The organism is Stenotrophomonas sp. BIGb0135, assembly GCF_024810105.1.
Lineage (GTDB): Bacteria > Pseudomonadota > Gammaproteobacteria > Xanthomonadales > Xanthomonadaceae > Stenotrophomonas > Stenotrophomonas maltophilia_AB.
This window is the reverse complement of sequence record NZ_JANUDX010000004.1, coordinates 167,241-278,231: the sequence shown is the minus strand read 5'-3', so window position 1 is coordinate 278,231 and position 110,991 is coordinate 167,241. Positions and strand designations below refer to the sequence as shown.

111 protein-coding genes, 1 tRNA gene and 1 riboswitch (2 of these 113 running past the window's edge) are annotated in these 110,991 nt (G+C 68.3%); of the genes, 74 read left to right on the top strand and 38 right to left on the bottom strand.

Annotated elements, in window-relative coordinates:
• Positions 1-1,147, top strand: the 3' portion of a protein-coding gene (locus M2421_RS11800; RefSeq protein ID WP_259206838.1) for an acyl-CoA dehydrogenase family protein. Its footprint begins 17 nt before the window's first position; 1,147 of the gene's 1,164 nt are visible here — the last part of the coding sequence; the start codon falls outside the window, past its left edge; the stop codon is at positions 1,145-1,147.
• Between the two features lie 68 nt (positions 1,148-1,215).
• Here M2421_RS11800 and trmL read toward each other — a convergent pair whose 3' ends face one another.
• Both trmL and M2421_RS11790 read right to left on the bottom strand, forming a co-directional pair.
• Complete coding sequence (gene trmL / locus M2421_RS11795) at positions 1,216-1,692, bottom strand: tRNA (uridine(34)/cytosine(34)/5-carboxymethylaminomethyluridine(34)-2'-O)-methyltransferase TrmL (protein WP_259206837.1); 477 nt, start codon at positions 1,690-1,692, stop codon at positions 1,216-1,218.
• Between the two features lie 43 nt (positions 1,693-1,735).
• Positions 1,736-2,203: a hypothetical protein gene (locus M2421_RS11790; RefSeq protein WP_259206835.1), complete on the bottom strand. Its 468-nt coding sequence runs from the start codon at positions 2,201-2,203 to the stop codon at positions 1,736-1,738.
• Between the two features lie 404 nt (positions 2,204-2,607).
• Between M2421_RS11790 and M2421_RS11785 the strand changes: the two genes are divergently transcribed.
• The 5 genes from M2421_RS11785 to M2421_RS11765 all read left to right on the top strand — a co-directional run bounded on the left by M2421_RS11785 (position 2,608) and on the right by M2421_RS11765 (position 9,244).
• Positions 2,608-5,469, top strand: a complete 2,862-nt coding sequence (locus M2421_RS11785) for a pitrilysin family protein (RefSeq protein ID WP_259206834.1) — start codon at positions 2,608-2,610, stop codon at positions 5,467-5,469.
• A gap of 169 nt (positions 5,470-5,638) precedes the next feature.
• Complete coding sequence (locus M2421_RS11780) at positions 5,639-5,956, top strand: DUF4156 domain-containing protein (RefSeq protein WP_259206831.1); 318 nt, start codon at positions 5,639-5,641, stop codon at positions 5,954-5,956.
• A gap of 113 nt (positions 5,957-6,069) precedes the next feature.
• Complete coding sequence (locus M2421_RS11775) at positions 6,070-7,086, top strand: 3-oxoacyl-ACP synthase III (protein ID WP_259206829.1); 1,017 nt, start codon at positions 6,070-6,072, stop codon at positions 7,084-7,086.
• A 223-nt stretch (positions 7,087-7,309) separates the two neighbouring features.
• The gene (locus tag M2421_RS11770; RefSeq protein ID WP_259206942.1) at positions 7,310-8,353 is read left to right on the top strand and encodes a Fic family protein; all 1,044 of its coding nucleotides are present in this window, start codon (positions 7,310-7,312) and stop codon (positions 8,351-8,353) included.
• A gap of 3 nt (positions 8,354-8,356) precedes the next feature.
• A complete protein-coding gene (locus M2421_RS11765) occupies positions 8,357-9,244 on the top strand; it encodes an alpha/beta fold hydrolase (protein ID WP_259206826.1) in 888 nt (295 codons plus the stop codon).
• Between the two features lie 175 nt (positions 9,245-9,419).
• Here M2421_RS11765 and M2421_RS11760 read toward each other — a convergent pair whose 3' ends face one another.
• Complete coding sequence (locus M2421_RS11760) at positions 9,420-9,845, bottom strand: YkgJ family cysteine cluster protein (RefSeq protein WP_259206824.1); 426 nt, start codon at positions 9,843-9,845, stop codon at positions 9,420-9,422.
• Between the two features lie 117 nt (positions 9,846-9,962).
• Between M2421_RS11760 and oleC the strand changes: the two genes are divergently transcribed.
• From oleC to M2421_RS11745, 3 genes are all read left to right on the top strand, one after another.
• Positions 9,963-11,618: an olefin beta-lactone synthetase gene (oleC, locus tag M2421_RS11755; RefSeq protein WP_259206823.1), complete on the top strand. Its 1,656-nt coding sequence runs from the start codon at positions 9,963-9,965 to the stop codon at positions 11,616-11,618.
• The gene (oleD, locus tag M2421_RS11750; RefSeq protein ID WP_259206821.1) at positions 11,615-12,625 is read left to right on the top strand and encodes a 2-alkyl-3-oxoalkanoate reductase; all 1,011 of its coding nucleotides are present in this window, start codon (positions 11,615-11,617) and stop codon (positions 12,623-12,625) included. Before oleC ends, oleD begins: the two co-directional genes overlap by 4 nt.
• A 61-nt stretch (positions 12,626-12,686) precedes the next feature.
• Entirely contained in the window at positions 12,687-12,842 is a 156-nt protein-coding gene (locus M2421_RS11745) for a DUF1328 domain-containing protein (protein WP_038691201.1), read from the top strand.
• Between the two features lie 98 nt (positions 12,843-12,940).
• On the opposite strand, the gene ddlA is transcribed toward M2421_RS11745, so the two are convergent.
• A complete protein-coding gene (ddlA, locus tag M2421_RS11740; protein WP_259206819.1) occupies positions 12,941-14,041 on the bottom strand; it encodes a D-alanine--D-alanine ligase in 1,101 nt (366 codons plus the stop codon).
• Between the two features lie 141 nt (positions 14,042-14,182).
• On the opposite strand from ddlA, the gene M2421_RS11735 reads away from it, so the two are divergent.
• Genes M2421_RS11735 through M2421_RS11720 form a run of 4 tightly spaced genes read left to right on the top strand, consistent with a single transcriptional unit; the run spans position 14,183 to position 17,852 of the window.
• Complete coding sequence (locus M2421_RS11735; RefSeq protein ID WP_259206818.1) at positions 14,183-14,824, top strand: SCP2 sterol-binding domain-containing protein; 642 nt, start codon at positions 14,183-14,185, stop codon at positions 14,822-14,824.
• The gene (gene ubiB, locus M2421_RS11730; protein ID WP_259206817.1) at positions 14,821-16,479 is read left to right on the top strand and encodes a ubiquinone biosynthesis regulatory protein kinase UbiB; all 1,659 of its coding nucleotides are present in this window, start codon (positions 14,821-14,823) and stop codon (positions 16,477-16,479) included. Before M2421_RS11735 ends, ubiB begins: the two co-directional genes overlap by 4 nt.
• A 1-nt stretch (position 16,480) precedes the next feature.
• Entirely contained in the window at positions 16,481-17,065 is a 585-nt protein-coding gene (locus M2421_RS11725; protein WP_259206816.1) for a class I SAM-dependent methyltransferase, read from the top strand.
• Positions 17,066-17,081: 16 nt separating this feature from the next.
• Complete coding sequence (locus tag M2421_RS11720; RefSeq protein ID WP_259206937.1) at positions 17,082-17,852, top strand: pseudouridine synthase; 771 nt, start codon at positions 17,082-17,084, stop codon at positions 17,850-17,852.
• A 66-nt stretch (positions 17,853-17,918) separates the two neighbouring features.
• Here the strand turns inward: M2421_RS11720 and M2421_RS11715 are convergent, their stop codons facing one another.
• Positions 17,919-18,482: a DUF2059 domain-containing protein gene (locus M2421_RS11715; RefSeq protein ID WP_310439809.1), complete on the bottom strand. Its 564-nt coding sequence runs from the start codon at positions 18,480-18,482 to the stop codon at positions 17,919-17,921.
• A 139-nt stretch (positions 18,483-18,621) separates the two neighbouring features.
• Between M2421_RS11715 and arfB the strand changes: the two genes are divergently transcribed.
• The 3 genes from arfB to dcp all read left to right on the top strand — a co-directional run bounded on the left by arfB (position 18,622) and on the right by dcp (position 21,959).
• Entirely contained in the window at positions 18,622-19,053 is a 432-nt protein-coding gene (gene arfB, locus M2421_RS11710; RefSeq protein WP_259206814.1) for an alternative ribosome rescue aminoacyl-tRNA hydrolase ArfB, read from the top strand.
• Positions 19,054-19,057: 4 nt separating this feature from the next.
• Entirely contained in the window at positions 19,058-19,660 is a 603-nt protein-coding gene (locus M2421_RS11705) for a lysophospholipid acyltransferase family protein (RefSeq protein WP_310439806.1), read from the top strand.
• A 142-nt stretch (positions 19,661-19,802) separates the two neighbouring features.
• Positions 19,803-21,959: a peptidyl-dipeptidase Dcp gene (gene dcp, locus M2421_RS11700; protein ID WP_259206813.1), complete on the top strand. Its 2,157-nt coding sequence runs from the start codon at positions 19,803-19,805 to the stop codon at positions 21,957-21,959.
• Between the two features lie 1,086 nt (positions 21,960-23,045).
• Here the strand turns inward: dcp and M2421_RS11695 are convergent.
• A complete protein-coding gene (locus M2421_RS11695; protein ID WP_259206811.1) occupies positions 23,046-23,495 on the bottom strand; it encodes a 3-dehydroquinate dehydratase in 450 nt (149 codons plus the stop codon).
• A 3-nt stretch (positions 23,496-23,498) separates the two neighbouring features.
• Entirely contained in the window at positions 23,499-23,915 is a 417-nt protein-coding gene (locus M2421_RS11690; RefSeq protein WP_259206810.1) for a hypothetical protein, read from the bottom strand.
• A gap of 177 nt (positions 23,916-24,092) precedes the next feature.
• On the opposite strand from M2421_RS11690, the gene lepB reads away from it, so the two are divergent.
• Positions 24,093-24,719 (top strand): signal peptidase I, encoded by a 627-nt coding sequence (lepB, locus tag M2421_RS11685; RefSeq protein ID WP_259206807.1) that lies wholly within the window; start codon positions 24,093-24,095, stop codon positions 24,717-24,719.
• 132 nt (positions 24,720-24,851) lie between these two features.
• Positions 24,852-26,129 (top strand): MFS transporter, encoded by a 1,278-nt coding sequence (locus tag M2421_RS11680; protein WP_259206805.1) that lies wholly within the window; start codon positions 24,852-24,854, stop codon positions 26,127-26,129.
• On the opposite strand, the gene M2421_RS11675 is transcribed toward M2421_RS11680, so the two are convergent.
• Together M2421_RS11675 and M2421_RS11670 are read right to left on the bottom strand one after the other, a co-directional pair.
• On the bottom strand, positions 26,119-27,021 hold the full coding sequence (locus M2421_RS11675) for a LysR substrate-binding domain-containing protein (RefSeq protein ID WP_259206804.1): 903 nt from the start codon (positions 27,019-27,021) through the stop codon (positions 26,119-26,121). The genes M2421_RS11680 and M2421_RS11675 overlap by 11 nt on opposite strands.
• 14 nt (positions 27,022-27,035) lie before the next feature.
• On the bottom strand, positions 27,036-28,001 hold the full coding sequence (locus M2421_RS11670; RefSeq protein WP_259206803.1) for a LysR family transcriptional regulator: 966 nt from the start codon (positions 27,999-28,001) through the stop codon (positions 27,036-27,038).
• Positions 28,002-28,108: 107 nt separating this feature from the next.
• On the opposite strand from M2421_RS11670, the gene aceB reads away from it, so the two are divergent.
• The 4 genes from aceB (at position 28,109) to M2421_RS11650 (ending at position 34,946) form a co-directional block, all read left to right on the top strand.
• Positions 28,109-29,758: a malate synthase A gene (aceB, locus tag M2421_RS11665; RefSeq protein ID WP_259206802.1), complete on the top strand. Its 1,650-nt coding sequence runs from the start codon at positions 28,109-28,111 to the stop codon at positions 29,756-29,758.
• Positions 29,759-29,821: 63 nt separating this feature from the next.
• Positions 29,822-31,114, top strand: coding sequence for an isocitrate lyase (gene aceA / locus M2421_RS11660; RefSeq protein ID WP_259206801.1), 1,293 nt, complete (start codon positions 29,822-29,824; stop codon positions 31,112-31,114).
• 261 nt (positions 31,115-31,375) lie between these two features.
• Complete coding sequence (locus tag M2421_RS11655) at positions 31,376-32,419, top strand: GGDEF domain-containing protein (RefSeq protein ID WP_259206800.1); 1,044 nt, start codon at positions 31,376-31,378, stop codon at positions 32,417-32,419.
• A 16-nt stretch (positions 32,420-32,435) separates the two neighbouring features.
• Positions 32,436-34,946 (top strand): putative peptide modification system cyclase, encoded by a 2,511-nt coding sequence (locus M2421_RS11650; RefSeq protein ID WP_259206799.1) that lies wholly within the window; start codon positions 32,436-32,438, stop codon positions 34,944-34,946.
• A 9-nt stretch (positions 34,947-34,955) separates the two neighbouring features.
• On the opposite strand, the gene M2421_RS11645 is transcribed toward M2421_RS11650, so the two are convergent.
• A complete protein-coding gene (locus M2421_RS11645) occupies positions 34,956-35,261 on the bottom strand; it encodes an NHLP-related RiPP peptide (protein WP_259206798.1) in 306 nt (101 codons plus the stop codon).
• A gap of 142 nt (positions 35,262-35,403) precedes the next feature.
• On the opposite strand from M2421_RS11645, the gene M2421_RS11640 reads away from it, so the two are divergent.
• Positions 35,404-36,573 carry a putative peptide maturation dehydrogenase gene (locus tag M2421_RS11640; protein ID WP_259206797.1) on the top strand — a complete coding sequence of 390 codons (1,170 nt, stop codon included), beginning with the start codon at positions 35,404-35,406 and terminating at the stop codon, positions 36,571-36,573.
• A 24-nt stretch (positions 36,574-36,597) separates the two neighbouring features.
• Here M2421_RS11640 and M2421_RS11635 read toward each other — a convergent pair whose 3' ends face one another.
• The 3 genes from M2421_RS11635 to M2421_RS11625 form a co-directional block, all read right to left on the bottom strand.
• Positions 36,598-38,586, bottom strand: coding sequence for an acetyl/propionyl/methylcrotonyl-CoA carboxylase subunit alpha (locus M2421_RS11635; RefSeq protein ID WP_259206796.1), 1,989 nt, complete (start codon positions 38,584-38,586; stop codon positions 36,598-36,600).
• A 64-nt stretch (positions 38,587-38,650) separates the two neighbouring features.
• Positions 38,651-40,261: a carboxyl transferase domain-containing protein gene (locus M2421_RS11630; RefSeq protein WP_259206794.1), complete on the bottom strand. Its 1,611-nt coding sequence runs from the start codon at positions 40,259-40,261 to the stop codon at positions 38,651-38,653.
• A 9-nt stretch (positions 40,262-40,270) separates the two neighbouring features.
• Complete coding sequence (locus M2421_RS11625) at positions 40,271-41,434, bottom strand: isovaleryl-CoA dehydrogenase (RefSeq protein WP_259206792.1); 1,164 nt, start codon at positions 41,432-41,434, stop codon at positions 40,271-40,273.
• Positions 41,435-41,574: 140 nt separating this feature from the next.
• Between M2421_RS11625 and M2421_RS11620 the strand changes: the two genes are divergently transcribed.
• The 3 genes from M2421_RS11620 to M2421_RS11610 all read left to right on the top strand — a co-directional run bounded on the left by M2421_RS11620 (position 41,575) and on the right by M2421_RS11610 (position 45,271).
• Positions 41,575-42,180, top strand: a complete 606-nt coding sequence (locus M2421_RS11620; protein WP_259206790.1) for a TetR/AcrR family transcriptional regulator — start codon at positions 41,575-41,577, stop codon at positions 42,178-42,180.
• Positions 42,181-42,294: 114 nt separating this feature from the next.
• Complete coding sequence (locus tag M2421_RS11615) at positions 42,295-42,813, top strand: c-type cytochrome (RefSeq protein WP_259206787.1); 519 nt, start codon at positions 42,295-42,297, stop codon at positions 42,811-42,813.
• A 985-nt stretch (positions 42,814-43,798) separates the two neighbouring features.
• Entirely contained in the window at positions 43,799-45,271 is a 1,473-nt protein-coding gene (locus tag M2421_RS11610; RefSeq protein WP_259206785.1) for an ExeM/NucH family extracellular endonuclease, read from the top strand.
• 199 nt (positions 45,272-45,470) lie between these two features.
• Here the strand turns inward: M2421_RS11610 and M2421_RS11605 are convergent, their stop codons facing one another.
• Positions 45,471-46,343: an EamA family transporter gene (locus M2421_RS11605; protein ID WP_259206784.1), complete on the bottom strand. Its 873-nt coding sequence runs from the start codon at positions 46,341-46,343 to the stop codon at positions 45,471-45,473.
• Between the two features lie 54 nt (positions 46,344-46,397).
• Between M2421_RS11605 and M2421_RS11600 the strand changes: the two genes are divergently transcribed.
• Together M2421_RS11600 and zapE are read left to right on the top strand one after the other, a co-directional pair.
• Positions 46,398-47,072, top strand: coding sequence for a CocE/NonD family hydrolase (locus tag M2421_RS11600; protein ID WP_259206782.1), 675 nt, complete (start codon positions 46,398-46,400; stop codon positions 47,070-47,072).
• Entirely contained in the window at positions 47,069-48,169 is a 1,101-nt protein-coding gene (zapE, locus tag M2421_RS11595; RefSeq protein WP_259206781.1) for a cell division protein ZapE, read from the top strand. The genes M2421_RS11600 and zapE overlap by 4 nt, the downstream gene beginning before the upstream one ends.
• A 46-nt stretch (positions 48,170-48,215) precedes the next feature.
• On the opposite strand, the gene M2421_RS11590 is transcribed toward zapE, so the two are convergent.
• Positions 48,216-49,037 (bottom strand): YggN family protein, encoded by an 822-nt coding sequence (locus tag M2421_RS11590; RefSeq protein WP_259206780.1) that lies wholly within the window; start codon positions 49,035-49,037, stop codon positions 48,216-48,218.
• A 565-nt stretch (positions 49,038-49,602) separates the two neighbouring features.
• Between M2421_RS11590 and M2421_RS11585 the strand changes: the two genes are divergently transcribed.
• From M2421_RS11585 to M2421_RS11565, 5 genes are all read left to right on the top strand, one after another.
• Positions 49,603-51,987, top strand: a complete 2,385-nt coding sequence (locus M2421_RS11585) for a ribonucleoside-diphosphate reductase subunit alpha (RefSeq protein ID WP_259206779.1) — start codon at positions 49,603-49,605, stop codon at positions 51,985-51,987.
• A 226-nt stretch (positions 51,988-52,213) separates the two neighbouring features.
• Positions 52,214-53,233 (top strand): ribonucleotide-diphosphate reductase subunit beta, encoded by a 1,020-nt coding sequence (locus tag M2421_RS11580; RefSeq protein ID WP_088434780.1) that lies wholly within the window; start codon positions 52,214-52,216, stop codon positions 53,231-53,233.
• A gap of 370 nt (positions 53,234-53,603) precedes the next feature.
• The gene (locus M2421_RS11575; RefSeq protein WP_259206778.1) at positions 53,604-54,017 is read left to right on the top strand and encodes an acyl-CoA thioesterase; all 414 of its coding nucleotides are present in this window, start codon (positions 53,604-53,606) and stop codon (positions 54,015-54,017) included.
• A 40-nt stretch (positions 54,018-54,057) separates the two neighbouring features.
• Positions 54,058-54,879, top strand: a complete 822-nt coding sequence (locus tag M2421_RS11570) for an NAD-dependent protein deacetylase (RefSeq protein WP_259206777.1) — start codon at positions 54,058-54,060, stop codon at positions 54,877-54,879.
• Positions 54,880-55,001: 122 nt separating this feature from the next.
• Complete coding sequence (locus M2421_RS11565) at positions 55,002-56,111, top strand: NADH:flavin oxidoreductase/NADH oxidase (RefSeq protein WP_259206772.1); 1,110 nt, start codon at positions 55,002-55,004, stop codon at positions 56,109-56,111.
• Between the two features lie 48 nt (positions 56,112-56,159).
• Here M2421_RS11565 and M2421_RS11560 read toward each other — a convergent pair whose 3' ends face one another.
• Positions 56,160-57,092 carry a LysR family transcriptional regulator gene (locus M2421_RS11560; protein WP_259206770.1) on the bottom strand — a complete coding sequence of 311 codons (933 nt, stop codon included), beginning with the start codon at positions 57,090-57,092 and terminating at the stop codon, positions 56,160-56,162.
• A gap of 182 nt (positions 57,093-57,274) precedes the next feature.
• Here M2421_RS11560 and aceE point away from each other — a divergent pair, with 182 nt between their 5' ends.
• The 3 genes from aceE (at position 57,275) to purU (ending at position 61,887) form a co-directional block, all read left to right on the top strand.
• On the top strand, positions 57,275-59,947 hold the full coding sequence (gene aceE, locus M2421_RS11555; protein ID WP_259206769.1) for a pyruvate dehydrogenase (acetyl-transferring), homodimeric type: 2,673 nt from the start codon (positions 57,275-57,277) through the stop codon (positions 59,945-59,947).
• A gap of 107 nt (positions 59,948-60,054) precedes the next feature.
• Complete coding sequence (locus M2421_RS11550) at positions 60,055-60,966, top strand: hypothetical protein (RefSeq protein ID WP_259206768.1); 912 nt, start codon at positions 60,055-60,057, stop codon at positions 60,964-60,966.
• Positions 60,967-61,035: 69 nt separating this feature from the next.
• Positions 61,036-61,887, top strand: coding sequence for a formyltetrahydrofolate deformylase (gene purU, locus M2421_RS11545; RefSeq protein WP_259206766.1), 852 nt, complete (start codon positions 61,036-61,038; stop codon positions 61,885-61,887).
• A 198-nt stretch (positions 61,888-62,085) separates the two neighbouring features.
• On the opposite strand, the gene pncA is transcribed toward purU, so the two are convergent.
• From pncA to pnuC, 7 genes are all read right to left on the bottom strand, one after another.
• Positions 62,086-62,715, bottom strand: coding sequence for a bifunctional nicotinamidase/pyrazinamidase (gene pncA / locus M2421_RS11540; RefSeq protein ID WP_259206765.1), 630 nt, complete (start codon positions 62,713-62,715; stop codon positions 62,086-62,088).
• 57 nt (positions 62,716-62,772) lie between these two features.
• The gene (locus M2421_RS11535; protein ID WP_259206764.1) at positions 62,773-63,459 is read right to left on the bottom strand and encodes an epoxyqueuosine reductase QueH; all 687 of its coding nucleotides are present in this window, start codon (positions 63,457-63,459) and stop codon (positions 62,773-62,775) included.
• Positions 63,460-63,529: 70 nt separating this feature from the next.
• Positions 63,530-65,824: a 5-methyltetrahydropteroyltriglutamate--homocysteine S-methyltransferase gene (gene metE, locus M2421_RS11530; RefSeq protein WP_259206763.1), complete on the bottom strand. Its 2,295-nt coding sequence runs from the start codon at positions 65,822-65,824 to the stop codon at positions 63,530-63,532.
• 213 nt (positions 65,825-66,037) lie between these two features.
• A riboswitch (cobalamin riboswitch) is annotated at positions 66,038-66,271 on the bottom strand.
• A 52-nt stretch (positions 66,272-66,323) separates the two neighbouring features.
• The gene (locus M2421_RS11525; protein WP_259206762.1) at positions 66,324-67,748 is read right to left on the bottom strand and encodes a nicotinate phosphoribosyltransferase; all 1,425 of its coding nucleotides are present in this window, start codon (positions 67,746-67,748) and stop codon (positions 66,324-66,326) included.
• A gap of 63 nt (positions 67,749-67,811) precedes the next feature.
• Positions 67,812-68,867, bottom strand: coding sequence for a bifunctional nicotinamide-nucleotide adenylyltransferase/Nudix hydroxylase (locus M2421_RS11520; RefSeq protein WP_259206933.1), 1,056 nt, complete (start codon positions 68,865-68,867; stop codon positions 67,812-67,814).
• A gap of 104 nt (positions 68,868-68,971) precedes the next feature.
• Positions 68,972-70,018: an AAA family ATPase gene (locus M2421_RS11515; protein WP_259206761.1), complete on the bottom strand. Its 1,047-nt coding sequence runs from the start codon at positions 70,016-70,018 to the stop codon at positions 68,972-68,974.
• On the bottom strand, positions 70,011-70,607 hold the full coding sequence (gene pnuC, locus M2421_RS11510) for a nicotinamide riboside transporter PnuC (RefSeq protein WP_259206760.1): 597 nt from the start codon (positions 70,605-70,607) through the stop codon (positions 70,011-70,013). The genes M2421_RS11515 and pnuC overlap by 8 nt, the downstream gene beginning before the upstream one ends.
• 150 nt (positions 70,608-70,757) lie before the next feature.
• Between pnuC and M2421_RS11505 the strand changes: the two genes are divergently transcribed.
• The 13 genes from M2421_RS11505 (at position 70,758) to M2421_RS11445 (ending at position 83,189) form a co-directional block, all read left to right on the top strand.
• Positions 70,758-71,543, top strand: coding sequence for a hypothetical protein (locus M2421_RS11505; protein WP_259206759.1), 786 nt, complete (start codon positions 70,758-70,760; stop codon positions 71,541-71,543).
• Positions 71,544-71,613: 70 nt separating this feature from the next.
• Positions 71,614-72,183, top strand: coding sequence for a sigma-70 family RNA polymerase sigma factor (locus M2421_RS11500; RefSeq protein ID WP_259206758.1), 570 nt, complete (start codon positions 71,614-71,616; stop codon positions 72,181-72,183).
• Entirely contained in the window at positions 72,180-72,965 is a 786-nt protein-coding gene (locus M2421_RS11495) for an anti-sigma factor (protein WP_259206757.1), read from the top strand. The genes M2421_RS11500 and M2421_RS11495 overlap by 4 nt, the downstream gene beginning before the upstream one ends.
• Before the next feature lie 142 nt (positions 72,966-73,107).
• Entirely contained in the window at positions 73,108-74,007 is a 900-nt protein-coding gene (locus M2421_RS11490; RefSeq protein ID WP_259206932.1) for an acyl-CoA desaturase, read from the top strand.
• 1 nt (position 74,008) lies between these two features.
• Positions 74,009-75,289, top strand: a complete 1,281-nt coding sequence (locus tag M2421_RS11485; protein ID WP_259206756.1) for an FAD-dependent oxidoreductase — start codon at positions 74,009-74,011, stop codon at positions 75,287-75,289.
• Positions 75,286-76,053 carry a DUF1365 domain-containing protein gene (locus tag M2421_RS11480; protein WP_259206755.1) on the top strand — a complete coding sequence of 256 codons (768 nt, stop codon included), beginning with the start codon at positions 75,286-75,288 and terminating at the stop codon, positions 76,051-76,053. The genes M2421_RS11485 and M2421_RS11480 overlap by 4 nt, the downstream gene beginning before the upstream one ends.
• Entirely contained in the window at positions 76,050-77,306 is a 1,257-nt protein-coding gene (locus M2421_RS11475; RefSeq protein WP_259206754.1) for a cyclopropane-fatty-acyl-phospholipid synthase family protein, read from the top strand. Before M2421_RS11480 ends, M2421_RS11475 begins: the two co-directional genes overlap by 4 nt.
• Before the next feature lies 1 nt (position 77,307).
• On the top strand, positions 77,308-77,865 hold the full coding sequence (locus tag M2421_RS11470) for a DUF2878 domain-containing protein (RefSeq protein ID WP_259206753.1): 558 nt from the start codon (positions 77,308-77,310) through the stop codon (positions 77,863-77,865).
• On the top strand, positions 77,862-78,659 hold the full coding sequence (locus M2421_RS11465; RefSeq protein ID WP_259206752.1) for a DUF1295 domain-containing protein: 798 nt from the start codon (positions 77,862-77,864) through the stop codon (positions 78,657-78,659). Before M2421_RS11470 ends, M2421_RS11465 begins: the two co-directional genes overlap by 4 nt.
• Complete coding sequence (locus M2421_RS11460; protein WP_259206749.1) at positions 78,656-79,729, top strand: class I SAM-dependent methyltransferase; 1,074 nt, start codon at positions 78,656-78,658, stop codon at positions 79,727-79,729. Before M2421_RS11465 ends, M2421_RS11460 begins: the two co-directional genes overlap by 4 nt.
• 28 nt (positions 79,730-79,757) lie before the next feature.
• A complete protein-coding gene (locus M2421_RS11455; protein WP_259206747.1) occupies positions 79,758-80,297 on the top strand; it encodes a lipocalin family protein in 540 nt (179 codons plus the stop codon).
• Between the two features lie 142 nt (positions 80,298-80,439).
• Positions 80,440-82,377: a patatin-like phospholipase family protein gene (locus tag M2421_RS11450; RefSeq protein ID WP_259206744.1), complete on the top strand. Its 1,938-nt coding sequence runs from the start codon at positions 80,440-80,442 to the stop codon at positions 82,375-82,377.
• Positions 82,378-82,763: 386 nt separating this feature from the next.
• Positions 82,764-83,189, top strand: coding sequence for a hypothetical protein (locus M2421_RS11445; RefSeq protein ID WP_259206742.1), 426 nt, complete (start codon positions 82,764-82,766; stop codon positions 83,187-83,189).
• Positions 83,190-83,415: 226 nt separating this feature from the next.
• Here M2421_RS11445 and M2421_RS11440 read toward each other — a convergent pair whose 3' ends face one another.
• Positions 83,416-84,786, bottom strand: a complete 1,371-nt coding sequence (locus M2421_RS11440; RefSeq protein WP_259206930.1) for a short-chain fatty acyl-CoA regulator family protein — start codon at positions 84,784-84,786, stop codon at positions 83,416-83,418.
• A gap of 111 nt (positions 84,787-84,897) precedes the next feature.
• Here M2421_RS11440 and M2421_RS11435 point away from each other — a divergent pair, with 111 nt between their 5' ends.
• From M2421_RS11435 to mmsB, 5 genes are read left to right on the top strand one after another with little or no spacing between them, the layout of a single operon-like run.
• Positions 84,898-86,403 (top strand): CoA-acylating methylmalonate-semialdehyde dehydrogenase, encoded by a 1,506-nt coding sequence (locus M2421_RS11435; RefSeq protein ID WP_259206740.1) that lies wholly within the window; start codon positions 84,898-84,900, stop codon positions 86,401-86,403.
• 19 nt (positions 86,404-86,422) lie between these two features.
• Complete coding sequence (locus M2421_RS11430) at positions 86,423-87,589, top strand: acyl-CoA dehydrogenase family protein (RefSeq protein ID WP_259206738.1); 1,167 nt, start codon at positions 86,423-86,425, stop codon at positions 87,587-87,589.
• Positions 87,586-88,383, top strand: coding sequence for an enoyl-CoA hydratase (locus M2421_RS11425; RefSeq protein ID WP_259206737.1), 798 nt, complete (start codon positions 87,586-87,588; stop codon positions 88,381-88,383). Before M2421_RS11430 ends, M2421_RS11425 begins: the two co-directional genes overlap by 4 nt.
• Positions 88,380-89,555, top strand: a complete 1,176-nt coding sequence (locus tag M2421_RS11420) for an enoyl-CoA hydratase/isomerase family protein (RefSeq protein WP_259206735.1) — start codon at positions 88,380-88,382, stop codon at positions 89,553-89,555. Before M2421_RS11425 ends, M2421_RS11420 begins: the two co-directional genes overlap by 4 nt.
• On the top strand, positions 89,552-90,442 hold the full coding sequence (gene mmsB, locus M2421_RS11415; RefSeq protein ID WP_259206733.1) for a 3-hydroxyisobutyrate dehydrogenase: 891 nt from the start codon (positions 89,552-89,554) through the stop codon (positions 90,440-90,442). The genes M2421_RS11420 and mmsB overlap by 4 nt, the downstream gene beginning before the upstream one ends.
• A 226-nt stretch (positions 90,443-90,668) precedes the next feature.
• Here the strand turns inward: mmsB and M2421_RS11410 are convergent, their stop codons facing one another.
• The gene (locus tag M2421_RS11410; protein ID WP_128096132.1) at positions 90,669-91,094 is read right to left on the bottom strand and encodes an organic hydroperoxide resistance protein; all 426 of its coding nucleotides are present in this window, start codon (positions 91,092-91,094) and stop codon (positions 90,669-90,671) included.
• 110 nt (positions 91,095-91,204) lie between these two features.
• Here M2421_RS11410 and M2421_RS11405 point away from each other — a divergent pair, with 110 nt between their 5' ends.
• Together M2421_RS11405 and M2421_RS11400 are read left to right on the top strand one after the other, a co-directional pair.
• Positions 91,205-92,053, top strand: a complete 849-nt coding sequence (locus M2421_RS11405) for an AraC family transcriptional regulator (protein WP_259206731.1) — start codon at positions 91,205-91,207, stop codon at positions 92,051-92,053.
• Between the two features lie 41 nt (positions 92,054-92,094).
• Positions 92,095-92,394 carry a hypothetical protein gene (locus tag M2421_RS11400; RefSeq protein ID WP_259206730.1) on the top strand — a complete coding sequence of 100 codons (300 nt, stop codon included), beginning with the start codon at positions 92,095-92,097 and terminating at the stop codon, positions 92,392-92,394.
• Positions 92,395-92,410: 16 nt separating this feature from the next.
• On the opposite strand, the gene M2421_RS11395 is transcribed toward M2421_RS11400, so the two are convergent.
• Positions 92,411-93,367: a cation transporter gene (locus M2421_RS11395; RefSeq protein ID WP_259206729.1), complete on the bottom strand. Its 957-nt coding sequence runs from the start codon at positions 93,365-93,367 to the stop codon at positions 92,411-92,413.
• Positions 93,368-93,541: 174 nt separating this feature from the next.
• On the opposite strand from M2421_RS11395, the gene dusA reads away from it, so the two are divergent.
• From dusA to M2421_RS11375, 4 genes are all read left to right on the top strand, one after another.
• Positions 93,542-94,558, top strand: coding sequence for a tRNA dihydrouridine(20/20a) synthase DusA (gene dusA / locus M2421_RS11390; RefSeq protein ID WP_259206728.1), 1,017 nt, complete (start codon positions 93,542-93,544; stop codon positions 94,556-94,558).
• 212 nt (positions 94,559-94,770) lie between these two features.
• Entirely contained in the window at positions 94,771-95,139 is a 369-nt protein-coding gene (locus M2421_RS11385; protein ID WP_259206727.1) for a hypothetical protein, read from the top strand.
• Between the two features lie 72 nt (positions 95,140-95,211).
• A complete protein-coding gene (locus M2421_RS11380; RefSeq protein WP_038691087.1) occupies positions 95,212-95,895 on the top strand; it encodes a response regulator transcription factor in 684 nt (227 codons plus the stop codon).
• Between the two features lie 23 nt (positions 95,896-95,918).
• On the top strand, positions 95,919-97,343 hold the full coding sequence (locus tag M2421_RS11375; RefSeq protein ID WP_259206726.1) for an ATP-binding protein: 1,425 nt from the start codon (positions 95,919-95,921) through the stop codon (positions 97,341-97,343).
• Between the two features lie 42 nt (positions 97,344-97,385).
• On the opposite strand, the gene M2421_RS11370 is transcribed toward M2421_RS11375, so the two are convergent.
• Positions 97,386-98,177 carry a M90 family metallopeptidase gene (locus M2421_RS11370; protein WP_259206725.1) on the bottom strand — a complete coding sequence of 264 codons (792 nt, stop codon included), beginning with the start codon at positions 98,175-98,177 and terminating at the stop codon, positions 97,386-97,388.
• 8 nt (positions 98,178-98,185) lie between these two features.
• Positions 98,186-98,458 (bottom strand): hypothetical protein, encoded by a 273-nt coding sequence (locus M2421_RS11365; RefSeq protein ID WP_259206723.1) that lies wholly within the window; start codon positions 98,456-98,458, stop codon positions 98,186-98,188.
• 117 nt (positions 98,459-98,575) lie between these two features.
• Here M2421_RS11365 and birA point away from each other — a divergent pair, with 117 nt between their 5' ends.
• From birA to M2421_RS11340, 5 genes are all read left to right on the top strand, one after another.
• A complete protein-coding gene (gene birA, locus M2421_RS11360) occupies positions 98,576-99,553 on the top strand; it encodes a bifunctional biotin--[acetyl-CoA-carboxylase] ligase/biotin operon repressor BirA (RefSeq protein ID WP_259206721.1) in 978 nt (325 codons plus the stop codon).
• On the top strand, positions 99,550-100,287 hold the full coding sequence (locus tag M2421_RS11355; RefSeq protein ID WP_259206719.1) for a type III pantothenate kinase: 738 nt from the start codon (positions 99,550-99,552) through the stop codon (positions 100,285-100,287). Before birA ends, M2421_RS11355 begins: the two co-directional genes overlap by 4 nt.
• A 9-nt stretch (positions 100,288-100,296) precedes the next feature.
• Positions 100,297-101,127 (top strand): SPOR domain-containing protein, encoded by an 831-nt coding sequence (locus tag M2421_RS11350; RefSeq protein WP_259206717.1) that lies wholly within the window; start codon positions 100,297-100,299, stop codon positions 101,125-101,127.
• Positions 101,128-101,300: 173 nt separating this feature from the next.
• Positions 101,301-101,376 (top strand) — tRNA-Thr (locus M2421_RS11345).
• A gap of 151 nt (positions 101,377-101,527) precedes the next feature.
• Entirely contained in the window at positions 101,528-102,505 is a 978-nt protein-coding gene (locus tag M2421_RS11340; RefSeq protein ID WP_259206707.1) for a site-specific integrase, read from the top strand.
• On the opposite strand, the gene M2421_RS11335 is transcribed toward M2421_RS11340, so the two are convergent.
• The 9 genes from M2421_RS11335 to M2421_RS11295 form a co-directional block, all read right to left on the bottom strand.
• Positions 102,489-102,743 (bottom strand): hypothetical protein, encoded by a 255-nt coding sequence (locus M2421_RS11335; RefSeq protein ID WP_259206706.1) that lies wholly within the window; start codon positions 102,741-102,743, stop codon positions 102,489-102,491. The genes M2421_RS11340 and M2421_RS11335 overlap by 17 nt on opposite strands.
• Positions 102,736-102,966, bottom strand: a complete 231-nt coding sequence (locus M2421_RS11330; RefSeq protein ID WP_259206705.1) for a hypothetical protein — start codon at positions 102,964-102,966, stop codon at positions 102,736-102,738. The genes M2421_RS11335 and M2421_RS11330 overlap by 8 nt, the downstream gene beginning before the upstream one ends.
• Positions 102,963-103,394: a hypothetical protein gene (locus M2421_RS11325; RefSeq protein ID WP_259206703.1), complete on the bottom strand. Its 432-nt coding sequence runs from the start codon at positions 103,392-103,394 to the stop codon at positions 102,963-102,965. The genes M2421_RS11330 and M2421_RS11325 overlap by 4 nt, the downstream gene beginning before the upstream one ends.
• A complete protein-coding gene (locus M2421_RS11320; RefSeq protein ID WP_259206702.1) occupies positions 103,381-103,683 on the bottom strand; it encodes a hypothetical protein in 303 nt (100 codons plus the stop codon). The genes M2421_RS11325 and M2421_RS11320 overlap by 14 nt, the downstream gene beginning before the upstream one ends.
• Positions 103,683-104,108 carry a hypothetical protein gene (locus M2421_RS11315; protein ID WP_259206701.1) on the bottom strand — a complete coding sequence of 142 codons (426 nt, stop codon included), beginning with the start codon at positions 104,106-104,108 and terminating at the stop codon, positions 103,683-103,685. Before M2421_RS11315 ends, M2421_RS11320 begins: the two co-directional genes overlap by 1 nt.
• Before the next feature lie 73 nt (positions 104,109-104,181).
• Positions 104,182-104,373 (bottom strand): carbon storage regulator, encoded by a 192-nt coding sequence (locus tag M2421_RS11310; protein WP_259206700.1) that lies wholly within the window; start codon positions 104,371-104,373, stop codon positions 104,182-104,184.
• A gap of 3 nt (positions 104,374-104,376) precedes the next feature.
• On the bottom strand, positions 104,377-104,577 hold the full coding sequence (locus tag M2421_RS11305) for a hypothetical protein (protein WP_259206699.1): 201 nt from the start codon (positions 104,575-104,577) through the stop codon (positions 104,377-104,379).
• 158 nt (positions 104,578-104,735) lie between these two features.
• A complete protein-coding gene (locus tag M2421_RS11300) occupies positions 104,736-104,954 on the bottom strand; it encodes a hypothetical protein (RefSeq protein ID WP_259206698.1) in 219 nt (72 codons plus the stop codon).
• Between the two features lie 127 nt (positions 104,955-105,081).
• Positions 105,082-105,756, bottom strand: coding sequence for a helix-turn-helix transcriptional regulator (locus M2421_RS11295; protein WP_259206697.1), 675 nt, complete (start codon positions 105,754-105,756; stop codon positions 105,082-105,084).
• Positions 105,757-105,866: 110 nt separating this feature from the next.
• On the opposite strand from M2421_RS11295, the gene M2421_RS11290 reads away from it, so the two are divergent.
• The 9 genes from M2421_RS11290 (at position 105,867) to M2421_RS11250 (ending at position 110,824) form a co-directional block, all read left to right on the top strand.
• Positions 105,867-106,088, top strand: a complete 222-nt coding sequence (locus M2421_RS11290) for a hypothetical protein (RefSeq protein ID WP_259206695.1) — start codon at positions 105,867-105,869, stop codon at positions 106,086-106,088.
• Between the two features lie 229 nt (positions 106,089-106,317).
• On the top strand, positions 106,318-106,596 hold the full coding sequence (locus M2421_RS11285; RefSeq protein ID WP_259206694.1) for a hypothetical protein: 279 nt from the start codon (positions 106,318-106,320) through the stop codon (positions 106,594-106,596).
• Positions 106,589-107,596: a hypothetical protein gene (locus M2421_RS11280; RefSeq protein ID WP_259206693.1), complete on the top strand. Its 1,008-nt coding sequence runs from the start codon at positions 106,589-106,591 to the stop codon at positions 107,594-107,596. Before M2421_RS11285 ends, M2421_RS11280 begins: the two co-directional genes overlap by 8 nt.
• Entirely contained in the window at positions 107,593-109,023 is a 1,431-nt protein-coding gene (locus tag M2421_RS11275) for a replicative DNA helicase (RefSeq protein ID WP_259206692.1), read from the top strand. The genes M2421_RS11280 and M2421_RS11275 overlap by 4 nt, the downstream gene beginning before the upstream one ends.
• Complete coding sequence (locus M2421_RS11270) at positions 109,016-109,234, top strand: hypothetical protein (protein WP_259206691.1); 219 nt, start codon at positions 109,016-109,018, stop codon at positions 109,232-109,234. Before M2421_RS11275 ends, M2421_RS11270 begins: the two co-directional genes overlap by 8 nt.
• The gene (locus M2421_RS11265) at positions 109,224-109,937 is read left to right on the top strand and encodes a hypothetical protein (RefSeq protein ID WP_259206690.1); all 714 of its coding nucleotides are present in this window, start codon (positions 109,224-109,226) and stop codon (positions 109,935-109,937) included. Before M2421_RS11270 ends, M2421_RS11265 begins: the two co-directional genes overlap by 11 nt.
• A 17-nt stretch (positions 109,938-109,954) precedes the next feature.
• Entirely contained in the window at positions 109,955-110,185 is a 231-nt protein-coding gene (locus M2421_RS11260) for a hypothetical protein (protein WP_259206689.1), read from the top strand.
• Between the two features lie 43 nt (positions 110,186-110,228).
• Positions 110,229-110,471 carry a hypothetical protein gene (locus M2421_RS11255; protein ID WP_259206688.1) on the top strand — a complete coding sequence of 81 codons (243 nt, stop codon included), beginning with the start codon at positions 110,229-110,231 and terminating at the stop codon, positions 110,469-110,471.
• Positions 110,472-110,533: 62 nt separating this feature from the next.
• The gene (locus M2421_RS11250; protein WP_259206687.1) at positions 110,534-110,824 is read left to right on the top strand and encodes a hypothetical protein; all 291 of its coding nucleotides are present in this window, start codon (positions 110,534-110,536) and stop codon (positions 110,822-110,824) included.
• 23 nt (positions 110,825-110,847) lie between these two features.
• Here the strand turns inward: M2421_RS11250 and M2421_RS11245 are convergent, their stop codons facing one another.
• Positions 110,848-110,991: the 3' portion of a hypothetical protein gene (locus tag M2421_RS11245; RefSeq protein WP_259206685.1), read on the bottom strand. The gene runs 339 nt beyond the window's last position; only the last 144 of its 483 coding nucleotides appear in the window; its start codon lies off the right edge, out of view; its stop codon occupies positions 110,848-110,850.

The following is a 110,991-nucleotide window of genomic DNA, read 5'->3' as shown; positions in this document are numbered from 1 at the left end:
CGACCTGTTTGATGTCCGCTCCCTGCTCACCGATGAGGAGCGTGCCGTGCAGGACACGGTGGCGCGCTTCACCGACGCACGCGTGCTGCCGATCATCGGCGATGCGTTCGACCAGGGCCGCTTCCCGGACGAGTTGATCCCGGAAATCGCCGCCCTCGGTCTGCTCGGCTCCAGCCTGCCCGAGCAGTACGGCGGTGGCGGGCTCAACGCGGTCAGCTACGGCCTGATCTGCCAGGAGCTGGAACGCGGCGATTCGGGCCTGCGCAGTTTCGTGTCGGTGCAGAGCTCGCTGTGCATGTACCCCATCTTCGCCTACGGCAGCGAGGAGCAGCGCACGCGCTGGCTGCCGGACATGGCCGCCGGCAAGGTGATCGGCTGCTTCGGCCTGACCGAAGCGCATGGTGGCTCGGACCCCGCGGCGATGAAGACCCGCGCGGTGCGCGACGGCGGCGACTGGGTGGTCAACGGCAGCAAGATGTGGATCACCAGCGGCCCGGTGGCCGACATCGCCATCGTCTGGGCGCACACCGAGGACGGCATCCAGGGGTTCGTGCTGGAAAAAGGCATGCCCGGCTTCACCACCCAGGAAATCAAGCACAAGATGAGCCTGCGCGCGTCGCTGACCGGCGCGCTGTTCTTCGACAACGTGCGCGTGCCCGAGCGCAACCGCCTGCCCAACGTGCAGGGCCTGAAGGGGCCGCTGGGCTGCTTGAACCAGGCCCGCTATGGCATCAGCTGGGGCCCGATCGGTGCGGCGGTGGCCTGCCTGGACGAAGCGTTGAACTACACCAAGGAACGGGTGCTGTTCGGGCGCCCGGTGGCGGCCACGCAGAGCGCGCAGATCAAGCTGGCCGACATGGCGCGGCGGATCACCACCGCGCAGTTGCTGGCGCTGCAACTGGGCCGGTTGAAGGACGCCGGGCAGTTGCAGCCGCAGCAGGTCAGCCTGGCCAAGTGGAACAACTGCCGCATGGCCATCGACATCGCGCGCGAATGCCGCGACCTGCTCGGTGGCGCCGGCATCACCACCGAGCACATGGCGATCCGGCACGCCTTGAACCTGGAATCGGTGATCACCTATGAAGGCACCGAGACCGTGCACCAGCTGGTGATCGGGCGCGAGCTGACCGGGATCAACGCGTTTTGAAGGCCACCTGAGCAACGGCCAGGGGCTACGCACTCCGGCAGCTACCGACTACGGGTCGGTACGCGTGCTCAGGCCCCGCCGGCGAAACCGTTCTGGCGCCATGCCTCGTACATCACCACGGCCACCGTGTTGGACAGGTTGAGGCTGCGGTTGTCCGGCTGCATCGGCAGGCGCAGGCGTCGGCCGTCGGGCAAGGCGTCGAGCAGGTCCTGGGGCAGGCCGCGGGTTTCCGGGCCGAACAGGAAGGCATCGCCGTCGTCGAACTGCTGGGTGTCGTAACGCACGCTACCGCGGGTACTGAGGGCGAACAGACGCTTGGGTGCGATGGCCTGCAGGGCGGTATCCAGGTCGGGATGCACCTGCAGTCGAGCGTATTCGTGATAGTCCAGGCCGGCGCGCTTGAGCTGCTTGTCGCTCAGGTCGAAACCGAGCGGCTCGATCAAATGCAGCCGCGCGCCGGTGTTGGCGCAGAGGCGGATCACATTGCCGGTGTTCGGCGGGATTTCGGGTTGGAACAGGATGACGTGGAACGTGGGCGCGGTCATCGCCGCAGTTTACGCGGCTGCTGCGCGTTACCGCAGCAACCGGTTACGGGCGGACCAGCACCTGGGCAGCGGTGTCGAGCGCCAGGGCCTGCAGGTCGGCAGCCGACGGACGCACCTGCAGGGCCGGCAGGTTGACGATCACGTCGCGGGCGACGGCGGTGGCGGCGGCGGTCAGGGTGGCCACGTAATCGCGGTGGGTCACCTGCTCGGCGGCCAGGGCCTGGTACTGCTCGGCGGTCGGGCGCACTTCGACGGCGGCCAGCGTGGTGACGCGGCGGCTGCCGGCCAGTTCGGCGCGGTAGTCGGCGATCAGGCCGGCAGTCGGCCGGACTTCGACCAGGGCCAGGGTCGGGATGGCGCTGCTGCGCTCGACCTCGGCCTGGGCGATCTGGTCGGCCGAGGGGCGAACCTGCACGGTGTCCAGGGTGACGATGGAGGCGGCCTGCACGTTCGAAGCAAACGCGGTGCCGGCGGCGAGGGCAATGGCAATGGCGAGGGTCTTGGTGTTCATGGCGGGGCCTGTTTAGTGTTGGTGGGCAGTGGTGTGGTAGTAAGGTAGTACACCGATTCGGGGCTTGCAAGAACAATTTGCCTTTTCTTGCTTTTGTTCAGCGTCCAGTCAGTTTCATTCTGTTCGCGAACGTGCCCCGGCCAGTACCAAGCAGGTGCCGTGCCAACTTCAATGCGTTGATTTGAAAGGATTTTCCATGGATAGGGCGGTGTCCGCTGTCCGGACACGTGTCCGCGCAGACCGTCAGGGTGTCCGGGTGCTGGTCTTCTGGCGGGCCTGGGGCGGCCCATCACAAAGGGCCGGACGCTGGAAGTTCCCCCATCCAGGCAGTGACTGTTGGCGGATGCCGCAGGCCCTCGCCACGCGATAGCATCGGCCTTCACTTTCATGACCAAGGAACCGGAATGACCGTTCATCTTCGACCGCGTGCCGCGCTGCTGGCTGTAGCGCTTTCCGCCGCCCTGGGCAGCGTGGTGCCGTCCCCGGTGCTGGCCAAGCCCGCCACGCCGGCCAAGGTCGACATTCCGTTCGAGCAGTTCACCCTTCCCAACGGGCTGCGCGTGGTCGTGCATACCGATCGCAAGGCGCCGATCGTGGCGGTCAACGTCTGGTACCACGTCGGCAGCAAGGACGAGCCCGCTGGCCGCACCGGGTTCGCGCACCTGTTCGAACACTTGATGTTCCAGGGCAGCGAAAACCACAACGGCGAGTATTTCGAGCCCTTCAAGCAGGTCGGCGTGACCGGCCAGAACGGCACCACCAATACCGACCGCACCAACTACTTCGAGAACGTGCCCACCACCGCGCTGGACATGGCGCTGTGGATGGAGTCCGACCGCATGGGCCACCTGGTCGGCGCGATCGACCAGGCCGCACTCGACGAGCAGCGCGGCGTGGTCCAGAACGAAAAGCGCCAGGGCGAAAACCAGCCCTATGGCCAGGTGTGGGACAAGCTGACCCGCGCGATGTACCCGGAAGGCCACCCGTACCACCACGGCGTGATCGGCTCGATGAACGATCTCAACGCCGCCTCGCTGGAGGACGTCAAGACCTGGTTCCGCACCTGGTATGGCCCCAACAACGCGGTGCTGGTGCTGGCCGGCGACATCGACGTGGCCACCGCCAAGGAGAAGGTCGCCCGCTACTTCGGCGACATCCCGGCCGGCCCGAGCATGGCCCAGCCCAAGGTGGACGTGGCCAAGCGCGAGAAGAGCACGCGTGAAGTGATGACCGACAAGGTGCCGCAGGCGCGCATCTACCGCGCCTGGAACGTGGCCGAGGTCGGCACCACCGACATCGACCAGCTGCAGCTGTTCGCCCAGGTCCTCGGCGGCGCCAAGTCCTCGCGCCTGGACCAGCGCCTCCTGCACCAGGACAAGCTGGTGGACAACATCAGCGCCGGCGCCTACAGCTCGCAGCTGGGCTCCAACTTCGTGGTGATGGCCACGGTGAAGCAGGGCGTGGACCCGGCCAAGGTCGAGGCGATCATCGATGAAGAGATCAAGCGCCTGGCCAAGGACGGCCCGACCGCCGACGAACTGAGCCGTGGCAAGACCGCCTTCCGCGCCGGCTTCATCCGCGGCATCGAGCGCATCGGCGGTTTCGGCGGCAAGGCCGACGCGCTGGCCGAGTGCACCGTGTTCGAAGGCGACCCGGGCTGCTTCCGCAAATCGCTGGCCACCATCGATGCGGCCAGCGCCGCCGACGTGCGTGCGGTGGGGGCCAAGTGGCTGGGCGCGGGCGACCACACCATCGTGGTCGAGCCGGGCGCCCGCGTGGCGCTGCCCGAGCTGCCGTCGGCCTCGCCCAAGCCGTTCACCGTGCCGGCCGTGGACGCCAGGTACACCACCCTGCCCAGCCAGGTGGATCGCAGCACCGGGGTGCCGCAGACCAAGAGCTTCCCCGAACTGAAGTTCCCGCAGCTGCACCGCGCGACGCTGAAGAACGGCACCAAGGTGATCCTGGCCGAGCGCCACGACATCCCGGTGGTGCAGTTCAGCTATGAGTTCCCGGGCGGCTTCACCGCCGACCAGGGCCGCAAGCAGGGCACCGCCAACTTCACCATGGACCTGATGGGCGAGGGCGCCGGCAAGCTCGGCGCGCTGCCGTTCGCCAATGCCGCCGACGCGCTCGGCGCCACCCTGGGCGCCTCGGCCTCGCTGGACAGTGCCAGCGTCTACCTGTCCGCCCTGAAGGAAAACCTGGCGCCGTCGCTGGCCCTGTATGCCGACATGCTGCGCCAGCCGCGCTTCGACCAGGCCGAGATCGACCGGGTCAAGGCGACCTGGATCGCCGGCATCCAGCAGGAAAAGGTCAACCCCAGCGCCGCGGCGATGCGGGTCATGCCGACCCTGCTGTACGGCGCCGGCCATCCGTATGCCATTCCGTTCACCGGCAGCGGCAACGAAGCGGATATCCAGTCGCTCACCCGCGAGGACCTGGTGGCCTTCCACCGCGATGCGCTGCGCCCCGAACAGGGCACCCTGATCGTGGTCGGCGACACCACCCTGAAGGACATCGTGCCGCTGCTGGAGCGCCAGTTCGGTGACTGGAAGGGCCAGGGCACCGCACCGCAGGTCAAGGCCCCGGTCGACGTGGCCCGCCCGACCCACACCCGCGTGTACCTGATCGACCAGCCGGGTGCGGTGCAGGCCAACCTGTTCGCCAGCCAGGTGGTGCCCTCGGCGATGGACCCGGGCAGCACCCGCTTCGATATCGCCAACGGCGTGCTCGGTGGCGACTTCACCTCGCGCCTGAACATGAACCTGCGTGAGCAGAAGCACTGGTCCTACGGTGCCGGCAGCAGTGCCAGCAACACCCTGGGCCAGCGCCCGTGGGGCGCCCGCGCGCCGGTCCAGATCGACAAGACCGCCGAGTCGATGCAGGAAATGCAGAAGGAGATCAGCGAGTTCGCCAGCGGGGCCAAGCCGGCGACCGCGGCCGAAGTGGCGCGCATCCGCAACATCCAGACGCTGAGCCTGCCCGGCGCCTATGAAACCGCCAGCGCCGTGCTGGGCACCATCAGCGGCATCGTGCGTTACCAGCGCCCGGACGACTACGTGTTCAAGCGCAAGGCCGAGATCGAGGCGATGACCCCGGAGCAGGTGCAGCAGGCCGCGGCCACGCTGGACCCGAAGACCCTTACCTGGGTGGTGGTGGGTGACCTGAAGCAGACCGAGAAGGAAGTCCGCGCGCTGAACCTGGGCGAGGTCCACGTGATCGATGCCGATGGCAAGCCGGTGGCGCCGTCCCCCGCCGCCCGGTAAGGCCCGCTGCTGGCCGGCGCCACCCGATCCCGGGAGGGTGCCGGCCGCAGCCCCGCATCGGCGCCGAGCCGTCGATGGAACGGTGCCGGGCACACTGCCCGGCACCCATCACCCGCGATTCAGCTGTTGTCCGCACACTCCCCCTCTGTTACCCAGCCAGGTCCAACGCATGCGCCTTCTCCTGCTTTCCCTGCTTACCCTCAGCGCCACTGCCTGCACCTGGGTGCCGATCGAACCGACCGGCAAGACCGTACGCGTGTTGCCCGCCGGCCAGGTGCCGAGCGGCTGCCAGACCAAGGGCGAGGTGGTGGTGACGGTCAAGAGCAAGGTCGCCTTCTACAACCGCAACCCCCTGCGCGTGCAGGAAGAGCTGGAAACCCTTGCGCGCAATGAAGCGCCCAGCGCCGGGGCCAATGCCGTCCAGGCCGCAGGCCAGCCGGCCGACGGCAGCCAGCGTTTCCTGGCCTTCCAGTGCCCGCCGCGCTGAACCCTTCAGGCGCCCGGACCGACCATACGCCCGGGCGTGAATTCGTAAAGGTGCGGTGAAGGCAGCGCCGGCTTACAATAGCGCCCCCTTTGCCTGAGCCTTGGCGCTAACTGATGCTCTTCAAGAATGTCTCTATCGCCGGCCTGGCGCACATCGACGCGCCGCACACGCTGACGTCCAAGGAAATCAACGAACGTCTGCAGCCGACGCTGGATCGTCTGGGCATCCGTACCGACGTGCTCGGCGATATCGCCGGCATCCATGCCCGCCGCCTGTGGGATGCGGACATGCTCGCCTCCGACGCCGCCACCCTGGCCGGGCGCAAGGCACTGGAAGACGCCGGCATCGGCGCCGACAAGATCGGCCTGCTGGTCAATACCTCGGTCAGCCGCGACTACCTGGAACCGTCCACCGCCAGCATCGTCTCGGGCAACCTGGGCGTGGGCGATGAGTGCATGACCTTCGACGTCGCCAATGCCTGCCTGGCCTTCATCAACGGCATGGACATCGCCGCGCGCATGCTCGAGCGCGGTGAGATCGACTACGCGCTGATCGTCGATGGCGAAACCGCCAACCTGGTCTACGAGAAGACCCTCGAGCGCATGGCCCTGCCGGGCGTGACCGCCGATGACTTCCGCAACGAGATGGCCGCGCTGACCCTGGGCTGCGGTGCCGCCGCCATGGTCATGGCGCGGACCGAACTGGTGCCCGACGCGCCGCGTTACCGCGGTGGCGTGACCCGTTCGGCCACCGAGTGGAACCAGCTGTGCCGGGGCAACCTGGACCGCATGGTCACCGATACCCGCATGCTGCTGATCGAAGGCATCAAGCTGGCCCAGAAGACCTTCGTCGCCGCGCGCGAAGCGCTGGGCTGGGCGGTGGACGAGCTGGACCAGTTCGTCATCCACCAGGTCAGCCAGCCGCACACCGCCGCGTTCATCAAGAACTTCGGCATCGACCCGAAGAAGGTCATGACCATCTTCGGCGAGCACGGCAACATCGGCCCGGCCTCGGTGCCGATCGTGCTGAGCAAGCTCAAGGAGCTGGGCCGCCTGAAGAAGGGCGATCGCATCGCGCTGCTCGGCATCGGCTCGGGCCTGAACTGCTCGATGGCTGAAGTGGTCTGGTAACGGCGTCGGGGTCGACCTCACTCGCTGGGGTTTGGCCCGGTTTGCCAGCGGGACGGTGCGGCACCTCGCACCTTTCCGCATTCATGTACGAATTTTGTATATTTTTCGACATGTAGTCGGCATCATGTCGATTCCATCGACATGAGGCGTCCCCGTGGATCTTCAGCGTCCCTACAACGACCTGCCGTTGCTGCCGCCGGCGGCCGAGCTTGAAACCCGGGACATGCTCAAGGCCTGCATCGAGGCGCACAAGGCGTTGGCTTCATTGCGCCGCGCTACGGAACATCTGCCCAATCCGGCGGTGTTGATCAACACCATTCCGCTGCTGGAAGCGCAGGCAAGTTCGGAAATCGAGAACATCGTCACCACGGCTGACGAGCTGTTCCGCTTTGCCGATCACCAGGACGCCGCGACCCCGGCCACGCGTGAAGCGTTGCGTTATCGCAGCGCGCTGCAGGAAGGGTTTCAGTCGCTGGCCGATCGCCCGCTGTCGACGCGGACCGCCGAGGTGGTCTGCAGCCGCATCAAGAACATGGAAATGCAGGTGCGACGCGTGCCGGGCACTGCGTTGGCCAACCAGCACACCGGCGCGGTGATCTATACCCCGCCTGCGGGTGAGCCCCTGCTGCGCGAAAAGCTGGCGAACTGGGAGCGTTTCATCCACGACCACGGCGACATCGATCCGTTGATCCGCATGGCAGTGGCGCACTATCAGTTCGAAGCCATCCATCCGTTCACCGACGGCAATGGCCGTACCGGGCGCGTGCTCAACCTGTTGATGCTGGTAGAGCAGGACCTGCTGGATCGCCCGGTGCTGTATCTGTCGCGCTACATCATCGAGCGCAAGGCCGAATACTATCGGCTGCTGCTTGCGGTCACCTGCGAGGGGGCCTGGGCACCGTGGGTGGCGTACATGCTCAATGCCGTTGCCGATACCGCGCGCTGGACCAGTGCCAAGATCGATGCGATCCGCGACCTGCACGAACAGGCCTGCGAATGGGTCCGCCAGCATCGGCCAAAGACCTACAGCCGTGAACTGATCGATGTCCTTTTCAGCCAGCCGTACTGCCGCATCCAGAACATTGTCGACGCGGGGATCGCCAAGCGCGAAACCGCCGCGCGGTACCTGCGCGAACTGGTCGATATCGGCGTGCTCGACGAGCAGCGCATGGGCAAGGAAAAGCTGTTCCTGCACCCGGCGTACCTGCGGCTTCTGTCCGACAACCATCATGCGCCTGAGCGCTATGTACTGCCGCAGGAGCGGTGAAAAATGAATCTTCCCGGTTATCCCGCTCGTTCAACCCGATTCGACGTTCGCCCCGGCCTGTCGATGAACTATCTCGACGAAGGCCCGCGCGATGGCGAGGTGGTGGTGATGGTCCACGGCAATCCGTCGTGGAGCTATTACTGGCGCACGCTGGTGGCCGGGCTGTCGGACAAATACCGCTGCATCGTGCCCGACCACATCGGCATGGGCCTGTCAGACAAGCCCGATGACGCGCACTACGACTACACGCTGCAGTCCCGCGTGGACGACCTGGACGCGCTGCTCGCGCACCTGGGCATCACCGGCCCGGTGACCCTGGCCGTGCACGACTGGGGCGGCATGATCGGCTTTGGCTGGGCGCTGTCGCACCACGCGCAGGTCAAGCGCCTGGTGGTGCTCAATACGGCGGCGTTCCCGATGCCGGCCGCGAAGAAAATGCCGTGGCAGATCGCGCTGGGCCGTCACTGGAAGATCGGCGAGTGGATCATCCGCACCTTCAACGCCTTCTCCGCCGGTGCCTCGTGGCTGGGCGTGGAACGGAAGATGCCGGCCGACGTGCGCCGCGCCTACGTGTCGCCGTACAACAGCTACACCAACCGCATCAGCACCATCCGCTTCATGCAGGACATCCCGCTGTCGCCGGCCGACAAGGCGTGGTCGCTGCTGGAGCGTTCGGGCCAGACGCTGCCCACCTACGCCGACCGCCCGGCCTTCATTGGCTGGGGCCTGCGCGACTTCGTGTTCGACCATCACTTCCTGGCCGGCTTCCAGGCCGCGCTGCCGCAGGCCGAGGTGCATGCCTTCGAGGATGCCGGGCACTACGTGCTGGAAGACAAGCACGAGGTGCTGGTGCCGAAGATCCGCGCGTTTTTGGACGCAAACCCGATTTGACCGGTGTGCCGACCAACGGTCGTCACCTACCCGGCAACCGGTGGGTAGGGCGTTGGGTCGGATCGAAACCGGTCACAGGGCACGGACATTTGATCGGGTCGGGACCCCCACCCGTAGAGCCGACCGTTGGTCGGCTGCCCTTCGCGCCGGGCCATCAACCCCCGGACGCGCACTTTCACGCCGCGATCGGTGCCTGCGGGGCCGGCGAATTGCCGTTGTCATCGGGATGGTCGTCGTCATTGCCCGCCTCGTCCCGCCAGCCCCAATCGGCCAGGGTCAGCGCCGGCATGCCGTGCGCCACGCGCGCCTTGTCGCACTGCGGGCTGGCCTTGCCGTATTCCCACGAGGCATCGACCTCGCGGCACACGCTGGGCCGGTTGGGGTGGATGCTGCAGCGCGAATAGACCCCGATCTCGGCATCCAGCGCCACGCAGTAGACCGGCTTGGACAGGGTGCCGCGCATGCACAGCCGGTGCGGGTCCAGCACCTGGGTCAGTTCGTGCGGCACGCCGCCGGGGGTGACCTCGTCCGATTCCATCCAGTGGAACGCCACACGGTACTGGGTGCAGCAGGCGCCGCAGGTGAGGCAGGGATGGGACATGGGGCACCGGCTGGAGACAGGTAGATCCACGCCATGCGCGGATGGGTGGGAAGGCCGCGAATTTTCCATGCCGTGGCCGCCCGCGCAAGATTTTTCTGCAGCGGCGACAATGAACGGATGAACGCCGCCACCAACATTGCCGCGCGCCTGCCCGAGCTGGCCCGTGAACGCCCCGACCAGATCGCCATCCGCTGCCCCGGAAAGCCCGGTGCGGGCGGCATGGCCGCCTATGACGTCACCCTGGACTACCGCACCCTCAACGCGCGCAGCGACGCCATGGCCGCCGGCCTGGCCGCCCACGGCATCGGCCGCGGCGTGCGCGCGGTGGTGATGGTGCGGCCCTCGCCGGAGTTCTTCCTGCTGATGTTCGCGCTGTTCAAGAACGGCGCGGTGCCGGTGCTGGTCGACCCCGGCATCGACAAGCGCGCACTCAAGCAGTGCCTGGACGAGGCGCAGCCGCAGGCCTTCATCGGCATTGGCCTGGCCCACGTGGCGCGGCTGGTGCTGCGCTGGTGCCCGGGGGTGAAGACCCTGGTCACGGTGGGCCGGCGCTGGGGCTGGGGCGGCACCACGCTGGCCCGGGTCGAGGCCGAGGGCGCGCGCGCGCCGCAGCCGATGGCCGCCACCGATGGCGAGGACGTCGCCGCGATCCTGTTCACCAGCGGCTCCACCGGCGTGCCCAAGGGCGTGGTCTACCGCCACCGCCACTTCGTGGGCCAGGTCGAGCTGCTGCGTGCGGCCTTCGGCATGGAACCCGGTGGCGTGGACCTGCCCACCTTCCCGCCGTTCGCGCTGTTCGACCCGGCGCTGGGGCTGACCTCGGTGATCCCGGACATGGACCCCACGCGCCCGGCCAAGGCCGATCCGCGCAAGCTGCACGATGCGATCGCCCGCTTCGGCATCACCCAGCTGTTCGGCTCGCCGGCGCTGATGCGGGTGCTGGCCGACCACGGCCAGCCGCTGGCCGGCGTGCGCCGGGTGACCTCGGCCGGTGCGCCGGTGCCGCCGGACGTGGTCGCCCGGATCCGCCGCCTGTTGCCGGCCGATGCCGAGTTCTGGACGCCCTACGGGGCCACCGAGTGCCTGCCGGTGGCGGTGATCGAGGGCCGCGAGCTGGAGAGCACCCGCCAGGCCACCGAGGCCGGCGCCGGGACCTGCGTGGGCCGCGTGGTGGCGCCCAACCAAGTGCGCATCATCGCCATCGATGACGCGCCGCTGGCCGACTGGTCGCAGGTGCGCGAACTGGCCACCGGCGAGGTCGGGGAAATCACCGTGGCCGGCCCGACCGCCACCGACAGCTACTTCAACCGCCCACAGGCCACCGCCGCGGCCAAGGTCCGCGAGGTGCTCGCCGACGGCAGCACGCGCGTGGTGCACCGCATGGGCGATGTGGGCTACTTCGACGCGCAGGGCCGGTTGTGGTTCTGCGGGCGCAAGACCCAGCGCCTGCAAACGGCGCATGGGCCGATGTACACCGAGCAGGTGGAGCCCGTGTTCAATGCGCTCGAGGGCATCGCCCGCACCGCGCTGGTGGGCGTCGGCGCGGCCGGCCAGCAGCGACCGGTGCTGTGCGTGGAGCTGCAGCCCGGCTGCAGCGATACCCCGGCACTGCGCGAACGCCTGCGCCGCGAAGCCGACACCCACCCGCACACCTCCCGCATCACGCAGTTCCTGATGCATCCCTCCTTCCCGGTGGATATCCGCCACAACGCCAAGATCGGCCGCGAAAAGCTGGCCGTCTGGGCCGCAACCCAAGTGGACACGCGCGCATGAAGATCCTGGTGACTGGCGGTGGTGGCTTCCTCGGGCAGGCGCTGTGCCGTGGGCTGGTGCAGCGTGGCCACCAGGTGCTCAGCTTCAACCGCGGCGACTACCCGCCGCTGGCCGCGCTCGGCGTGGGCCAGATCCGTGGCGACCTGGCCGACGCCGATGCCGTGCGCCACGCGGTGGCCGGCGTCGATGCGGTGTTCCACAACGGGGCCAAGGCCGGTGCGTGGGGCAGCTACGAGAGCTATCACCAGGCCAACGTGGTCGGCACCGACAACGTCATCGCCGCCTGCCGCGCGCATGGCGTAGGCAGGCTGGTCTACACCTCCACGCCCAGCGTGACCCATCGCGCCACCCATCCGGTGGAAGGCCTCGGCGCGGACGAGGTGCCGTATGGCGAAAACTTCCAGGCCCCGTATGCGGCCACCAAGACCATCGCCGAGCAGCGCGTGCTGGCCGCCAATGACGCCCGCCTCGCCACCGTGGCGCTGCGCCCGCGGTTGATCTGGGGGCCGGGCGACCAGCAACTGGTCCCGCGCCTGGCCGAGCGCGCGCGTGCCGGCCGGCTGCGCTTCGTCGGCGACGGCAGCAACCTGGTCGACACCACCTACATCGACAACGCCGCGCTGGCGCATTTCCTGGCCTTCGAGCACCTCGCCCCGGGCGCGGCATGCGCGGGCAAGGCGTACTTCATCTCCAACGGCGAACCGCTGCCGATGCGCGAGCTGCTCAACAAGCTGCTGGCCGCGGTGGGCGCACCGGCGGTGCACCGGTCGATCAGCTTCAAGACCGCCTACCGCATCGGTGCGGTGGCCGAGCGCCTCTGGCCGCTGCTGCGCCTGCGTGGCGAGCCGCCGATGACCCGCTTCCTCGCCGAACAGCTGTGCACCCCGCATTGGTACAGCATGGAGCCGGCGCGTCGGGACTTCGGCTACGTGCCGCAGGTCAGCATTGACGAAGGCCTCACGAGGCTGAAGTCTTCATCGCATGCACAAGATGCCGTCACTTCCTGAACACCGGCTTCTGGCCACCATGGCAGCACGCCAATCCGGCACGCATTACGCGAGGATCGACATGCTGCATTACGCCGTTATCTTTTTCGTCATCGCCATCATCGCGGCGGTGCTTGGTTTCTCCGGCATCGCCGGTGCCGCCAGCAACATCGCCTGGATCCTGTTCGTGGTGTTCCTGATCCTGGCGGTGGTGTCGATGTTCCGCAAGCGAGGTTAGTCTGCCGGGCAACCCGCGCTACCTCTCTCCAGCGCGGGTTGCCCAGGCAGTGCCTTGCGACGGCCTGGCGTGCGAAAGCGCGTCGGGCCGTCGTCGTATCAGGCCATGATCGAGCTGCGCAATGCGCGTTCGCGCGCATGCCGCTGCAGGGCCAGTTCCAGCAGCCGGGTGATCAGCGCGGTGTAGCCCAGGCCGCTGGCGGCCCACAACTTGGGGTACATGCTGATCCGGGTGAAGCCGGGCAGGGTGTTGATCTCGTTGATCACCACCTCACCGTCGCGGCCGAGGAACACATCCACCCGCGCCAGCCCGGCGCAGTCCAGCGCCTGGTAGGCCCGCACGGCGATGTCGCGGATGCGCTGCTGGTCGGCGTCGCTGATGTCCGCCGGCACCACCACGTCGGCGCCGGTCTCGCTGATGTACTTGGTGGCGTAGGAATAGAACGCGTCGTGCACCACCACCTCGCCGCACACGCTGGCTTCGGGGTGCTCGTTGCCAAGGACGGCGCATTCGATCTCGCGTCCCTCGATCGCCGTTTCCACCAGCGCCTTGTGGTCGTAGGACAGTGCCAGCGCGAGGGCCTCGTGGAATTCCCGCGCGTCGTGCACCTTGCTCACGCCCACCGACGAGCCCTGGTTGGCCGGTTTGACGAACAGCGGCGAGCCCAGTTGCGCCACCAGCGCGGCGTAGTCGGCGTCGGCCGCGCTGGCCCGGTTGAAGCAGGCGAACGGCGCCACGGCCAGGCCGGCGTCGCGCAGCAGGCGCTTGGCCACGTCCTTGTCCATCGCCACCGCCGAGCCGAGCACGCCGGAGCCGACGAAGGGCAGGTTGGCCATGCGCAGCAGGCCCTGCAGGGAACCGTCCTCGCCCAGCGTGCCGTGCACGATCGGGAACACCACGTCGATCTGTTCCAGTGCCGTGGCCGGGTCGGTGGGCACCAGTTGCTGGTGCTCCAGCCCGGGGCGCACGGCCAAGGCGTTGCCCGAGGGGTTCAGCGCGATCCGGGCCGGATCCTCGGCGTGCAGCAGGAACGCCTGCGGGTCGCTGACATGCCATTGGCCCTGCTTGTCGATGCCGATCAGGGTCACGTCGAAGCGTGTCGTGTCCAAGGCGTCCACGATGTTCTTCGCCGACTGCAGCGAAACCTCATGCTCGGCCGAACGGCCACCGAAGATGATGCCTACCCGGGTCTTGCCCATGCTGTTGCCGCTCCTGCGCCTGATGTGGGCCGCATAGCATGAACCGGTCAGCGGCCGGCGGCGCAACCGGCCTTCATGATCGCGTCAGCCTCGACGCGCGCGCGGGGTCCGCCGCTGCCATGGGCCGAGTAGAATGCAGCGATGGCCCGTTCCCTCCTCAGTTCCCTCAAGCCGCTGGCCGGCAATGCGCTGCAACTGGCGCTCAACCGCGCGCTGGCACTGGACCCGGACACCCGCGCCGCGTTGGGCGCGCTGGATGGCCGCCACATCGCCCTGACCCTGGAGTCGCCCGCGCTGGCGATGCGGATCGGGGTGGACGGCGAGCGGCTGACCGTGGGCCCGGTCGACCCGCAGCAGGAGCCGGACCTGGCCGTACGCAGCACGCTGGGCGGGGTACTGGCGCAGTTGCCGTTCCTGGCCAACGCCCGCCGCGGCGGCGATGCGCCGGCCGGGCGGGTCAAGGTCTCCGGCGATGCCGAGCTGGCCCGGCGCCTGCAGCAGTTGGCCACCCGTTTCGATCCGGACTGGCAGCAGCCGTTCGTGCGCGTGTTCGGCGAGGTGCTGGGGGTGCAGGTCGCCAACAGCCTGCGCTCGGCCCTGCAGCATGCGCGCCGCGGCGCGTCCGACCTGGCGCACAGCGCCGCCGAATATGTCACCGAGGAGTCGCGCGACGTGGTACCGCGAGCAGAACTGGAAGCCTTCCACGACGACGTGGACGTGATGCGCGACGATGTGGAACGCATCGCCGTGCGCGTGCAGCGCCTGCGCCAGGTGCGCGCATGAAGGCGATGTTCCGCGCCACCCGCATCGGCCGCGTGATCCTGCGCTACCGCCTGGACGACCTGCTGCAGGGCACCCCGCTCGAGCGCTGGCTGCGCCTGGCCAAGCCGTTCGTGCCACGCGCCTCGGCCGATATCGCCGCGCAGTCGCGCGGCGCCCGGCTGCGTCTGGCGCTGCAGGACCTCGGCCCGATCTTCGTCAAGTTCGGGCAGATCCTGTCGACCCGCCGCGACCTGATCCCGGCCGACGTGGCCAATGAACTCACCCTGCTGCAGGACCGGGTCAAGCCGTTCGACGGCGCGACCGCCCAGCGCATCGTCGAGCAGGCGCTCGGCCGCCCGGTCAGCGAGGCGTTCGCCAGCTTCGACCTGCAGCCGCTGGCCTCGGCCTCGATCGCCCAGGTGCATGCGGCCACGCTGGCCGACGGCCGCCAGGTAGTGGTCAAGGTGCTGCGCCCGGACATCGAACGGCAGATCGACGCCGACATCGCGCTGCTCACCTCGGCCGCCGCGCTGGTCGAGCGCGCCCATCCGCGCGCCGACAAGATCCGCCCGCGCGAAGTGGTGGCCGAGGTCGAGAACACCCTCGCCGCCGAGCTGGACCTGCAGCGCGAAGGCGCCAATGCCAGCGTACTGCGCCGCAACTGGGTCGATTCGGACGATCTGTACGTGCCGGAAGTGATCTGGAGCCACACCGCCGAACGCGCGCTGACCCTGGAGCGGGTGTGGGGCATTCCGTCCGACGACATCGCTGCGCTGGACAAGGCCGGCATCGATCGCAAGGCGCTGGCCGCCAAGGGCGTGCGGGTGTTCTACACCCAGGTGTTCCGCGACAACTTCTTCCACGCCGATGCGCACGCCGGCAACATCTGGGTCGATATCGATCCGGCGCGCCGCGACAACCCGCGCTTCATCGCGCTGGACTTCGGCATCATGGGCCAGCTCTCGCAGGAAGATCAGTACTACCTGGCCGAGAATTTCATGGCCATCTTCAACAAGGACTACCGGCGCATGGCCGAGCTCCATGTCGAGGCCGGCTGGATGCCCAACAACGTGCGCATCGACGAGCTGGAAGCGGCGGCGCGTTCGGTGTGCGAGCCCTACTTCACCCGGCCGCTGTCGCAGATTTCGCTGGCCGAAGTGCTGATCAAGCTGTTCCGCGTGGCCCAGCGCTACGAGCTGACCCTGCAGCCGCAGCTGATCCTGCTGCAGAAGACCCTGCTCAACATCGAAGGCGTGGGCCGCCAGCTCGATCCGGAACTGGACATCTGGGCGGTGGCGCGGCCGGTGCTCGAGCGCATCCTGCGCGAGCGCTACAGCCCGCGCCGGGTGCTGAAGGAGCTGCGCAAGCGGCTGCCGGAAATCATGACCCACACCCCGGACATGCCGCGCCTGGTGCACGCCTGGCTGAAGCAGCAGGTGGATGGCGGGCACGAGCTGTCGATGCGCTCGCAGGACCTGGTCGCGCTCAATACCAACCTGCAGAAACTGCAGAAGCGCGCGGTGGCGGCGATCGCCGGCGTCGGCCTGCTGATTGTCGCGGCGGTGCTGTACGGCATGCAGCCGGGCGGCTGGTATTTCGGTGATGCGCCGGTGTGGAGCTGGGTGAGTGGCGTGGCCGGCCTGTTCTCGCTGGCCAGCGCCTGGTGGCGCCGCTGAGATGACGCTGCAGGCGCTCAAGGACGAACTGGCCCGCTTCGGCGCCGACAACGACGCCACCCACCCCGAGCGCGCCCAGCGCATGCTCAACATCACCCCGGACACCGGCGAGTTGCTGGGGGTGCTGGTGCGCGCCACCGGCGCGCGGCGGGTGCTGGAGATCGGCACCTCCAACGGCTATTCCACGCTGTGGCTGGCCGAAGCATGCGCTGCCATCGGCGGGCAGGTCACCACGCTGGAGTACGCGGCCGACAAGATCGCCCTGGCGAGGGACACCTTCGCGCGCAGCGGCCTGGCTGCGCAGATCGAGCTGGTCCACATCGATGCCGGTGCGTGGCTGCGCGCTGCGGCCGAGGCCAGTATCGACCTGCTGTTCCTGGATTCCGAACGCAGCCAGTACCTGGGCTGGTGGCCGGACCTGCGTCGCGTGCTGCGTCCCGGTGGCCTGCTGGTGGTCGACAACGCTGTCTCGCATGCCGACCAGATGGCTGCCTTCGAGGCGCAGGTGCGCGGCGATCCGCAATTCCATTGTGTGCGGGTGCCGATCGGCAACGGCGAACTGATCGCGGTGCGCGACGTCGCCTGAATCCCGCTTGATGGCGCTGCCTGCGGCGGGCGGGGATAATCGGTCGGTGAACGACATCGATACCGACACCGCAACCCTTCCCGCGTCCGCCGTGGCCCCCCTGCAGTTGCTGCACGTGGACGACCGCCTGGCCGTGGTCAACAAGCCCGCCGGGCTGATGGTCCATGACAGCAAGCTGGCGCGTGGCGAAGACGACTTCCTCGCCGATCGCCTGCGCGACCAGCTCGGCAAGCCGATCTTCCTGGTACACCGGCTCGACCGCGCCACCAGCGGCTGCCTGCTGCTGGCCTTCGATCGCGACAGCGCCAGCGTGCTGGGCAAGGCGCTGATGGGCGGCGACGTGACCAAGGACTACCTGGCGATCTGCCGTGGCTGGCCGGCCGAAGAAATCTTCACCGTCGACCATGACCTCGATGGCGGCCCCGGCAAGCCGGTGAAGAAGCAGGCCATCACCCATTTCCAGCGCGTGGCCGTGGGCGAGATCGCCGTCCCGGTGGGCGAGTTCGAAACCTCGCGCTACGCGCTGCTGCGCTGCCAGCCGCAGACCGGCCGCTTCCGCCAGATCCGCCGCCACCTCAAGCACCTGTCCCACCACCTCATCGGCGACACCAGCCACGGCGATGGCCGCCACAACCGCAGTTTCCGCATGCAGGGCATCCACCGCATGCTGCTGCACGCCGAGCGGCTGCGCTTTCCGCACCCGGACGGCACCACGATGGACGTCAGCGCGCCGGTGGACGGCGAGTTCCGCAAGGCGATGGATCTGTTCGGCTGGGACGTGGTGTGACCGCGCCGACCCCGTAGAGCCGACCGTTGGTCGGCTGAAAAGCTGCGCGGCCCGCCGAGAGTGGCCTTACCTGCGCGGTTCGGGCACGTCGACCACCGGCGGGTTCCCGTTGTTGGCCGGGAGCGACCGTTCATTCACGATCGCCTGCATGTCCTTTTCCAGATCAGCCAACAGCGGGTCCATCCGTTGGCGGATGGCCACCATGACGTTCTGCATCAGCACCGGGGTCTTGTCGAGCAGGCTCTGCCCGGCCGCACTCTCGTAGAACTCGGCCATTGCCAGCACGTCTTCCTTGCTGAAGCTCTTCTTGTAGAGGTCCACATACATCGGCCGCAGCTCCTGCCACGACAGCGCCTTGCGGATGGTGGCGTTGGTGCGTTGCTCCATCCGCTTGAGCTGCTCGATCTGGCCGGCATCCAGCGGTCGGCGCTGGGCAATCTGTTCGAACTGCTGGCGCTGCATCGCTTCCAGCTGCGGCAGCATGCCGTCCAGCAGGCTCTGCGCACGCGAGGCGGCCAGCAACCGGTTGACGTCGGCATCGGAGGGCGGCGTGGCCAGTGCGGGCGCGGCGGCGGCCAGGCCGAGGGCGAGGATCAGGCCGAGCCGGGCCAGGGGACGAATCGAAAGCATGTGCGGGGCATCCTGCGTTGCATGGAAGTACGAGGATACCCGCGAAGACGTCATCGGACCGCATATGACGGACGTTATCGGCGTCATCGGGGATCTTGCGCTCACCCTCGACAGCGGTCCTGCCTTTACAATGCCGCCCATGGCTCTCGGACCCGTCACCATCAGCGCACACCTGTCCATTCCCGATGCGGAACTGGTCGAACGCTTCGTGCGCGCCAGCGGTGCCGGCGGCCAGAACGTGAACAAGGTGTCCACCGCCGTGGAGCTGCGGTTCGACGTGGCCGGCTCGCCGTCGCTGCCCGAGCCGCTGCGCTCGCGCCTGCTGGCCCGGCGCGACCGGCGCATGACCGGCGACGGCGTGCTGGTGATCGATGCGCAGCGTTTCCGGACCCAGGACCGCAACCGCGACGACGCCCGCGAGCGCCTGGCCGCGTTCATCCAGGAGAGCCTGAGCGTGCCCAAGCCACGCGTGGCCACCAAGCCCTCGTACGGGGCCAAGCTGCGCCGCCTGGACGAGAAAAAGGGCCGCGCGCAGATCAAGCGCGGACGCACCACACGCAATTGGGAGTGATTGCTTGAACAACCGAAGTCCGCTGCTGCCGGCTGTGCCGCCCAACATGCCGCAGGTCAAACCCAACCGTTTCCTGCGCTGGCTGGCCCGCTGCACCCTGCGCCTGGGCGGCTGGAAGGTGGTGGGCACCTTCCCGGACGTGCCCAAACTGGTGTTCATCGTTGCCCCGCATTCGTCCAATTGGGACGGGTTCTGGGGCATGGCGGCCAAGATCGCGCTGGGCATGCAGGTCAAGGTGCTGGGCAAGGCCTCGCTGTTCTGGTGGCCGCTGTCGCCGTTGCTGCGCGCGCTGGGGGTGATCCCGCTGGACCGCAGTTCGCCGCAGGGCACCGTGGAACAGGCGGTCAGCCTGATCCGCAATTCCGAGCGCATGTGGTACGCCATCACCCCCGAGGGCACCCGCAAGGCGGTCACCCACTGGAAGGCCGGTTTCCTGAAGATCGCGCGGATGGCCGACGTGCCGGTGCTGGCGGCGTACTTCCACTACCCGGAGAAGACCATCGGGATCGGCCCGCTGTTCCACTCCAGTGGCGATGATGCCGCCGACATGGCCGCCATCCGCGCCTACTACCGACCGTGGCAGGGCAAGAACCGCGGCACCGTGTGAGCCGGACCAGGCCCCGCCCGCGCTGGCGCCGGGGCCCGCACAGCCATGCGCCACGTCCGGCACATGCCGCCTGCGGGCAATCGGAGTAGGGTGATCGGCTGCGGTTTTCCGCAGCCGCATCCCATTCCAAGGAGCCTGTTTCATGTCGCGTACCGTAGTTTTGGCCGCTGCCATCAGCCTGGCGCTGGCGGCCTGTTCCGGCAAGGAGTCCACCCCCGTGTCCGACACCCAGACCCCCGCCGCGCAGCAGCCGGCCGATGCCTCCACCAACCCCCTGTTGAGCGCCAGCACGCTGCCGTTCCAGGCACCGCCTTTCGACAAGATCAAGGACAGTGACTACCTGCCGGCCTTCAACGAAGGCATGAAGCAGCACCTGGCCGAAGTCCGCAAGATCGCCGACAACCCCGAGCCGGCCACCTTCGACAACACCATCGAAGCGCTCGAGCGCAGCGGCGAGACCCTGACCCGCGTGTCGCGCATCTTCTTCGGCCTGGTTCAGGCCGATACCAACGATGCGCGCCAGAAGATCCAGGAAGAGGTCGCGCCGAAGCTGGCCGACCACCAGGACGAGATCAACCTCGACCCGAAGCTGTTTGCCCGCATCAAGAGTGTGTACGACCAGCGCCAGTCGCTGGGCCTGGATCCGGTGCAGCTGCGCCTGGTCGAGCGTGACTACCAGGAATTCGTGCGCGCCGGCGCGCAGCTCAACGATGCCGACAAGGCCGCGCTGCGCAAGCTCAACGTGGAAGAAACCACGCTGGCCACCCAGTTCCACACCCGACTGGTCGCCGCCACGGCCGCCGGTGCGGTGGTGGTCGACGACAAGGCCAAGCTGGCCGGCCTGGACGAGGATGCGATCAACACCGCCGCCGCCGACGCCAAGGACCGCAAGCTGGACGGCAAGTACGTGCTGCCGCTGCAGAACACCACCCAGCAGCCGGTGCTGGCCTCGCTGAGCGACCGCGACCAGCGCGCCGCGGTGCTCAAGGCGTCGGAAACCCGCGCCGAGAAGGGCGATGCCAACGACACCCGGCAGACCGTGCAGCGCCTGGCCCAGCTGCGTGCGCAGAAGGCCAAGCTGCTTGGCTTCGACAACTACGCCGCCTACAGCCTGGCCGACCAGATGGCCAAGACCCCGGCCGCCGCGCTCAAGCTGCTGACCGACACCGTGCCGGCGGCCACCGCGAAGGCGCGTGGCGAGATCGGCGAAATGCAGAAGGTGATCGACGCACAGAAGGGCGGTTTCAAGCTCGCCGCGTCCGACTGGGACTTCTACGCCGAGCAGGTGCGCAAGGCGCAGTACGACCTGGACGAGTCGCAGATCAAGCCGTACTTCGAGATGGACAACGTGCTGCAGAACGGCGTCTTCTACGCCGCCACCCAGCTGTACGGGATCACGTTCAAGCCGCGCACCGACATCCCGACCTACCACCCGGACATGAAGGTCTACGAAGTGTTCGACAAGGACGGCACCTCGCTGGCGCTGTTCTACACCGACTACTTCAAGCGTGACAGCAAGTCCGGTGGCGCCTGGATGGACGTGTTCGTCGAGCAGGACGGCCTGACCGGTGCCAAGCCGGTGGTCTACAACGTGTGCAACTTCACCAAGCCCGCCGCCGGCCAGCCCGCGCTGCTCAGCTTCGATGACGTGACCACGATGTTCCATGAGTTCGGCCACGCGCTGCACGGCATGTTCTCGAAGGTGAAGTACCCGTCGATCGCGGGCACGAGCACCTCGCGCGATTTCGTGGAGTTCCCGTCGCAGTTCAACGAACATTGGGCGCTGGACCCGAAGGTCTTCGCCAACTACGCGAAGAACTACAAGACCGGCGAACCGATGCCGCAGGCACTGGTCGACAAGATCCTCAAGGCACGCACCTTCAACCAGGGGTATGCGACCACCGAGTACCTGTCGGCGGCGCTGTTGGACCTGGCCTGGCACACCCAGCCGGCCGATGCGCCGCTGCAGGACGTGGCGCCGTTTGAGGCGGCTGCGTTGAAGAAGTTCAAGGTGGACCTGGCGCAGGTGCCGCCGCGTTACCGCACCACGTACTTCGACCACATCTGGGGCGGCGGCTATTCGGCCGGTTACTACGCCTACTTCTGGGCTGAAGTGCTCGACCATGATGCCTTCGAGTGGTTCAAGGAACATGGCGGCCTGACGCCGGAGAACGGCCAGGTGTTCCGCGACAAGATCCTCTCGCGCGGCAACAGCGTGGAGCTGGCGGATCTGTACCGCGAGTTCCGCGGCAAGGATCCGTCGGTGGAACCGCTGCTGGTCAATCGCGGGCTGAAGTAACCGCGCGAACCTTGGGGGGCCGACCGTGAGTCGGACCCTCCACCGGTGCACGCTGAAAACGAAAACGGCAGGGGAAACCCTGCCGTTTTTTTTGGGGGGTGGTGGCTTCGCCGGGGTCTTCTGCGAGCTCGAGGGCCCCGTAGCGGCCGGTAGGCCCCTGGTGCACATGTCCCCCGGCCGCAGAGCGGCCTCCTCCTTTATTTTGCCCAGGAGCCTACCGGCCGCTACGGGGCTTGGCTTACGCTAAGGTGGAAGCCAGGCTCCTGGCGCTGGTCGGTGGATCGGGCGCTGGGGCACTCATCGCCTTGGAGGCGAAATAAAGGGGGAGGGGCGGCGGCAGGCTGAGAACGAAAACAGGAGGGGAAATCCTGCCGTTTTCTTTGGGGTGGCGGTTCCGCTGGGGCCTTGCGCGAGCTCGAGGGCCCCGTAGCGGCCGGTAGGCCCCTGGTGCAAATGTCCCCCGGCCGCGGGGCGGCCTCCTCCTTTATTTTGCCCAGGAGCCTACCGGCCGCTACGGGGCTCGGCTGCGGTAAGCAGGTAGAAGCCAGGCGGGTCGGTGGGTTGGGCGCTGGGCCCTCATGCCCTCGGAGGCGGACTAAAGAGGGAGGTGGCGGCCGCAGGCCGAAAACGAAAACGGCCGGGGAAACCCTCCCGTTTTTTTGGGGTGGCGGCTCCGCCGGGGTCTTCTGCGAGCTCGAGGGCCCCGTAGCGGCCGGTAGGCCCCTGGTGCAAATGTCCGCCGGCCCCGGGGCGGCCTCCTCCTTTATGTTGCCCAAGAGCCTACCGGCCGCTACGGGGCTCGGCTGCGCCAAGCAGGTAGAAGCCAGGCGGGTCGGTGGGTTTGGCGCTGGGCCCCCATGCCCTTGGAGGCGAAATAAAGGGGGAGGCCGCTCCGCGGCCGGAGGACATTCGCCGGAAAGGGCATGGGGGCCCAGCGCCGAACCCACCGACTGCCGCTTGAGGCGAAACAAGAAGAGGGGAGCGGCCGCAGGCCGACACCGGAGGCATCGCCGGAAAGAGTATGGGAGCCCAGCGCCAAACCCACCGACCGCCGCGCGCAGACACGCTCCGCGGCGGCAGCGTCCCTCACGTCCCCACGTGCACGCCTTCCACGATCTCGCTGCACCCAAGATGGTCCAGCGCGATCTCCAGTGCATGCATGTAACTCTGCGCGCAGTACCCATGCGCGACCCCGATACGCTGGCCCACATCCGCCGGCAGGCATGCCTCCGGGGCACGCGTATCGTCGTCGTGCACTTCCACGTAGACGTTGTGCAGATGCGGCAGCAACCGCTGCAGGCGCACGCTGTCCACGCAGGCGCCCGGGTCCAGCAGCGTTACCTCGCCGCGACTGTGGTCGGCCACGCGCAGCGCGTCCAGCAGTTCCTGCTCCGAGCCGCAGGCGCGGATCGCCAGCGTGGTGCCGGCGTCGATCGCGCGATGCACCAGCGCCTTCAGCAGGAGAGGCGGCAGCGGCGCGGCGGTACGGATCAGCGCGCCGCTGGCTTCCGGCCCGCGGATGATGAAGATCGACATGGCTCAGGCCCCCTCCGGCACGGCCTGCAGGCGACGCGCGGCGATCGCCAGCGACAGCCGGCAGGCATCGGCGCGGCCGCTGCTGCACACCACCCGCGCCGTCGGCCCGTGCTGCGGGTGCAGGTGCGCGTCCAGCGCGTCGTCATCGTTGCTGGCCATCTCGATGTACGGCGCCGGCAGCGCCTCCAGCGCGCTGCGCAGTGCCTGGCCGTAACGCGCCCACTGCGGTGCGTCGACCGCGGCGGTGGCGATCAGCACCAGCGCCGGCCGGCTGCGCTGGGCGCGCTGCAGGCAGCGCAGCAGGGCCGGCAGCGAGTCGCAGTCGCGACAGGCCAGGCGGTGCCCGGCAACCCGGGCCGGCAGCGGGGCGGCATCCGGCGCCGCGCCAGGCGGCGTGTGCCGGATCATCAGGATGGTCATGGAACACCTCGAACAAGCGCCCTGCGGCGCGGTGACGCCACGATGCGACCGCGGCCCGTAAAACCGCCATGCCGGCGCCTGCCGTGGCGCGTAAACATCGCGTAGCTTCTGTCTGCGCCGCCGGGAACTCGGCCTGCGCCGCCCGGTCACACCCTCACCCCTTGAGAGAGCCCCGCCATGGACCGTCCCGCCGCCACCGCCGCCCCCAACCGGATGCTGCACTGGCTGAAGAAGGAAGCCCTCCCGGTGGCGGTGATGCTGGGCCTGCTGCTGGCCGCGCGTGATTCGCTGGCCAACCACTACCAGGTGCCCAGCGGTTCGATGCAGCACACCCTGATGCCGGGCGACCGGGTGGTGGTGGACATGCGCGCCTATGGCCTGCGCCTGCCGTTCACCTCGGTGCAACTACTGCACACCGGCCAGCCGCAGCGCGGCGACGTGGCGGTGTTCGATTCACCGGTGGACGGCATCCGCCTGATCAAGCGCATCGCCGCCGTGGGCGGTGACCGAGTGGAGCTGCACCAGGGCCACCTGAGCATCAACGGCCAGCCCCTGGCAGAAGCAGGCGCGGGCGAGATCGAGGACTTTGGCCAGCACCTGGCCCGGCTCGACCTCGGCCAAGGTGGCGGCCCGGACATCAGCGGCCTCACCGTGCCGGCGGGCGAAGTGCTGATGCTCGGCGATCATCGCGGCAACAGCGCCGATGGGCGCTTCTTCGGCCTGGTCCAGGCCAGTTCGCTGTACGGCAAGGCGTCGCACGTCTACTACCGGCGCGGCGAGGGCCTGACCTGGCAGGCGCTGTAACCCCGGGCCCGATCTGAATCGATATCCACGGCGTCTCGATTCAGACATTGGAGGTTATGGATCGACTTGTCGGCGCTGCCTATCCTGAGCGCTGACTCTTCGCTCCGGCCCGTCCACGCGGGCCTTACCGGCATGAATGGCGACACCGCAGCGGGCCCTGCCCGCAGCTCCGCACCCCCCACGGCTGCGGGGGCCACAGACCACATCCAGCAGGGCACCCCGGCATTCCGGCGCACGGCGGCGGCGCTGTTCCTGGCCGGCTTCTCCACCTTCGGCCTGCTCTACACGGTGCAGCCGCTGCTGCCCGAGTTCAGCCGCCACTTCGGCGTATCGGCCGCCAACAGCGCGCTGACCCTGTCGCTGAGCACCGGCCTGCTGGCGGTCTCGATGCTGATCGCCGGGCTGATCTCCGACCGCATCGGCCGGCGCGGGGTGATGGTCGCTGCGCTGCTGGCCTCCAGCGTCTTGTCGGTGGCCACCGCGCTGGTCGACGACTGGTCCACCCTGCTGGTGCTGCGCACCCTGCTGGGCATCGCGCTGAGCGGGGTGCCGGCGGTGGGCATGACCTACCTGGCCGAAGAGATGGACAGCCGCGCGCTGGGCCTGGCGATGGGCCTGTACATCGGCGGCAATGCGATCGGCGGCATGAGCGGCCGCCTCATCGCCGGCATCGTGGCCGACCATTGGGGCTGGCGCTGGGGCATTGGCGTGGTCTCGGTGATCGCGCTGCTGAGCACCGTGCTGCTGTGGTTCCAGCTGCCGCCCTCACGCCACTTCCAGAGCCGCCGCGGCGGCCTGCGCGAACTGCCCGCACGCTGGCGCAGCCTGTTCGCCGACCCCGGCCTGCCCTGGTTGTTTGCCACCGCCTTCGTGCTGATGGGCGTGTTCGTCACGCTGTACAACTACCTCGGCTACCACCTGCTGGCCCCGCCCTATGGCCTGAGCCAGACCGTGGTCGGGTTGATCTTCAGCGTCTACCTGGTCGGCACCTTCAGTTCGGCGTGGATGGGGCAGCAGGCCAACCGGCACGGCCGCAGCCGCGTGCTGGCGATCTGCTACGGGCTGATCGCGCTGGGCATCGTGCTGCTGGCGCTACCGTGGCTGGGCTGCATGGCGGCGGGCATCGCGCTGGTCACCTTTGGTTTCTTCGGCGGCCATTCGGTGGCCAGCAGCTGGGTCGGCAGCCGCGCCGGCAGCATGCGCGCCGAAGCGTCGGCCCTGTACCTGTTCGCCTACTACCTGGGCTCCAGCGTGGCCGGGGTGATCGGTGGGGTGTTCTACACGCACTGGGACTGGCTGGGCGTGTGCGGCTTCGTCGGCGTGCTGACCGTGGCCGGCGCCGCCATTGCCTGGCGGTTGCGGCGACGCGTGCAACCGGCCGCCGCCGCGGCGCTCGCGCTCAGCCGCTGACGCCCTGCAGCAGCCGGGTGAAGTGCCCGATCAGGGGCGACGCCGCGCCGCGCCGGCAGGCCACGTGCACTTCCGAACTGGCGGCGCGGTCGCTGAGTGCGACGAAGCGCGCCCCATCGACCTGGATATGGCTGCACGAAGCCGGCAGCACGGTGACGCCCAGGCCCGAGGCGGCGAGGCTGATCAGCGTCGAGGCTTCGCCCGCCTCCTGCACGATGCGCGGGGTGAAGCCCGCGCTGCGGCACAGCGCGATGAAATGATCGTGGATGCCTGCGCCCACCTCGCGCAGGAAGCCCACGAACGGCTCATGCGCGAACTGCCGCAGCGCCAGCGGCGCATCGGCGGGCAGGCCCCGCACCAGGGGGTGCTGGTCGTGCACCACCAGCGCCAGCGGGTCACTGAACAATTTGCGTGACACCAGCGGCGCCGGCAGCGCACGTTTGCGGATCAGGCCGACGTCCAGCTCGCCGGCCATCAGCGCATCGATCTGCTGCAGGGTGTTCATCTCGCGCAGCTTCAACTTCACGTGCGGGAACTGCTGCCGGTAGGCAAAGATCGCGCGTGGAATCTGCGTGGACAGCGGCGTGGCCCGGGTCAGCCCGATGCGCAGTTCGCCGGTTTCGCCGCGCTGCGCGCGCTGGGTCAGGTCGACTGCGGTATCCACCCGCGCCAGCACCTCGCGCGCCTGCTCCTGCAGCACGCGCCCGGCATCGGTGAGTTCCACCCGGCGGTTGGCGCGCACGAACAGGCGCGCGCCGAGCAGGGTTTCCAGCTGGCGGATCTGTTGGCTGAGCGGGGGCTGGGACATGCCGAGGCGTTCGGCGGCGCGGCCGAAGTGCAGGGTATCGGCGACGGCCAGGAAGTAACGCAGGTGGCGTAGTTCGATCGACATGGAAGATGCCCGGGTCAGCGCTCGGAATGCCCGCTTTCATCATAGCTGCGCGGACTGAACAGGTCCGGCTGGATCAGCTCGATGAAGGCGCGCGCCTGCGGCGACAGGAACCGGCCGCGGCGCACGATCACCCCGTAGCTGCGCTCGGGGAACCACGCGCTCATCGAGCGCGTCACCAGCTTCTCGCGGTCGCCATCGTTGAGGCACAGCGCCGGCACGATCGAGATGCCCATGCCCATGGCCACGTACTGCTTGATCACCTCCCAGCCGCCCACTTCCAGCGCCACGGTGTAGGGCAAGCGGTGCCGCTGGAACACCTGGTCGACCAGCCGGTAGGTGATCTGGCGCTTGGGTGGCAGTACCAGCGGATGTTGCGAGATCGCCTCCAGGCTGAGCTCGCCGCGCGCCAGCGGATGCCCCGGCGGGGCGATCAGGACCTGCTCGAAGCGATAGGCGGGCGCGTAGCTGAGGTCGGCCGGTACGTCGGTCATCGAGCCCACGGCCAGGTCGGCCGCGTCGCTGCGCAGCAGGTCGGTGCCATCGGCGCTGATCGCGTTGTGCAGGGTCAGGCGCACGTCCGGGTGGCGCTGGCGGAAGCGCTCCACGATGCGCGGCAGCAGGTACAGGATGGTCGAGCTGTTGGCGGCGATGTTGAGCTCGCCGGCGTCCAGCCCCTTCACCTTGTCGCGGAAGCTGGCTTCCAGCCCGTCCAGGTTCTCCACCAGCGGCTGGGCCATCTCGAACAGCAGCTGGCCCTCGCGGCTGGGCACCAGCCGGCGCCCGCTGCGCTCGAACAGGCTCACCCCCAGCTCGCGTTCCAGCGCCTGCAACTGCTGGCTGATGGCCGGCTGGCTGACGAAAAGCGCCTCAGCTGCCCGTGAGACTGAGCCCAGGCGGACCGTCTGACAGAACGCCCGAAGCGGCTTTAGCCGGTCGGATTTGTAGGAAAACCGGGGGCTTGGCGGGCGCGGTGTGGGCATGGCGTTACGAGTATAAGCACACCTTATGGTGAGCATTGCGATAACTGTTTTGTCAAATACGGTACGGCAGCGCACGGTGGGGCCCTACCGCACTGCAGGAACCCGCCATGTCCGCCGTCGCCGCTTTCGCCACTGCCCAGCCCACCCCCGCCGATGCCCCGGCCACTCCCGGCATCGCCCTCACCACCCAGCTCGCCGGCCAGTCCGCGCTGCTGCCGGCGGGGGTATTGGCGCTGCTGGTGTCGCTGCACCGTGCGGTGGAGCCGGAGCGCCAGCGCCGGCTGCAGGCCCGGGTGGCGCGCCAGGCGTTCTTCGACGGCGGCGGCCTGCCGGACTTCCGCGCCGACACCGCCGAGATCCGGGACGGCGACTGGCGCGTGGCCCCGCTGCCGGACGCACTGCAGGATCGCCGCGTGGAGATCACCGGCCCGACCGACCCGAAGATGGTCATCAACGCGCTGAACTCCGGGGCCAAGGTGTTCATGGCCGACTTCGAGGATTCCACCGCCCCGGCCTGGCGCAACCTGCTGGCCGGCCAGCAGGCGCTGATCGGCGCGGTGCGTGGCGATCTGACCCACACCGGGCCATCCGTCGATGGGAAGCCGGGCAAGCAATACACCCTGCGCCCGTTCAACGAACAGGCGGTGCTGATCGTGCGCCCGCGCGGCTGGCACCTGGATGAAAAGCACGTGCGCATCGATGGCCAGCCGATCGCCGGCAGCCTGTTCGACGCGGCGGTGTTCGCCTTCCACAACGCGCGCACCCTGATGTGCAAGCAACGTGGCCCGTACTTCTACCTGCCCAAGCTGCAGAGCATGGAAGAGGCGGCGCTGTGGGAGACCGCGCTGTCGCACATCGAGGGCATGCTTGGCCTGCCGCATGGGCAGATCAAGGTCACGGTGCTGATCGAAACGCTGCCGGCGGTGTTCGAGATGGACGAGATCCTGCACGCGCTCCGCGACCGCATCGTCGGCCTGAACTGCGGGCGCTGGGATTACATTTTTTCCTACATCAAGACCTTCCGCCGCCACGCCGACAAGGTGCTGCCCGAGCGTGGCCAGGTGACCATGACCCAGCCGTTCCTGAAAGCCTATTCGGAACTGCTGATCCGCACCTGCCATCGCCGCGGTGCGCACGCGATGGGGGGCATGGCCGCGCAGATCCCGATCAACCACGATGCCGCCGCCAACGAGCAGGCGATGGCGCGGGTGCGCGCGGACAAGCTGCGCGAAGTGACCGCCGGCCATGACGGCACCTGGGTGGCGCATCCGGCGTTGATCCCGGTGGCGCAGGCGATCTTCGACGCGCACATGCCCGGGCCAAACCAGCACGGCGTGCTGCGCAACGACGTGCAGGTGGGCCGCGACGATCTGATCGCCGCGCCCACCGGCACCATCACCCGCGGCGGTTTCGAGGGCAATGTCGAGGTCTGCGTGCGCTACCTGGCCGCCTGGCTGGACGGCAACGGCTGCGTGCCCATCCACCACCTGATGGAGGACGCGGCCACCGCCGAGATCAGCCGCAGCCAGCTGTGGCAGTGGCTGCACACCCCTGGCCAGTACCTGGACGACGGCACCGCCATCGACCTGGCCCTGCTCGACGCCACCCTGGCGCAGTTGCCGGCGCGCCTGGGCGACCGCGCCGCGCTGCCCGGCGGCGGCCGCATCGACGAGGCCATCGCGCTGCTGGGCGAGCTGAGCCGCCGCGACGCACTCACCGACTTCCTGACCCTGCCCGCTTACGACCGCCTCGACTGACCTGTACCGCCCGCCTTCCGCACCGCTTCATCCATTCACCGTCTTCCCCCCTGGAGAAACGCCATGAGCACGCTGCCGACCGCCGAACAGATCCAGCACGAATGGAACACCGACCCGCGTTGGGCGGGCATCCAGCGCAACTACACTGCCGCCGACGTGGTGCGCCTGCGCGGCACGGTGCACGTCGAGCATTCGCTGGCCCGGCTGGGTGCGCAGAAGCTGTGGACCTACCTGCAGGAAAAGGACTTCGTCAACGCGCTCGGCGCGCTGACCGGCAACCAGGCCATGCAGCAGGTGAAGGCGGGCTTGAACGCCATCTACCTGTCCGGCTGGCAGGTGGCCGCCGACGCCAACCTGGCCGGCCAGATGTATCCGGACCAGTCGCTGTATCCGGCCGACTCGGTGCCGGCGGTGGTCAAGCGGATCAACAACACCCTGCTGCGTGCCGACCAGCTGCACCATGCCGAAGGCAAGGATGAGATCGACTTCCTGCAGCCGATCGTGGCCGATGCCGAGGCCGGTTTCGGGGGCGTGCTCAATGCCTTCGAGCTGATGAAGGCGATGATCGAGGCCGGCGCCGCCGGCGTGCACTTCGAGGACCAGCTGGCCTCGGTGAAGAAGTGCGGGCACATGGGCGGCAAGGTGCTGGTGCCCACCCGCGAGGCCATCGAGAAGCTCAACGCCGCGCGCCTGGCGGCCGATGTGATGGGCGTGCCGACCCTGCTGGTGGCGCGCACCGACGCCGAGGCCGCCGACCTGCTGACCAGCGACGTGGATGGCAACGACCAGCCGTTCACCACCGGCGAGCGCACCGTGGAAGGCTTCTACAAGACCCGCAACGGCCTGGACCAGGCGATCAGCCGCGGCCTGGCCTATGCGCCCTATGCCGACCTGATCTGGTGCGAGACCGGCAAGCCGGACCTGGAGTTCGCCCGCAAGTTCGCCGAGGCGATCCACGCCAGGTTCCCGGGCAAGCTGCTGGCCTACAACTGCTCGCCCAGCTTCAACTGGAAGAAGAACCTGGACGACGCCACCATCGCCAGCTTCCAGAAGGAAATCGCCAAATACGGGTACAAGTTCCAGTTCATCACCCTGGCCGGCTTCCACGCCCTGAACTACTCCATGTTCAACCTGGCCCACGGCTACGCGCGCCGCCAGATGAGCGCCTTCGTGGAGCTGCAGGAGGCCGAGTTCGCCGCGGCCGACCGGGGCTTCACCGCGGTCAAGCACCAGCGCGAGGTCGGCACCGGCTACTTCGACGCGGTCACCCAGGCCATCCAGCAGGGCCAGTCCTCGACCACGGCCCTGAGCGGGTCGACCGAGGAGGAGCAGTTCAACGCCGAACGCGCGGCCTGACCGACCCCCAAGGGCGGCCAGGGAAGGCCGGGGCGACGGGCGGTCGGGGGACCGCCCGTCGCTGCATGGGGCCGCTCGGCGGCCGGTCCGTCCCGTCGGCCGGGTGGCCGCTGGCGGACCCGGGCTGCGTATGAAAGGGGGATGTGCCGCGGCCGCCCGAAAATGGGGCGCCCGGGCGCTGAAATGGGATGAGGCGCACACTTTTTAGGGGTGCTATTCTCCTCGGCTCACCGGGGGAACGCTGGGAAGCGGGTGCACGGGATGACCGGCAAGGTTGCGGCGATTGTGTGCGAACAGGAACCAGGCATCGCCCAGACTGCGATGGCTGAGATCGTGCATGCCGTATTGAGCAGCAGCGAGTTCGCGCTGTTCGCCCAGTTCGGCCGGCAGCAGCACCTGGCCAAAGGTGACCAGCTGTTCCACCGCGGTCAAGCCGGCGACACGATGTACGTGGTCGTCAGCGGCGGCATCGAGCTGGATTTTGGCGAAGACCTGCTGGTCAAGTCGCTCGGCCCCAATGAATTCTTCGGCGAGCTCGGCCTGCTGATCGGCGACCACCCGCGCAGCGCGGAGGCGCGCGCGATCACCGACAGCGTCGTGCTGGAACTGGGCAACGCCGACTTCCAGCGCCTGGTGGACCACGATCCGGGGCTGATCGCCTATTTCCTGCGCCGCACGATCATGCGCGTGGTGAGCAACGAACAGGTCCTGATCCGCCAGCTGCGCCGGCGCAACCACGACCTGGAGACCGCGCTCGACAACCTGTACATCACCACCCACCAGCTCACCCACACCCGCGAGCTGGTGCGGACCGACGAGCTGACCGGCCTGCACAACCGGCGTGGCCTGGCCCTGTACCTGCAGGACTGCCGCACCCAGCCCGAAGGCCCGCCGCAGGGCCTGCTGCTGATCGACTGCGACCACTTCAAGAAGGTCAACGACGAGCACGGCCACCAGGCCGGCGACCGCGTGCTGCAGAGCATGGCCAACATCCTGCGCTCGGTCGCGACCGAGACCGACCTGGCCTGCCGGCTCGGCGGTGACGAGTTCTGCCTGCTGCTGCGCACGGCCACCGCCGACAGCCTGCAGCATGCCGCCGAATTCATCCTCAGCGCCGTGCACGGCCTGATGGACCGCGCCCACGGCGTGCCCCACGTCTGCCCGGTCAGCATCGGCGTGCGCCTGCTCGAGCCCCACACCGACTGGAGCGAATGGTACGCTCGCGCCGACAACGCGCTGTACCAGGCCAAGCGCCTGGGCGGCAACCGGCTGCACTGGTCGCGTGCCGCGACCGCCACACCCTGAGCGGGGGAAGATCGGCATGTACGGCGACATCGGAACGTCGACCCAGGCCCCACAGATGCGGGCGTTGTTGTTCACCGATCTGTGCGATTCGTTGATCCTGGTCGAACGCATCGGTGATACGGCTGCGGCCGAGCTGTTCCAGCAGCACGATCGACTGGTGTTGACGCTGCAGCAGCAATGGAACGGGCACCAGATCGACCGCTCCGATGGCCTGTTCCTGCTGTTCGAACGCGCGATCGACGCGCTGGGTTTCGCACTGGATTACCAGCGCGGGCTGAAGCGGCTGGGCGAGGAGCGCGGCATCGTGCTGCGCGCCCGCGCCGGCCTGCACGTGGGTGAAGTGCTGACCTGGGAGAACAGCCCCGAAGCGATCAGGGTGGGTGCCAAGTCGCTGGAGGTCGAGGGCCTGGCCAAGCCGATGGCCGCCCGGCTGATGGCCCTGGCCCGGCCGGGCCAGATCCTGATGTCGGCGGTGGCCGAATCGCTGACCCATCGCGCCAGCGGCGAGCTCGGGGACCGCGCCACGCGCCTGCTGTGGAAATCGCATGGCCGCTGGCGCTTCAAGGGCGTGCCCACCCGCCAGGAAGTGTTCGAGGTGGGCGAGATCGGCTTCGCCCCACTGCGCATGCCGAGCGGCAACGCCAAGGCCCGGCGCGATATCCCGCTGTGGCGGCAACCGGCGGCCCTGGTCGCCGAGCTGGCGGTGATGGCGATGCTGATGGCCGGCGGCTGGATGCTGTTGCGGCCGGCGCCGGCGATCGCCTTCGCCGAGCGCGACTGGGTGGTCATCGGCGACCTGCGCAACCTCACCGACAACCCCATCCTGGACGACACGCTGGACCAGGCCTTCCGGATCAGCCTGGAACAGTCTCGCCACGTCAACGTGGTCAGCCAGGACCGCATCGAACGCACCCTGCAGATGATGCGCAAGGGCGTGGGCGGTGGCGCGCTGGACCGCAGCAATGCCGCCGTGGTCGCGCTTCGCACTGGCGCCAACCTGGTGCTGATGCCGGCGGTGACCGATGTGGGCGGACGGGTGCGGTTCTCGGTGGAGGTGATGGACCCGCGCACCCAGCACACGCTGGCGGTGAGCACGTCCTTCGCCGACCGGGGCGCCGTGCTGGCGGCGGTGGACAAGGTCTCGCTGGAGCTGCGCGACGAGCTGGGCGAAGAGGCCGCCATGATCCAGCGCGATGCCATGCCGCTGCCGGAGGTCACCACCGCCAACATGGATGCACTGCGCGCCTTCGCGCTGGGCCAGAAGCGCTACCTCAAGGGCGACTACCGCGCCGCGCTGGGCTTCTACCAGCAGGCCACGGAGATCGACGGCGACTTCGCGCTGGCGTGGCTGGGGCAGGCGCGCTGCCATTTCGCGCAGGTCGACTTCGGCTCGGCGGCCGACGCGCTGCGGCGCGCCCAGGCACTCACCGCGCACCTGCCCACGCGCGAAGCGATGTACGTCAAGAACTGGACCCTGCAGGTGTTCGACCCGGACCGTGCCGGCGACGGCTGGCTGCGCATGTCCGAGTTGTATCCGGACTACGTGCCGGCCGCGAACAACGCGGCGATGAACCTGTACAACGAAAACCGCTTCCTCGACGCGCTGCCACTGGCCAAGCGCGTGGCCGAAAGCACCGTGGACCTGCACAGCATCGGCCTGGACCAGTACGGACGCATCCTGCTCGCGCTGGGCCGTTACGACGACGCCGACGCGGCCCTGGGCAAAGCGGTGTCGATCGGCTGGAACGGGGCGCTGATGCGGCAAGCCAGCGTGGCCGCCGCCCGCCGCGATTTCAGCCGCGCCGGCACATTGCTCGACGCGCTGGATGCGGCCAACTACCACGGCGACCTGGTCAAGACCACCGTCGCCCTGGACCGCGGCGACGTGGCCGGCGCGCTCCGGCATGCCGAGCGTGGCCTGGCCGGCAGTCGCGACAAGCCCGGTGCCGACCAGCTCAACTACCACGTGCCGCTGGCCGTGGCCTACATGCAGTCCGGCCAGCGCCAACGCGCGCTGGCGCTCACCCATGACGCGGTCACGCGTGCCTTCGCCGGCATCGACAGCGCGCCGAGCGTGGATGCGATCGATCGGGTGGTGTCGGCGCTGGCTGCCGGCATCGTGGCCAGGCGGCTGGGCGATGGCAGCCTGGCCAAGACACTGCCGGAGCGGATCGCCGCACTGAAGAACCTGCCCAAGAGCCGGGTGGTGGACGAGTTCAGCGCGGTGTTGCAGGCCGAGCAGCAGCGCGTCCAGGGCAAGCCGCGCGAAGCACTGCAGACGCTGGCGCCGTTCATCAGTCCCGAATCGCGCGTGCAGACGCGCGTGGCGGCCATGCATGCCGCGCGGGATGCCGGCATGGAGAAGATCGCGGCCCAGCATGCCGGCTGGCTGCAGCAGCGCGCTGGCATGGCCTACGCAGAAATCGAGTGCAGCTTCTGCCTGCAGGCGCTCAACATCCTGGATGTGCGCGCGGCCACCGGCCAGCGCCCCACGGGTGCGGGGCCGACGCGGGTGTCGGCCCCGTAACGCCTGCCCTCAGCGCAGCGTGCGCGGCGCGCCCTTGCCGTGCTCCAGCATCGGCACGTTGTAGCCGGTACCGGAGGTGAGCATGGCGAAGATTTCCTTCTGCGCCTTGGCGATGCTGTCCTTGTCGGCCAGCCTGATGTTGCTGCAGCACTGCTTGACGAAGTCGTGCAGGGCCGCATCGCTTTCCGGCACGTGGCCGGTATCCAGGATGGCCTGCGCGGTGTCGGTGACGAACCGCTCGCGGAAGGCATCGTCGGTGGACAGCAGCTCGACAAGGCGTTTGGCGGAGGCAGCTTCAAGCTTCAGGGTGGGCATGGCGGGGCTCTCTGTGGATGGACGCAATGAGCTGGTGTCGGCCCGGGCGCAGGGTTCTTGAGGGTCCGGGCGATAACGGGGTCAAGTTGTCGGCATCCGGAACGATATCCTTTCTTGTGCTCATAGACGCGGTGGAGGGGTTGTGCGCCTGAGGCGATGTGCAATGTTGCTGCTTGAGCCGCGGGAAACGGTGGCATTCCAGTTCGAAGCGCTGCTGGACGGCGGCGACGGCCGCGTGCGGTCGCTCGGCTGGGTGGCGCTGGCCCCGCACCTGGAGCAGCCCGTGGCGCTGTCCGCGCAGGCGCAGGCCTGGCTCGGCACGCTCAGCCCGAGCGCCTGGACCGAGCTGGCCGCCGACGCCGCCGAGATGCCGATGGCGCAGGCGCTGCTGGCGGCCGGCCTGTTGATCGCCGAGGACGGGGACGGCGTAGCGGCCGCGCGCGATGCGCGCCTGCGCGGGGTGCACTGGCATCCGCTGGCTGCCGTGATGCATGCGTTCTCGCGCTGGGACGGCGTGGATGCCGTGTACAACATGCAGGCCTCGGAAACCGAGACCGCCGAGCAGATGCGCCAGACCCTGGGCGAGCCGCCGCGCGAAGCACCGCAGCTGGCCGGCGCCGGCCCCCGCCTGGCGCTGCCGGACGTGGACGGCAACGCGTTCGACCAGCTGCTCGCGCGCCGCGTCACCTGCCGCAACTTCGATCCCGACCGGCCCTTGCCGCTGGCGGTGTTCGCCCAGCTGCTGCAACGCACCTTCGGCAGCCGCTGCCGTTTCCAGGTCGGGCAGGACCTGGTGTTCCTCAAGAAAAGCGTGCCCTCCGGCGGTGGCCTGCATCCGATCGAGGCCTACCTGGTGGTCCAGAACGTGGCCGGGCTCGCGCCGGGGCTGTACCACTATCGCGGCGACTCCCATGAGCTGGAGCGCGTGGCCAGCGAGGTCACGGTGGATCGCGCGTTCGTCATGGAGATGGTGGGCCAGCAGCACTGGTTCGCCGACGCCCACGTCCTGGTCGTGCTGGCCCCGCGGTTCGAGCGCACGTTCTGGAAGTACCGCCAGCATGCCAAGAGCTATCGCGTGGTGGCGATGGAGGCGGGGCACCTGTCGCAGACGCTCTACCTGGCCGCCACCGATGCCGGGCTGGGCGCGTTCATCACCGGTGCCATCAATGAAAAGCACATCGAGCGCGCGTTGCAGCTCGACACCATCGCCGAGGGGGTGCTGGCGGTCTGCGGCTTCGGCTGGCGCGCTGCGCAGATGACCACGACCGAGCTGGATCCCGCCGGGATGATCTGGCACCCGGCGGCGGTGTAACCGGCGTTGCGATGGGGGCGGGGCTCAGGCCCCGTCCGCCTCGAAGTCCACCAGCACGGCGCCATCGCCCACCTGGTCGCCGGCCTTGACCCGGTACCCCTGCACCACGCCATCGGCCGGGGCCTGCAGGGTGTGCTCCATCTTCATCGCTTCCAGCACCAGCAGCGGCGCGCCGCGCTTGACGGCGGTGCCCGGCGCCACCGAAGTGGCGACGATGCGGCCGGGCATCGGCGCGAGCAGGCTGCCGGCGTCGGCCACGCCCTGGTCCGCTTCGCTGACCGGATCGTGCAGCGTGAAACGTTGCGCGCCTTCGCTGCCGAACAGATACAGCGCATCGCCCTCACGCACCACGCGGGCGCGGTGCAGCGCATCGTCGCTCTGCATGCGCAGCGCATCGCCGTCGAGGCCGCCGTGGGCGACCACGCGGGCATCGCCGACGGTCACCGACCATGCCCCGTCCTGCTGCTGCACCGTCACCGGCTGCTGGGTGCCGCGGTGCTCCAGCGTCAGCGTGCGCGGTGCACGCGCGCCCAGCCGCCAGCCGTCCTGCTGCTGCCAGGGCGAGTGCGGGTCGCGTGCGTCGACGCGGGCTGCATCCTGGCTGCCGATGGCGGCCATGGCGGCCATCGCCCACAGGGCAGGATCGCTGTCGTCCGCGTTCGGCGCGAGCGCGGCCTGCTCGCGCTCGATCAGCGCGGTATCCAGGTTGGCGGTGGCGAACGACTCGGTCATCACCAGTCGGCGCAGGAACGCGGCATTGGTGGTCACGCCGACCACCTCGCACTCGGCCAGGGCCTGCTGCATGCGGCGCAGCGCGGCATCGCGGTCCACGTCCCAGACGATCAGCTTGGCGATCATCGGGTCGTAGAACGGGGTGATCGCATCGCCCTGCTCCACGCCGGCGTCCACGCGCACATGCGCGCTGCCCGACGGCAGGCGCAGGTGCTGCAGCGTGCCGGTGGACGGCAGGAAGCCGCGGTCGGCGTCTTCGGCGTACAGGCGCGCTTCCAGCGCATGGCCGCGGATCTGCAACTGGTCCTGCTGCAGCGGCAGCGGTTCACCGCTGGCCACGCGCAGCTGCCATTCGACCAGGTCGGTACCGGTGATGCACTCGGTGACCGGGTGTTCGACCTGCAGGCGGGTGTTCATTTCCATGAAGAAGAAATCGCCGTTCGGCGCGGCGATGAACTCCACCGTGCCCGCACCAACGTAATCGACCGCGCGCGCCGCATCCACGGCAGCCTTGCCCATCGCGGCGCGGCGCTCGGCGGTCATGCCTGGCGCCGGGGCTTCTTCCAGCACTTTCTGGTGGCGGCGCTGCACCGAGCAGTCGCGCTCGAACAGGTACACCACGTTGCCGTGGCTGTCGCCGAACACCTGGATCTCGATGTGGCGCGGGCGCTCGACGTACTTTTCCACCAGCACGTGGGCATTGGCGAAGGCCGACTGCGCTTCGCGCTGGCAACTGGCCAGCGCGTCGATGAACTCGGCACTGGCGTCCACGCGGCGCATGCCCTTGCCACCGCCACCGGCGCTGGCCTTGATCAGGACCGGGTAGCCGATCGCATCGGCCTGGGCGCGCAGGAACTCCGGCGCCTGCTCGTCGCCGTGGTAGCCGGGCGTGAGTGGCACGCCGGCCTGCTGCATCAGTGCCTTGGCCGCGCTCTTGTCGCCCATCGCGCGGATCGCCGCGGCGGAGGGGCCGATGAACACGATGCCGGCCTCGGCGCAGGCCTGGGCGAAGCCGGCGTTCTCGGACAGGAAGCCGTAGCCGGGGTGGATCGCCTGCGCGCCGGTGCGGCGGGCCGCGTCCAGGATGGCGTCGGCGCGCAGGTAGCTCTCGCGTGCCGGCGCCGGGCCGATCGCGATGGCCTCGTCGGCCAGGCGCACGTGGCGCGCGTTGCGGTCGGCGTCGGAATACACCGCCACGGTGGCGATGCCCAGGCGCTGGCAGGTGGCGATGACACGGCAGGCGATTTCGCCGCGGTTGGCAATCAGGATCTTGGTGAACATGGAGGTCTCGTGGCGCGGGCCAATGGCGGAGCAGGGGGCGGCACCTCGCGGTGCCGCGCGTGCCTTACATGCGGAACACACCGAACCCGGTTTTCTTCGCCGGCGCGTTGAGGCTGGCCGACAAGGCCAGGGCCAGCACGCGGCGCGTGTCGGCCGGGTCGATCACCCCGTCATCCCACAGGTGCGCGCTGGCGTAGTAGGGATGGCCCTGGGTTTCGAACTGGTCGCGGATCGGCGACTTGAAGCCGTCCTCTTCCTCGGCCGACCACTGCCCGCCCTTGGCCTCGATGCCGTCGCGCTTGACCGTGGCCAGCACGCTGGCGGCCTGTTCGCCGCCCATCACGCCGATCCGCGCGTTCGGCCACATCCACAGGAAGTTGGGCGAATAGGCGCGGCCGCACATGCCGTAGTTGCCGGCGCCGAAGGAGCCACCGATCACCACGGTGAACTTGGGCACCTTGGCGCAGGCCACGGCCATCACCAGCTTCGCGCCGTCCTTGGCGATGCCGCCGTGTTCGTACTTGCGGCCGACCATGAAGCCGGTGATGTTCTGCAGGAACACCAGCGGGATGCCGCGCTGGGTGCACAGTTCGATGAAGTGCGCGCCCTTGAGCGCGGACTCGGAGAACAGGATGCCGTTGTTGGCGATGATGCCCACCGGATAACCGTGCAGGTGGGCGAAGCCGGTGACCAGGGTGGCGCCATAGCGCGGCTTGAACTCGTCGAAACGCGAGTCGTCGACGATGCGCATGATCACTTCGCGTACGTCGTAGGGCTTGCGGGTGTCGGCGGGGATCACGCCGTACAGCTCACTGGCCGGGTAGCGCGGCTCGACTGGCGCCTGCACGGCCAGCGCGGGCTCGGGCTTGCGCCAGTTGAGCTGGGCGATGATCGCGCGGACCCGCGCCAGCGCCTGCAGGTCGTTGTCGGCCATGTGGTCGGCCACGCCGGAAATGCGCGTGTGCACGTCGGCACCACCGAGTTCTTCGGCGCTGACCACTTCACCGGTGGCCGCCTTCACCAGCGGCGGGCCGCCGAGGAAGATCGTGCCCTGCTCGCGCACGATCACCGTTTCATCGCTCATCGCCGGCACGTAGGCGCCGCCGGCGGTGCAGCTGCCCATCACGCAGGCGATCTGCGGGATGCCCTGCGCGGACAGGTTGGCCTGGTTGTAGAAGATCCGGCCGAAATGATCGCGGTCCGGGAAGACTTCGTCCTGCAGCGGCAGGAACGCGCCGCCCGAGTCGACCAGGTAGATGCACGGCAGGCGGTTCTGCTCGGCCACTTCCTGCGCACGCAGGTGCTTCTTCACCGTCATCGGGTAGTAGGTACCGCCCTTGACGGTGGCATCGTTGGCCACGATCACACATTCAACGCCGGAGACCCGGCCGATGCCGGCCACCACGCCGGCACTGGGAATGGGATCGCCATACATGCCGTGCGCGGCCAGCGGCGCGATTTCCAGGAAGGCGCTGCCCGGGTCGAGCAGGGCATCGATGCGGTCGCGCACCAGCAGCTTGCCGCGTGCGGTGTGCTTGGCGCGGGCCGCCTCGCTGCCACCCAGCGCGGTCTGCGCCAGGGTGCTGCGCAGGTCATCGACCACCGCCTGCAGCGCAGCGCGGTTGGCTTCGAAAAGATCGCTGCCCGGTTGCAGCTGGGTGCTCAATACGCTCATGGCCGTCCCTTACTTGGTGCGCTGGAACAGTTCGCGGCCGATCAGCATGCGGCGGATCTCCGAGGTACCCGCGCCGATCTCGTACAGCTTGGCATCGCGCCACAGACGCCCGGTGGGGTAGTCGTTGATGTAGCCGTTGCCGCCCAGCACCTGGATCGCCTGGCCGGTCAGCCAGGTGGCCTTCTCGGCCGAGTACAGGATCGCACCGGCGGCATCCTGGCGGGTGGTGCGGCCATGGTCGCAGGCGCGCGCCACCGCATACACATACGCGCGGCACGCGTTGAGGCCCACGTACATGTCGGCCAGCTTGGCCTGCATCAGCTGGAAGGTGCCGATGGCCTGGCCGAACTGCTTGCGCTCGTGCACGTAGGGCATCACCACGTCCATGGCCGCGGCCATCAGCCCCAGCGGGCCGCCGGACAGCACCACGCGTTCGAAGTCCAGCCCGGACATCAGCACGTTGACGCCACCGCCGACCGCGCCCAGCACGTTCTCTTCGGGCACCTCGCAGTCCTCGAACACCAGCTCGCAGGTGTTGGAACCGCGCATGCCCAGCTTGTCCAGCTTCTGCGCGGTGGAGAAGCCCTTCATGCCCTTCTCGACCAGGAACGCGGTGATGCCCTTGGCGCCCGCGTCCAGGTCGGTCTTGGCGTAGACCACCAGCACGTCCGCGTCGGGGCCGTTGGTGATCCACATCTTGTTGCCGTTGAGCACGTAGCGATCGCCGCGCTTGTCCGCCCGCAGCTTCATCGAGACCACGTCCGAACCGGCGCCGGGTTCGCTCATCGCCAGCGCGCCGACCTTCTCGCCGCTGCACAGGCCGGGCAGGAAGCGCTGCTTCTGGTCTTCGGTGCCGTTCTTGCGCAGCTGGTTCACGCACAGGTTGGAGTGCGCGCCGTAGGACAGGCCGATGCCGCCGGAGGCGCGCGAGATTTCTTCCATCGCCACCACGTGGGCCAGGTAGCCCATGCCGCTGCCGCCGTACGCTTCCTCCACGGTCAGGCCGAGCAGGCCCTGCTCGCCGAGCTTGCGCCACAGTGCATTCGGGAACAGGTTCTCCTCATCGGCCTGGGCGGCCAGCGGGGCGATCTGCGCGGAGGCAAAATGGGCCACGCTCTCGCGGAGCAGGTCGATTTCCTCGCCGAGGTGGAAGTTCATGGTGGGGACGTGCATGGGGCGGCTCCGCGACAGCTGGAAGGGACGCGCCGGTTGGGGTGGACGGTCAGGGCCGTCCCACGGGCGATTTGGCCCAGCGTAGCGGGGTTCGCAGAAGAAGTGAACACAAATTCAAAAATTGAACATAGAATCAACAAATGGCCTACAAACGCTCCGCACTGATGGAAGAACGCCTTGCCGGCGCCCGCGAACGGATCCTGCTGGCGACGCGCGCGCTGGTGGCCGCCGGCGGCTACCGCAATGCCCCGGTGACCGCCGTGGCGGCCGAGGCGGGGGTCTCCACCGGGCTGATCTACCGCCACTTCCCGTCCAAGGCCGAGTTGTTCGTGGAGGTGCTCACCGCCGCGGTGGAGCACGAGCTGCGCATCTTCGAGGCGATCGCCGCCGAGCCGCTGCCGGCGCCCGAGCGCCTGCGCCGGGCGATCACCGCCTTCGTCCGGCGCGCGCTGGCCGGCCCCGGCCTGGCCTACGCCTTCATCGCCGAGCCGGTCGACCCGGAAGTGGAAGCCGAGCGCATCCGCTGCCGCCGGCTGTTCGGCGAGGTGTTCCGGCGGATCGTCGCCGACGGCATCGAGGCCGGCACCTTCCCGCCGCAGGACACCCACGTGGCGGCGGCCTGCATCGTCGGTGCCTTCACCGAGGCGCTGGTCGGCCCGACCGCCCCCAGCCGCGACGCGCACGGCGACGAGGACCAGCTGGTGGAGTCGATCTGCGTTTTCTGCCTGCGGGCCGCCGGCGCCTGAGCGCCGGCCATGCTGCAATGCGATAGAACGCGGCGGCTTGCAGAGCCCCGCTGACGCTGGTCATACTCGGGCGACAAGCCGTGGTCCAACGACTACCAGCCAGGGGTATAGAGAGTGCGGAATTACGACCTCGAGTTCCTGAAACGCTTCTCCATGGTCATCGCGCTGCTGATGGCCATCACGCTCGGCCTGATCCTGTTCGCTGCCTACCTGCACACCAGCATTCCCCCGGAAGTCTCCCCGTTGGCCGCCAAGCGCACTGAACAGCGCATCGCCCCGGCGGGCGCGGTGTATGCCGGTGGCACCGGTGCCGCCGCCCAGGCGGCTGCCAAGGCCGCCGCGCTGGCCAAGGCCGCCTCGCAGGTGGCCTATGGCGGCACCACCGACGGCAAGGTCATCTTCGACAACCTCTGCACCGCCTGCCACACCAACGGCGTGGGCAATGCGCCGACCTTGGACCACGGCCATTGGGACGCGCGCATCGCCCAGGGCAAGGACACCCTCTACAAGCATGCCGTGGAGGGCTACACCGGGCCGGATGGCGGGATCATGCCGCCCAAGGGCGGCAACCCCGCGCTCACCGAGGCGCAGATCCACGCCACCGTCGACTGGATGCTCGCCAACCTGAAGTAGATCCACGCCATGCGTGGATGCTCTCCGTTCCGGCGTCATGAGCCCGGGCGGTCTTCTTCGGCCGGGGTTGAACGTCGGACGGTCTGGTTGCGCCGTGGTCGCCGGGCTTCGGCGGGCGTTGCCGCGCTGCGCGCGGTATCCACGCATGGCGTGGATCTACGGGGTTTTTTACGTCGTGGGTCATTGGCGGGGCCGTATTGACGTGGATCAATCGTAGATCCACGCCATGCGTGGATGCTCTCCGTTCCGGCGCCATGAACCCGGACGGTCTTCTTCGGCCGGGGGTGAACGTCGGACGGTCTGGTTGCGCCGTGGTCGCCGGGCGTCGGCGGGCGTTGCCGCGCTGCGCGCGGTATCCACGCATGGCGTGGATCTACGGGATTTTTTACGTCGCGGGTCATTGCTGGGGCGGTGTGCACACGGATCCGATCATGGATCCACGCCATGCGTGGATGCTCTCCGTTCCGGCGCCATGAACCCGGGCGGTCTTCTTCGGCCGGGGTTGAACGTCGGACGGGTTGATTGCGCCGTGGCCACGCGGCTTCGGCGGGCGTTGCCGCGCTGCGCGCGGTATCCACGCATGGCGTGGATCTACGGGATTTTTTACGTCGCGGGTCATTGGCGGGGCCGTATTGAAGAGGATCAATCGTAGATCCACGCCATGCGTGGATGCTCTCCGTTCCGGCGCCATGAACCCGGACGGTCTTCTTCGGCCTGGGGTGAACGTCGGACGGTCTGGTTGCGCCGCGGTCGCCGGGCGTCGGCGGGCATTGCCGCGCTGCGCGCGGTATCCACGCATGGCGTGGATCTACGGGGTTTTTTACGTCGCGGGTCATTGCTGGGGCGTGTCCGCGCGTGGCGTGGATCTCCGTGCCTACCGGCCGTTGCCTTGGCATTGCTACCATCTGCAGCGGTCGCTGGCCGCGCCATCGCCGGTCATCTTTCGCCTGCAGGCTTGCCGTACTATCCCGGAGTCGTCCCACCCATGCGTCGTATCCCCCTCGTGTTCGCCCTCGCGCTGGCGCTGTCCGGCGCGGTCCACGCCCAGGCGCCTGCGCCTGCGTCGGCGCAGCCGCAGCCGCAGCCGCAGCCGCGCACCGCTCCCCCGGCGACCACCGCCGGTACGGCCAGCATCACCCTGGCCGCGCCGCCCGCCGACTGGCGTACCCTGGACGGTCAGCACGTGCGTATCGCCGCGCCGCTGACCCTGGCCGGCACCGATGGGCTGGACCGCTTCGGCGAACTCACCGTGGCCTTCGACGGCCGCCTCTGGCAGCCCAGCGAAGTGGCCGCCCCGCGCAGCGCCGGGCATTCGCAGATCGCCGCCGACAACGCACATCGCCGCCTGCTGCTCGATGACGGCAGCGACGCGCGCGACCCCGGCCCGGTGGCCTACCTGCCCGCCGGCGCCACCCTGCGCACCGGCATGGTCCTGCGCAATGTCGAGGGCATCGTGCGGGTGGATGCCAAGGGCACCCCGCGCATGCAGGTGACCCGGCCCTTGGTGCTGCCCACGCTGGACCGCCCGGCCGTACCGGTCGTGCCCGGCAACCTGCACGTGGCGGCCTTCAACCTGGAAAACTTCTTCAACGGCGACGGCCAGGGCGGCGGCTTCCCGACCCTGCGCGGCGCCCGCACCCTGGCCGAACACCAGGCGCAGAAGGCCAAGCTGGTGACCACCATCAACGCCCTGGGCGCCGACGTGGCCGCGCTGATGGAGCTGGAGAACGACGGCTACGGCCCGCAGTCGGCGATCGCCCAGCTGGTCGACGCGCTCAACGCCGCCCGCGGGGCCGGCGCCGACTGGCGCTTCATCGATGCCGGCAAGGGCCCGGGCGAGAACCCGATCCGGGTGGGCATCCTCTACCGCGCCTCGCGGGTCACCCCGGTCGGCGCACCGGCCACCCTCGAGCAGGGCCCCTTCGGCCCGCACAGCCGCGTCCCCCTGGCCCAGGCCTTCCGCGCCGGCAAGGGCGCGCCGTTCGTGGTCGTGGCCAACCACTTCAAGTCCAAGGGATGTTCAGAGGCCACCGGCGCCGACGCCGACCAGAAGGACGACCAGGCCTGCTGGAACGCTACCCGCGTCGAATCGGCCAGGCTGCTGGACCAGTGGCTGCGCACCGACCCGACCGGCATCGGCAGCAGCGACGCGGTGCTGCTGGGCGACTTCAACGCCTATGCGATGGAAGACCCGATCCGCACCCTGCACGACGCCGGCTGGCGCGATGCCTTCGCCGTGGCCAAGGTCGAGCGCCCCTACAGCTATGTCTACAACGGCATGAGCGGCCGCCTCGACCACGCCCTGCTCAGCCCGGGCATGGCCGCGCGCCTGCGCGGTGCTGCCGAGTGGCACACCAATGCCGACGAAGCCGACGACCTGGGCTACCGCGACCGCAACGAACCGGGCCCGTGGCGCAGTTCCGACCACGACCCGCTGCTGCTGGGGTTCGACCGCTGACAGGCTGGCGAGCGGTGCGGCGTTGAATGGCCTGTGCGGTACGGCATGCCTGGGCGCGAAACCATCGTAGCGCCACGCCATGCGTGGCTGCTCTACCCCCGCCACAATCGCAGTCCGCCGAAGGCAGGATCAGGCCGGCCAGTGCAGGAGCCGCCCTGATCCTGCCCTGCTGGAGAAGAAGGCGCGGCATCCCAACCGCTCAGCCCGCCGTCCCCCACGCAATCAACCCGATCGCCACCACCGCCAGCCCCAGGCCCACCCGGTTCCACACGCTAGTGCGCTCGCCGAAGGCGAACACGCCCACCAGCGCGCCGAGCACCACCACGCCGATGTTCATGCCGGCAAACACCACCGCCGGGCTCTCCGGCAGGTGCTGGTGCGCCCGCACGTAGAAGAGGATGTTGCCGAAGTTGAGCAGGCCCAGCAGCGCGCCGGCACCCAGGTTGCGCCAGTGCAGGCGCGCGGTGCCGCTGGCGTGCCGCCATAGCTGCACGCCCAGCATCAGCACGAATGCCAGCGCGAAGCTCGCCGTCAGCGCCGCCATCGACGGCGTGCCCGACAGCGCCACCTGCTTGAGCATGATGTCCACCGCCGCATAGCCCACCCACACGCCCAGCAGCCAGGGCCACGCGCGCTGCCCATCGGGCGCCGCCGCCGCCGCGCCGCGTGGGCGTACGGTGATGCCCACGATCGCCAGCAGGCCCAGCCCCAGCCCGGCCAGCTTCCAGCCGTTGGCGGTTTCGCCGAACACCAGGAACGCGGCCAGCAGCGAGAGCAGCAGCGACAGGCGCTGGGCCACGTCGCTGCGCACGATGCCGGCACGGGTCACCGCCTGCGCCATCACCAGGAAGATCGCCGGCAGTGTCACCGCCAGGCCCAGCAGGGCCAGCCAAGGCGCATGCGGGGCGTGCAGCGAGGCCAGCGACGGGCGCAGCAGCACCAGGCTGAGCACGCTGGCCAGCAGGTAGTTCCAGGTCACCACCTGGGCCATGTCCAGGCGCTGGCGCGGTGCCAGCTTCAGCAGCACCGACACCAGCACACTGCAGCACACGCTGAAAACCAGATAGAGCATGACGGACCAGGCAAGCGCGGCGGTGCAGCCCGCAGGGAGCGGTATTATGACGCCATGCACAATCCTCCCTTTCCCCAAGAAAGCGCTGCGCTGACGCTGGACGGCCCGGTCGGGCCGCTGGACGTGGCGGTCGACCAGCCCACGGGCGACGCGCCGGTCCAGCCCATCGTCGCGGTGATCTGCCACCCCCTGTCCACCGAGGGCGGCACCATGCACAACAAGGTGGTGACCATGGTCGCCACCAGCCTGCGCGCGCTGGGCATCACCACGGTGCGCTTCAACTTCCGCAGCGTGGGCACCTCGGCCGGCAGCTTCGACCACGGCAATGGCGAACAGCACGACCTGGCCGCCGTGGTGGCCTGGGTCCGTGCCCAGCGCCCGGGCCAGCAGCTGTGGCTGGCCGGTTTCAGTTTTGGTGCCTTCGTCTCGCTCAAGGCGGCGGCCGCCCTGCAGCCGGATGCGCAGATCTCGATCGCCCCGCCGGCCGGGCGCTGGGACTTCGACGGCATCCAGCCGCCGGCCCAGTGGCTGGTCGTCCAGGGCGAAGAAGACGAAATCGTCGACCCGCAGGCGGTCTACCACTGGCTCGACGGCCTGGACGCGCCGCACGCGCTGGTGCGCATGCCCGACACCAGCCATTTCTTCCACCGCAAGCTGATCGACCTGCGCGGCGCGCTCACCCACGGCGTCAAGCACTGGCTGCCCGGCGCGGACACCGGCACGGCATGAGCGATTCGGTGATGACCCCGTCGCAGCGCTACGCCGATGGCGTGGCCCGGGGCGAATGGCAGAACGACCCGGCCCAGCACGCCGCCCTGGCCGAGCTGGACCGGATCCACCTGGCGCTGGTCGACAGTGCCCAGGAGGGCTGGCTGGACCGCCTGTCGGCATTCTGGAAGAAGCCCGATCCGGTCAAGGGCCTGTATTTCTGGGGTGGGGTGGGGCGCGGCAAGACCTTCCTGGTCGACCTGTTCTTCGACGGCCTGCCGATCGAGCAGAAGTACCGCACCCATTTCCACCGGTTCATGCGCGGCATCCACGAGCGCCTGCGCGAGCACCAGGGCCAGAGCGACCCGCTGGCGAAGATCGCCCAGGAGTGGCGCAGCAAACTGCGCGTGCTGGTGCTGGACGAGTTCTTCGTCACCGACATCGGCGATGCCATGTTGCTGGCGCGCCTGCTCGAGCGGCTGTTCGCCGAGGGCGTCACCCTGGTGACCACCTCCAACACCGCCGTGGAGAACCTGTACCTCAACGGCCTGCAGCGCGACAGCTTCCTGCCGGCCATCGGCCTGCTGCAGACCTACTGCGTGGAGCTGTACGCCGAAGGCACCGAGGACTACCGGATGCGCGCGCTGACCCGCTCGCCGGTCTACCAGGCCCCACGCGATGCGGGCAGCGATGCCTGGCTGGGCACGCGCTGGGCCGAGTTGAGCGGTGGCCAGCCGGCCAAGGCGGGCAACATCGAGATCGAGGGCCGCAAGATTCCGGTGCGGGCGCGCGGCAAGAGCATCGCCTGGTTCGACTTCAAGGCGCTGTGCGAGGGCCCGCGCGGCCCGTCGGACTACATCGAGATCGCGCACGAGTTCAACACCGTGCTGCTCGGCGACATCCCGCACTTCGACAGGCTCAACGAAGATGCCGCGCGCCGCTTCGTCAACCTGATCGACGAGCTCTACGACCGCCACGTCAACCTGGTCTGCACCGCCACCGATGCGCCGGTGACGCTGTACTCGGGCACCCGCCTGCAGGGGGCGTTCGAACGCACCGCCTCGCGCCTGATCGAGATGCAGAGCGCCGAGTACCTGGGCACGCCGCACCGGGCGTAGATCCACGCCCGGACAGGCCGTGCACTGTCGATGCGTGGATGCGTTCCTACGACGGGGGCAGCACCAGCGCATCCGCGCGCGGCTGTTCGTGCGCGATCGGCGCCGCGGCGGACTCGTCGCGGTCGATCACCATCATCGCCAGCGGCTTGCCCTGGTAGCGCACCTCCAACGACTGCTGGATCGCATCCAGCGCCAGCACCCGGGTGCACAGCGACTGGGCCTGCGCCTCCAGGGCCTGCCCTCGCGCGTCCATGCGGCGCTCCAGGTCGGCCTCCATCTTCTCGGCGCGGGCCTCGATCCGGTCCGAGCCGCCGGTCAGCATCGTCCACAGCACGCCGCGGGCGAGCGCGCCGGACAAGCGCTCGGCCGCGTCCTGCACATGCCGGTCGAAGCCCGCCTCAAACACCGCCTGCTCCCAGATCCCGCGTCCCAGGGTGCGAGCCACGTAGGCGTGTGCATCGCGCCGCAGTCGCTCCACCCGTCGCTGCGTGCCGCCGCCGCCGGTCATGATCTCCACCGTGGCGCCCAGCGCATCGAAGGCGATGTCCGTGGCCTCGCCGGCGACCCCGGCCACCGCGGGCACCAACTGGCGCGTGCCCCACTCGAGCTGGCGCAGGCGCTGGGCATCCGCGTCGCTGACGGGGATGGGCTGGCGGTCGATGTTCAGCTCGCCATCGTGGAAGAAGATCTCCGCCGGCACCTGGTCGCGGTTGCGCAGCCAGATCCCGCCGCTGTCCACCAGCACGTTGTACGGCGTGCTCACCCCGCACTGGCGGGAGGAGAGCTGCGGCGCCTTGCTCTTGCCCGCAGCGGCGGTGCTGGCCGCGGCCAGGCCCAACAGCAGACATCCGGTCAGGGGCAGGCGCATGGTCGCGTTCATTCAAAGGAGGCAACCGGAGCGTGGCACCCCGTGGGTCCCCCGGCGCGGGTCGGAAGTCACCCTGACCGGCGGCCATTCGTTAGGGCTGTGTGAGCGGGCGTTGTTCTGTTTTCGAGCAGGACAATCCGGCCATTTGCCCTTGACTGCGCACTCGCTTTCGACGGGGCCGGACCGTTCGTCGGACGCCTTTCCGGCCCGGTCCTTGCGCCCCAAGGGATTGGCCAATTTCACTACATTTGGCGTTGACGGCACCTGGTACCCCCACTATCTTGTGGCCGTCGGTACCAGCGACCACAAGTCGCCGGGCGTATCGCCTTCACGCCGATGGCCTGAAGACCTACTGACAACCGCACGAAAGTACAGCGTGCGGTGCCGGTCGCACCACTCCCGGGGGAGAGGACCTGTAACGCACGGAAACCGCCACGCAGGCCTGCCTGCGCAGTCGCGGCCCATGCGACACCACAGGGCCACTCTGGGAATCCCGTGCACCGGTCCGGCGCCTGCAAGCCAGGTGACGCTGTACGACCCCAAATCACGCCAAGAGGAAAACGCCGTGAGCACCGAAACCAGCGCAGCCACCGAGCAGGAAAGCGAGTTCCTTCTGACCTCGCCGCCCACGGCCAACGCCATGAGCGTCACCAAGCGCAACGGCACTACCGAACTGGTGGACCTGAACAAGATCGTGCGCGCGGTGCAGCGTTCGGCTGAAGGCCTGCACGCCGTCGATCCGATGCGCGTGGCCACCCGCACCATCTCCGGCCTGTACAACGGCGCCACCACCCAGGAGCTGGACGAGCTGTCCATCCGCACCGCCGCCCTGCTGATCGGTGAAGAACCCGAGTACGGCCGCCTGGCCGCGCGCCTGCTGGCCAACTTCATCGCCAAGGAAGTGTCCGGCCAGGAAATCTACGCCTTCTCGCAGTCGGTCGGTCGTGGCCATGAAGTGGGCCTGATCAACGACCGCCTGCTGAACTTCGTGCAGACCAATGCACGCAAGCTCAACGACGCGATCGACATCGGGCTGGACCTGAACTTCGATTACTTCGGCCTGCGTACCCTGTACGACCGCTACCTGCTGCGCCATCCGCACACCCGCAAGGTGATCGAGACCCCGCAGCAGTTCTTCCTGCGCATCGCCAGCGCGCTGAGCGAAGACGTGCCGGAAACCCTGGCCCTGTACAAGCGCATGGGCAGCCTGGACTACCTGCCGTCCAGCCCGACCCTGTTCAACTCCGGCACCACCCACGAGCAGCTGTCCTCGTGCTTCCTGCTGGACTCCCCGCAGGACTCGCTGGAGTCGATCTACGCCAAGTACGGCGATATCGCCCAGCTCTCCAAGTTCAGCGGCGGCATCGGCGTCAGCTACACCCGCGTGCGTTCGCGCGGCTCGCTGATCAAGTCGACCAACGGCCATTCCAACGGCATCGTGCCGTGGCTGAAGACCATGGATTCGTCCGTGGCCGCGGTCAACCAGGGCGGCAAGCGCAAGGGCGCGGCCTGCGTGTACCTGGAAACCTGGCACGCCGACATCGAGGACTTCCTCGAACTGCGTGACAACACCGGCGACGAGTCGCGCCGTGCGCACAACCTGAACCTGGCCAACTGGATCCCGGACCTGTTCATGCAGCGCGTCGAGTCGGACCAGGAATGGTCGCTGTTCGATCCGCGCGTGGTGCCCGAGTTCACCGACCTGTTCGGCGAAGCCTTCGAGCAGGCCTACCTGCAGGCCGAAGCCCAGGGCAAGGCCCAGCGCACCATCTCCGCGCGCAAGCTGTACTCGCGGATGATGCGCACGCTGGCCGAGACCGGCAACGGCTGGATGACCTTCAAGGACAAGTGCAACCGCGCCAGCAACCAGACCCTGCGTCCGGGCAACGTGATCCACCTGTCCAACCTGTGCACCGAAATCCTGGAAATCACCTCGGCCGAAGAGACCGCGGTGTGCAACCTGGGCTCGATCAACCTGGGCAACCATTTCGATGCCCACGGCGAGTTCGATTTCGACAAGCTGGCCGACACCGTGCGCCTGGCCGTGCGCCAGCTCGACCGCGTGATCGACCTGAACTTCTACCCGATCGAAACCGCGCGCCGTGGCAACCTGCGCTGGCGTCCGGTCGGCCTGGGCTGCATGGGCCTGCAGGACGTGTTCTTCCGCAAGCGCCTGGCCTTCGACAGTGCAGAAGCCCGCGCGCTGTCGAAGAAGATCGCCGAAGCGATCTACTTCCACGCGCTGGAAACCTCGGTCGAGCTGGCCCAGGAACGCGGCAAGCACCCGTCCTTCGCCGACACCCGCGCGGCCAGCGGCGAGCTGCAGTTCGACGCCTGGAACGTGGTGCCCGAAGACACCGCGCGTTGGGATGCCCTGCGTGAGCGCATCAAGGAACATGGCCTGCGCAACTCGCTGCTGATCGCCATCGCCCCGACCGCGACGATCGCCTCGATCGCCGGTTGCTACGAGTGCGTCGAGCCGCAGGTGTCCAACCTGTTCAAGCGCGAGACCCTGTCCGGCGACTTCCTGCAGGTCAACCGTTACCTGGTGAACGAGCTGAAGAAGCTCGGCCACTGGACGCCGGAAATGCGCGATGCGATCAAGCTGGCCGAAGGTTCCATCCAAGGCATCGCCCAGATCCCGGAAACCCTGCGCCAGGTCTACCGCACCGCCTGGGAACTGCCGATGCGCTCGCTGATCGACATGGCCGCCGACCGCGGCGCGTTCATCGACCAGTCCGCCTCGCTCAACCTGTTCATGGAAAGCCCGAACATCGGCGCGATGTCCTCCATGTACATGTACGCCTGGAAGCAGGGCATCAAGACCACCTACTACCTGCGTTCGCGCCCGGCGACCAAGATCGCCAAGACGACCGTCAGCAGCTACACCCCGGTGGAAGCCGTCGCCTGCTCGCTGGAAAACCCGGAAAGCTGCGAGGCGTGCCAGTAAGAAGGCGTGCCGGCCCAACCGGCCGGCATTCCAACGGGTAGGTACCCACCGTTGGTGGGTACAAGAGAATTGACACCGCCGGGCCACGCCCGGCTGCTTCATCCCAGACACCGCTGTCACCGCAGGGCGCTTGCAGGGCCCACGGTGCCGGAAGCCCGCCGCGCACCCGCGCGGGTCTTTCGACGCGTCCCCGATCGGGGCGCCGCCACTGAACCAAGGAATTCCCATGGCCGACAAGCCCACCCAGATGTTGCTCGATCCAGGTTTCGAACTGACGTTGCGCCCGATGCGCTACCCGCAGTTCTATGACATGTATCGCAACGCGATCAAGAACACCTGGACCGTGGAAGAGATCAACTTCCAGATCGACATCAGCGACCTGCACGGCAAGATGTCGCCGGGCGAGCGCCACCTGATCCACCGCCTGGTCGCGTTCTTCGCCACCGGCGATTCGATCGTGTCCAACAACCTGGTGCTGAACCTGTACCAGCACTTGAACGCGCCGGAAGCGCGCATGTACCTGTCGCGCCAGCTGTACGAAGAAGCGCTGCACGTGCAGTTCTACCTGACCCTGCTCGACAACTACCTGCCCGATCCGGACGAGCGCGCCAAGGCGTTCGACGCGGTGGAGAACATCGACTCGATCAAGAAGAAGGCCGACTTCTGCTTCAAGTGGATCGACTCGATCCAGAACCTCAAGCGCATCGAAACGCGCGACGAGCGCCGCCAGTTCCTGCTCAACCAGATCTGCTTCGCCGCGTGCATCGAAGGCCTGTTCTTCTTCGCCGCCTTCGCCTACGTGTACTACTTCCGTTCGCGTGGCCTGCTCAACGGGCTGGCCTCGGGCACCAACTGGGTGTTCCGCGACGAGAGCGCGCACATGGAGTTCGCCTTCGAGTGCGTGGACGTGATCCGCGAGGAAGAGCCGGACCTGTTCGACGATGCGATGAAGCAGCAGGTGTATGACATGCTGGCCGAGGCGATCGAATGCGAAGTGCAGTTCGCCGAGGACGTGCTGTCCGGCGGCGTGGCCGGCATTTCCACCCGCGACATGCGCCAGTACCTGCAGCACTGCGCCGACAACCATTTCCACCGCCTCGGCATGGAAAAGAAGTACAACGTGCGCAACCCGTTGAGCTTCATGGAACTGCAGGACGTGCAGGAGCTGACCAACTTCTTCGAGCGCCGCTCCTCGGCCTACCAGGTCGGCGTGAAGGGCGAAGTCTCGTTCGACATGTCGTTCTGAGTCCAGCGCCATACGCGTCAACGAAAACCCCGGCCCAGTGCCGGGGTTTTTCGTTTCAGAGCGGCGGTCCCCGGACGCAAACCCCGGTAGCGCCGAGCCACGCTCGGCTGCTCTTCCCCCCCTTTGTGTCCCACCCGCCAACCTGCTCTCCCATCCGCGTACGCAAACTGTCCGGAGAAGGTTGGGCCTCCCATTGCAGGACCGTCATGCGCCATGGATGGCGCATGCGGGCCGACAGGGACGTACGTGCGGCGTGTCCTGCAATGGGGGCCCAACCTTCGCCACGCGACAGCAGACAAAACGCCATCCACGCGACACATCCACCCCCTGCCGTATCATCCGCGCCGACTCCCCCACATCGGCCACCGCCATGTCCCCGACCCCCGACACCGTCCCGCCCACTGAAATCAGCATGGCCGAGATCGTCTTCCCCAACCACACCAACCACCTCGGCACCCTGTTCGGTGGCCAGGCCCTGGCGTGGATGGACAAGGCCGCCTTCCTCGCCGCCGCCCGCTACTCGCGGCGCACCGTGGTCACCGCGCGCTCGGACCAGGTCGACTTCAAGCTGCCCATCCGCATCGGCCAGATGGTCGAGACCATCGGCCGCATCGTCGAGGTCGGCCGCAGCTCGATGAAGGTGGAAGTGGAACTGATCGCCGAAGACCTGCACACCGGCGAGCGCAAGCTCTGCACCCGTGGCCATTTCGTCATGATCGCCCTGGACCCCGAGGGCCACCCCATCGCCGTGCCGCCGCTGCCCGACGCCATCCCCGGCCCGTAAGCCGATTGGGTTCGCCGCCGCGCGCCCCCACCTCAGCCCCATGTCCAGCCCACTCGCCGACTTCATCGACCGTGCCCAGCGCCTGTTCGTCCTCACCGGCGCCGGCTGCAGCACCGATTCGGGCATCCCCGATTACCGCGATGCCGACGGCCAGTGGAAGCGCACCCCGCCGGTGACCTACCAGGCCTTCATGGGCGAGCTGGCCACGCGCCAGCGCTACTGGGCGCGCAGCCTGCTCGGCTGGCCGCGCGTCGGCCAGGCCAGGCCCAACGGCACCCACGCCGCCCTGGCCGCACTGGAAGCGCGCGGCCAGCTCGAGGTGCTGCTCACCCAGAACGTGGACCGCCTGCACCAGCGGGCCGGCAGCCGTGCGGTCATCGACCTGCACGGCCGCCTGGACCAGGTGCGCTGCATGGGCTGCGAGGCGCGCATCGCGCGCGAAGATGTCCAGCACCTGCTGCTGGCCTGCAACCCCGGCTGGGACCAGCTCGACGCGGCCCAGGCCCCGGACGGCGATGCCGACCTGGACGAGGTGGATTTCAGCCGCTTCCAGGTGCCGGCATGCCCGCAGTGTGGCGGCATCCTCAAGCCGGATGTCGTCTTCTTCGGCGAAAACGTCCCCCGCGACCGGGTCGCCACCGTCCAGGCCCATCTGGCGCAGGCCGATGCCGTGCTGGTGGTCGGATCCTCGCTGATGGTCTATTCCGGCTTCCGCTTCGTCCAGGCCGCCGCCACTGCCGGGCTGCCGGTGGCCGCGCTCAACCTCGGCCGGACCCGCGCCGATGACCTGCTCAGCCTCAAGGTCGAGCAATCCTGCGCGTCGGCCCTGGCCTTCCTGCTGCCCAGCGCTGCCAACGCCTGAGGCGCGCGCAACGGGCCGGGCGTGTACCGCCGCGAAACTGTGATCCACCGGCACGGTTGCCTGATCGGCACGGCAGGAGTGCAATAGCGTCCGGTTTTCCGCATTCGCCAGAGTCCCCCCACTTGAGCCAGCTTTTCTCCCCCGTGTCCTTTGGCCCGCTGTCGCTGGCCAACCGCATCGTCATCGCACCGATGTGCCAGTACTCCTCCACCGATGGCCTGGCCAACGACTGGCACCAGATCCACCTGGGCCAGCTGTCCCAGTCCGGCGCCGGCCTGCTGATCCTCGAAGCCACCGCCGTGCTGCCCGAAGGCCGCATCAGCTGGGCCGACCTGGGCCTGTGGGACGATGCCACCGAAGCCGCGCTCAAGCACGTGATCGAGGCGGTCAAGCGCTGGTCGCCGATGCCGATCGGCGTGCAGCTGGCCCATGCCGGCCGCAAGGCCTCCTCGGCCCGGCCGTGGGACGGCGGCGGTGCATTGCCCGCGACCGACCCGCGCGCCTGGACCACCCATGCGCCCTCGGCCATTCCCTTCAGCCCGACCGACCCGGCCCCGCAGGCGCTGGACCTGGCCGGCATCGATGCGGTGGTGGAGGCCTTCGTCGCCGCGGCCCAGCGCGCCGAGCGCATCGGCCTGGACCTGATCGAGCTGCACGCCGCGCACGGCTACCTGCTGCACCAGTTCCTGTCGCCGCTGAGCAACCAGCGCGACGACGAATACGGCGGCTCGCTGCAGAACCGCATGCGCCTGCTGGTGCGCGTGTTCGACGCGGTGCGCGAGGCGGTCTCCGATCGCATCGCCGTCGGCGTGCGCATCTCGGCCAGCGACTGGGTGGCCGGCGGCTGGGACATCGAGCAGACCACCACCCTGGCGCATGTGCTGGATGGCCGTGGCTGCCAGTTCCTGCATGTGTCCAGCGGCGGCAACGATCCGCGCCAGCAGATCCCGCTGTCGCCGGGTTACCAGGTGCCGTTCGCGCAGGCGATCAAGGCGCAGAAGCTGCGCATGCCGGTCATCGCGGTCGGCCTGATCACCGACCCGGCGCAGGCCGAATCGATCCTGCGCCACGGCCATGCCGATGCCATCGCACTGGCCCGCGGCATCCTCTACGACCCGCGCTGGCCGTGGCATGCCGCCGCCGCACTCGGCGATTCGCTGGAACCGGCGCCGCAATACCTGCGCTGCGAACCACGGGAGGCGCGCGGCGTGTTCATCGCCCCGCCACGCTGACCGGGCCTGCAGGCGATGGCCGCCCGCCATCGCCTGCACCGGCACACCTCAGCCCACGTCCACCCGCCACTCCGGCGGCAGCCCATCGACGATGTGCTGCATCAACGCGCGCACCTTCGGGGTGAGGTCGCGGCGGTCGCTCACGCACAGGTACAGCCGCATCGGCTCGGGCAACGCCTGCGCATCGCCGGCCTCGTTGCCGTCGAACAGGGCCTGCAACTCCCCGCGCGCCAGGTACGGTGCCGCGACGAAGGCCGCCAACCGGGTGATGCCACCGCCGGCCAGGGCCATCGCGGCCAAGGCATCGATGTCGTCGCTGACCAGCGCCGGGCTCACTTCCGCGTCGAAGCGCAGCCCGTCGCGCACGAAGCCCCAGCGCAGGTGGCGGCCATCCTTCGGATGCCGGAACAACAGGCAACGATGCTCGCGCAGCGCCTCGGGCGTGCGCGGTACGCCGGTGCGCGCCAGGTAGGACGGCGCCGCGCAGAACACGAACGGCACCTGCGCGATCGGCCGCGCGACCAGCCCTTCTTCCAGCTGCGGTTCGATGCGGATGCTCACATCCACGTCCTCGCGTGCGTGGTCCACCGCACGGTCGGCCAGCAGCAGTTCGATCGCCAGGCGCGGGTAACGCGCCTTCAGCGAGGGCAGCAGCGGGGCCAGCTTGTGCCGGCCGAAGGAGGTGCTGCAGGCGATGCGCAGGCGGCCTTCGGGCGTGGCGTCCAGGTCGGTCACCGCGGCCTGCGCACGCTGCAGGTCGCGCTCGATGTAGCGCACCTGCGCCAGGTACAGCGCGCCGCGCTCGGTCAGCGCCAACTGGCGGGTGGTGCGGTTGAACAGGCGCACGCCCAGGTGGGCCTCGAGCCGGGCGATGTTCTGCCCCACCGCCGCCGCGCTGATGCCCAGGGTGCGGGCCGCCGCGGCCAGGCTGCCGGCGTCGGCGGTGCGGATGAAGCTGCGGATTGACTGGAGAATATTCATGGTGACCGCCATTCTCGCCTGTGATTGCAAAGTTTGTCTTTATAAAGAGCCAAGAGCGCTGCATCTACCGGCCACCCGGACTGGCTCCTATGGTGGTGCTCCCCGCCCATCCGCGCTGACCGCCTGCCTCCGCCGCGAGTGCACGCCGCGCCCGGAGGGGCCGCCTTTGCCGGAGATGGACCATGGACCCAGCGCTCGCCCCCCTCGATACCGACCCCCAGGAAACCCAGGAATGGCGTGAAGCGCTGCAGGCGGTCACCGACGTGGCCGGGCGCCCGCGCGCGCACTACCTGATCGACCAGCTCAGCGACCTCGACGTGGCCCGGCATGGCGACCTGCATGCGCGCGCCTGGACCGCCTACGTCAACAGCATCCCGGTCGAGCGCCAGCCGGCCTACCCGGGCGACCTGGCGATCGAGCGCCGGCTCAACGCGATGATCCGCTGGAACGCGATGGTGATGGTGCTGCGCGCCGGCAAGCACTCCAACGTGGGTGGCCATATCGCCACCTACCAGTCGGCCGCGGTGCTGTACGACGTCGGCTTCGATCACTTCTTCCGTGGCCGCACCGATACCTTCGACGGCGACATGATCTACATCCAGGGCCACTCCGCCCCGGGCATCTATGGCCGCGCGTTCGTCGAAGGCCGCATCACCCCCGAGCGCATGGACAACTTCCGCCGCGAGTCCGACCGCGATGGATTGTCTTCCTACCCGCACCCGCGGCTGATGCCGGATTTCTGGCAGTTCCCCACCGTGTCGATGGGCCTGGGCCCGCTCACCGCGGCCTACCAGGCGCGCTACATGCGCTACCTGGAATACCGCGGCCTGAAGGAGCACCAGGGTCGCAAGGTCTGGGCGTTCCTCGGCGATGGCGAAATGGACCAGCCCGAATCGCTGGCGGCCATCTCGGTGGCCGGGCGCGAGCGCCTGGACAACCTGGTGTTCGTGGTCAACTGCAACCTGCAGCGCCTGGACGGCCCGGTGCGCGGCAATGCCAAGGTCATCCAGGAACTGGAAGGCACCTTCCGCGCCGCTGGCTGGAACGTCATCAAGGTGATCTGGGGCGGCGGCTGGGACGCGCTGCTGGCCAAGGACCACAGCGGCCTGCTGCGCCAGCGCATGATGGAATGCGTGGACGGCGACTACCAGACCTTCAAGTCGCAGAGTGGCGCCTACGTGCGCGAGCATTTCTTCGGCAAGTATCCGCCGCTGCTGGACCTGGTCGCGGACATGAGCGACGACGACATCTGGGCGTTGGCCCGTGGCGGTCACGATCCGCAGAAGGTGTATGCCGCCTACGCCCAGGCCGTGGCTGGCAACGGCCGCCCGAGCGTGATCCTGGCCAAGACCGTCAAGGGCTTCGGCATGGGCGAGGCCGGGGAAGGGCAGAACATCAACCACCAGCTCAAGAAGATGAGCCTGGACGCGGTGCGCGCCTTCCGCGACCGCTTCGACCTGCCGGTCAGCGACGACCAGCTCGAGGACATGCCGTACCTGCGCCCCGTACCGGGCAGCGTGGAGGAACGCTACTTCGCCCAGCGCCGCCAGGCGCAGGGCGGCCAGCTGCCCGCGCGCCTGACCCACGTCGATCCGTTGCCGGTGCCAGCGCTGTCGGCGTTCGCCACCCAGCTGCAGGGCAGCGGCGAACGCGGCCAGTCCACCACGATGGGCTTCGTGCGCATCCTCACCACGCTGCTCAAGGACCCCGAACTGGGCAAGCTGATCATTCCCATCGTGCCCGATGAATCGCGCACCTTCGGCATGGAAGGCCTGTTCCGCCAGATCGGCATCCACTCCTACCTCGGCCAGCTCTACACGCCGCAGGACGCCGGCCAGCTGAGCTATTACAAGGAAGCCAAGGACGGCCAGATCCTGCAGGAAGGCATCAACGAATCCGGCGCGATCTGCTCGTGGATCGCCGCCGGCACCGCCTACAGCAACCACGGCCTGGCCACGATTCCGTTCTACATTTTCTACTCGATGTTCGGCCTGCAGCGCGTGGGCGACCTGGCCTGGGCCGCCGCCGATGCGCGCACGCGCGGCTTCCTGCTGGGGGCCACCTCCGGGCGTACCACGCTGATGGGCGAGGGCCTGCAGCACGACGACGGCCACAGCCACGTGCTGTCCTCGGTGATCCCCAGCTGCGTATCGTTTGACCCCACCTACAACTTCGAGCTGGCGGTGATCATCCAGGACGGGCTGCGCCGCATGTACGTGGACCAGGAAGACATCTACTACTACATCACCGTGCTCAACGAGAACTACCCGCACCCGGCGATGCCCGACGGTGCCGAGGAAGGCATCCTCAAGGGCATGTACCTGCTGCACCCGGCCGCCGCCGACAGCGACCCGGCGCTGCGCGTGCAGCTGATGGGCAGCGGCGCGATCCTGCGCGAGGTGGAAGCCGCCGCCACGCTGCTGCAGCACGACTTCGGCATCGCCAGCGATGTGTGGAGCGCGACCAGCCTGACCGAGCTGCGCCGCGACGGCCTGGCCATCGAACGCTGGAATCTGCTGCACCCGCTGCAGCAGCCGCGCGTGCCCTACGTGCAGCAGTGCCTGGCCGCGCACGCCGGCCCGCTGGTGGTGGCCACCGACTACATGAAGATCGTCGCCGACCAGATCCGCCCGTTCGTCGACGGCCGCCGCTTCACCGCGCTGGGTACCGATGGGTTTGGCCGCTCGGATACGCGTGAGTCGCTGCGTACGTTCTTCGAGGTGGACCGGCACTTCATCGTGCTGGCCGCGTTGAAGGCACTGGCCGATGACGGGCGGATCGAGCGCGGCCAGTTGCAGGTGGCGATCGAGACGTACGGGATCGATGTGGAGAAGGTGGACCCGGCGGCGGTGTAGGCACGGAAGCATTCACGCCATTGATAGCGCGACTCCGGTCTCTGCCGCACGGCAGGAACGCTGGCATGCTGGATGCCTCGTATCCAGCTGACAGCAGGGAGGCCGTGATGAAGCGCGATCGACAGCCCGGCACGGCCGTCGTCCTGTTCCTCGCGGTGCTGCTGTGCTGCGGGCTGCTGCTGTCGGCGGCCGTCGCCCGCACCGAGCCGGTTCCGGGCAGCCTGCATGCCCGGCTGGTGGCACTGGATGCCGCCCCGGCACAGCCCGCGGCCGAGCGCCTGGCGGCAATACGCAGGGCGTATGCGCAGGCCGCACCGGTGGCGATGCAGTCCGGTGATTGCGTGGCATTGCCGGATGCGCGGTTGCAGGACCTGTTCCAGTCCACCGCCCTGATCGCCTTCTACGCGCGTGAACCGGCCACCTTGCTGCGCCTGCAGTGCCTGTACGAGGCGCTGGTCGCGCGCGATCTCGCCGTGGATGACGACCACCGCAGCATGCGCGGTTCGCTGATCGCGCTGCAGCGGTTCGATGAGGCCAACGCGCTGAACACCCGCCTGCAGACGCCGCCCACCGCCTTGCCGACGATTGGCGGCAAGACGCTGGCGGGCCGGCCGTTGCTGCGGCTGGAGGACATCGGCCAGGTCCAGCGCACAGTGCTGGCCGAGGATGGCCTGCAGGTGGTGGCGATGGTGCACCCGCACTGCGGCTTCTCGCGGCGCGCGCTGCAGGCGATCACCTCGCAGCCTGACTACGCCTGGCTACGCGCGCGCCTGCAACTGGTGGTGCCGATCAGCCAGGCCTGGCCCGGCCAGGAAATGCTGGACTGGAACCGCGCGCATCCGGACCTGCCCATGCAGCCGATGGTGAGCGATCCGTCGTGGCACGCGCTGGACACTGGCCAGTCACCGGTGTTCCACCTGCTGCGCGATGGCGAGGTGGTCGCGACCGTGGCCGGCTGGCCGCCAGAGGGCGCCGACCTGCGCGTCATCCGTGCGGCACTGGACGCGCAAACACGCTGAGTCCGCGTCAGCTTGGTTGCATCTGAGAGCATCGTCCGCGCCGCGGCGGTGCTCGCTTACACTCGAACGATGCGCCCCGATTCCATCCTCACCCTCTCATGCCCGGACCGTACCGGGATCGTCTATCGCGTCTCCGGCCTGCTGTTCGAGCTCGGCTGCAACATCCTCGATGCCCAGCAGTTTGGCGATGAGGAGAGCGGCCGCTTCTTCCTGCGCGTGCACTTCGATCGCGCCGCCAGCCAGGCGCTGGCGGATATCGAAGCGCGGATGGGGACGTTGGCGGCGGAGTTCCAGATGGACTGGCAATTGCACGACGCGCGCCGCCGTGCGCGGCTGCTGGTCCTGGTGAGCAAGCAGGGGCATTGCCTGAACGACCTGCTGTTCCGCGCACACAGCCGCCAGCTTCAGGTCGAGATCGCCGCAGTGGCCTCCAACCATGACGACTTCGCGGCGCTGGCAGGTTCCTACGGCGTGCCGTTCCATCACCTGCCGGTCAACGCCGACAACCGTGACACGCAGGAGCAGCAGATCATCGACCTGGTCGAGCGCGAGCGCATCGACCTGGTGGTGCTGGCGCGCTACATGCAGATCCTGTCGCCGCGCCTGTGCAAGGCATTGGCGGGCAAGGCGATCAACATCCACCACAGCTTCCTGCCCAGCTTCAAGGGTGCGCAGCCGTACCACCAGGCGCACGCGCGCGGGGTCAAGATCATCGGCGCCACCGCGCATTACGTCACCGAAGACCTGGACGAAGGCCCGATCATCGAGCAGGACGTGGCGCGCGTGGACCACGCCATGACCCCGCGCGATCTGGTGCGGCTGGGTAGCGACACCGAATCGCAGGTGCTGGCGCGCGCGGTACGTCGGCATGTGGAGCATCGCATCCTGCGCAACGGCCATCGCACGGTGGTATTTCGCTGAACCGGGATGCGGCGCCGGTTGCCTGATGCTGCCTGCACCTTGATCCGTAGGTACCGACCGTTGGTCGGTACGCTCTTCCGACCGCTGATCGGCACGCTGTTCCGACCGCCGATCGGTGCGCCGTTCCCACCGTTGGTCGCAACGCCGTTCCGCCCGCAGATCGGCACGCCGTTCCGCCCCGCACCCGGAGGCTGCCGGTCAAACGACCGCGATCTTCGCCTTCGCCAATGCCTCGCGCACCATGCCGTCGTTGGCCTCGGTCACCGGCCGGGTCAGGTCCCACAGGAACTTGACCCGGAACCCGGCTTTCACCGCGTCCTGTGCGCTCCACAGCACGCAGTAGTCGCGCGCCAGGCCGCACACATGCACCTCGCGGATGCCGCGTTCGTGCAGCCAGCCGGCCAGGCCGGTGGCCGGGCGGGTGCCGGCCGGGCCATGGTTCTCGCGGAACGCGCTGTAGGAGTCCACCTGCTGGCGGGTGCCCTTGCGCAGGATCAGGTCGGCCACGGTCCAGTCCACGCCCGCGTGCAACGCCGCGCCGGCGCTGCCCTGCACGCAGTGGTCGGGCCACAGCGTCTGCGGCTGCGCATGCAGCAGGATCGCTTCAAACGGGAGATGTCCCGGATGCTGGCTGGCAAAGGACGCGTGGTCGGCCGGGTGCCAGTCCTGGGTCGCCACGACCGTGCGGTAGCGGCGCTGGGCCAGCAGGGCGGCGATCGGCGCCACCAGCGCATCGCCCTGCTCGCAGGCCAGCGCGCCACCGGGCATGAAGTCCGGCTGCAGGTCGATCACCAGCAGGGCGACATCGGCGGGTAGGGCGGCGGTCATGGCAGGTCCAACACAACGGAAGCGGGGCAACCAGCGTGGCGGCCCCGCGTGCGAACGTCAATCGCCCGTGGGGGCGCCGTTGTCCTGTCCGTAATACAGCAGGCCGATCTTGATGCGCTCGCGGCCGGTCTCGCGGCGGTGCCGGTTGGCATCGCGCAGCGAATACACGCAACCGCAGTACTCCTGCTGGTAGAACTGCTCGCGCTTGCTGATCTCCACCATGCGCGCGGCACCACCGCCCTTGCGCCAGTTGTAGTCCCAGTACTGGATCCCCGGGTACTGCGCGGCGGCGCGATGGCCGCAGTCGTTGATCTGGTTCATGTCTTTCCAGCGCGAGATGCCCAGCGAACTGCTGATCACCGGAAAGCCATGTTCGTGTGCATACAGCGCGGTGCGCACGAAACGCATGTCGAAGCACATCGTGCAGCGGATGCCACGCTCGGGCTCGGCTTCCATGCCGCGGGCGCGGGCGAACCAGTTGTCGGTGTCGTAGTCGGCGTCCACGAACGGCACGCCGTGCTTCTCGGCGAAGCGGATGTTCTCCTGCTTGCGCAGCTCATACTCGCGCGCCGGATGGATGTTGGGGTTGTAGAAGAAGATGGTGTAGTCGATGCCGGAGGCGGTGATCGCCTCCATCACTTCGCCCGAGCACGGCGCGCAGCACGAATGCAGCAGCAGCCGGGTGTGGCCGTCGGGCAGGGCCAGGGTGGGGCGGTCGAGCGGGGTAACGGTGGGCGTGGTCATGCGGCTCTCGTCAACCGCACCGCCGGCAACGGCGGCGGTGCGGTCCTTGGGGTCATCTACAGACGGTGGATCAGGCGGCGTTGGCGTCGGCGTTTTCCGCGCGCAGTTCGCGGGCGGCGGCCACCAGCGCTTCCAGCGCGGACCGGGTTTCTTTCCAGCCGCGGGTCTTCAGGCCGCAGTCGGGGTTGACCCAGATCTGCTCTGGCCGCAGGACCTCGGCGGCCTTGCGCAGCAGCGCCAGCATCTCTTCCTTGTCCGGCACGCGCGGGGAGTGGATGTCGTACACGCCCGGGCCGATCTCGTTGGGGTACTGGAAGCGCACGAACGCATCCAGCAGCTCCATCCGCGAGCGCGAGGTCTCGATGGAGATCACGTCGGCATCCATTGCCGCCACCGAGTGGATGATGTCGTTGAACTCGGAATAGCACATGTGGGTGTGGATCTGGGTGGCATCGCGCACGCCGCTGGCACTGATCCGGAACGCTTCCACCGCCCAGTCCAGGTACTCGCGCCACTGTGCGCGGCGCAGCGGCAGGCCTTCGCGGATCGCCGGCTCGTCGATCTGGATCACGCCGATGCCGGCCGCCTCCAGGTCCAGCACCTCATCACGCAGCGCCAGCGCGATCTGCCTGCAGGTGTCCGCGCGCGACTGGTCATCGCGCACGAACGACCACTGCAGCACCGTCACCGGGCCGGTCAGCATGCCTTTCATCGGGCGGTCGGTCAGCGACTGCGCGTACTGCGACCAGCGCACCGTCATCGGCCGTGGGCGGGTCACATCGCCGAAGATCACCGGCGGCTTCACGCAGCGCGAGCCGTAGCTCTGCACCCAGCCATTCCGGGTGAAGGCAAAGCCATCGAGTTGTTCGCCGAAGTATTCGACCATGTCGTTGCGCTCGAACTCGCCGTGCACCAGCACGTCCAGCCCGATCTGCTCCTGCACGCGCACGCAGTGCTCGGTCTGGGTGGCCAGGAACGCATCGTAGTCGGCGTCGGAGAGCTTGCCGGACTTGTTGCGGGCACGTGCCTCGCGCACGTCCAGGGTCTGCGGGAACGAGCCGATCGTGGTGGTCGGGAAGCGTGGCAGCTGCAGGGCGCCGGCCTGGGCCAGGTGCCGCTGCGGGTAGGGGCTGTGGCGCTGCGCATCGGCAGCGGTCAGGCCGGCCAGGCGCGCGGCCACGGCGGGCTTGTGCACGCGCGGCGACTGCCGGCGCGATTCGATGCGTGCGCGCGACGCGGCCAGCCCGGCCTCGGCGTGCGGTCGGGCGTCCAGCGCATCGGCCAGCAGGCGCAGTTCCTGCAGCTTCTGGGTCGAGAACGCCAGCCAGCCGCGCAGTTCGTCATCCAGCCTGGTTTCCAGCGCCAGGTCCACCGGGCTGTGCAGCAGCGAACACGACGGTGCCAGCCACAGCCGGTCGCCGAGGTGGCCGTGCGCGTAACGGGCCAGTACCAGCGCGTTGTCGAGGTGGGTGCGCCAGATGTTGCGGCCGTTGACCAGGCCGGCCGACAGCACGCGGTCGGGCGGCAGCACGCTGAGCACGGCGTCCAACTGCTCCGGTGCGCGCACCAGGTCCACGTGCAGGCCGTCCACCGGCAAGGCGGCGGCCAGGCCGAGGTTGTCCTCCAGCGCGCCGAAGTAGGTGGCCAGCAGTACCTTGGGGCGTGGCACGCCGGACAGCACCGCATAGGCGTGTTCGAACGCGGCGCGCGCGCTGTCGTCCAGGTCCTGCACCAGCACCGGCTCGTCCAGCTGCACCCACTGCGCACCGGCGGCCTTCAGCCCGGCCAGCAATTCGGCATATACCGGCAGCAGCGCGTGCAGCAGGTCCAGCGCCGGGCTGCCGTCCACGGTCTTGGACAACAGCAGGAAGCTCACCGGGCCCAGCAGCACCGGTCGTGTCTCGATGCCCAGCGCCTTGGCTTCACGGTACTCGGCCAGCGGCTTGTCGCCGCGCAGGGCGAAGCCCTGGCCGGCCTGCAGTTCGGGCACCAGGTAGTGGTAGTTGGTATCGAACCACTTGGTCATTTCCAGCGCGTGCAGGTCGTAGCCGTCGCGCTGCACGCCGCGGGCCAGCGCGAAGTAGCCCGCCAACGGGTCGGCATCGGCCAGGGCGCGGTAGCGGGCCGGGATCGCGTCGACCAGGAAGGCGGTGTCGAGCACCTGGTCGTAGAAGCTGAAGTCGTTGCTCGGCGGCACATCGACGCCGGCGTCGCGCTGCAGGGTCCAATGGCGTGCACGCAGGCCACGGGCGGTGTCCTGCAGCGACGCGGCGCTGCTTTCGCCGGCCCAGAACGCTTCCAGCGCGCGCTTGAGTTCGCGCTTGGCGCCGATGCGGGGAAACCCCAGGTTGGTAACAGTGGTCATGGAACGTGTCCTCATTGCAGTAGCGGCATTGAGGAACGAAGGAACCGCGTGCCGGCCACGCCATGGCTGCCGTGTCCGTCCCGCCAGCGACCTTCGCCCCCGCGGGCGAACCGGATGTCGTGGAGCGGACGCACGGGGGCAGCGCCACGCGGGCGGCATGGCGGCTGGCCCCGGCAACCTCCCCGCGGACGTTCCAGGTCGAATCGGGGGACGGTCGTGTCCCCCGGCCGGGGCCGGTATTCGGGCTGATGGACACGGGCGCGGGCGCCCACCTAGTACCTGCCGCTTCCCAGGCGGTGAGGCCCAGTGCTGTTGGCAGGATTCGTTTCCATTCACCGCTGCGGGGCAGCTCCGGAATGGGCGCGCGAGGCGCCTTCACCGGATTCCCGTTTAAACCCATCCCTTCATCTGCATGAAGAGATGGATACCTTCGGCCCGCACAAGGTAGGCCGAAGGCGGGCGGTGGTCAAGGGGGGTTACGGCCGATGAATGACGCCGCTTACAAGCGCGCCGCGTCCGCCCGGCTGCGGATGTCGGCAAAGGTGTCGTCCTGCAGCAGCCGCCCGTTCTCCCAGACGGTCAGCATGGCGTCCTCGTACCCCAGCGGCAGCGCGACCGCGGCCAGCGACTCGGCCTCGGCCGGGATCGGCACCGTGCGGAACTGGCCGTACTCGCGATGCCGCAGCAGGCGCATGCGACCGCGCTTGCTCTGCTTGCCACTGTCGGTAACCGGGTCCTTGTAGACGTCGATCCAGTTTCCGTCCACCCGGGCGGCCGAACATTTCAGCGCGAACTTCTGGGTGTCGCGGTCCAGCCGCTGCAGCAGCGCGCCGCCCATGCCGAAGGCGACGTTGTCGGCGGCGTAGCCGGCCGCGGTGATGCAGGCCAGGATGTCGCCGATGCTGGTCGGGTTGACGCCGTCGCCCTGGATCACGCGCACGTGGTTGAGCACCTTGTAGCCCCTGCCGTTGACCACGTGGCCGAAGGCGTCGTCCAGCAGTTGCAGGCACTGCAGCACCACCGTCACCGGGTCGCCCGAGTCCGGGCGGATCACCACGGTGGCGCCCGAGTCGATCACCTGCTGGCGCAACGTGGTGCCCCAGTGCTGGGTGATCGCGTGGTAGATGTCATAGCTGTCCGACACCACCCCCACCGCTGCATCGGGCGTGGCAAAGCGCGCCAGCATGTTGCGGTAGGCCTCCACCTCGTTGTCGCGGCCCCAGCTGGTGATCGTGCTGTGCTCGGCGGCCGGGATCGAATGGCCGGCCACCGGCTCATGGTAGAAGGCGCGGGCGAACAGCAGCGCCGAGACGGTATCGGTACCAAGGAAATTGACCAGGTGCGCGGCGCCGCCGATGGCGGCCGACTCCAGGCTCGACACGCCACGGCTGCCGAAGTCATGCAGCTTGAACGGCAACTGGCCTTCCGGGTCGTCGCTGGTGCGCTCCAGGAAGCGGCGGATGGTCTGCTTGGCGTGCCAGCTGGTGGTCGCTACCGTCACCGGGTACCAGATCCGCAGCAGCAGCGTTTCGAGGTACGACGGTACCCAGAATGCCTGCGGGTCGGTCGATTCGATCGTCATCAGCGCGTTGTGCACGGGCACCACGGTGCCTTCGGGCACCGCGCGGATGCGTACCGGCAGCAGGCCGCCATGCGCATCGACGATGTACCGCCAGCCGGCCTCGTTGAAGGGCTCGCCATGGGCGGCGAAGAGATCGCGCGCCGCATCGATGTCGGCGTGGGTGATCGGCCTGGCCAGGTAATCCTTCAGCATGGCCTGCAGGCCGAAGAACAGCGTGCGGTCGTAGAGGCCGCCGCGCGATTCCACGTAGAAGAACGTGGCATCGGTACCCGGTGGATACTGCAGCCAGTGGCTGGCCTTGTAGCTGTCGGTATTGAGGAGAAGATTATCGAGGTACTGCATGACGGGAAGCTCCTTCGCGTCGGGTGACGCCGGCGGTCTATCCGCCGGCGGAACAGGCAGGGATCAGCCCCGGCCCAGGAAAAACTCCAGGATGTGGAGATGGTCTTCGAACAGCTTGGGCCCCATGTCCAGCGCCTCGCTGACCGGGATCCAGCGCGCCTTGTCGGCATCGTCGCCGCCGCGTACCGCCGGCAGTTCGCCAGCCGGGAAATCGAAATGGAAGGCGTGAGTGATGGTGCGGCCGCGCTGGCTGCGTTCGGGGTGGTCGAACACATGCTGGCCCTTGAGCGACCCCTTGAGTACCGGCGCCGGTATCTTCAGCCGGGTCTCCTCGCGCAGTTCGCGCAGGCAGCTGTCCAGCAGGCCCTGCTGCTGGCCGACAAACCCGCCCGGCAGCGCCCACAGCCCCTTGCCGGGCTCGGCACGGCGACGCACCAGCAGCACGTGGCCCGAATGCACCACCACGGCATCGGTGGTGACGAAGGTGGGCGCGTATGGCGCGTCCTTCCAGGCCGCTTTGTACTGCTCGATGAACTGGTACTCGGCCACCAGCTGGGCATAGGCCGGCCCGCTCTTGCGGAACGCTTCGAGCATGGCGTACACCGGTGCGGGCACGTTGCCGCGCAGCATCAGCAGCGCGCCATGGAAATCCACGCTGCCGGCCTCGAACAGGTAACGGCGCAGCTCGGTGGCCGACAAGGTTTCGGTGTGCTGTACATCGACCAGCGGCCACTGCGGGAACTCGCGCAGGTAATAGCTGGAATCATCCTTGTCCATCCCGACCAGGCCGATCCTGGCATCGCCCTCGTGACCATCGGCGCGGACAGCGTCGGCCACCGTGCGTTGCACACCGGCGATCCACTGGGCTTCGTTGTACAGATGGTCCTTGAGCGGACGGATCAGCAGACGCTCGCCGGCACCTTCCAGCGCGGCCTGGATCATCACGGCACGTTCGGCCACGGTCCAGGGATTACGGAGGCTGCGGGGGGTGTCGGCAGAGCCGACCAGAAAGATCAGCTTGTTGGCCCGGCTCAGTGCGAGGCGGGCAACGGCGGCATGGCCGTTATGGAAGGGCTCGAAACGCCCGATGAAAACCAGATAGTCGTATTCCATGAGAATCCCCCATGTCGTTGTGTATGCCGCGGGTCTGTCCCTTGGCTGATGCCAATGCTACTCCTCTGCCAAACCGCGTCAACGTCGGCGGTGTCATGCGGGCCGGGTGTTCAGCCGAGGATCTGTAGCACCTGCGCGATGCGCTGCTGCACGGGGCCGGTCAGGACATGGAACGCTACGCCCTGCGCCGATAGCGCCTGCACGTAGGCGTCGTGCTGCGCATGGCGGAAGGCTGCGTCGCGGCGGGTGCCATCCTGCACGAACGCAAAATCCGGTGCGCACAGGAACAGATGGGCGTAGCGACGTTGCGCCAACGCGTGCAGCGCCGGCTCGACGCGGCCGAACATCACCTCGCAGTACAGCTGCGTGGTCAGCGGCGTGGTGTCGCACACCAGCCAGCGGTTGGCCGTGGTCGACAGCGTTTCTTCGCGCGCCACCTGCACGCGTGCAATGTAGAGCAGGTCGTCATAGGTCAGCGCGCCGCCGCGCGCCTCCCAATGTTCGCGGCCGAATTCAGCGGCCCAGGTCGTCTGCAACCGGGTGGCCAGCGCGGCCGCCAACGTGGTCTTGCCGCTGGATTCGCCGCCGAGCAGGCCGATGCGCCCGACGAAATCGGCGTACACGCGGGGGTGCAGGAAGGCGCGCAGTGCATGTGGATCGCGCCGGAGCGCGGTGCCCGATACCGGTATCCTGCTGCGCGTGGGGTCCAGGCACACGTGCGCGACCGGCCACTGCACACCGGCCTGTGCACTGAAATGCTGCTGCAGGGCAGCGGCGAAACCCTCGCCGTAGTCTTCGCTGGTGAAGACCGCATCCACCCGACGCTCCCACAGCGCGGTGCATACCCAGGCCACGAACGTGCGCTGCGCCGTGTCGTCATCGCCGTTGTCCGGCAGCGGCCGTACCGGCACGCCGCGCTGCGCACAGAGCGCGGCCAGGCGCGCAGGGTCCAGTACCAGCCGCGTAACCTGCGGGTACAGCGCCTGCAGCCACGCATCGCGTCGCGATGCATCGCAGCCGGGCAGCTCGGGCTGGCTCCAGCTCAGCAGCAACACCGTCTCGCACTGCGCCAGCGCGTGGTCGATCAACGCCTGGTGGCCCCGGTGCAGCGGGCTGAACTTGCCCACCACCAGGCCGGTGGCGAAGCGCTCAGCCATGCGTGGGCTCCGCCGCCACCGCGCCGGCAGCCGCGGCGCGCATCAGCCGCCGCCAATGCCGCAGCGAGACCAGCGCGTTGATCCAGAACACCACGTACAGCACGGCCGTCAGGTGCAGGCCGCGGCTGGCATACAGCGGGATGGCGATGCTGTTGACCAGCAGCCAGAACCACCACGCGTCCAGCTTGCGGCGCATCATCAACAGCTGCGCCACCACGCTCAGCACCAGGACGGCCGAATCCAGAAACGGCGCGTAGGCATCGGTCCAGGTGTGGAGCAGCAGGCCGTAGCCGACGCTGGCCAGCACTGCGGCCGGCAGCATCCAGCCCAGCGTGCGCACCTGCACGCGGGTGATCGGCAGCGCGTGCCCGTGGTCGCCGCGCAGCCATTGCCACCAGCCGATCACGCTGGTCAACACGAACACGCCTTGCAGCACCACGTCGGCGTACAGCCGGGCGTCGTGGAAGACCAGCGCGAACAGGGTGCAGCCGATGATGCCGGTCCACCAGGTATGCACGCTGTTGCGCCCAGCCAGCAGGATCGAGGCCGCCACGGTGAGGTTGGCGGTGATTTCCAGGGCGCTGGTCATGCCAGCGCGCCGGGCAGGTGGTGTGCAGGGTGGAGCGACGGCATGGGGGCGTCTTGGAAACCGGGGCCGCCAAGTTTACGTGGGACGAGCCACTGCATCCGCCGCGCCGCTGGCTGCGTATCTGCCCACGACCCCCACGTGGAGCCACGCATGCGCCGCCCCCCTCTGCCCCCGTTGCTGTTGCTGTTGCTGCTGCTGTGCCCGATCCTGCCCGCTGCCGCCCAGCAGGTGCAGCGCCAGGAAGGCCGGGCCTTCGCGCCGGCCGATGGCCGCCTGCTGTACCGCGAGACGCATTGGTTGCAGGGCCCGCCCACGGCGCGCGCGCGGCTGGTGCTGTACCGCTGCGCCGACGGCCGGCCCTTCGCGCGCAAGTGGATGACCCCGCGGGGCAGCGCGCAGACGCCGGATTTCGCCTTCGAGGACGCGCGCAGCGGCTACCAGGAAGGCCTGCAGGGCAACGCCGCCACGCGCACCGTGTATGTGCGTGAAGACGCCCGCGCCGACCGGGTCAGCCGCACCATCGCGATTCCGCCGGACGCGGTGGTCGATGCCGGGTTCGACGCAGCCGTGCTTGGCCACTGGGACGCCCTGCAGGCCGGGCGCCCGGTGGCGTTCCAGTTCCTGCTGCCCAGCCGCCAGCGGCTGGTGCCGCTGAAGCTGCAGCGCGGCAGCGCGGTGACGTGGCAGGGCCAACCAGCCGAGCAGTTGCAGATGCGCCTGGATGCGTGGTTCGGTTTCGCGGTGCCGGCGGTGAACCTGGTCTATGCACGCAACAACCCGCGCCTGCTGCAGTTCAGCGGCACCGGCAATGTGCGTGATGAACGCGGCCGCTACCCGCAGGTGCGGGTTGAATTCCCCGATGCGCCGGTCGCGGCGAGCGCCGCCGAACTGGCTGCGGCGCGGCAACAGCCGCTGGTGGCGGCATGCACCGGCTGAGGGCCCCCTTGCGCAGGCCCCGCGCAGCGACGACGATGCGGGCAGTCCCCCCGCCGACATTGAGCCTGCGATGCCTGAGCTGGACACTGCCGAATCCGGCGCCGCGCGGCGCCTCGACGAGCTGCTCGGCCGGGTCGCCGCTGGCGATCGCCAGGCGTTCGAGTCGGTCTACCAGCTGGCGTCGGGGCGCCTGTTCGCGATCTGCCTGCACGTACTGCGCGACCGCAGCGATGCCGAAGAGGTGCTGCAGGACGTCTTTACCCGCGTCTGGCACAAGGCTGCGCAGTTCGATCGTGCCAAGGCGGGGGCCATGACCTGGTTGTCGATGATGGCGCGCAACCGCGCAATCGATCGCCTGCGCGCGGCGCCACCGCGTCCGCTGGACGACCTGTCGGTGGCCGACGAAATTCCCGATTTCGCCCCGCAACCGGCGCAGGTGGCCGAACAGGCCTCCGATCGACAGCGCCTGGACGGCTGCCTGGACACGCTGGAGCCCCGCCGGCGCTCGCTGATCCAGCTGGCGTTCCTGGAGGGCGCCAGCTATGAGGAACTGGCGCGCCGGATCGGCTCGCCGCTGGGTTCGGTGAAGAGCTGGATCCGCCGCGGCCTGGGCCAACTGCGGGTGTGCCTGGAGCAATGAACCTCCGCGACCGCCACGATCTGCCTGACGACGGCCAGCCGCCCAGTGCCGACATCCTGGCCGGCGAGTACGTGCTGGGCGTGCTCGATGCGGGCCAGCGGGCGGACGTTGAGCGTCGCATCGCCAGCGATCCCGGGTTTGCCCGGCTGGTGACGCAGTGGGAACACCGCCTGGCCCCGATGCTGGACGCGATGGGCAGCGAAGCCGTCCCGGCGCATCTGTGGCCGCGTATCCGCACCTCGCTGGGCTGGTCGTCGGTATCGACCCAGGCACCGCGCGCGTGGCAGCGCACGGGCTTCTGGCAGGGCATGACCGCGCTGGCTGCGGTGGTGGCGCTGGTGGCGGTGTTCAGCCGCCGCGAGCTGGAGCCGGTGGCGCCGGTGACCACGCCGGTGGCGGTCACACCGACCGCGCCGCCGACGTCGGCCGAACCGGAGCAGGCGACCCGACCGGTCACCCCGTTGCTGCACGACGATGGCAGCCCCGGCTGGCTCGCGTCGGTGGACAAGGCGCAGGGCAAGGTCCTGATGGTGCCGGTGCCGACGGCGGCCGACGCGGCCGGACGCGCGCCCGAGCTGTGGCTGATTCCGGCTGGTGGCACGCCGCGTTCGCTGGGCCTGGTGTCGATCAACCGCGCCCACACCGTGACGGTGCCCGACGCACTGCGTGATGCGCTGGTGAACGGGTCTGTGCTCGCGGTCACGCTGGAACCGGCCGGCGGCGCACCGGAGGGTGTCCCGACCGGGCCGATTGTTGCCAGGGGCGACATCGCGACGCTGTAAAGCACGTTTTATTTCCGGATTCGTGCATCCGGATGGCCCTGATTCCCGTATCTCCTGACAAGAACGCCAGGAGATGCGCGAAATGTCGGCCGGACCCGCCACTGCTGCAGCACGCAAGCCCCGTCGTGGCCCTTGGGCCACCGTGCGGCGCTGGTTCGATACCAGTGCCGACACGCCGGTGGCTGCCGATGCGGCCACGCGCGTGGACTGGCTGCGCGCCATCCCCTTCGCCGCGATGCACCTGGCCTGCTTCGCCGTGATCTGGGTGGGGGTGTCGTGGGTCGCGGTGGGCGTGGCGCTGGCGCTGTACGCAGTGCGCATGTTTGCGATCACCGCCTTCTACCACCGCTACTTCTCGCACCGCACCTTCCGGACCTCGCGCGCGGTGCAGTTCGTGTTCGCGCTGATCGGCGCGTCCAGCGTGCAGCGCGGGCCGTTGTGGTGGGCCGCGCACCATCGCAACCACCATCGCCACACCGATACCGCCGCCGATCCGCATTCGCCCAGCGTGCATGGCTTCTGGTGGAGCCACATGGGCTGGTTCCTCACCACCGAGGGCTTCCGCACCGACTGGGACCGCATCCCGGACCTGGCCAGGTACCCCGAGCTGCGCTGGCTGGACCGCTTCGACACGCTGGTGCCGATCGCGCTGGCCGCCGCGCTGTTCGGCCTGGGCGCACTGCTCGAACGCATCGCTCCGTCCTGGGGCACCAGCGGCGGGCAGATGCTGGTGTGGGGCTTCTTCATCTCCACCGTGGTGTTGTTCCACGCCACGGTCACCATCAATTCGCTGGCGCACCGCTTCGGCCGCCAGCGCTTCGCCACCGGCGATGACAGCCGCAACAACCTGTGGCTGGCGCTGCTCACCTTCGGCGAAGGCTGGCACAACAACCACCACTTTTTCCCGGGCACCGCGCGCCAGGGCTTCTACTGGTGGGAAGTGGACCTCACCTGGTACGGCCTGCGCCTGATGGCGGCGCTGCGCCTGGTGAGCGACCTCAAACCGGTGCCGGCCTGGGTGCTGGCCAAGGCGGAGCACTGACATGCGTATCGCCGTGATCGGATCGGGCATCGCCGGCCTGGCCAGCGCCTGGTGGCTGGGCCAGCAGCACGAAGTGACCCTGTTCGAGGCCAATGACTACCTCGGCGGCCACACCCACACCCACCAGGTGCACGTGGATGGCGCCAGCCACGCGGTGGACACCGGCTTCATCGTGTTCAACCCGCTGCATTACCCGCTGCTCACCGCGCTGTTCGACGAACTCAACGTCGCCTCGCAGCCGACCACCATGAGTTTCTCGGTGCACAGCGAGCGCAGTGGGCGCGAGTACAACGCAACCTCGCTCGATGGCCTGTTCTGCCAGCGTCGCAACCTGGTCTCGCCGCGCTTCTGGGGCATGCTGGCCGACCTGCGCCGCTTTTACCGCGAGGCCCCGGCGCTGCTGCACGGCGACGATGAAGGCCCTTCACTGGGCGACTACCTTGCCGCCGGCAAGTATGGCCGCACCTTCATCGATGAGCACCTGTTGCCGATGGCCTCGGCGCTGTGGTCCTCCCCCACCGCCAGCCTGACCGCGTTCCCGGCGCGCTACCTGGTGCAGTTCATGGCCAACCACCAGATGCTGCAGGTGAGCGGCCGCGCGCCGTGGCGGGTGGTGCAGGGGGGCTCGGCACGCTACGTGGAGGCCATGCGCCGGCGCTGGCAGGTCCGTGAGCGGCTGGACTGCCGGGTGTTCGGCGTCGAGCGCCACGAACACGGCGTGCGCGTGCACAGCGCCGCCGGCCTGGAAGGCTTCGACCAGATGGTGCTGGCCTGCCACAGCGACCAGGCCCTGGCGCTGTTGTCCGATGCCGACCCGGCCGAGCGGAGCGTGCTCGGCGCCATCCGCTACCAGCCCAACGAGGTGGTGCTGCACACCGATGCGCGCCTGCTGCCACGCAACCGCAAGGCCTGGGCGGCCTGGAACGCGCACGTGCCGGCCGCGCCGATGGCACCCTGCACGGTGAGCTACCTGATGAACCAGCTGCAGGGCATCGACACGCCCACGCCGCTGGTGGTCACCTTGAACCGCACCGAAGCGATCGATCCGGACAGGATTCTGCGCCGCCTGCAGTACGCCCACCCCGTGCATGACCACGCGATGGTGCGCGCGCAACAACGCTGGGCCGAGATCCAGGGCCGTCGCCGCACCTGGTTCGCCGGTGCGTACTGGGGCTGGGGTTTCCATGAAGACGGCATCCGCAGCGCGCGACGCGTAGTGGATGCGTTGCAGGCGCTGGATGCCGACGCGTACTGGCCGCTGGCACAGGCGCAGCCGGCATGAGTGCCAGCGCGCTCTACCGCGGCCGCATGCGCCACCGCCGGCATGCGCCCCACCCGCATGCGTTCGGCTATCCGGTGGCGCAACTGCTGCTCGACCTGGACGAGCTGGACACGGTGTTCCGGCGGCGTTGGCTGTGGTCGGTGGGGCGCCGCAACCTGGCCGAGTTCCGCCGCAGCGACTACCTCGGCGACCCCGCCCAGCCGCTGGCCGACGCGGTGCGCGCGCGCATCACCGACGCGCTGGGCCGCGCGCCGCAGGGCCCGATCCGCCTGCTCACCCACCTGCGCTATGCCGGCCACGCCTTCAACCCGGTCAGCTTCTACTACTGCTATGCGGCCGATGGCAGCACCCTGGACTGCATCGTCGCCGAGATCACCAACACGCCCTGGAAGGAACGCCACGCCTACGTGCTGCCGGTGGCCGCGGCCGATGCCAACGGCCGCGCGCTGGCGTGGGAGTTCGACAAGCAGTTCCACGTCTCCCCGTTCATGCCGATGGACTGCCGCTACCGCTGGCGCTTCACCGCGCCCGGGCAGGACCTGCACGTGCACATGCAGGTCTGGCGCGGCGGCGAGCGCCAGTTCGACGCCGACCTGATGCTGCAACGCCATCCCATCACCGCGCGCGGGCTGGCCGGCGTGCTGCTGCGCTTTCCGCTGATGACCCTGCAGGTGGTAGCCGCCATCCATTGGCAGGCACTGCGCCTGTGGCTCAAGCGCAACCCCGTCCACGACCACCCTTCGCTTGCTGGAAAACGCCCATGAACGACATGACCCGGCCGGTTGCCGTGCCCCTGCCCAGTGCGCTGGAGCGCTTCCTGCGCGCGCGCCTGCTGGCCCAGCTTGCGCCGCTGCACGGTGGCTGCCTGCAGTTGCGCGATGCCGGCGGTGACGTGCTGCTGGGCGATCCTGCCGCCGCACTGAAGGTGACGGTGTGGGTGGACGACCCGGCCTTCTACCGTGCCGTGGCCGCCCAGGGCAGCGTCGGCGCCGGCGAGTCCTACATCCGCGGCGAGTGGCGCTGCAGCGACCTGGTCGCGCTGGTGCAGCTGCTGGTGCGCAACCGCGACCTGCTCGACGGCATGGAGCGTGGCGTGGCGCGTGTCGGTGGGTGGCTGCTGAAGGGCTGGAACCGGCTGCGCCGCAACACCCGCGAGGGCAGTCGCCGCAACATCGCCGCGCACTACGACCTGGGCAATCCGTTCTTCTCGCTGTTCCTGTCCAGCGACCTGATGTATTCCTCGGCGTTGTATGCCGCGCCCACCGACCCGCTGGAGGTCGCTTCGCGGCGCAAGCTGGCGCGCATCTGCGAGGAATTGCAGCTCACTGCCGACGACCACGTGGTCGAGATCGGTACCGGCTGGGGCGGCTTCGCGCTGTATGCCGCCGGCGAGATCGGCTGCCGCGTCACCACCACCACCATCTCGGTGGAGCAATACACGTTGGCCAAACAGCGGGTCGAAGCGGCCGGCCTGCAGGACAAAGTGACCCTGCTGCTGAAGGACTACCGCGACCTGGAGGGCCAATACGACAAGCTGGTCTCCATCGAGATGATCGAGGCGATCGGCGCGCAGTACCTCGATACTTACTTCGACACGCTCACCCGCCTGCTCAAGCCGGATGGCCTGGCGCTGCTGCAGGCGATCACCATCGAAGACCAGCGCTACGAACAGGCGCGGCGCAGCGTGGACTACATCAAGCGCTTCGTGTTCCCCGGCAGCTTCATTCCCTCGATCAACGCGATCATCGCCGCCAAGACCCGCAGCAGCGACCTGCAGCTGATCGGCCAGCACGACTTCGGCACTTCCTACGCGCTCACCCTGCGCGCCTGGCGGCAGCGTTTCCTGGCGCAGCTGCCGGCGGTGCGCGCACAGGGCTTCGACGAGCGCTTCATCCGCATGTGGGAGTTCTACCTGGCGTATTGCGAAGGCGGCTTCCTGGAGCGCTCGATCGGGGTCTCGCACCTGCTGATGGCGCGGCCGGACTATCGGCCGTCCCTGCTGCAGCAGGCCACCTGAGATGCTGCGCTTCTGGGCCAACGTCATCGGCAACCAGGGGGTCTGGCTGTGCGCGGTGATCGGGGCCGGGCACGGCCTGCGCTGGCCGGCGCTGCTGGCGGCCGCGGTGTACGTGGGCAGCCAGCTGGCGCTGTCGCCGCAGCCGGGCGTGGAGCTCCGCCTGCTCGGCGTGGCGCTGCTGTGCGGGCTGCTGGTCGATGGGGTGGCCGCCGGCTCGGGCTGGGTGCAGTACGCCGCCGGCAACGACCCGGCCTGGCTGGCACCGGTGTGGATCCTGGCGCTGTGGGCCGCGTTCGCGATGACCCTGACAGTGTCCTTCGCGGTATTGCAGCGGCACCTGCGCATCGCCGCCCTGGTCGGGCTGCTGCTGGCACCACTGGCGTACCTGTCGGCCGCGCGTGGCTGGTCGTCGGTGAGCTTCCCCGAACCGCGTTGGCAGGGCGTGGCCCTGCTCGGTATCGGCTGGTCGATGGCGTTGCCGCTGCTCGCGGCCTGCGCCCGTCACTGGCAGCGCACGCCGCTGCACCCCCTTGCGGATCGATCGGGAGAACACGCATGAAGCTGTTGTGGTGGGTGTGGCTGTATGCCGCGGTGATCATGACCTGGGGGTGGTGGTGGCAGCGCCGCCACCAGAACATCGGCGTGGTCGACGTGCTATGGGCCAAGGGCGTGGGCGCCTCGGCGCTGCTGCTGGCCCTGCTCGGCGACGGTGCCGCCGCGCCGCGCATCGCCCTGGCCGTGCTGGGTGGGCTGTGGGGATCGCGGCTGGCCCTGCACCTGTGGCACCGCGTGCGCAGCGAACCGGAAGACGGGCGCTACCAGCACCTGCGCGCGCACTGGAACGGGCACCAGGGCAAGATTTTCGGCTTCTTCCAGTTCCAGGCGCTGCTGATCGTGCTGTTCGCCCTGCCGTTCGTGGCGGTCGCGCACAACCCGCAGCGCGACGGGATCGGCTGGATCGTCGGCGCGGTGGCGGTATGGCTGCTCAGCGTCGGCGGCGAAGCCGTCGCCGACCGCCAGCTGGCGCGTTTCCGCGCCGATCCGGCCAACAAGGGCAAGACCTGCCGCGCCGGTCTGTGGCGCTACTCGCGGCATCCCAACTACTTCTTCGAATGGCTGCACTGGTTCACCTACGTGCTGCTGGCGGTGCAGTCGCCGCTGTGGTGGCTGGCCTGGTCCGGCCCGCTGGTGATGTACGTGTTCCTGCGCTGGGTGAGCGGCATTCCGTTCACCGAGGCACAGGCGCTGCGCACCCGTGGCGAGGACTACCGCGACTACCAGCGCACCACGCCGATGTTGTTCCCCTGGTTTCCCACCCGTACCCCGCATTCCCCCAAGGAGCCGTCCCCGTGAACGCCGCCAGTGACTCCCTGCCCGCGCCCGACTACGCCGCGGGCCTGACCGGCCTGGCCGAGCGCGGGGTCCTCCCCGACGCGTTGCTTCGCCTGGGCATCCGCCGCCAATGCGAACAGCGCCTGCGCGAGGAGATGGCCGGTGGCCAGCAGGCGCAGTCGCAACGCTTCGCCGAGCGTATCGCCGGGCTGTCGCGCAGCGCGGTGGCCCTGCATGTGGATGCCGCCAACCGCCAGCACTACGAGGTGCCGGCGCGCTTCTTCGAGCTGTGCCTGGGCAAGCGCCTGAAATACAGCAGCTGCTACTACCCCACCGGCAGCGAGAGCCTGGACCAGGCAGAAGACGCGATGCTGGCGCTGTACGGGCAACGTGCGGAACTGGCCGATGGCCAGTACATCCTGGAACTCGGCTGTGGCTGGGGCTCGCTCACCCTGTGGATGGCCGAGCGCTACCCGAACGCGCGCATCACCGCCGTATCCAACTCCAACAGCCAGCGCGAGCACATCCTGGCGCAGTGCCGCCTGCGCGGCCTGGACAACGTCAATGTGCTCACCCGCGACGTCAACCACCTGGTGCTCGATGCCGGCACGTTCGACCGCTGCGTGTCGATCGAGATGTTCGAGCACATGCGCAACTACCAGCAGCTGCTGCAGCGCATCCACGGCTGGCTGCGCCCGGAAGGCAAGCTGTTCGTGCACATCTTCGTGCACCGCACGCTGATGTACCCGTTCGAGACCGAGGGCGAGGACAACTGGATGGGCCGCCACTTCTTCACCGGTGGCCTGATGCCCGCCGCCGACACCCTGCTGTGTTTCCAGCAGCACCTGCAGCTGCAGCAGCGCTGGCTGCTGGACGGCACCCACTACGAGCGCACCGCCAACCACTGGTTGGCCAACCAGGACCGGCACCACGATGCGGTGCTGGAGATCATGGGCCAGTGCTACGGCGCCCCGTCGGCGGCGCTGTGGGCGCAACGCTGGCGCATGTTCTGGATGGCCTGCGCCGAGCTGTTCGGCTACCAGAACGGCCAGCAATGGCAGGTGGCCCACTACCTGTTCGCCCGCCCGTGATCGCACCCCCCGCCATGAGGATCCTGCCATGTCCGTCCGCGCCATCGTTCCACTGCTGCTGGCCAGCCTGATGCTGGGCTGCGGCAGCAATTCCCGTCCGATTCCCCCGGTCGCCGAGGTCGACGTGCCGCGTTTCATGGGCGACTGGTACGTGATCGCCCACATCCCCAGCCGACCCGAGCGCGAGGCGTTCGATGCGGTGGAGTCCTACGCGCTGCGCCCGGACGGTCGCATCCAGACCACCTTCCGCTACCGCAAGGGCAGCTTCGAGGCGCCGGTCAAGACCATGCATCCGGTCGGCACCGTCAAGCCGGGCACGAACGGGGCCGAGTGGGGCATGCAGTTCATCTGGCCGATCAAGGCCGAGTACGTGATCGTGTACCTGGATGCGGACTATCAGCAGACCATCGTCGGGCGCAGCAAGCGCGACTATGTGTGGCTGATGTCGCGCACGCCGAAGATGTCCGACGCGGACTACAACAAGGCCACCGCCCGTATCGCCGCGCTCGGCTATGACCTGTCCAAGCTGCGGCGCGTGCCGCAGTCCGGCGGGGTGAAGCAGCCGTAACTGCGGCGCGGTTCTCAGGCCCTGAGAAGCCGGTCGGCGATACTGTCCCCCTGGCCCCGCCTGTACATCCCGTCACCGTGCGGGCACATGCGGGCGCCACACTGCAGCAGCACGGAGGCGCCGAAGGCCCACGGACGGGGGCATGCGCGGGCAGGGCGCGCGGTGGGTGGACAGAGGGCGCGACGTGGCGGACAAGTACTGCGATCTGGTCATGAAGGGCGGCATCACCAGCGGCATCGTGTATCCCAACGCGGTGCTGTCGCTGGCCCGCCAGTACCGCTTCAAAAGCATCGGCGGCACCTCGGCCGGGGCGATCGCCGCGGCGGTCGCGGCGGCGGCGGCACTGGGCGACCGCCGCCGCTACAGTGGCCAGCCGGTCGCCGGCCAGGTCGGCTTCCCGGGGCTGGCGGCGGTGTCGGCGCAGCTGTCCACGCGTGGGTTCATCTACAGCCTGTTCCAGCCGGCGTATGGCGCGCGCACGGCCTACCGGCTGCTGGTCATGCTCACCGGCAAGGCCGGCCTGTCGCGCAAGCTGGCCTGCCTGCTTGCGGCCGTGTTCGCGATCGCGCCGCTGGAACTGCTGGGCACGCTGCTCGGGCTGCTCGGCATCGGCTGGCTGGCCGGTGGGATCGACGGCGTGTGGGCCACGCTGCTGCCGTCGCTGCTGTGCGCCTACGGTGCCGGCGTGCTGGCGGCCGCGCTGCGGGTGGCACGGGTAGCACGGCGCAACCTGTTGGGGCTGTGCAATGGCAGCACCCAGGCCGACGCTTCGGTGCCGGCCCTGACCGACTGGCTGCACGAGCGCCTGCAGATGCTCTCGGGCAAGCCGCTGGATGAACCGCTCACCTTCGGCGACCTGCACCAGGCGCCGCGCTACGCCGGCGAGCCGGCCGGTCCGCACGCGATCACCCTGCAGATGATCACCACCTGCATCTCGCATACCGAGCCGCGCACGCTGCCCTTCAGTGGCGCCCAGTTCTGGTTCCTGCGCGAAGAATTCGCCCAGCTGTTCCCGGCCAGCGTGGTGGCGTGGCTGGTGGCCCGTGCCGGTGCCGCCGTGCATGTCGATGGCCGCGACTATTACCGCCTGGTCGATGGCGACCAGTTGCCGGTGCTGGTCGCCACGCGCATGAGCCTGAGCTTCCCGCTGCTGATCAGCGCCGTGCCGCTGCACGAGCCGGCACGCCGTGAACGTCGCTGCGCGCCGCAGGCCGACGCTGCCTCCGCGCCGCACAATCCGCATGTCGCCGAGAGCATGGAAGGCTTGACCAGCGGTGGGCAGGCCTGTGGCTCGGCCATCACCGCCTTCCGCGTGTGCTGGTTCTCCGATGGCGGCATCAGCAGCAATTTCCCGATCCACCTGTTCGATGCCGCACTGCCGCGCTGGCCCACGTTCGGCATCAACCTGGTCTACCCGCGGCATGCCGATGCGGTCAGCGTGCTGGCCAGCGACGCGCAGGACGAGCACGCGCAGATCGACCATGCCGTGTTCCTGCCCAGCGAGAACCGCCAGGGCTGGCAGCGCAGTTACCATGCCATCGCGCGGCCGCTGGCCGCCGCGGAGATGTCCGGGTTCCTGTTCTCCATCGTCACCACCATGCAGAACTGGCGCGACGTGCTGCAGGCGCGCGCACCGGGCTATCGCGACCGCATCGTGCACGTCTCGCTGCAGGGCGACGAGGGCGGCATGAACCTGGACATGCCGCAGGAGGTGCTGGGCCGCATTGCCGCCAAGGGCAGCGTGGCCGGCGAGCGCTTCTGCAGCTTCTCCTTCCACAACCATTACTGGATCCGCTGGCGCAACCTGGCCTCGGCGTACCAGCGCTACACGCTGGAAATCGCGCGCACCGATGATCCGGCCCAGCGCGTGGCGGCCTGGACCGATGCCTACCAGAGCGTGGCAACCGGCGAACCGCCTCCGCCGTCCTATCGGCTGGGCTCGGAGGACAAGCGGCGCGAATCGCAGCGGTTGTGGCGGCACATGGTCGAGCAGGGCCAGCACTGGGAAGACCTCGGCCCCGACCTCACCGACGGCGCGCCGCGCCCGCTTCCGCAGATGAAGGTCACGCCGATGTATTGAGCCGGGACAGGGCGCTTCCCGATCCGGTGAAACCGACCGGTGGCCGCCAGCGCCGGTAGAGCCGACCGTTGGTCGGCTGCTCTTCGCACCGGGGGTCGAACCTCTCGGACGTCGGATGGAAGTCGACCAACGGTCGACTCTACGGCGGGTTGAACCTTCCCAGCGTTGGTAGAGCCGACCGTTGGTCGGCTGCTCTTCGCACCGGGGGTCGAACCTCTCGGGCGTCGGATGGAAGTCGACCAACGGTCGACTCTACCCGCGGCCGGGCAGCTGCGCGAAGGCGCGCTGCATGCAATCTTCGCGCGGGCACACCCGGCAGCCGGCACGACCGGTTTATGCTCCCCGGGCCCCCGCGCTTACCAGGATGGAACCGCATGACCCCACGCATGGCACTGCTGCAGACACTCGAACACCTCGACGCGCTCGACCCCGATCATCTGCCGGTGGTTCCACTGGATGCATATTTCACTGGCAATGACCAGGAAGCGTCGATAGCGCCGAACCAATGGGAGTTCGGGCGCCCGCCCATCGGCGAGCTGTACGCACGCTTCCAGGCCATCGCCGCGCGCCCGGACGTACAGGGCGTGTATGTCGGTCTGCACCAGGACTGGGGCATGGCGCTGGAAGACGACACCGAGTGGCCCGCAGCGGATAATATCCACATCCTCACCTGCGCCGACGAGCCCACCGTGCTGTCATGGCTGGACGGCCTGGAATCTGACGGTGCCAGCACCGGCTGGCCATATGGCCAGCATGCCGCAGCACCCGTACCGGCCGAGGGGTTCCAGGTCTTCTCGGTGTTTTGGGATTAGGACGTCAACGCCGAGGGCGCCGGCGCCGGTAGAGCCGACCGTTGGTCGGCTGCTCTTCGCACCGGGGGGCGAACCTCTCGGGCGTCGGATGGAAGTCGACCAACGGTCGACTCTACGGCGGGTTGAACCTGTCCGGCGTTGGTAGAGCCGACCGTTGGTCGGCTGCTCTTCGCCCCGGGGGGGCGAACCTTCCCGGCGTCGGATGGAAGTCGACCAACGGTCGACTCTACCCGCGGCCGGGTAGCTGCGCGAAGGCGCGTTGCATGCAATCTTCGCGCGGGCACACCCGGCAGCCTGGACCGATCGATACCGAGTTGCCCGGGCTCTGGATATCCAGCCCGCGCGAGTAGATCAGGCGCTCGGCATGCTGCAGGTCGCAGCCCAGCGCGACCGCGAAGGTCTTGCGCGGCTGCCCATGCCCGATCGGGCCACTGCTCACCTGCCGCGCCAGCCAGAAGTGGCGGCGCCCATCGGGCATGCGCGCGGTCTGGGTCAGCACCCGGCCGGGCTGGTTGAAGGCCTCGTACACGATCCATAGCGGGCACGAGCCGCCCACCTGCGAGAAATGGAAGTCGGTCGCCGAGTGGCGCTTGGACACATTGCCGGCGCGGTCCACGCGGATGAAGAAAAACGGCAGCCCGGGCGCACTGCGCCGCGCCAGCGTGCTCAAGCGATGGCAGACCGCCTCGAAGCCCACGCCGAAGCGGTGCGCCAGCGCATCGATGTCGTAGCTGCTGTGCTCGGCGGCGCGCAGGAACTGCGCATACGGCATCACCAGCGCACCGGCGAAGTAGTTGGACATGCCGATCCGCGCCTGCGCGATCTGCTCGGCGTCGCGGAACCCGGCACGTGCGATCACCGCATCGATCTGCGCCGCATACCCCAGCAGGGCCAGCTCGGCGGCCATCTGGAACGCCTGCTGGCCCGGCTCCAGGTAATCGGGCAGCCACAGCGTGCGGCTTCCCCCGTCGTACACCCGCTTCTCGCGCCCGGCCTGCAACGGCCCCACCTCCACCAGTACGCCGTGGCGGTCGGCCAACAGCTGGCGCAGGCGCGGTGCCACATGCCCGGCCACCAGCCCCCATTCGCCGAACAGCTGCTCGGCCAGGTCGTCCAGCTCGGGGATGTGGTTGTGCATGCGGTTGAAGAAGTCGCGCACCTGGTCGCCGGCCGGCAGCGTCTGCCCGGCGTGCACGTCGCCCAGCTGGAACTCCAGCGCGGCCGCATGTTCGCGCAGCACCAGGTGGCGGCGGTGCAGGTCGAGCAGGGCACGGCTCACCTGCGGCAGGTTGCCGGCCATCGCGCGCAGCTCGGTGCTGCTCACATCGTCCAGGCCCAGGTCGCGCAGCGTCTCGCCCAGCGCCTCCTGCAATGCCCCGGGCTCATCCCCCTCGAACAACCCGGAAACGTCGCCCAACACGTCGCGCAGCTTCTGCTGCACCGCCGGGGTCAGTGGGCGCTTGTTGCGCTCGATCTGGTTCAGGTAGCTGGCCGACAGCCCCAGCGCCCGGGCCAGATCGACCTGGCTGTAGCCACGCTGCTCGCGCAGCTTGAGCAGGCGCAGACCGAGCTGGCGATGGGGAGGCTGGCTATTCACAAAATTCACAAGAATCGTAGCGGGCATTGGCCAGATTAAGCGCATACAGGCCGGAAATCGAGGGCGGCACTGTGAATAATGCCAACAACTTTCGACCCCTCGGGATTGTCCATGACTGTTGCAGCGCCCCGTATCCGCATGTTGATCGATGGCCAGTTCATCGAATCGGCCAGCTCGCACTGGCAGAACGTGGTCAACCCGGCCACCCAGGACGTCCTGGCCCAGGTTCCGTTCGCCACCCCCAGCGAAGTCGACGCCGCCGTCGCCTCGGCCAAGGAAGCGTTCAAGACCTGGCGCAAGACCCCGATCGGCACCCGTGCGCGCATCTTCCTGAAGTACCAGCAGCTGATCCGCGAGAACATGGGCGAGCTGGCCCACATCCTGTCCGCCGAGCAGGGCAAGACCGTGCCCGATGCCGAGGGCGATGTGTTCCGCGGCCTGGAAGTGGTCGAGCACGCCGCCGCCATCGGCAACCTGCAGCTGGGTGAGCTGGCCAACAACGTGGCCAACGGCGTGGACACCTACACCCTGCTGCAGCCGCTGGGCGTGTGCGCGGGCATCACCCCGTTCAACTTCCCGGCGATGATCCCGCTGTGGATGTTCCCGATGGCCATCGCCACCGGCAACACCTTCATCCTCAAGCCGTCCGAACAGGACCCGATGGTCACCATGCGCCTGGTCGAGCTTGCCCTGGAAGCGGGCATCCCCAAGGGCGTGCTGAACGTCGTCCACGGCGGCGAAGACGTGGTCAACGCGATCTGCGATCACCCGGACATCAAGGCCGTGTCGTTCGTCGGCTCCACCCGCGTCGGCACCCACGTGTACAACCGTGCCTCGCTGGCCGGCAAGCGCGTGCAGTGCATGATGGGCGCCAAGAACCACGCCGTGGTGCTGCCGGACGCCAACAAGGAGCAGAGCCTCAACGCAATGGTGGGCGCCGCCTTCGGTGCCGCCGGCCAGCGTTGCATGGCGGCCTCCACCCTGGTGCTGGTGGGCGAAGCGCGGGAGTGGGTGCAGGACCTGGTCGCCAAGGCCAAGACCCTCAAAGTCAGCGCCGGCAGCGTGGCCGGTACCGATGTCGGGCCGGTCATCTCCTGTGCCGCGCGTGAGCGTGTCGAAGGGCTGATCGCCTCGGGCGTGGAGCAGGGCGCCAAGCTCGTGCTCGACGGCCGCAACCCGCAGGTCGATGGTTTCGAGAAGGGCAACTTCGTCGGCCCGACCATCTTCGCCGGCGTCAAGCCGGGTATGCGCGTGTACGACGAGGAAATCTTCGGGCCGGTGCTGGTGATCCTGGAAGCGGAGACGCTGGAAGACGCCATCGAACTGATCAACGCCAACCCGAACGGCAACGGCACCGCGCTGTTCACCCAGTCCGGTGCGGCGGCGCGCAAGTTCCAGGAAGACATCGACGTCGGCCAGGTCGGCATCAACGTGCCGATCCCGGTGCCGGTGCCGCTGTTCTCGTTCACCGGCTCGCGCGCCTCCAAGCTCGGCGACCTGGGCCCGTACGGCAAGCAGGTGGTGATGTTCTACACCCAGACCAAGACGATCACCTCGCGCTGGTTCGACGACGAGACGCTGGGTCATGGCGTCAACACCACCATCAGCCTGAAATAAGCAACAACGGAGTTCGACCATGAGCCACTCGATGACGACGGAACTCGACGAAGCGCAGCAGGCCTATAGAGAGGCAGCGCGTGACTTCGCCCAGGCCGAACTGGCGCCGCACGCCGCGCGATGGGATGCGGAGGGCACCTTTCCGCGCGAGGCGATCGCCAAGGCAGGGGAACTCGGGTTCTGTGGGTTGTACATGGACCCCGAGGTCGGTGGCAGCGGCTTGAGCCGTCTGGACGCCGCCGTCGTCATCGAGGAGCTCGCCAACGTGGACCCGTCCACCGCGGCCTACATCAGCATCCACAACATGGCGTCGTGGATGGTGGCCAAGTGGGGCCAGGAGAGCCTGCGTGCCGAATGGGGTGCAGACCTCTCGTCCGGCAACAAGCTGGCCTCGTACTGCCTGACCGAACCGGGTGCCGGCTCGGACGCCGCCTCGCTGAAGACCAGCGCGGTGCGCGACGGCGACCACTACGTGCTCAACGGTTCCAAGGCCTTCATCTCCGGCGCCGGTGCCACCGAACTGCTGGTGGTGATGGCGCGCACCGGCGGCGCCGGTGCAGGCGGCATCAGCGCGATCGCGGTGCCGGCCGACCTGCCGGGCATCAGCTACGGCCGCAAGGAAGAGAAGATGGGCTGGAACAGCCAGCCGACCCGCGGCATCACCTTCGAAAACGTGCGCGTGCCGGTCAGCCATCTGCTCGGCGAGGAAGGCAGCGGTTTCAAGCTGGCCATGAAGGGCCTGGATGGTGGCCGCATCAACATCGCCGCCTGCTCGCTGGGCGCGGCCCAGGGCGCCGTCGACGCCGCCCGCCGCTACATGGGCGAGCGCCGCCAGTTCGGCAAGGCGCTGTCGGAGTTCCAGGCGCTGCAGTTCAAGCTGGCCGACATGGCCACCCAGCTGGTCGCCGCACGGCAGATGGTGCACACCGCCGCGCGCAAGCTCGATGCCGGTGCCGGCGATGCCAACGTGTGGTGCGCGATGGCCAAGCGCTTCGCCACCGATGCCGGTTTCAACATCTGCAACGACGCACTGCAGATCCACGGCGGCTACGGTTACATCCGCGAATATCCGATTGAACGGCTGCTGCGCGACTCGCGCGTGCACCAGATCCTGGAGGGCACCAACGAGATCATGCGTGTGATCGTGGCCCGCCACCTGCTCAATACCGACGAGGAACTGCGATGATGGATTGGCGCACGCATGATCACACCGGCCTGAAGGTCGAGGCCGATGGCCACGTCGCCGTGGTCACCCTGGACAACCCGCCCGCGCACACCTGGACCGTGCACAGCCTGTCGGCGCTGCGCGACCTGGTCGGCGCGCTCAATGCCGACGCCGGCATCTATGCGCTGGTGATCACCGGTGGCGGCGAGAAGTTCTTCTCCGCCGGCGCGGATCTCAAGCAGTTCGCCTCCGGCGACAAGGCGGCCGCCCGCGAAGCCGCGCGCCGCTTCGGCGAAGCCTTCGAGGCGCTGTCCGGCTTCCGTGGCGTGTCCATCGCCGCGATCAACGGCTACGCGATGGGCGGTGGCCTGGAATGCGCGCTGGCCTGCGACCTGCGCATCATCGAAGAACACGCCCAGGTCGCACTGCCGGAGGCCACCGTCGGCCTGCTGCCGTGCGCCGGTGGCACCCAGAACCTGCCGCGCCTGGTCGGCGAAGGCTGGGCCAAGCGCATGATCCTGCTCGGCGAGCGCATCGACGCGGATACCGCGCTGCGCATCGGCCTGGTCGAAGAGAAGGTCGGCAAGGGCGAAGCCAAGGCGCTGGCGCTGGCCTGGGCGCACAAGGCCGGCAAGCAGAGCCCGACCAGCATCGCCGCCTGCAAGACCCTGGTCCAGGCTACCCGCAGCGGCACCCACGCCTCGGCGCTGGTGGCCGAGCGTGAGGCCTTCGTGGATCTGTTCGACCGTGCCGACCAGGCCGAGGGCGTCAACGCCTTCCTGGAAAAGCGCGCCCCGCAGTGGAAGAACGCATGAGCACCGCCGTCGCCACCGACGAGGCGCCGGTAGTGTTCGAAGAGCGCGTCGCCGCCAATGGCACGCGCATCGGCATCGCCACGCTCAACGCCCCGCGCACCCTCAACGGGTTCTCGCTGCCGATGGCGCACCTGCTGCGCGAGCGGCTGGAAGCCTGGGCCGACGATGAGGGCATCGCGCTGGTGGTGCTGCAGGGCGCGGGCGAGAAAGCGTTCTGCGCCGGCGGCGACCTGCACAGCCTGTACCGCAGCATGGTCGACTACCGCGCGAGCGGCAGCACCGACATCCGCGACAACGCCTACGCCGCCGAGTTCTTCGATGTGGAATACCGCGTCGACTACGCCATCCACACCTACCCCAAGCCGATCCTGTGCTGGGGCCATGGCATCGTCATGGGCGGCGGCATCGGGTTGATGTCCGGCGCCAGCCACCGCGTGGTCAGCGAGCGCTCCAAGCTGGCCTTCCCGGAGATCACCGTCGGCCTGTTCCCGGACGTGGGCGGCAGCTGGCTGCTGCCGCGCGTGCCCGGCCACGGCGGCCTGTTCCTGGCCCTGACCGGTGCACCGCTCAACCCGGGCGATGCGATCTACGCCGGCCTGGCCGACATCCACATCGCCGAGGCGCAGCGCGAGACCGTGTTCAACGCGTTGGCAGGCGTGCACTGGAGCAACGAGGCCAGGCGCAACCACGAACAACTGACCGCGCTGCTCCAGCAGCATGCCAGCGACGCGGCCACCGGCCCGCTGCTGCGCAATGCCGCCACGATCGATGCGCTGTGCGAGGGCGACGACGTCGGCACCATCGTCGAGGCGATTCTTGCCCTGGAGACGGACGATGCCTGGCTGAGCACCGCCAAAGCGACGCTTGCCGCCGGTGCACCCGGCTCGGCGCGGCTGGCATTCGAGCTGCAGCGTCTGGCCGAGGGCGCCTCGCTGGCCGAGGTCTACCGCATCGAGTACATCGCCGCGCTGCATGCGGCCGCCCATGGCGACTTCGCCGAAGGCATCCGCGCGCTGCTGATCGACAAGGACCGCAACCCGCAGTGGCAGCCGCGCACGTTGGCTGACGCCACCGCCGAGTGGGCCCGCACCTTCTTCGTATCCCCCTGGTCCGACGCAGCGCATCCGCTGGTCGACCTCGGTGCCACCGTCCCTGAAAGGAGCCACGCATGAGCCGTATTGCATTCATCGGGTTGGGCAACATGGGGGGCCCGATGGCCGCCAACCTGGCCAAGGCCGGCCACGCCGTGCGCGTGTTCGACCTGGTGCCCGCCGCCGTGCAGGCCGCCGTCGATGCCGGCGCCAGCGCCGCGCATTCCGCGCTGGACACCCTGACCGACGCCGAGATCGTGATCTCGATGCTGCCGGCCAGCCGCCACGTCGAAGGCGTGTACCTGGGGGATGACGGCCTGCTCGGCGACATCCCCGGTGGCGCGCTGGTCATCGACTGCAGCACGATCGCCCCGGCCACCGCGCGCAAGGTCGCCGAAGCGGCCGCCGCGCGTGGCCTGCAGATGCTCGACGCGCCGGTCTCCGGTGGTACGGCAGGGGCCCAGGCCGGCACGCTCACCTTCATTGTCGGCGGTGAAGCCGAGGCGCTCGAACGCGCCCGCCCGATCCTGCAGGCGATGGGCAAGAACATCTTCCACGTCGGCGCGAGCGGTGCCGGCCAGGTCGCCAAGCTGTGCAACAACATGGCGCTCGGCGTGATCATGGCCGTCACCGGCGAATCGATCGCACTCGGCGTCGCGCATGGGCTGGACCCGAAGGTGCTCTCGCAGATGATGGCGGTCAGCACCGGCCGCAGCTGGGCCACCGAAGTGTGCAACCCGTGGCCGGGCGTGCTGGAGAACGCACCCGCATCGCGCGGCTACAGCGGTGGGTTCGGCAGCGACCTCATGCTCAAGGACATGGGCCTGGCGGTGGAAGCGGCGATGAGCGTCGGCGCGTCGATCCCGCTGGGCGAACTGGCCCGCAACCTGTATTCGATGAACCACCAGGCGGGCCGCGGCAAGCTGGATTTCTCCAGCGTCGTGCAGCTGATCGCAAACGAGAAATAGCCGGTCGTGCCGGCCGCTGGCCGGCAATCGCATGGACCCCGACACCTCCGGGGAATGCCCGTGGCATCGACCCTCGGTCGGCGCCCTGTACCAGATGCATCCCGTGGCCTTGCCCGGGATCCACCGCGGTGGGATGGGCGGTTGCCAGGCTATCGAGCCAGGCAGCCGCCCATTTTTTTACCCGTGCGGTAGGTGCCGTCCGCGATCCGGTACGGCACCTGCGGCATCAGGCAACGGTCAGCGTCACGTCGATGTTGCCGCGGGTCGCGTTGGAGTACGGGCACACGATGTGCGCCTTCTGCACCAGTTCTTCCACCTGCTCGCGCGGCAGGCCCGGGACCGAGATCTCAAGCGCCACTTCGATGCCGAAGCCGGTCGGGATCTGGCCGATGCCGACCTTGCCGGTGATCGCCGTTTCGGCCGGCAGCGCAACCTTGGCCTGGCCGGCCACGAACTTCAGCGCGCCCAGGAAGCAGGCCGAGTAGCCGGCGGCGAACAGCTGTTCCGGGTTGGTGCCCGGGCCGCCCGCGCCGCCCAGCTCGCGCGGGGTGGACAGCTGCACGTCCAGCACGTTGTCGGAGGAGGTGGCGTGGCCTTCACGGCCGCCGGTAGCGGTGGCGGTGGCGGTGTACAGAACCTTTTCGATGGACATGGGAATCTCCTGTGGCGTGAAAGGGGGTGGGCCAGATGGCAGGTGTACTTTGACCGCCCAAGGGGTACGTTGGGTTACATTTCGTCTATCAAACTTGATCGAGCGTCCAAATGGTCGACCGCCTGCAATCCCTGCTCAGTCGTTTTGCGGTCACTGCCGAAGTCTTCCACGCCGGCCCGCTGTGCGGCATCAACGACCTGGCCGCCGACGGCGAGCGCGGCCAGCTCCATCTCATCCGCGAGGGCCAGGTCCGCGTCGAGCACGCCGATGGCAAGGTGCTGCAGATCGACCAGCCCAGCGTACTGCTCTACCCGCGCCCGCTTGCCCACCGCTTCGTCACCGATCCCCGGCGCGGCGCCGATTTCGCCTGCGCGCACCTGCAGTTCGAAGGCGCCGGCACCCATCCGGTGGCTGCGGCGTTGCCGCCGGTCATCTGCCTGCCACTGGACCAGCTCCATGGCGGCCAGCCCATCCTGTCGGTGTTGTTCGAGGAAGCCTTCGCCCAGCGCTGCGGCCGCCAGGCACTGCTCGACCGCTTGTTCGAGGTGGTGCTGATCCAGATTCTGCGCGCGCTGATGGAAAGCGGCCAACTGCGTGTCGGCCTGCTCGCCGGCATGGCCCATCCGCGCCTGCGCCACGCGCTGGTGGCCATGCATGAATCGCCGGCCGAGGAGTGGACGCTGGAGTCGCTCGCGCAGCGCGCCGGCATGTCGCGCAGCGCCTTCGCCGACAGCTTCCGCGACACCATCGGCAGCACGCCCGGCCACTATCTGCAGGGCTGGCGCACGCGCCTGGTGCAACAGGCGCTGCGCAAGGGCCTGCCGCTCAAGCGCATCGCCATCGACGTCGGCTACGGCAGCGAGGCGGCGTTGTCGCGCGCCTTCAAGGTGCAGATCGGGCAGTCGCCGCGGCAGTGGAAGCAGGCCATGGCGGCATCCCCACGTAGCGAGGCCGTATGATCGGTCGCACCGGCGACCTGCCACCTGCATCGAGGCGTGTCATGGAACGCAACCTGCGCGCGAACATCATCCTCAGTACCAGCCGCGCGCTGCTCGGGGAGGTGTTCCCCGAACTCGTCGCCGTCGCCTGCCAGCTCCACGGGGCGGCCGGTTTCGAACTGGTGTTCTTCATCGATGCAGCTGCGGTGGAGGACTGGGTCGAGGACATCTCCTGCATCGAGACCGAGGTGATGGCCGACTTTCCCGCAACCGTGTCCATATCGCATCGCATCGTGGCATCGGCACGCGCCGAGGTACCCGCCGACGGCTTCCTGATCTTCCTGCGCAAGCCGCGCCCCTAGGAGCACGGGGTACGCCTCAGATCGCCCACTCCCGGTCGGTGGTGAACATGATCGTCAGCCAGCGGTCCGGGGATTCCTCGCCCAGCGCCTCGCCGATCTCATCGCGCAGCCGGTCCCATTCCAGCAGCGCACGCGGCGGATCATCGGCGCGCACCACGAAGAACAGTTCGATCTGTTCGCCACGGCCCACCTTGGCCACGTAGCTGCGGTACTCGAGGAAGCCGTGCCGGGCCACGATGTCGCGTGCCACCGCATCCACGTGCGCCTGCAGGTCCACCGGGGTGATCAGCAGGATGTCCGACAGCGCCTGCCGCACCGTGCCCAGCGGGGCCACCATCACGAACAGGCACACCACCAGCAGGATCGCCGGATCGATGTAGGGCACCAGCCATGCCCAGCGCGTATCGCCCAGCAGCCAGCCGCCGACGAAGGCGACCAGGTAGGCGGCCGACATGCTGGCCGAGACCACCCAGTTCTTGCCGTCCAGCGCGATGAATTCCGAGCCGATCCTGCGGTTGACCCGCCGGATGAACACCGCCAGCCCGATCTCGGCAATGATCGACAGCACCGCGAACAGGATCGCCGGCCCCAGCGCGATCTCACGCCCGCCGGCCATCAGCGCATCCACCGCGTTGACCGCCGCGTACAGCGCCGCGCCGATCATCAGCGTGCCGCTGACACCCAACACGATCGGTTCCAGGTGCCAGAAGCCCATGGTGAAGCGCTGGTTCAAGCGCGACTGCAGGGTGTCCACGTGGGTGGAAAGGCTGATCAGCCGCACCACCAGCAGCGACAGCCAGGTCATCACCACGTCGATCAGCCCGTAGATGCCGTCGAAGATGATCAACGAGGAGTTGGCCAGGAAGCCGAACACCACCGCGGCGGCGGCCATCGCCAGCGAGGCGCCGATCGACAGGCGCAATACGCCTTGTTCGGTGGTGGGGTCGAACGGTCGAGCGCGGGGCGGGGTCATCGGACATCGGGCAGTGCAGGGAGGTGCATTCTCCCCCGGCGCGCCCCTCGCGCGGGTGCCGCGCGACGGCCTGGGCCTCCACCCCGCGCCCCGACCCCTCGGGCAGCGTTCATTCCGAGGGGGTAAACTATTGATTGCGCTGGCAATGCCAGCAGTATCCGACGCTCCGTCCCGATGACCCAGCCTGCCACCGCCGCCGCCGCGCGTTACGCCGCCTCCCTGCGCCTGTCCGTCGCCCCGATGATGGACTGGACGGACCGCCATTGCCGGTACTTCCACCGGCTGCTGGCCCCGGGCGCGCGGCTGTACACCGAGATGGTGCACGCCAACGCGGTGATCCATGGCGACCGCGAACGCCTGCTCGGCTTCGACGGCAGCGAGCACCCGCTGGCCCTGCAGTTGGGGGGCAGCGAGCCTGCCCTGCTGGCGCAGGCCGCGCGGATCGCGCAGGACTGGGGCTACGACGAGGTCAACCTCAACTGCGGCTGCCCCTCCGACCGGGTCCAGGCCGGGCGCTTCGGTGCCTGCCTGATGCGCGAGCCGGCCCTGGTCGCCGAGTGCGTGGCGGCCATGGTGGCGGCGGTGGACATCCCGGTCACGGTGAAGTGCCGGCTGGGCGTGGATGAAGACAACAACTACGAAAACTTCGTCAACTTCGTTGATCAGTCCGCCAACGCGGGCAGCGCCATGTTCATCGTGCACGCCCGCAACGCGTGGCTGAAGGGGTTGTCGCCGAAGGAAAACCGCGAAGTGCCGCCGCTGCGCTACGACTGGGCGCACCGTCTCAAGGCCGACCGCCCGCAGCTGCAGATCGTGCTCAACGGCGGCCTGGCCACGGTCGAGGCGGCACAGGCGCAGCTGCCGGCGCTGGATGGGGTGATGCTCGGCCGCGCGGCCTATCACGACCCCTACGTACTGCATCAGCTGGAGGCCGCCCAGACCGGCATGGCCGTACAGCCGCGCGAGGCGCTGTTGCGGGCGATGCGTCCCTACATCGACGCCCAGCTGGACCGCGGCCTGGCGCTCAAGCACATCACCCGCCACCTGCTGGGCCTGTTCCACGGGCAGCCAGGCGGGCGGGCGTTCCGCCAGGTGCTCAGCGAGGGCGCCCATCGCCCCGGCGCGGGCTGGGAGCTCATCGAGCAGGCGCTGGCGGTCACCCGCGCGCAGGCCGAGCGCGTCGCTGCGTGAGCCGTATCACCTTGTCAGCTTGACAAGCGCCACGCTTTAGCCGCCAATGTTCACTTAGATGAACGGCATGACCGTGCGACCTGAAAAGTTCAGACCGGATTCACTGCGTAAAACCAAGAATTCGCTAAGGATTCGTAAAACGCCGGCCCAGGTTGGCGCGATCGGATTTACAACTTTTGAACGTTTTGCCGCGCTCCGCTAGGATCAGACCGATGTTCTCCGTGACCCGCCACCGCCGCCTTGCCGTCCTCGCCTTCCTGGCGACGGGCGCCGCTGCCTCCCTCGGCAGTGCCTCGGCGCAGGAGCCCAACCCGGATCCGGCGCGTGGGGAGATGGTCCGGGCCGCCCGCGGTGCCCCGCCGGAGCGCTCGCTGTCCGACGCGGTCCGCCGCGTGCAGCGCACCACCGGTGGCCACATCCTGGGGGCCGAGCGGGTGCCGTACGACGGTCGCGACATCAACCGGGTCAAGTACATGGACGATCGGGGCCGGGTCCGCTACATGGACGACCCCGCGCCGGCGCGTTCACAGCCCCGCGCACCGCGATCGGATATGTCTTCACTACGCGGCGATAACCCCTGAACAGGGATAGTTGTCCGTCATCAACTGTATTCCACTGGCCCCCGGCCATACCCAGGACACTAGGGAGAGTTCATGCGTATCCTTCTGGTCGAAGACGAAGCCCCGCTGCGGGAAACCCTGGCAGCCCGGCTCAAGCGCGAAGGCTTTGCGGTCGACGCTGCCCAGGACGGTGAGGAAGGTCTCTACATGGGCCGCGAAGTCCCGTTCGACGTCGGCATCATCGATCTGGGCCTGCCCAAGATGTCGGGCATGGAACTGATCAAGGCGCTGCGCGACGAGGGCAAGAAATTCCCCGTGCTCATCCTCACCGCCCGCTCGAGCTGGCAGGACAAGGTCGAAGGGCTCAAGCAGGGCGCCGACGATTACCTGGTCAAGCCGTTCCACGTCGAGGAACTGCTGGCACGCGTCAACGCGCTGCTGCGCCGTGCCGCCGGCTGGAGCAAGCCCACGCTTGAGTGCGGCCCGGTTGCACTGGATCTGGCCGCGCAGACGGTCAGCGTCAGCGGCAGCAACGTGGACCTCACCAGCTACGAGTACAAGGTGCTCGAATACCTGATGATGCATGCCGGTGAACTGGTCTCCAAGGCCGATCTCACCGAACACATCTACCAGCAGGATTTCGATCGCGACTCCAACGTGCTGGAAGTGTTCATCGGCCGCCTGCGCAAGAAGCTCGATGCCGACGGCGAACTGAAGCCGATCGAGACCGTGCGTGGCCGCGGTTACCGTTTCGCGATTCCGCGCAACGAAGGCTGAGCACGTAGCCGGACGAAGGGATGATGTCAGGCCGTCTGTGGTTCTTTAAACGCTGGCGGCCGCGCTCCCTGCAGGCGCGTCAGCTGCTGGCCGCCTCGGTGAGTCTGGTCGCGTTCCTGGCCATCGCCGGTTACGCGCTGGATGCGGCGTTCGCCGACACCGCGCGCGCCAACCTGCGCGAGCGCCTGAAGAATTACGCCACCGCGTATGCGGCGGGGATCGACTTCACCCGCGACCGTTCGTTATACATCCGAGAGCAGCCGCCGGACCCGCGTTTTGACGTGCCCGGCAGCGGCCTGTACCTGCAGGTGGTGATGCCCGACGGCAAGGGCAACTCGATGTCGGCCGAAGGGCCGATGCTGCCCACCGTGGGCGGGGGCCTGCTGGCACCGCGCCAGGAAGTGTTCGAAGGCCCGCTGCCGATGATCCAGATCGACGGCAGCCAGGGCTCGGTGTACCGCTATGGCTTGGGCCTGGTCTGGGATGCCGACGCCGACCCCGCCACTGAATTCCCCTACACCATCTACGTGATGGAAGACTCGCGCGCGCTGGGCGCGCAGCTGCGCGTGTTCCGCGGGCGGGTCTGGTTCTGGATGGGCGGTGCCGGCCTGATCCTTCTGATGCTGCAGACCGTGATCCTGCAGTGGAGCCTGCGCCCGATGCGGCGGGTGATCACCGAGCTGACCAAGGTCCAGCGCGGCGAGACCGAACGCATGAGCGAGCGCCACCCGCGCGAGCTGGAACCGCTGACCGACAGCATCAATGCCTTCATCGAGAGCGAGCGCGAAAACCTCGAGCGCCAGCGCAACACCCTGGCCGATCTGGCACACAGCCTGAAAACACCGCTGGCGGTGCTGCGCACCCAGTTGGACAGTGGCGCCCAGGACCAGGACCTGCGGCAGGAGTTCGACGTGCAGCTGCGGCGCATGAACAACCTGGTGTCCTACCAGTTGGCGCGTGCGGCCTCGTCCGGGCACAAGCTGTTCTCCGCACCGCTGCCGATCGAGTCCAACGCCGAGGAAATCGTGCGCGGCCTGGAGAAGGTGTATGCCGGCAAGGGCGTGCTGTGCGAGTTCGATATCGATGAAGCCGCGCGCTTCCACGGTGAGCCGGGCGACCTGCAGGAACTGCTCGGCAACCTGCTGGAGAACGCGTTCAAGTGGGCCAACCGCCGCGTGCTGCTCACCGCCACGCCGTTGCCCGCCCCTGGCGCGCGCCGGGCCGGGCTGGTGCTGTCGGTGGATGACGATGGCCCGGGTATCGCCCCGGAGGACATCGCCAAGGTGCTGCAGCGTGGCGTGCGCGGCGACGAGCGCGTGCAGGGCCATGGCATCGGCCTGTCGATCGTGCAGGACCTGATCAAGGACTACCGCGGCGAGCTGCAGGTCAAGCGGTCGCCGGAACTGGGCGGGGCGCGGTTTGAAGTGAAGCTGCCGCCGGGGCCGTGAGCGGCGGCGGTCGCCGGCATTGCATCGACCAAGGGTCGATGCCTACCGCGGCGTGGTGATGTGCGGGGCGGTTGCCGATGGTTGGTTGTCGGCCGACAGGCCCGGCGGCTCACCGTAGAACCGGCGCAGGTGCGCGGCCACCGTCGGCATGGCCTGCTCCAGCACGTCCGGCGCAGAGAAGTGGTATTCGGTCACCACCGCAAAGAACTCTTCCGGCGCCTCGGCGGCGTACGGATCGATCAGCGTGTCCCGGCCGGCATCGACCTGCGCGCAGAAGGCGTCGTAGGCGGCCTGGAAATCGCTCGCCCACTGCCGCTGCCAGTCGCGCGGCAGCGGCGGCGTGCCGTCGATCGCGCCGTCCAGCGCGTCGATCTTGTGCGCCATTTCATGCACGGCCACGCAGTAGCCGGCATGCGGGTCGGCGATGTCGGCCTGGATGTCGGCCCACGACAGGATCAGCGGGCCGCTGTCCCAGGATTCGCCGATCAGCTCGTCGTCCCATTCGTGCAGCACGCCGGCCGCATCGACGTGGCTGCGCTGCACCCGGAACGCGTCCGGATAGACGATCAGCTGCGACCAGCCACGCAGGCCGACGTCACCCAGCTCCAGCAGCGGCAGGCAGCACAGCGCGGCCAGCAGCACGCCGTCGCGCTCGTCCAGCTGCAGGTCGCCGACCGGGCTGATGGTTTTCTCGTGCAGGAAGCGCGCGCTCAGTGCGCGCAGGCGCTCGCGACGTGGTGCATCCAATCCGTGCAGCCAGGGCGCGCGCTGGCAGCATTGCTGCCACATCGCCAGATCGATCTCGCGCGGCCTGCGCCGCAGCCAACCCCACATGCGTTCGATCAGCGGAACATGCCCGGCAGGAAGCTGTGCCACTTGGGCGCGCGCAGGCGCGGCAGCACGTCGTCATCGCCGCCACCGCCGGTGCTGGTGCCGTTGCTGGCGCTCGGCTTGACCGCCGGCGCGCGGGCGGCCGGTGCGGCGGCCGGTGCGGTGCGTTCGGTTTCCGTCGGCGAATACACGCAGCCGCCCCGCCCCGGGCTGGTCAGCGCATCGGAAGCATGCGCGGCCAAGGGGGCCATCAGCAGGATCAGGCAATGGGCGAACGGGCGCATCGTCGACATCCAGAAGGCGGGTCAGTCTTCGATTCTAGCCCGATTCAGCGCCGGGATTGGAACCCCGCCGGGCAGGCAAGCGCCGCGGCTTTCCCGCATAATTTTCTGGATTACCTGATGGAAGCGACCGTGGACGACCGCCAACTGCTGGCCAAACTGGGCGCCGGGCGCCTGTCCGGCGATGCGCTGGCCCAGGAAATGGGCGTCACGCGCGCCGCAATTTGGAAGCGGATTCAAGGACTTAGGGCTGCCGGCGTGGAAGTGGAGGGGCGTGCGGGCGAGGGCTACGGCTTGACCCGTCCGCTGGACCTGCTGACGCCGGAGCGCATCCGCGCCGGGCTCCCGGCGAGCGCGGCCAGCCTGCTCGGCGACCTGCAGGTGGCCTGGACGCTAGATTCGACCAACGCCGAATTGCTGCGGTGCAGCGCGCCCGAGCGAGGCGTGCGCGTCCTGCTGGCCGAGCGCCAGACCGGTGGCCGCGGCCGGCGTGGCCGCACCTGGGCCTCGCCCCTGGCCGCCCACGTGTATCTCTCGGTGCTGCGGTGGTTCTCCGGTGGCCTGGTCCGGCTGAGTGGCCTGAGCCTGGTGGCCGGCATCGCGGTGGCCGAGGCCCTGCATGACCTGGGGTATGTGCAGGCCCGGTTGAAGTGGCCCAACGACCTGATGGTCGATGGCCGCAAGCTGGTGGGCCTGTTGGCCGAGGGCGGCGGCGAGTACGCCGGCCCGGCGCGCGCGGTGATCGGCATCGGCATCAACGTGCACATGCCCGCCGCCCATGCCGAGCAGATCACCCAGCCGTGGATCGACCTGGATACCCTGGCCGGCGCCCCGGTGGACCGCAACACCGTGGTGGCCGCGGTACTGGCACGGCTGTTGCCGGCGCTGGAGGCCTTCGATGCCGACGGCCTGGCACCGTTCCTGCCGCGCTATGCAGAACTGGACCTGTTGCGCGGCAAGACCGTTCGCGTGGAGCAGGGGGGACAATGGCGCGAGGGCACCGCGCTGGGCCTGGCCGACGATGGCGCGCTGCGCGTGCGCATCGATGGTGTCGAACAGCATGTGCATGCGGGCGAAGTCAGCGTGAGGGCGCAATGAGCGACTGGTTGTTCGACCTGGGCAATTCGCGGTTCAAGTTCGCCCCGCTGCAGGGCGTGCAGGCAGGTGCCGTGCAGGCCTGGCCGCACGGCGCCGAAACCATGCCCGCCGAGCAGCTGCAGGCGCTGCCCAGTGGTGATGTCGCCTACGTGGCCAGCGTCGCCGCGCCCACCCTGACCCGCAGCATGCTGGCGATCCTGCAGGGCCGTTTCCGCAGCGTGCGCGTGGCCCATACCGAGGCGCGCTACGCCGGTGTGCGCGTGGCCTACGCCGACCCGGGCAAGTTCGGCGTGGACCGTTTCCTGGCGCTGCTGGCGGCGGCCGAGCGCGCCGAAAGCGTGGTGGTGGCGGGCGTGGGCACCGCGCTGACCATCGACCTGCTGGACGCCGACGGCCTGCACCACGGCGGCCGCATCGCCGCCTCGCCCACCACCATGCGCGAAGCGCTGCATGCGCGCGCGGTGCAGTTGCCGGCCAGTGGCGGGGACTACAGCGAATTCGCCAACGACACCGCCGATGCGCTGGCCTCCGGCTGCGATGGCGCTGCGGTGGCGCTGATCGAGCGCAGCGTTGCACAGGCCGCGCAACGCCTCGGTGGCACGCCCACGTTGCTGCTGCATGGCGGTGGCGCACCCGCGCTGCTGCCGCTGCTGGGGCACGCGCACTTCCAGCCGTCGCTGGTGCTTGATGGCCTGGCACGCTGGGCCGTGCACCAGCCTGCGGACGCAGGGTAGGATCCCCGCATGCTGACCCGTGCCCTGATCGTCGTGCTGGCCATCCTCAACCTGGGGGTGGCGTTGTGGTGGATGTTGCGTGGCGAACCGGTGCCGGCGCCGCCTGCGCCGAGTACCGGCGTGGCCCAGCTGCAGCTGTTGCCGGGCACCGCCACGCCGGCACCCGCCGCCGCGGCCACGCCAACCCAGGCCCTGGATGACGTGACCCCGGCGCCGGCAGCGCCCAGCGCGGCCACCCGCGTCGCACCCGAGCCGACGCCGGCCGCTACGGCGGCGGCACCCGAAGCGGTCGCCCCGTTGCCGCCTCCCGCTGCGGCAACGCCCGCACCAGCGCCGGCCGCAGCGGTGGCAGCAGCCCCCATCCCGCCGGCCGCGCCCGCGCAATGCCTGAGCCTGGGGCCGTTCGCCGACCGTGCCGCCGCGCAGGCGGCGCAGGCCAAGGCCGGACCGCTGCTGCGCGGTGTGCACCTGCGCGAAGTCGCCGATGCCGGCGCCACCCGCTACCGGGTGATCCTGCCGCCCGCAGCCAGCCGGGAAGACGCGCAGGCCACGGTCAAGCGGATCGTCGCGGCCGGCCTGAGCGATTACTACATCATCGGCCAGGGCGAGGAGGCCAATGCCATCGCCCTGGGCCAGTACCGCAACCGTGAAGGCGCCGACCGCCGCCTGGCCGCGCTCAGCGCCGCCGGCTTCAACGCCCGCCTGATCGCCAGTGGCGGCGATGGCAGTGCGCAGTGGTGGCTGGATGCGACCCTGGCCGAGCAGGCCGACCCCGCCGCCGCCCGCCAGCGCAGCGGCGCGGCGCAGCAGCGCTCGCTGGACTGCGCACGGGTGCGTTAGAATCGCCGCGCGCCATGCCGCTTTAGCTCAGTTGGTAGAGCAACTGTCTTGTAACTCGGACGCGGTTGTTGTGGTGACCGGCCGGAAGGCTAAGCGCGGCAAGGCTTTAGGCCCGCCAGCGCGTAGACTGCGGGGCAAGCCGGACACGGTTTGAGCAAGAGAAGTACGACATCGCCGCTTTAGCTCAGTCGGTAGAGCAACTGATTTGTAATCAGTAGGTCGTCCGTTCGATTCGGACAAGCGGCACCAAGGCCCCCATTCTGGCGCTTCCTGCACCGCCCCGTTCTGCCACGATTCGGAACGAAATCAGCGACTTGCCATCTTCGCATTGCTCTTAGCCGCCCCGTAGTTCCCCGTACCGAAAGGCACACGGGCACACGAATTGGCACACAATGCGCCCATGGCATCCATTCGACCCCTCGGCAACCGCTACCGCGCGTTCGTCAAAGTAGACGGCCGGCGCGCCACGAAAGTGTTCGACACCAAGCGCGCGGCACACGCTTGGGCACAGGAGCAGGAGGCGCTGCTGACTGGCACCCAGCTGCCGGACAAGACCCTGGAGGAAGCGTTCACCAGGTACTCCGAAGAGGTCACGCCCAGCAAGCGTGGCGGGCGATGGGATCGTGTGCGAATCGCCCGGTTCAATCGCGAGGACAAGATCGCCAGGCGCCGGCTTCTGGCCCTGTCATCTGCCGACCTGGCCGAATGGCGCGATGCTCGCCTGAAGCAGGTGAAGCCCGGCACGGTCGCCAGAGAGATGAACCTGATAGCCGCGGTGTTGGAAGTCGCGAGGCGCGAGTGGGGCTGGCTGAAGGAAAGCCCGATGCGCGATGTTCGCCAGCCGAAGAAGCCCAAGGGCCGCGCGCGCCGGATCTCACCTGAGGAAGTCGAGGCGCTGGCCAAGGCGTTCGATGTGTGGGATTCGCTGAAGGTGGAGACCCAGCGCAATCGCATCGGCCTAGCGTTTCTGTTCGCGCTGGAGACCGCGATGCGGTCAGGCGAGATATGCGAGCTGCGGTGGACCGACGTGCACCTAGCCGAGCGCTACATCACGATCCGTACCAGCAAGAATGGTGATACCCGGGACGTGCCGCTCACCGCGCGCGCTGTGCAGATCCTGCGCGCGCTGCCGCTGGGATTCGCCCCGGTGTTCGGGCTGTCGGCGTCGAAGCGTGACGGCCTGTTCCGCAAGGTCCGAGACGGCGTTCCCACCATCAAGGACCTGCATTTCCACGACGCGCGCGCGGAGGCCATCTGGCGCTTGTCTAAGAAGCTGGACGTGTTGGAGCTGGCCCGAGTTATCGGGCACCGGAACCTGTCCAGCTTGCTGATCTACTACAGGGCCACAGCCTCCGAGCTGGCTAAGAAGCTCGGCTGATCCGGGCCTCGTCGTCTGCCCAGGCCACCACTGCCTCGCGGTTCCACAATTTTTTCGACCCGATGGCCATCGGTCTGGGGAAACTGCTGCGCACCGCGACCCGCTCCAGGAAAGCGCGACGGTTGATCTTCCCTCCGCGCGTGGTCAGGCCCAGGATGAAGGCGCAGGCATCGGCACTGAGCCACTCGGCATCACGGGCCATGGCGGCAATCGTGTTGACGTCGATTTCGTCAGCCATTGGCCTCATCCTCGGAGTCATGCATGCGCGCAGTGGCCAAGCCGGCGCGAAACGACTCGGCCATCTGTGCTGGCGTGTAGGCGGTGGTCAGCGCATCGGCGGCGCGGCCGATCAGCTCCGCGGCCAGCTTGTGGGTGCGGGTATTCCCGATGCCTTCGACGCTCAGGGTCTTTGCTGCCGATCGAAGCTCGGCGATCAGCTTCTCGCTATCTGAGCTGCTCATGCTGCGTTCCTCACGGCGTTGGTGATGCGCGCACGGTCGCGCGCGCTGAGCGTGTCCCACAACTGGTCGGTGGCGTCATCGAGCGCCGGCACAGCCACGTCCATCCAATCGCCCCAGACGTGCCCGCTGTCTAGCTCGGCGCGAGAAAACGGCGTGGATTCAAACACAACCCGGACGTAGGGGCTCCGATTCCGGGTGGTGTTCGGTTTGAGGACGCTGCGGATCTTCACCGGCCTGGCTTCATTGCCCGCGCGCCGCCAGAAGATGAAGCGGATGCTGGCCGGGGTAACCACGTTCCGGGGGCCGGCTGGTAGCGCCTGGATGGCGACAGCCTCAGCCGCGGGGCAGGCCTCCTTGCGGCCGCTGTCGCCGATGGCCATAACCTGGATCCCTTTCGCGCCGCGCGCTTGGTAATCAACCCCGCCCATTGCGACGCTCCTCAAAAAGGCGCTGCAGGCTCGCCACCATCCGCATGGTGCGGACGCGGGCATCTCTCATGGTGTCGTGGCGTCCTGCCTCGATCGAATGCTCGAAAGCCCATGCCGCCATTTCTTCCATCTTTCGGCCCGACTCACCCTCTGGCCACCCTTCGGGGTAGCCGGTTCGCTGGCGGCGGTGCTCGGCAAGGTCGACAACCCCTGAAGAGAGAGGCATTGGGAGCGGGAGCGACATGCGCCTCTGGCGCTGGCGGAACTGAATCACGTTGGAGGTCGCCATTAGCTCCGGCCTCCCGCCTGCGCGGTCGCGATCCCGTATTCGTTGTCACGGATCGACCTGAGATTTTCCCTTGCCTGCATGAGCAGCTCGTCCATGCCGATAAACAGGGAGTCCGCCTCGTCATACGTCAAGGTGGGGTAGACGGTAGCGACCTCGTCCTCTTCGCTCATGTTGTCGACATCGAGCTTTGACATGGCGTCGCGGTGGAGAATGGTCTGGATCGTGTGCGACGCGAGAATGCAGCGATCGACGGTCAGCAGGCGGTTTGTGATCGCCTGGTCCAGGGGGCTATCGTCGCGCCAGCCGCTGGTGATGTAGTGGTCGGTGATGGCCAGATGGGCGGGCCTCTTGTTGTCCAGTTCCTGGCTGACGGCTTCAGCAACGGCACGCGGGTCCAGCTTGGGGGTTACACTGCGCTTCGCCATGTTGGCTTCCTTGATCTTTGTCGTGATGGGGTGCGGCTTGGCAGACGGCTCGGGCGTTGGCGCGCTCGGGCCGTCACTGTTTTGGAGCGTCGACCTGCAGGTGACGCGGTGCGCGGATGACGAGGCGGATATGCCCGTCGCGCGCCTTGAGAACTACGGCTTCTATGCTGTCGCCGATGCGGATCACTCCGCCTTCCTTCTGATTTACGACCTTCGCGCCAGCCGGGGAGGCCGATTTGGCGCGCGTCAGGGATTCCTTACACATGAATCAGGTTTCCTTTATTCGCATTTGTGAAGTACGCTGTAAGGGTGCAGAGATTGCGCCCGATGCTTTTTCGGCCTGAAAAATAAGGGCCTGGTGATGCCGGACGATCTCGGCCACCCGCAGCGGCACAACTGCCGCTGCGAGGATCACCAGTGCCGCCCAGGCGATGGCAGGAACCCGCACGGGGGCGCTGTCTCTCTTCATGGTCAGTCCTCAATCCGCTGGTAGTAGGCAGAGCCATGCCGTGTGGCGATGAAGATGCAGCCATGCGCAGCCGAGACAGAAGTGAGCGAAAAACGCTCCCAGCGACCCCATGCATGGCGGCTTCGGATATGGCGAGAGAGGTTCTTGGCACGCATGGCTCAGTCCTCGCCGCTGATCGCGGCCTCCTTGCTGGAGTGAGAGGTCAATCCGTTGTGGGGGACGAAGCGGTAGAACTTGGTCGCGCCCTTGTTGGTCAGCACGTACGCATCCGGGAGGAAATCACCGGGCGTCGGAACCTTTGCTACCACGATCAAGGTGAGGAAGCCGACCTTCACGGCCTCACCGACTTCCCACACCTGCTTACTCCGGTTGATCACTTTCTACTCCCCATCTGCCGGCGTCGTGCCGCGATGGGTCTAGATTAGGAGAAGTGAATCGACTGCACAATAGGAAATGTAAATTTAGGCAGCGTAATTTTATGAACGCTGCCTAATTTTGTTCAGGTTACGCAATCTTCTTGGCGCTGTACTGCACGACAGCCTTGCCGGCGATGAACAGATCGTCCGGCGCCAAATAGGGAGGGAACAGGGCATTGGCGCTGACGATATAGACGCCGTCGGCCCGCCGCTGCAGGCCCTTGATCTGCGTCTCGCCTCCGATGTTGATCACGTAGATGGCGTCGCCGTCGTAGTAATTCACGCCCGTGTCCACCATCACCACATCGCCGTTGTCGATGATCGGTGCCATGGACGGTCCGCGTCCGGTGATCAGCTTGAGCCGGCCTGGCTGGGGGAGGAACCCGAGCTTCTGCCGGATGTCCCATTCCGCGTAATCCATGCTTCGGATCACCTCTGGATACTCTTCATTTACGATCCCCTGTCCCATGCCGGCTCCTCCTTCTAGTAGCTCGAGGCGAAGGTAGCCGGGCGGAGTCTCACTGGCCGAGAGGGGGGCCGGATCAGGGCCGTCGTCGATCGTACCCTCCCCACTGGCAAGCCATTCGGGGCTCACGCCCAGGGTGCGCGCCACCTTGAGCAGGGTCTCACCGCGGATGCTCTGCGACCGGCCGCTCAGCCATCCGTGGACGCTGGGGGCGGAAACCCCGACGGCACGGGACAGATCGAGCTGAGTGATGCCGAGCCGGGCCATTGCCGACTTGAGGCGCGATGCGAGATCCATAGGAATTAGGCGTGGTTAAGAGAATTCGCGAATCCTACACCGGATTGTGTTGCGCGGTAAATTAGGTGCTGTTAATCTGTCGATGGACCACCACCACCCACCTAATGACCATGACCCAGGAAGAAGAAGCGCAGGCGTCCGCTCTGATCGACGCTCTCGGAGGCACCGGGGACGTCGCCGCCCTCTGCAAGATCAGCGCCCCATCCATTAGCGGCTGGCGGAAGCGGGGAATCCCGCATCCGTGGCTGATGTTCTTCCGCGAGCGTTTCCCTCAGCACTTCGATGCCGAGGGGAACATCGCGATCGCAGCAGATCCGGGCCAGAGCCAGTAATCGGCCGGCCGGAGCCGAAGGAACGGCTCAGGCGCAGTGAAGGAGAGCGTGCATCCCGGGCGAGGTAGTGGCCGTTCGGGTGTCTGGCGCGAGAACCCATCGTCCAGATACGACGAAGCCCCCGCTGTCGGCCAGACATGTGCGGAGGCTTCGTGAGACCGAGGCCACTATGCCACACGATCACACCCCGGGTAACCCCGCCGGCGCACCGCGCCATATCAGCGACTGCATGCAGGAAGCCGTCGCACGCCTCACAGAACGCCGCGCGCGCCCGCTGGTCACCTTGGCCGAGCGCTTGCCCGACGGCCGCATCGCCGTCCTGGTGTTCGACCGCACGCGGCAGCACGACGAGCCCATGTACGACTTCTACTGCAGCGGGCCGGAGTCGGCGCTGACCTGGATCGCGCAGATGGCCGGCAAGTCGTGGATCACCACGGAACACCTGGGCGCTTTCGCGGCGCTGATTGCCGAGGCGTTCCCGCAAGGCACAGGGGCTGACCGTGGCTAATGCGACTGACGCCCGTATTTCGGTCGCACTGCCTGGCCACCCCAAGACGAAGAAGCTTGCGCGCCGGCTCGGCGCTGCCGGCCCGCTGTACTGCATCTACCTGTTCCTTTGGGCTACGGCCAACCGCAGTGACGGCGACCTGGCGGGCATGACCGACGAGGATATCGAACTGGCTATCGACTGGACGGGCGAGGAGTTCGCGTTCGTCCGTGGCATGGCCGAGGCCGGCTTCCTCGATGGCGAAGAGGGCAATCGCCGCATCCACGACTGGGACGAGCACAACCCTTGGGCAGCTGGAGCGGCGAGCCGCAGTCAGAAGGCGAAGTGGGCCAACCTGTGCAAGTACCAGGGGAAGGAGGAGGCCGAGCGCAAGATGCCGGCCTACGCAAAGCGCCTCCGTGATGCGAGCAAAGATGCCTCCGAAGGATCGAGCAAGGACGGCAAAGGTTCGAATGACGGTCCTATTGGGAGTCCTACAGGCGATCCTATTAGGAGTGGAAATTCCGATGTTGGGACTCCCCCATATCCATCTCCAATACCATCTCCATCTCCACTACCAAATCCATCTCCAGAAGATGAACCCACTGTCGTGGGTTTGTCCGCAGCAGGCGGCGGTGCCGCTGCTGATGACCGCGGCACCGATGGTGGCAACGATAGCCAGGACCTGCTCGGCAAGGTGCCGAGGAAGAATGGCCAGCCACCGTGTCCGCACCTGAAGATCATCGACCTGTACCACGAGATCCTGCCGGAACTTACCGAGGTCCGTGTATGGGAGGGGGACCGCGAGCGCAAGCTGGCCGCGCGGTGGAAGAGCGACGCGGAGCGGCAGAGCCTCGACTGGTGGAGAGCGTTCTTTGGCTCCGTCCGCGAGATGCCGTTCCTGATGGGCGAGCGCACTGGCCGTGATGGCCGGGCCTTTACCTGCACCCTGGAATGGCTGGTCAGCCCGAAGAACTTCGCCAAGGTGATCGAAGGCAACTACCTGGACGTGCGTCGATGATCCGCCACGACGAGAACGCGCAGACGTTCAACCTCGATGCCGAGACGGCGGTGCTGGCCGGCCTGCTGCTGGACAACGACGAGCTGGCCAACGTGCAGGACTGGCTGGCGCCGGAGGACTTCTACAACCCCGATCACTCCCGGATTTACGAGTGCCTTCTGGAGCTGTGCGGCGAGAACAAGCTCGCCGATGCGATCACGGCCGGTGAGTGGCTGCAGGACAAGGCGGGCGAAGATGGCCGGCGGCTGGCACTCCTCGCGAGCGGTATTGCAGGCACCGCGTACACCCGGGCCAACGTCGTTCCCTACGCCGAGGTGGTCGTCGAACATTCGCGCATGCGTCGGTTCATCGATACCTGCCAGCGGGCTCTGCAGGCGGCGACTGGACGCCGTGGTCACTCAGCGGAGCAGCTGGCATCGCATCTTTCGACCCAATTGGCCGACATTGCACCGGCTCGTGCGGTGGGCCCGACGCCTTACCGCGAGGTGGTGAAGAAGTTCGCCGCTCAGCTGCGCGATCGCCATTTGAACGGGACACCCATCGGCCTGCCAACGCCCTGGGCTGACGTGAACAAGGCCATCGGTGGGCTCCGCCCCGGCCAGGTGATCGTGATCGCCGCGCGCTCCAACATGGGCAAGTCGCTGATGGGCTTCCAGCTGGCTCGGTTCACCGGGCTGCGCGGACAACAGGTCATCGAGTTCTCAATGGAAATGGTCGACACCGACGTGGTTGCACGCGACGTCGCCGCGATGGCGGAGATCCCGCTGCAGTGGCTGGTCGGAAACGGCGAACACGCGTCTGCCGAGGATTCCGATAGCTATTGGGCCAAGGCCGCGCCGGCGATAGATGGGCTGATGACGGCGTCGGTGCTGATCGACGATGACCCCCAGCTCAGCGCACCGCAGATCGTGGCGCGCTCCAAGCGCGTGCACCGGCGCAAACCTGTCCAGCTGGTGGTGGTGGATCACCTCCACGAGATGACCTTGCCCGGCAAGCAGGACGAGGCACTGGAGCGGGGGCAGGCGCTCCGTGACCTGAAGGGCCTGGCCAAGTACCTCGACTGTCCCGTGGTGGTGCTGGCCCAGCTCAGTCGTGCCGGGGCGAAAGGGGAGCGACCGAAGGTGACGGACATTCGGGGCTCTGGCGGCATTGAGGAGGTCGCTGACGTGATCCTGTTCGTGCACCGCCCGGACGTCTACAACCCCACTGACCGCCCCGGCCTGGTCGAGGTGATCGTGGGCAAGGGGCGAAACATCCAGACGGGCGCCGTCGTGTCGTTGCGCAATGAGTTCCAATTCCAGCGCGCAGTGGACTGGGATGGACCGGCCTACGAGTTCGACGATCAGCCGCGGCAGCAGAAGCCAGCTACAAAGCCGCTCGGGCGAAAGCTGGGCAGCCGCGCCAACCGGGGTGGCAACGATGACTGACCTCATGCCGACAGGGCAGCAGGCGCTGCGCAACCTCGCCGACACCTACGAGCAGCAAGCCCGTCTATACGACCACCGCCTGTGGCGCGATCGTGGTCAGCGCTCCACTGTCGCAGAGACGTTCCGGCACGCAGCGTCTATCGCCAGGCAGCAAGCCTCGAAGCTGGAGCGCCTGGCCAAGCAGCTGGGGGAGGGCGGCAGTGGCAGCTGACCGCATCGAGCTGCGATTCCGCGCTGACCGCTGGCTCAAGGACCGGCGGCTGCGATCCTGCAGCCCAGCTGCGCGCGGCGTGTGGGTGGACGTGCTGTTCCACCTGCTCGCCCAGGAGCGCCCCGGCGTGGTGATGGCATCGGTGGCCAGGATCGCGAAGGACACGGGCGCCGATGTGGCAACGGTCAGGGAGCTGGCCACGGCCGGCGTGCTGCGTGGGTCGGATCAGCAGGGTGCGGAGTTCACCTGGGCACCGTCGCACGCAGGCAGGAAGGGCGAGCCGATCGTGCTGCTGTCGGTGGAGCAGGGTGCATGCTGGTACTGCCCCGAGCTGGTGAGGGAGGCGCATGTGCGCGAGCGGCGTACCGCCAGCATTCGTGGGGTGGTGCCCAATCGGCCACCAATGGCGAGCAATGGTGAGAGGAACCCAGCGCCGGTACTGGCCCCAGCCGATCCTGCTGCTGGTGCGCGAGCGTGTCTCGCCATGCGCAAGGCAGGGATCACCAGCACAGCACCGGGGCACCCATCGCTACTGGCAGCAATCGCAGAGGGTGCGACCGTGGAGATGTTCGCTGCAGCAGCCCGTCGCGGGGCAGTTTCTGGAAAGGCATTCGCCTGGGTTGTGGCAACGGTCAGGGGCGAATTGATGGGCGCAAATCGGTCCGCCTCGCGCGCGCGCGCGTTTGTCGGGGGCGGTGGGTGAGCAGACGGGGGGATGGCATGAGCAGACACGTCGTGAAGGACAGCCGCATCGACTGGTTCCAGATCCTGGCCGACCTCAACCGGCTGGGCGTCCCGGTGTCGTCGGTGTCACAGCAGACGCAGATCCCCAAGTCGACCATCCTTGGGTGGAAGCAGGGGGCGGAGCCCAAACACGCCGATGGCGAGCTGCTGATGGACCTGTGGATCGGGCTGACCGGCAACAACCGGCACCAGGCGCCAAGGACCTGAGGTGGGGGTAGGATGGGGCCCCGACCTTTCGCGAGCCTTCCCCGTGCCCAAGACGCCCGAACTCCGCCCGTTGGAAGACCAGAAGCACCTGCTCCCCGAGAAGCTGCAGCCCTGGTGGGCTGATTTGCTGCTCGCAAAGCGCGCAACGCGTATTGCCGGCGATGCTGAAGAAATGTCGACGCGGCTCAGGGAACGCGGCTTGGGGTTCATCGCCGCCCTGTACCTGTCGGAGCAAATCACGATTTCGGTCAGGGATGACCTGCGCGAGGCGCTGTTCGTGGCGTAGCTCCAGCCGCGTGGCCAAGTCAAAGGCTGTGCGAGAATTTCGGCTCTACCCAAGGAATAGGGATGGCGATGGCAGGTTTCCGCACGATCATGATGTTCATCACCTGGGCCATCGCGTTCGCGTGGGGTTTCGGGTGGCTGTCCTGGCCGTGGCTGGCCGTGTGCTTCCTGCTCGGCTGGGCGCGGGGCGTGCTGTTCGCCGGCGAGCGCGTCCCCGGTGGCGATTTCCAGCAGCTCTCCGATGACCAGTTCCGCGTGTCATCACGAGTGGTGTGGGTGAGCACCGCCCTCACGGTGCTGCCTATCGGGATATGGGGCGGCATCGGCAAGCTGGCAGCGTGGTTGATTCACTAGCCCTGCCGGGGCCCGTATCATCGTCAGCTCACGATGCTCTGCAGCAGCGACCATGCCTTGGGCCAGTTATCGAGCCCGGCATCCACGAGCTTGAGCACCAGGTGCTCGGTGGTCTTCCCTGGCAGCTTCTGCAGCTGGTCGAGGAAGGCCTTCTTTTCCTGTGGCGG

What these genes read in the sequence shown, in the direction of transcription:
- M2421_RS11505 (WP_259206759.1), top strand. Translation starts at nt 70,758, where the DNA reads ATGCGCCGCCCCCCTCTGCCCCCGTTGCTGTTGCTGTTGCTGCTGCTG.
- M2421_RS11780 (WP_259206831.1), top strand. Translation starts at nt 5,639, where the DNA reads ATGCGCCTTCTCCTGCTTTCCCTGCTTACCCTCAGCGCCACTGCCTGC.
- M2421_RS11320 (WP_259206702.1), bottom strand. Translation starts at nt 103,683, where the DNA reads ATGGCGACCTCCAACGTGATTCAGTTCCGCCAGCGCCAGAGGCGCATG.
- M2421_RS11465 (WP_259206752.1), top strand. Translation starts at nt 77,862, where the DNA reads ATGAAGCTGTTGTGGTGGGTGTGGCTGTATGCCGCGGTGATCATGACC.
- M2421_RS11325 (WP_259206703.1), bottom strand. Translation starts at nt 103,394, where the DNA reads ATGGGCGGGGTTGATTACCAAGCGCGCGGCGCGAAAGGGATCCAGGTT.
- M2421_RS11310 (WP_259206700.1), bottom strand. Translation starts at nt 104,373, where the DNA reads ATGTGTAAGGAATCCCTGACGCGCGCCAAATCGGCCTCCCCGGCTGGC.
- M2421_RS11500 (WP_259206758.1), top strand. Translation starts at nt 71,614, where the DNA reads ATGCCTGAGCTGGACACTGCCGAATCCGGCGCCGCGCGGCGCCTCGAC.
- mmsB (WP_259206733.1), top strand. Translation starts at nt 89,552, where the DNA reads ATGAGCCGTATTGCATTCATCGGGTTGGGCAACATGGGGGGCCCGATG.
- M2421_RS11645 (WP_259206798.1), bottom strand. Translation starts at nt 35,261, where the DNA reads ATGCCCACCCTGAAGCTTGAAGCTGCCTCCGCCAAACGCCTTGTCGAG.
- M2421_RS11305 (WP_259206699.1), bottom strand. Translation starts at nt 104,577, where the DNA reads ATGAAGAGAGACAGCGCCCCCGTGCGGGTTCCTGCCATCGCCTGGGCG.
- M2421_RS11370 (WP_259206725.1), bottom strand. Translation starts at nt 98,177, where the DNA reads ATGTGGGGTTGGCTGCGGCGCAGGCCGCGCGAGATCGATCTGGCGATG.
- M2421_RS11355 (WP_259206719.1), top strand. Translation starts at nt 99,550, where the DNA reads ATGAGCGACTGGTTGTTCGACCTGGGCAATTCGCGGTTCAAGTTCGCC.
- M2421_RS11475 (WP_259206754.1), top strand. Translation starts at nt 76,050, where the DNA reads ATGAACGACATGACCCGGCCGGTTGCCGTGCCCCTGCCCAGTGCGCTG.
- M2421_RS11380 (WP_038691087.1), top strand. Translation starts at nt 95,212, where the DNA reads ATGCGTATCCTTCTGGTCGAAGACGAAGCCCCGCTGCGGGAAACCCTG.
- M2421_RS11620 (WP_259206790.1), top strand. Translation starts at nt 41,575, where the DNA reads ATGGCCTACAAACGCTCCGCACTGATGGAAGAACGCCTTGCCGGCGCC.
- dcp (WP_259206813.1), top strand. Translation starts at nt 19,803, where the DNA reads ATGTCGCGTACCGTAGTTTTGGCCGCTGCCATCAGCCTGGCGCTGGCG.
- aceE (WP_259206769.1), top strand. Translation starts at nt 57,275, where the DNA reads ATGGACCCAGCGCTCGCCCCCCTCGATACCGACCCCCAGGAAACCCAG.
- M2421_RS11400 (WP_259206730.1), top strand. Translation starts at nt 92,095, where the DNA reads ATGGAACGCAACCTGCGCGCGAACATCATCCTCAGTACCAGCCGCGCG.
- M2421_RS11765 (WP_259206826.1), top strand. Translation starts at nt 8,357, where the DNA reads ATGAATCTTCCCGGTTATCCCGCTCGTTCAACCCGATTCGACGTTCGC.
- pnuC (WP_259206760.1), bottom strand. Translation starts at nt 70,607, where the DNA reads ATGACCAGCGCCCTGGAAATCACCGCCAACCTCACCGTGGCGGCCTCG.
- aceB (WP_259206802.1), top strand. Translation starts at nt 28,109, where the DNA reads ATGTCCGCCGTCGCCGCTTTCGCCACTGCCCAGCCCACCCCCGCCGAT.
- M2421_RS11605 (WP_259206784.1), bottom strand. Translation starts at nt 46,343, where the DNA reads ATGCTCTATCTGGTTTTCAGCGTGTGCTGCAGTGTGCTGGTGTCGGTG.
- dusA (WP_259206728.1), top strand. Translation starts at nt 93,542, where the DNA reads ATGACCCAGCCTGCCACCGCCGCCGCCGCGCGTTACGCCGCCTCCCTG.
- M2421_RS11535 (WP_259206764.1), bottom strand. Translation starts at nt 63,459, where the DNA reads ATGACCACGCCCACCGTTACCCCGCTCGACCGCCCCACCCTGGCCCTG.
- M2421_RS11715 (WP_310439809.1), bottom strand. Translation starts at nt 18,482, where the DNA reads ATGCTTTCGATTCGTCCCCTGGCCCGGCTCGGCCTGATCCTCGCCCTC.
- M2421_RS11385 (WP_259206727.1), top strand. Translation starts at nt 94,771, where the DNA reads ATGTTCTCCGTGACCCGCCACCGCCGCCTTGCCGTCCTCGCCTTCCTG.
- arfB (WP_259206814.1), top strand. Translation starts at nt 18,622, where the DNA reads ATGGCTCTCGGACCCGTCACCATCAGCGCACACCTGTCCATTCCCGAT.
- M2421_RS11590 (WP_259206780.1), bottom strand. Translation starts at nt 49,037, where the DNA reads ATGCGCCTGCCCCTGACCGGATGTCTGCTGTTGGGCCTGGCCGCGGCC.
- M2421_RS11420 (WP_259206735.1), top strand. Translation starts at nt 88,380, where the DNA reads ATGAGCACCGCCGTCGCCACCGACGAGGCGCCGGTAGTGTTCGAAGAG.
- M2421_RS11275 (WP_259206692.1), top strand. Translation starts at nt 107,593, where the DNA reads ATGATCCGCCACGACGAGAACGCGCAGACGTTCAACCTCGATGCCGAG.
- ubiB (WP_259206817.1), top strand. Translation starts at nt 14,821, where the DNA reads ATGAAGGCGATGTTCCGCGCCACCCGCATCGGCCGCGTGATCCTGCGC.
- purU (WP_259206766.1), top strand. Translation starts at nt 61,036, where the DNA reads ATGCGCCCCGATTCCATCCTCACCCTCTCATGCCCGGACCGTACCGGG.
- M2421_RS11365 (WP_259206723.1), bottom strand. Translation starts at nt 98,458, where the DNA reads ATGCGCCCGTTCGCCCATTGCCTGATCCTGCTGATGGCCCCCTTGGCC.
- M2421_RS11260 (WP_259206689.1), top strand. Translation starts at nt 109,955, where the DNA reads ATGAGCAGACACGTCGTGAAGGACAGCCGCATCGACTGGTTCCAGATC.
- M2421_RS11470 (WP_259206753.1), top strand. Translation starts at nt 77,308, where the DNA reads ATGCTGCGCTTCTGGGCCAACGTCATCGGCAACCAGGGGGTCTGGCTG.
- M2421_RS11675 (WP_259206804.1), bottom strand. Translation starts at nt 27,021, where the DNA reads ATGTCGATCGAACTACGCCACCTGCGTTACTTCCTGGCCGTCGCCGAT.
- M2421_RS11725 (WP_259206816.1), top strand. Translation starts at nt 16,481, where the DNA reads ATGACGCTGCAGGCGCTCAAGGACGAACTGGCCCGCTTCGGCGCCGAC.
- birA (WP_259206721.1), top strand. Translation starts at nt 98,576, where the DNA reads ATGGAAGCGACCGTGGACGACCGCCAACTGCTGGCCAAACTGGGCGCC.
- M2421_RS11290 (WP_259206695.1), top strand. Translation starts at nt 105,867, where the DNA reads ATGACCCAGGAAGAAGAAGCGCAGGCGTCCGCTCTGATCGACGCTCTC.
- M2421_RS11550 (WP_259206768.1), top strand. Translation starts at nt 60,055, where the DNA reads ATGAAGCGCGATCGACAGCCCGGCACGGCCGTCGTCCTGTTCCTCGCG.
- M2421_RS11650 (WP_259206799.1), top strand. Translation starts at nt 32,436, where the DNA reads ATGTACGGCGACATCGGAACGTCGACCCAGGCCCCACAGATGCGGGCG.
- M2421_RS11625 (WP_259206792.1), bottom strand. Translation starts at nt 41,434, where the DNA reads ATGCACGTCCCCACCATGAACTTCCACCTCGGCGAGGAAATCGACCTG.
- pncA (WP_259206765.1), bottom strand. Translation starts at nt 62,715, where the DNA reads ATGACCGCCGCCCTACCCGCCGATGTCGCCCTGCTGGTGATCGACCTG.
- M2421_RS11695 (WP_259206811.1), bottom strand. Translation starts at nt 23,495, where the DNA reads ATGTCGATCTTCATCATCCGCGGGCCGGAAGCCAGCGGCGCGCTGATC.
- oleC (WP_259206823.1), top strand. Translation starts at nt 9,963, where the DNA reads ATGAACGCCGCCACCAACATTGCCGCGCGCCTGCCCGAGCTGGCCCGT.
- lepB (WP_259206807.1), top strand. Translation starts at nt 24,093, where the DNA reads ATGGACCGTCCCGCCGCCACCGCCGCCCCCAACCGGATGCTGCACTGG.
- M2421_RS11330 (WP_259206705.1), bottom strand. Translation starts at nt 102,966, where the DNA reads ATGAGCAGCTCAGATAGCGAGAAGCTGATCGCCGAGCTTCGATCGGCA.
- M2421_RS11760 (WP_259206824.1), bottom strand. Translation starts at nt 9,845, where the DNA reads ATGTCCCATCCCTGCCTCACCTGCGGCGCCTGCTGCACCCAGTACCGT.
- M2421_RS11525 (WP_259206762.1), bottom strand. Translation starts at nt 67,748, where the DNA reads ATGCAGTACCTCGATAATCTTCTCCTCAATACCGACAGCTACAAGGCC.
- M2421_RS11745 (WP_038691201.1), top strand. Translation starts at nt 12,687, where the DNA reads ATGCTGCATTACGCCGTTATCTTTTTCGTCATCGCCATCATCGCGGCG.
- M2421_RS11575 (WP_259206778.1), top strand. Translation starts at nt 53,604, where the DNA reads ATGTCCCCGACCCCCGACACCGTCCCGCCCACTGAAATCAGCATGGCC.
- M2421_RS11635 (WP_259206796.1), bottom strand. Translation starts at nt 38,586, where the DNA reads ATGTTCACCAAGATCCTGATTGCCAACCGCGGCGAAATCGCCTGCCGT.
- M2421_RS11785 (WP_259206834.1), top strand. Translation starts at nt 2,608, where the DNA reads ATGACCGTTCATCTTCGACCGCGTGCCGCGCTGCTGGCTGTAGCGCTT.
- trmL (WP_259206837.1), bottom strand. Translation starts at nt 1,692, where the DNA reads ATGACCGCGCCCACGTTCCACGTCATCCTGTTCCAACCCGAAATCCCG.
- M2421_RS11670 (WP_259206803.1), bottom strand. Translation starts at nt 28,001, where the DNA reads ATGCCCACACCGCGCCCGCCAAGCCCCCGGTTTTCCTACAAATCCGAC.
- M2421_RS11430 (WP_259206738.1), top strand. Translation starts at nt 86,423, where the DNA reads ATGAGCCACTCGATGACGACGGAACTCGACGAAGCGCAGCAGGCCTAT.
- M2421_RS11270 (WP_259206691.1), top strand. Translation starts at nt 109,016, where the DNA reads ATGACTGACCTCATGCCGACAGGGCAGCAGGCGCTGCGCAACCTCGCC.
- M2421_RS11735 (WP_259206818.1), top strand. Translation starts at nt 14,183, where the DNA reads ATGGCCCGTTCCCTCCTCAGTTCCCTCAAGCCGCTGGCCGGCAATGCG.
- M2421_RS11335 (WP_259206706.1), bottom strand. Translation starts at nt 102,743, where the DNA reads ATGGCTGACGAAATCGACGTCAACACGATTGCCGCCATGGCCCGTGAT.
- M2421_RS11395 (WP_259206729.1), bottom strand. Translation starts at nt 93,367, where the DNA reads ATGACCCCGCCCCGCGCTCGACCGTTCGACCCCACCACCGAACAAGGC.
- M2421_RS11680 (WP_259206805.1), top strand. Translation starts at nt 24,852, where the DNA reads ATGAATGGCGACACCGCAGCGGGCCCTGCCCGCAGCTCCGCACCCCCC.
- M2421_RS11435 (WP_259206740.1), top strand. Translation starts at nt 84,898, where the DNA reads ATGACTGTTGCAGCGCCCCGTATCCGCATGTTGATCGATGGCCAGTTC.
- M2421_RS11600 (WP_259206782.1), top strand. Translation starts at nt 46,398, where the DNA reads ATGCACAATCCTCCCTTTCCCCAAGAAAGCGCTGCGCTGACGCTGGAC.
- M2421_RS11610 (WP_259206785.1), top strand. Translation starts at nt 43,799, where the DNA reads ATGCGTCGTATCCCCCTCGTGTTCGCCCTCGCGCTGGCGCTGTCCGGC.
- M2421_RS11560 (WP_259206770.1), bottom strand. Translation starts at nt 57,092, where the DNA reads ATGAATATTCTCCAGTCAATCCGCAGCTTCATCCGCACCGCCGACGCC.
- metE (WP_259206763.1), bottom strand. Translation starts at nt 65,824, where the DNA reads ATGACCACTGTTACCAACCTGGGGTTTCCCCGCATCGGCGCCAAGCGC.
- M2421_RS11350 (WP_259206717.1), top strand. Translation starts at nt 100,297, where the DNA reads ATGCTGACCCGTGCCCTGATCGTCGTGCTGGCCATCCTCAACCTGGGG.
- zapE (WP_259206781.1), top strand. Translation starts at nt 47,069, where the DNA reads ATGAGCGATTCGGTGATGACCCCGTCGCAGCGCTACGCCGATGGCGTG.
- M2421_RS11450 (WP_259206744.1), top strand. Translation starts at nt 80,440, where the DNA reads ATGCGCGGGCAGGGCGCGCGGTGGGTGGACAGAGGGCGCGACGTGGCG.
- M2421_RS11375 (WP_259206726.1), top strand. Translation starts at nt 95,919, where the DNA reads ATGTCAGGCCGTCTGTGGTTCTTTAAACGCTGGCGGCCGCGCTCCCTG.
- oleD (WP_259206821.1), top strand. Translation starts at nt 11,615, where the DNA reads ATGAAGATCCTGGTGACTGGCGGTGGTGGCTTCCTCGGGCAGGCGCTG.
- M2421_RS11775 (WP_259206829.1), top strand. Translation starts at nt 6,070, where the DNA reads ATGCTCTTCAAGAATGTCTCTATCGCCGGCCTGGCGCACATCGACGCG.
- M2421_RS11285 (WP_259206694.1), top strand. Translation starts at nt 106,318, where the DNA reads ATGCAGGAAGCCGTCGCACGCCTCACAGAACGCCGCGCGCGCCCGCTG.
- M2421_RS11340 (WP_259206707.1), top strand. Translation starts at nt 101,528, where the DNA reads ATGGCATCCATTCGACCCCTCGGCAACCGCTACCGCGCGTTCGTCAAA.
- M2421_RS11570 (WP_259206777.1), top strand. Translation starts at nt 54,058, where the DNA reads ATGTCCAGCCCACTCGCCGACTTCATCGACCGTGCCCAGCGCCTGTTC.
- M2421_RS11690 (WP_259206810.1), bottom strand. Translation starts at nt 23,915, where the DNA reads ATGACCATCCTGATGATCCGGCACACGCCGCCTGGCGCGGCGCCGGAT.
- M2421_RS11455 (WP_259206747.1), top strand. Translation starts at nt 79,758, where the DNA reads ATGTCCGTCCGCGCCATCGTTCCACTGCTGCTGGCCAGCCTGATGCTG.
- M2421_RS11445 (WP_259206742.1), top strand. Translation starts at nt 82,764, where the DNA reads ATGGCACTGCTGCAGACACTCGAACACCTCGACGCGCTCGACCCCGAT.
- M2421_RS11485 (WP_259206756.1), top strand. Translation starts at nt 74,009, where the DNA reads ATGCGTATCGCCGTGATCGGATCGGGCATCGCCGGCCTGGCCAGCGCC.
- M2421_RS11790 (WP_259206835.1), bottom strand. Translation starts at nt 2,203, where the DNA reads ATGAACACCAAGACCCTCGCCATTGCCATTGCCCTCGCCGCCGGCACC.
- M2421_RS11405 (WP_259206731.1), top strand. Translation starts at nt 91,205, where the DNA reads ATGGTCGACCGCCTGCAATCCCTGCTCAGTCGTTTTGCGGTCACTGCC.
- M2421_RS11425 (WP_259206737.1), top strand. Translation starts at nt 87,586, where the DNA reads ATGATGGATTGGCGCACGCATGATCACACCGGCCTGAAGGTCGAGGCC.
- M2421_RS11580 (WP_088434780.1), top strand. Translation starts at nt 52,214, where the DNA reads ATGGCCGACAAGCCCACCCAGATGTTGCTCGATCCAGGTTTCGAACTG.
- M2421_RS11410 (WP_128096132.1), bottom strand. Translation starts at nt 91,094, where the DNA reads ATGTCCATCGAAAAGGTTCTGTACACCGCCACCGCCACCGCTACCGGC.
- aceA (WP_259206801.1), top strand. Translation starts at nt 29,822, where the DNA reads ATGAGCACGCTGCCGACCGCCGAACAGATCCAGCACGAATGGAACACC.
- M2421_RS11480 (WP_259206755.1), top strand. Translation starts at nt 75,286, where the DNA reads ATGAGTGCCAGCGCGCTCTACCGCGGCCGCATGCGCCACCGCCGGCAT.
- M2421_RS11250 (WP_259206687.1), top strand. Translation starts at nt 110,534, where the DNA reads ATGGCGATGGCAGGTTTCCGCACGATCATGATGTTCATCACCTGGGCC.
- M2421_RS11630 (WP_259206794.1), bottom strand. Translation starts at nt 40,261, where the DNA reads ATGAGCGTATTGAGCACCCAGCTGCAACCGGGCAGCGATCTTTTCGAA.
- M2421_RS11770 (WP_259206942.1), top strand. Translation starts at nt 7,310, where the DNA reads ATGCTCAAGGCCTGCATCGAGGCGCACAAGGCGTTGGCTTCATTGCGC.
- M2421_RS11315 (WP_259206701.1), bottom strand. Translation starts at nt 104,108, where the DNA reads ATGGCGAAGCGCAGTGTAACCCCCAAGCTGGACCCGCGTGCCGTTGCT.
- M2421_RS11495 (WP_259206757.1), top strand. Translation starts at nt 72,180, where the DNA reads ATGAACCTCCGCGACCGCCACGATCTGCCTGACGACGGCCAGCCGCCC.
- M2421_RS11515 (WP_259206761.1), bottom strand. Translation starts at nt 70,018, where the DNA reads ATGGCTGAGCGCTTCGCCACCGGCCTGGTGGTGGGCAAGTTCAGCCCG.
- M2421_RS11655 (WP_259206800.1), top strand. Translation starts at nt 31,376, where the DNA reads ATGACCGGCAAGGTTGCGGCGATTGTGTGCGAACAGGAACCAGGCATC.
- ddlA (WP_259206819.1), bottom strand. Translation starts at nt 14,041, where the DNA reads ATGGGCAAGACCCGGGTAGGCATCATCTTCGGTGGCCGTTCGGCCGAG.
- M2421_RS11295 (WP_259206697.1), bottom strand. Translation starts at nt 105,756, where the DNA reads ATGGATCTCGCATCGCGCCTCAAGTCGGCAATGGCCCGGCTCGGCATC.